This is a genomic window from Rhodococcus sp. LMD (assembly GCF_056108245.1).
This window is the reverse complement of sequence record NZ_CM148557.1, coordinates 285,036-400,378: the sequence shown is the minus strand read 5'-3', so window position 1 is coordinate 400,378 and position 115,343 is coordinate 285,036. Positions and strand designations below refer to the sequence as shown.

General features: G+C 69.9%; 91 protein-coding genes, 4 tRNA genes and 3 rRNA genes (2 of these 98 cut by a window edge). 44 read left to right on the top strand and 54 right to left on the bottom strand.

The features are described from left to right. From ACWPQI_RS01800 to ACWPQI_RS01785, 4 genes are all read left to right on the top strand, one after another. Nucleotides 1-119: the 3' portion of a flavin-containing monooxygenase gene (locus ACWPQI_RS01800; protein ID WP_048773595.1), read on the top strand. It extends 1,399 nt beyond the left edge of the window; the window shows 119 of its 1,518 coding nt (coding positions 1,400-1,518); its start codon lies beyond the left edge, outside the window; its stop codon occupies nucleotides 117-119. A gap of 16 nt (nucleotides 120-135) precedes the next feature. Further along, on the top strand, nucleotides 136-1,080 hold the full coding sequence (locus tag ACWPQI_RS01795; RefSeq protein WP_010594861.1) for an alpha/beta hydrolase: 945 nt from the start codon (nucleotides 136-138) through the stop codon (nucleotides 1,078-1,080). A gap of 37 nt (nucleotides 1,081-1,117) precedes the next feature. Further along, complete coding sequence (locus tag ACWPQI_RS01790; RefSeq protein ID WP_017681607.1) at nucleotides 1,118-2,434, top strand: WS/DGAT/MGAT family O-acyltransferase; 1,317 nt, start codon at nucleotides 1,118-1,120, stop codon at nucleotides 2,432-2,434. Nucleotides 2,435-2,527: 93 nt separating this feature from the next. Then, nucleotides 2,528-3,727 (top strand): MFS transporter, encoded by a 1,200-nt coding sequence (locus ACWPQI_RS01785; RefSeq protein ID WP_474738613.1) that lies wholly within the window; start codon nucleotides 2,528-2,530, stop codon nucleotides 3,725-3,727. A gap of 103 nt (nucleotides 3,728-3,830) precedes the next feature. On the opposite strand, the gene ACWPQI_RS01780 is transcribed toward ACWPQI_RS01785, so the two are convergent. From ACWPQI_RS01780 to ACWPQI_RS01755, 6 genes are all read right to left on the bottom strand, one after another. Beyond that, the gene (locus ACWPQI_RS01780) at nucleotides 3,831-5,762 is read right to left on the bottom strand and encodes an ABC transporter ATP-binding protein (protein ID WP_010594858.1); all 1,932 of its coding nucleotides are present in this window, start codon (nucleotides 5,760-5,762) and stop codon (nucleotides 3,831-3,833) included. Further along, nucleotides 5,759-7,486 (bottom strand): ABC transporter ATP-binding protein, encoded by a 1,728-nt coding sequence (locus ACWPQI_RS01775; protein ID WP_026137972.1) that lies wholly within the window; start codon nucleotides 7,484-7,486, stop codon nucleotides 5,759-5,761. Before ACWPQI_RS01775 ends, ACWPQI_RS01780 begins: the two co-directional genes overlap by 4 nt. 82 nt (nucleotides 7,487-7,568) lie before the next feature. Continuing rightward, on the bottom strand, nucleotides 7,569-9,911 hold the full coding sequence (locus tag ACWPQI_RS01770; RefSeq protein WP_017681609.1) for an MMPL family transporter: 2,343 nt from the start codon (nucleotides 9,909-9,911) through the stop codon (nucleotides 7,569-7,571). A 37-nt stretch (nucleotides 9,912-9,948) separates the two neighbouring features. Continuing rightward, the gene (locus ACWPQI_RS01765) at nucleotides 9,949-10,545 is read right to left on the bottom strand and encodes a TetR/AcrR family transcriptional regulator (RefSeq protein ID WP_026137973.1); all 597 of its coding nucleotides are present in this window, start codon (nucleotides 10,543-10,545) and stop codon (nucleotides 9,949-9,951) included. A 96-nt stretch (nucleotides 10,546-10,641) separates the two neighbouring features. Next, a complete protein-coding gene (locus ACWPQI_RS01760) occupies nucleotides 10,642-11,103 on the bottom strand; it encodes an RrF2 family transcriptional regulator (protein ID WP_010594854.1) in 462 nt (153 codons plus the stop codon). A 101-nt stretch (nucleotides 11,104-11,204) separates the two neighbouring features. Continuing rightward, on the bottom strand, nucleotides 11,205-12,203 hold the full coding sequence (locus tag ACWPQI_RS01755) for an ABC transporter permease (protein WP_432376086.1): 999 nt from the start codon (nucleotides 12,201-12,203) through the stop codon (nucleotides 11,205-11,207). Between the two features lie 96 nt (nucleotides 12,204-12,299). Here ACWPQI_RS01755 and ACWPQI_RS01750 point away from each other — a divergent pair, with 96 nt between their 5' ends. Next, the gene (locus tag ACWPQI_RS01750) at nucleotides 12,300-12,875 is read left to right on the top strand and encodes a TetR/AcrR family transcriptional regulator (protein ID WP_040273540.1); all 576 of its coding nucleotides are present in this window, start codon (nucleotides 12,300-12,302) and stop codon (nucleotides 12,873-12,875) included. A gap of 76 nt (nucleotides 12,876-12,951) precedes the next feature. Beyond that, a complete protein-coding gene (locus tag ACWPQI_RS01745; protein WP_010594851.1) occupies nucleotides 12,952-13,902 on the top strand; it encodes a sterol desaturase family protein in 951 nt (316 codons plus the stop codon). Nucleotides 13,903-13,971: 69 nt separating this feature from the next. Here ACWPQI_RS01745 and ACWPQI_RS01740 read toward each other — a convergent pair. From ACWPQI_RS01740 to ACWPQI_RS01730, 3 genes are all read right to left on the bottom strand, one after another. Beyond that, nucleotides 13,972-14,062, bottom strand: a tRNA-Ser gene (locus ACWPQI_RS01740). Between the two features lie 45 nt (nucleotides 14,063-14,107). Then, nucleotides 14,108-14,581, bottom strand: a complete 474-nt coding sequence (locus ACWPQI_RS01735) for a nucleoside deaminase (RefSeq protein WP_010594850.1) — start codon at nucleotides 14,579-14,581, stop codon at nucleotides 14,108-14,110. Continuing rightward, nucleotides 14,582-15,121 carry a tRNA adenosine deaminase-associated protein gene (locus tag ACWPQI_RS01730; protein ID WP_017681614.1) on the bottom strand — a complete coding sequence of 180 codons (540 nt, stop codon included), beginning with the start codon at nucleotides 15,119-15,121 and terminating at the stop codon, nucleotides 14,582-14,584. Nucleotides 15,122-15,169: 48 nt separating this feature from the next. On the opposite strand from ACWPQI_RS01730, the gene ACWPQI_RS01725 reads away from it, so the two are divergent. Both ACWPQI_RS01725 and ACWPQI_RS01720 read left to right on the top strand, forming a co-directional pair. Next, nucleotides 15,170-16,132, top strand: coding sequence for a prephenate dehydrogenase (locus ACWPQI_RS01725; RefSeq protein ID WP_040273537.1), 963 nt, complete (start codon nucleotides 15,170-15,172; stop codon nucleotides 16,130-16,132). Beyond that, the gene (locus ACWPQI_RS01720) at nucleotides 16,120-17,466 is read left to right on the top strand and encodes an amidase (protein WP_010594848.1); all 1,347 of its coding nucleotides are present in this window, start codon (nucleotides 16,120-16,122) and stop codon (nucleotides 17,464-17,466) included. The genes ACWPQI_RS01725 and ACWPQI_RS01720 overlap by 13 nt, the downstream gene beginning before the upstream one ends. Nucleotides 17,467-17,476: 10 nt before the next feature. Here the strand turns inward: ACWPQI_RS01720 and ACWPQI_RS01715 are convergent, their stop codons facing one another. Continuing rightward, nucleotides 17,477-17,992: a putative glycolipid-binding domain-containing protein gene (locus ACWPQI_RS01715; RefSeq protein ID WP_003936924.1), complete on the bottom strand. Its 516-nt coding sequence runs from the start codon at nucleotides 17,990-17,992 to the stop codon at nucleotides 17,477-17,479. A gap of 313 nt (nucleotides 17,993-18,305) precedes the next feature. On the opposite strand from ACWPQI_RS01715, the gene ACWPQI_RS01710 reads away from it, so the two are divergent. Then, on the top strand, nucleotides 18,306-19,442 hold the full coding sequence (locus tag ACWPQI_RS01710; protein ID WP_010594847.1) for a GIY-YIG nuclease family protein: 1,137 nt from the start codon (nucleotides 18,306-18,308) through the stop codon (nucleotides 19,440-19,442). Between the two features lie 56 nt (nucleotides 19,443-19,498). On the opposite strand, the gene ACWPQI_RS01705 is transcribed toward ACWPQI_RS01710, so the two are convergent. The 4 genes from ACWPQI_RS01705 to ACWPQI_RS01690 form a co-directional block, all read right to left on the bottom strand. Beyond that, entirely contained in the window at nucleotides 19,499-20,107 is a 609-nt protein-coding gene (locus ACWPQI_RS01705; protein WP_026137974.1) for a hypothetical protein, read from the bottom strand. 217 nt (nucleotides 20,108-20,324) lie between these two features. Then, nucleotides 20,325-20,441: ribosomal RNA gene (gene rrf / locus ACWPQI_RS01700) — 5S ribosomal RNA — on the bottom strand. A 105-nt stretch (nucleotides 20,442-20,546) separates the two neighbouring features. Beyond that, nucleotides 20,547-23,680: ribosomal RNA gene (locus ACWPQI_RS01695) — 23S ribosomal RNA — on the bottom strand. 301 nt (nucleotides 23,681-23,981) lie between these two features. Continuing rightward, nucleotides 23,982-25,504, bottom strand: a 16S ribosomal RNA gene (locus tag ACWPQI_RS01690). Together the 16S, 23S and 5S rRNA genes form the textbook arrangement of a ribosomal RNA operon. A gap of 615 nt (nucleotides 25,505-26,119) precedes the next feature. Between ACWPQI_RS01690 and ACWPQI_RS01685 the strand changes: the two genes are divergently transcribed. From ACWPQI_RS01685 to ACWPQI_RS01665, 5 genes are all read left to right on the top strand, one after another. After that, on the top strand, nucleotides 26,120-26,368 hold the full coding sequence (locus ACWPQI_RS01685; protein ID WP_010596142.1) for a hypothetical protein: 249 nt from the start codon (nucleotides 26,120-26,122) through the stop codon (nucleotides 26,366-26,368). Between the two features lie 122 nt (nucleotides 26,369-26,490). After that, on the top strand, nucleotides 26,491-27,636 hold the full coding sequence (locus tag ACWPQI_RS01680) for a DNA cytosine methyltransferase (protein WP_043805762.1): 1,146 nt from the start codon (nucleotides 26,491-26,493) through the stop codon (nucleotides 27,634-27,636). Between the two features lie 17 nt (nucleotides 27,637-27,653). Then, entirely contained in the window at nucleotides 27,654-28,079 is a 426-nt protein-coding gene (locus tag ACWPQI_RS01675) for a very short patch repair endonuclease (RefSeq protein WP_048774344.1), read from the top strand. A 19-nt stretch (nucleotides 28,080-28,098) separates the two neighbouring features. Beyond that, a complete protein-coding gene (locus tag ACWPQI_RS01670; protein ID WP_010596145.1) occupies nucleotides 28,099-28,872 on the top strand; it encodes a sulfite exporter TauE/SafE family protein in 774 nt (257 codons plus the stop codon). A gap of 89 nt (nucleotides 28,873-28,961) precedes the next feature. Continuing rightward, complete coding sequence (locus tag ACWPQI_RS01665; RefSeq protein WP_048774342.1) at nucleotides 28,962-30,311, top strand: MBL fold metallo-hydrolase; 1,350 nt, start codon at nucleotides 28,962-28,964, stop codon at nucleotides 30,309-30,311. Nucleotides 30,312-30,372: 61 nt separating this feature from the next. Here the strand turns inward: ACWPQI_RS01665 and ACWPQI_RS01660 are convergent. The 3 genes from ACWPQI_RS01660 to ACWPQI_RS01650 form a co-directional block, all read right to left on the bottom strand. Beyond that, a tRNA-Arg gene (locus ACWPQI_RS01660) sits at nucleotides 30,373-30,445 on the bottom strand. Between the two features lie 71 nt (nucleotides 30,446-30,516). After that, nucleotides 30,517-30,608: transfer RNA gene (locus tag ACWPQI_RS01655), tRNA-Ser, on the bottom strand. A 76-nt stretch (nucleotides 30,609-30,684) separates the two neighbouring features. After that, nucleotides 30,685-31,392, bottom strand: coding sequence for a dienelactone hydrolase family protein (locus ACWPQI_RS01650; protein WP_026138073.1), 708 nt, complete (start codon nucleotides 31,390-31,392; stop codon nucleotides 30,685-30,687). Between the two features lie 63 nt (nucleotides 31,393-31,455). Between ACWPQI_RS01650 and hisC the strand changes: the two genes are divergently transcribed. Next, nucleotides 31,456-32,541 carry a histidinol-phosphate transaminase gene (gene hisC / locus ACWPQI_RS01645; RefSeq protein ID WP_010596148.1) on the top strand — a complete coding sequence of 362 codons (1,086 nt, stop codon included), beginning with the start codon at nucleotides 31,456-31,458 and terminating at the stop codon, nucleotides 32,539-32,541. A gap of 104 nt (nucleotides 32,542-32,645) precedes the next feature. After that, nucleotides 32,646-34,328 carry a bifunctional metallophosphatase/5'-nucleotidase gene (locus tag ACWPQI_RS01640; protein ID WP_190242357.1) on the top strand — a complete coding sequence of 561 codons (1,683 nt, stop codon included), beginning with the start codon at nucleotides 32,646-32,648 and terminating at the stop codon, nucleotides 34,326-34,328. A gap of 10 nt (nucleotides 34,329-34,338) precedes the next feature. Here the strand turns inward: ACWPQI_RS01640 and ACWPQI_RS01635 are convergent, their stop codons facing one another. The 4 genes from ACWPQI_RS01635 to ACWPQI_RS01620 form a co-directional block, all read right to left on the bottom strand. Continuing rightward, nucleotides 34,339-35,310 (bottom strand): alpha/beta hydrolase, encoded by a 972-nt coding sequence (locus ACWPQI_RS01635; RefSeq protein ID WP_010596150.1) that lies wholly within the window; start codon nucleotides 35,308-35,310, stop codon nucleotides 34,339-34,341. Between the two features lie 128 nt (nucleotides 35,311-35,438). Next, complete coding sequence (locus ACWPQI_RS01630) at nucleotides 35,439-36,746, bottom strand: DUF1254 domain-containing protein (protein ID WP_474738866.1); 1,308 nt, start codon at nucleotides 36,744-36,746, stop codon at nucleotides 35,439-35,441. 198 nt (nucleotides 36,747-36,944) lie between these two features. Then, a tRNA-Ser gene (locus ACWPQI_RS01625) sits at nucleotides 36,945-37,029 on the bottom strand. Nucleotides 37,030-37,039: 10 nt separating this feature from the next. Then, nucleotides 37,040-37,528 (bottom strand): MarR family winged helix-turn-helix transcriptional regulator, encoded by a 489-nt coding sequence (locus ACWPQI_RS01620; RefSeq protein ID WP_010596152.1) that lies wholly within the window; start codon nucleotides 37,526-37,528, stop codon nucleotides 37,040-37,042. Between the two features lie 96 nt (nucleotides 37,529-37,624). Between ACWPQI_RS01620 and ACWPQI_RS01615 the strand changes: the two genes are divergently transcribed. Beyond that, nucleotides 37,625-38,611 (top strand): NAD(P)H-quinone oxidoreductase, encoded by a 987-nt coding sequence (locus tag ACWPQI_RS01615; protein WP_010596153.1) that lies wholly within the window; start codon nucleotides 37,625-37,627, stop codon nucleotides 38,609-38,611. 15 nt (nucleotides 38,612-38,626) lie between these two features. Here ACWPQI_RS01615 and ACWPQI_RS01610 read toward each other — a convergent pair whose 3' ends face one another. Continuing rightward, nucleotides 38,627-39,835 carry a cysteine desulfurase-like protein gene (locus tag ACWPQI_RS01610; protein ID WP_017682062.1) on the bottom strand — a complete coding sequence of 403 codons (1,209 nt, stop codon included), beginning with the start codon at nucleotides 39,833-39,835 and terminating at the stop codon, nucleotides 38,627-38,629. 156 nt (nucleotides 39,836-39,991) lie between these two features. Between ACWPQI_RS01610 and ACWPQI_RS01605 the strand changes: the two genes are divergently transcribed. The 5 genes from ACWPQI_RS01605 to ACWPQI_RS01585 all read left to right on the top strand — a co-directional run bounded on the left by ACWPQI_RS01605 (nucleotide 39,992) and on the right by ACWPQI_RS01585 (nucleotide 44,212). Beyond that, nucleotides 39,992-40,579, top strand: a complete 588-nt coding sequence (locus tag ACWPQI_RS01605) for a bacterial proteasome activator family protein (protein WP_010596155.1) — start codon at nucleotides 39,992-39,994, stop codon at nucleotides 40,577-40,579. A gap of 38 nt (nucleotides 40,580-40,617) precedes the next feature. Beyond that, nucleotides 40,618-41,493 (top strand): galactan export ABC transporter permease subunit Wzm/RfbD, encoded by an 876-nt coding sequence (wzm, locus tag ACWPQI_RS01600; RefSeq protein ID WP_026138070.1) that lies wholly within the window; start codon nucleotides 40,618-40,620, stop codon nucleotides 41,491-41,493. A gap of 12 nt (nucleotides 41,494-41,505) precedes the next feature. Further along, nucleotides 41,506-42,330 carry a galactan export ABC transporter ATP-binding subunit Wzt/RfbE gene (gene wzt / locus ACWPQI_RS01595; RefSeq protein WP_010596157.1) on the top strand — a complete coding sequence of 275 codons (825 nt, stop codon included), beginning with the start codon at nucleotides 41,506-41,508 and terminating at the stop codon, nucleotides 42,328-42,330. Further along, nucleotides 42,327-43,226 (top strand): galactofuranosyltransferase GlfT1, encoded by a 900-nt coding sequence (glfT1, locus tag ACWPQI_RS01590; RefSeq protein ID WP_210063193.1) that lies wholly within the window; start codon nucleotides 42,327-42,329, stop codon nucleotides 43,224-43,226. Before wzt ends, glfT1 begins: the two co-directional genes overlap by 4 nt. A gap of 131 nt (nucleotides 43,227-43,357) precedes the next feature. After that, on the top strand, nucleotides 43,358-44,212 hold the full coding sequence (locus ACWPQI_RS01585; RefSeq protein WP_010596159.1) for a TylF/MycF/NovP-related O-methyltransferase: 855 nt from the start codon (nucleotides 43,358-43,360) through the stop codon (nucleotides 44,210-44,212). A gap of 3 nt (nucleotides 44,213-44,215) precedes the next feature. Here the strand turns inward: ACWPQI_RS01585 and ACWPQI_RS01580 are convergent, their stop codons facing one another. Continuing rightward, nucleotides 44,216-45,727, bottom strand: a complete 1,512-nt coding sequence (locus ACWPQI_RS01580; RefSeq protein ID WP_010596160.1) for a glycosyltransferase family 39 protein — start codon at nucleotides 45,725-45,727, stop codon at nucleotides 44,216-44,218. 3 nt (nucleotides 45,728-45,730) lie between these two features. After that, complete coding sequence (locus ACWPQI_RS01575; protein WP_010596161.1) at nucleotides 45,731-47,632, bottom strand: glycosyltransferase; 1,902 nt, start codon at nucleotides 47,630-47,632, stop codon at nucleotides 45,731-45,733. Nucleotides 47,633-47,811: 179 nt separating this feature from the next. On the opposite strand from ACWPQI_RS01575, the gene ACWPQI_RS01570 reads away from it, so the two are divergent. Further along, on the top strand, nucleotides 47,812-50,052 hold the full coding sequence (locus ACWPQI_RS01570; protein ID WP_017682058.1) for a hypothetical protein: 2,241 nt from the start codon (nucleotides 47,812-47,814) through the stop codon (nucleotides 50,050-50,052). 47 nt (nucleotides 50,053-50,099) lie between these two features. Here the strand turns inward: ACWPQI_RS01570 and ACWPQI_RS01565 are convergent, their stop codons facing one another. Beyond that, nucleotides 50,100-50,939 (bottom strand): glycosyltransferase family 2 protein, encoded by an 840-nt coding sequence (locus ACWPQI_RS01565; protein WP_026138069.1) that lies wholly within the window; start codon nucleotides 50,937-50,939, stop codon nucleotides 50,100-50,102. 160 nt (nucleotides 50,940-51,099) lie between these two features. On the opposite strand from ACWPQI_RS01565, the gene ACWPQI_RS01560 reads away from it, so the two are divergent. After that, nucleotides 51,100-52,101 carry a glycosyltransferase gene (locus tag ACWPQI_RS01560; protein WP_010596165.1) on the top strand — a complete coding sequence of 334 codons (1,002 nt, stop codon included), beginning with the start codon at nucleotides 51,100-51,102 and terminating at the stop codon, nucleotides 52,099-52,101. A gap of 2 nt (nucleotides 52,102-52,103) precedes the next feature. After that, complete coding sequence (locus ACWPQI_RS01555) at nucleotides 52,104-53,072, top strand: NAD-dependent epimerase/dehydratase family protein (RefSeq protein WP_040270473.1); 969 nt, start codon at nucleotides 52,104-52,106, stop codon at nucleotides 53,070-53,072. Here the strand turns inward: ACWPQI_RS01555 and rfbB are convergent. Beyond that, nucleotides 53,030-54,046, bottom strand: a complete 1,017-nt coding sequence (gene rfbB, locus ACWPQI_RS01550) for a dTDP-glucose 4,6-dehydratase (RefSeq protein ID WP_102031868.1) — start codon at nucleotides 54,044-54,046, stop codon at nucleotides 53,030-53,032. The genes ACWPQI_RS01555 and rfbB overlap by 43 nt on opposite strands. Nucleotides 54,047-54,110: 64 nt before the next feature. Here rfbB and rfbA point away from each other — a divergent pair, with 64 nt between their 5' ends. The 3 genes from rfbA to ACWPQI_RS01535 are packed head-to-tail and all read left to right on the top strand — an operon-like array spanning nucleotide 54,111 to nucleotide 56,055. Continuing rightward, the gene (gene rfbA / locus ACWPQI_RS01545; protein ID WP_102031867.1) at nucleotides 54,111-54,983 is read left to right on the top strand and encodes a glucose-1-phosphate thymidylyltransferase RfbA; all 873 of its coding nucleotides are present in this window, start codon (nucleotides 54,111-54,113) and stop codon (nucleotides 54,981-54,983) included. Nucleotides 54,984-54,985: 2 nt separating this feature from the next. Next, nucleotides 54,986-55,573, top strand: coding sequence for a dTDP-4-dehydrorhamnose 3,5-epimerase (rfbC, locus tag ACWPQI_RS01540; RefSeq protein WP_102031866.1), 588 nt, complete (start codon nucleotides 54,986-54,988; stop codon nucleotides 55,571-55,573). Continuing rightward, the gene (locus ACWPQI_RS01535; protein ID WP_029540188.1) at nucleotides 55,570-56,055 is read left to right on the top strand and encodes a GtrA family protein; all 486 of its coding nucleotides are present in this window, start codon (nucleotides 55,570-55,572) and stop codon (nucleotides 56,053-56,055) included. Before rfbC ends, ACWPQI_RS01535 begins: the two co-directional genes overlap by 4 nt. Before the next feature lie 66 nt (nucleotides 56,056-56,121). Here ACWPQI_RS01535 and ACWPQI_RS01530 read toward each other — a convergent pair whose 3' ends face one another. Then, nucleotides 56,122-56,544, bottom strand: a complete 423-nt coding sequence (locus ACWPQI_RS01530; protein ID WP_051009409.1) for a GtrA family protein — start codon at nucleotides 56,542-56,544, stop codon at nucleotides 56,122-56,124. Between the two features lie 208 nt (nucleotides 56,545-56,752). On the opposite strand from ACWPQI_RS01530, the gene ACWPQI_RS01525 reads away from it, so the two are divergent. Genes ACWPQI_RS01525 through ACWPQI_RS01515 form a run of 3 tightly spaced genes read left to right on the top strand, consistent with a single transcriptional unit; the run spans nucleotide 56,753 to nucleotide 60,927 of the window. Next, complete coding sequence (locus ACWPQI_RS01525) at nucleotides 56,753-58,177, top strand: FAD-binding oxidoreductase (protein WP_010596172.1); 1,425 nt, start codon at nucleotides 56,753-56,755, stop codon at nucleotides 58,175-58,177. Beyond that, nucleotides 58,177-58,974: a decaprenylphospho-beta-D-erythro-pentofuranosid-2-ulose 2-reductase gene (locus ACWPQI_RS01520; RefSeq protein WP_010596173.1), complete on the top strand. Its 798-nt coding sequence runs from the start codon at nucleotides 58,177-58,179 to the stop codon at nucleotides 58,972-58,974. The genes ACWPQI_RS01525 and ACWPQI_RS01520 overlap by 1 nt, the downstream gene beginning before the upstream one ends. Before the next feature lie 39 nt (nucleotides 58,975-59,013). After that, nucleotides 59,014-60,927, top strand: a complete 1,914-nt coding sequence (locus ACWPQI_RS01515; RefSeq protein WP_474738612.1) for a galactan 5-O-arabinofuranosyltransferase — start codon at nucleotides 59,014-59,016, stop codon at nucleotides 60,925-60,927. A gap of 54 nt (nucleotides 60,928-60,981) precedes the next feature. Here ACWPQI_RS01515 and ACWPQI_RS01510 read toward each other — a convergent pair whose 3' ends face one another. From ACWPQI_RS01510 to map, 3 genes are all read right to left on the bottom strand, one after another. Continuing rightward, nucleotides 60,982-61,401, bottom strand: a complete 420-nt coding sequence (locus ACWPQI_RS01510; RefSeq protein ID WP_040270459.1) for a DoxX family protein — start codon at nucleotides 61,399-61,401, stop codon at nucleotides 60,982-60,984. 163 nt (nucleotides 61,402-61,564) lie between these two features. Next, a complete protein-coding gene (locus tag ACWPQI_RS01505) occupies nucleotides 61,565-64,339 on the bottom strand; it encodes an FAD-binding and (Fe-S)-binding domain-containing protein (RefSeq protein ID WP_010596176.1) in 2,775 nt (924 codons plus the stop codon). Between the two features lie 71 nt (nucleotides 64,340-64,410). Further along, nucleotides 64,411-65,178, bottom strand: a complete 768-nt coding sequence (map, locus tag ACWPQI_RS01500) for a type I methionyl aminopeptidase (protein WP_040270436.1) — start codon at nucleotides 65,176-65,178, stop codon at nucleotides 64,411-64,413. A 38-nt stretch (nucleotides 65,179-65,216) separates the two neighbouring features. Between map and ACWPQI_RS01495 the strand changes: the two genes are divergently transcribed. From ACWPQI_RS01495 to ACWPQI_RS01475, 5 genes are all read left to right on the top strand, one after another. Next, on the top strand, nucleotides 65,217-65,486 hold the full coding sequence (locus ACWPQI_RS01495; protein ID WP_026137866.1) for a helix-turn-helix domain-containing protein: 270 nt from the start codon (nucleotides 65,217-65,219) through the stop codon (nucleotides 65,484-65,486). Between the two features lie 108 nt (nucleotides 65,487-65,594). Further along, nucleotides 65,595-68,846, top strand: coding sequence for an arabinosyltransferase domain-containing protein (locus ACWPQI_RS01490; RefSeq protein ID WP_040270433.1), 3,252 nt, complete (start codon nucleotides 65,595-65,597; stop codon nucleotides 68,844-68,846). Nucleotides 68,847-68,907: 61 nt separating this feature from the next. Then, a complete protein-coding gene (locus ACWPQI_RS01485) occupies nucleotides 68,908-72,219 on the top strand; it encodes an arabinosyltransferase domain-containing protein (RefSeq protein WP_040270432.1) in 3,312 nt (1,103 codons plus the stop codon). 209 nt (nucleotides 72,220-72,428) lie between these two features. Then, nucleotides 72,429-72,863: a hypothetical protein gene (locus ACWPQI_RS01480; protein WP_010596183.1), complete on the top strand. Its 435-nt coding sequence runs from the start codon at nucleotides 72,429-72,431 to the stop codon at nucleotides 72,861-72,863. A gap of 178 nt (nucleotides 72,864-73,041) precedes the next feature. Then, entirely contained in the window at nucleotides 73,042-73,992 is a 951-nt protein-coding gene (locus ACWPQI_RS01475) for a hypothetical protein (RefSeq protein ID WP_040270441.1), read from the top strand. Between the two features lie 74 nt (nucleotides 73,993-74,066). On the opposite strand, the gene ACWPQI_RS01470 is transcribed toward ACWPQI_RS01475, so the two are convergent. The 14 genes from ACWPQI_RS01470 to ACWPQI_RS01405 all read right to left on the bottom strand — a co-directional run bounded on the left by ACWPQI_RS01470 (nucleotide 74,067) and on the right by ACWPQI_RS01405 (nucleotide 96,306). Next, entirely contained in the window at nucleotides 74,067-75,611 is a 1,545-nt protein-coding gene (locus tag ACWPQI_RS01470; protein WP_010596185.1) for an acyl-CoA carboxylase subunit beta, read from the bottom strand. Between the two features lie 7 nt (nucleotides 75,612-75,618). Next, nucleotides 75,619-80,613 carry a polyketide synthase Pks13 gene (pks13, locus tag ACWPQI_RS01465; RefSeq protein ID WP_119699317.1) on the bottom strand — a complete coding sequence of 1,665 codons (4,995 nt, stop codon included), beginning with the start codon at nucleotides 80,611-80,613 and terminating at the stop codon, nucleotides 75,619-75,621. 50 nt (nucleotides 80,614-80,663) lie between these two features. Then, entirely contained in the window at nucleotides 80,664-82,553 is a 1,890-nt protein-coding gene (gene fadD32 / locus ACWPQI_RS01460; protein WP_040270427.1) for a long-chain-fatty-acid--AMP ligase FadD32, read from the bottom strand. Between the two features lie 169 nt (nucleotides 82,554-82,722). Then, nucleotides 82,723-83,724, bottom strand: a complete 1,002-nt coding sequence (locus ACWPQI_RS01455; protein ID WP_064066433.1) for an LLM class F420-dependent oxidoreductase — start codon at nucleotides 83,722-83,724, stop codon at nucleotides 82,723-82,725. A gap of 150 nt (nucleotides 83,725-83,874) precedes the next feature. Next, entirely contained in the window at nucleotides 83,875-84,837 is a 963-nt protein-coding gene (locus ACWPQI_RS01450; protein WP_003937156.1) for a cutinase family protein, read from the bottom strand. Nucleotides 84,838-84,848: 11 nt separating this feature from the next. After that, entirely contained in the window at nucleotides 84,849-85,400 is a 552-nt protein-coding gene (locus tag ACWPQI_RS01445; RefSeq protein WP_010596188.1) for a DUF732 domain-containing protein, read from the bottom strand. 152 nt (nucleotides 85,401-85,552) lie between these two features. Beyond that, on the bottom strand, nucleotides 85,553-87,448 hold the full coding sequence (locus ACWPQI_RS01440; RefSeq protein ID WP_263623498.1) for an alpha/beta hydrolase-fold protein: 1,896 nt from the start codon (nucleotides 87,446-87,448) through the stop codon (nucleotides 85,553-85,555). Between the two features lie 222 nt (nucleotides 87,449-87,670). Continuing rightward, nucleotides 87,671-88,681 (bottom strand): alpha/beta hydrolase, encoded by a 1,011-nt coding sequence (locus ACWPQI_RS01435; protein ID WP_029540191.1) that lies wholly within the window; start codon nucleotides 88,679-88,681, stop codon nucleotides 87,671-87,673. A 307-nt stretch (nucleotides 88,682-88,988) separates the two neighbouring features. Further along, nucleotides 88,989-90,866: an arabinofuranosyltransferase AftB family protein gene (locus ACWPQI_RS01430; protein WP_474738865.1), complete on the bottom strand. Its 1,878-nt coding sequence runs from the start codon at nucleotides 90,864-90,866 to the stop codon at nucleotides 88,989-88,991. A gap of 58 nt (nucleotides 90,867-90,924) precedes the next feature. Next, on the bottom strand, nucleotides 90,925-91,830 hold the full coding sequence (locus tag ACWPQI_RS01425) for a decaprenyl-phosphate phosphoribosyltransferase (protein WP_119699316.1): 906 nt from the start codon (nucleotides 91,828-91,830) through the stop codon (nucleotides 90,925-90,927). Then, nucleotides 91,827-92,363, bottom strand: coding sequence for a phosphatase PAP2 family protein (locus tag ACWPQI_RS01420; RefSeq protein WP_017681171.1), 537 nt, complete (start codon nucleotides 92,361-92,363; stop codon nucleotides 91,827-91,829). Before ACWPQI_RS01420 ends, ACWPQI_RS01425 begins: the two co-directional genes overlap by 4 nt. Next, on the bottom strand, nucleotides 92,347-94,263 hold the full coding sequence (locus tag ACWPQI_RS01415) for a glycosyltransferase (RefSeq protein ID WP_064066435.1): 1,917 nt from the start codon (nucleotides 94,261-94,263) through the stop codon (nucleotides 92,347-92,349). The genes ACWPQI_RS01420 and ACWPQI_RS01415 overlap by 17 nt, the downstream gene beginning before the upstream one ends. Further along, a complete protein-coding gene (gene glf, locus ACWPQI_RS01410; RefSeq protein ID WP_040271476.1) occupies nucleotides 94,260-95,480 on the bottom strand; it encodes a UDP-galactopyranose mutase in 1,221 nt (406 codons plus the stop codon). The genes ACWPQI_RS01415 and glf overlap by 4 nt, the downstream gene beginning before the upstream one ends. A gap of 73 nt (nucleotides 95,481-95,553) precedes the next feature. Further along, the gene (locus tag ACWPQI_RS01405) at nucleotides 95,554-96,306 is read right to left on the bottom strand and encodes a MerR family transcriptional regulator (RefSeq protein WP_064066436.1); all 753 of its coding nucleotides are present in this window, start codon (nucleotides 96,304-96,306) and stop codon (nucleotides 95,554-95,556) included. A gap of 132 nt (nucleotides 96,307-96,438) precedes the next feature. Here ACWPQI_RS01405 and ACWPQI_RS01400 point away from each other — a divergent pair, with 132 nt between their 5' ends. Further along, complete coding sequence (locus ACWPQI_RS01400) at nucleotides 96,439-96,903, top strand: DUF2231 domain-containing protein (protein WP_040271474.1); 465 nt, start codon at nucleotides 96,439-96,441, stop codon at nucleotides 96,901-96,903. A 10-nt stretch (nucleotides 96,904-96,913) separates the two neighbouring features. On the opposite strand, the gene ACWPQI_RS01395 is transcribed toward ACWPQI_RS01400, so the two are convergent. Genes ACWPQI_RS01395 through ACWPQI_RS01385 form a run of 3 tightly spaced genes read right to left on the bottom strand, consistent with a single transcriptional unit; the run spans nucleotide 96,914 to nucleotide 100,466 of the window. Then, a complete protein-coding gene (locus tag ACWPQI_RS01395; RefSeq protein WP_237211182.1) occupies nucleotides 96,914-98,296 on the bottom strand; it encodes an MFS transporter in 1,383 nt (460 codons plus the stop codon). Nucleotides 98,297-98,338: 42 nt separating this feature from the next. Continuing rightward, complete coding sequence (locus ACWPQI_RS01390) at nucleotides 98,339-99,349, bottom strand: PDR/VanB family oxidoreductase (RefSeq protein WP_474738611.1); 1,011 nt, start codon at nucleotides 99,347-99,349, stop codon at nucleotides 98,339-98,341. Between the two features lies 1 nt (nucleotide 99,350). Beyond that, on the bottom strand, nucleotides 99,351-100,466 hold the full coding sequence (locus ACWPQI_RS01385; RefSeq protein WP_010596200.1) for an aromatic ring-hydroxylating dioxygenase subunit alpha: 1,116 nt from the start codon (nucleotides 100,464-100,466) through the stop codon (nucleotides 99,351-99,353). A 125-nt stretch (nucleotides 100,467-100,591) separates the two neighbouring features. Between ACWPQI_RS01385 and ACWPQI_RS01380 the strand changes: the two genes are divergently transcribed. After that, complete coding sequence (locus tag ACWPQI_RS01380; RefSeq protein ID WP_010596201.1) at nucleotides 100,592-101,182, top strand: PadR family transcriptional regulator; 591 nt, start codon at nucleotides 100,592-100,594, stop codon at nucleotides 101,180-101,182. Nucleotides 101,183-101,324: 142 nt separating this feature from the next. Next, nucleotides 101,325-102,434 (top strand): glycosyltransferase, encoded by a 1,110-nt coding sequence (locus ACWPQI_RS01375; protein WP_010596202.1) that lies wholly within the window; start codon nucleotides 101,325-101,327, stop codon nucleotides 102,432-102,434. Nucleotides 102,435-102,521: 87 nt separating this feature from the next. Here ACWPQI_RS01375 and ACWPQI_RS01370 read toward each other — a convergent pair whose 3' ends face one another. Continuing rightward, the gene (locus ACWPQI_RS01370) at nucleotides 102,522-104,069 is read right to left on the bottom strand and encodes a SpoIID/LytB domain-containing protein (protein WP_017681162.1); all 1,548 of its coding nucleotides are present in this window, start codon (nucleotides 104,067-104,069) and stop codon (nucleotides 102,522-102,524) included. A gap of 326 nt (nucleotides 104,070-104,395) precedes the next feature. Here ACWPQI_RS01370 and ACWPQI_RS01365 point away from each other — a divergent pair, with 326 nt between their 5' ends. Beyond that, nucleotides 104,396-106,447 carry an N-acetylmuramoyl-L-alanine amidase gene (locus tag ACWPQI_RS01365; protein WP_099528120.1) on the top strand — a complete coding sequence of 684 codons (2,052 nt, stop codon included), beginning with the start codon at nucleotides 104,396-104,398 and terminating at the stop codon, nucleotides 106,445-106,447. 12 nt (nucleotides 106,448-106,459) lie between these two features. Here ACWPQI_RS01365 and ACWPQI_RS01360 read toward each other — a convergent pair whose 3' ends face one another. Together ACWPQI_RS01360 and ACWPQI_RS01355 are read right to left on the bottom strand one after the other, a co-directional pair. After that, the gene (locus ACWPQI_RS01360; protein WP_010596206.1) at nucleotides 106,460-107,281 is read right to left on the bottom strand and encodes a Cof-type HAD-IIB family hydrolase; all 822 of its coding nucleotides are present in this window, start codon (nucleotides 107,279-107,281) and stop codon (nucleotides 106,460-106,462) included. Between the two features lie 62 nt (nucleotides 107,282-107,343). Beyond that, a complete protein-coding gene (locus ACWPQI_RS01355; protein WP_010596207.1) occupies nucleotides 107,344-108,105 on the bottom strand; it encodes a lysophospholipid acyltransferase family protein in 762 nt (253 codons plus the stop codon). 174 nt (nucleotides 108,106-108,279) lie between these two features. On the opposite strand from ACWPQI_RS01355, the gene ACWPQI_RS01350 reads away from it, so the two are divergent. After that, the gene (locus tag ACWPQI_RS01350) at nucleotides 108,280-109,830 is read left to right on the top strand and encodes an MBL fold metallo-hydrolase (protein WP_010596208.1); all 1,551 of its coding nucleotides are present in this window, start codon (nucleotides 108,280-108,282) and stop codon (nucleotides 109,828-109,830) included. A gap of 29 nt (nucleotides 109,831-109,859) precedes the next feature. On the opposite strand, the gene ACWPQI_RS01345 is transcribed toward ACWPQI_RS01350, so the two are convergent. After that, on the bottom strand, nucleotides 109,860-110,834 hold the full coding sequence (locus tag ACWPQI_RS01345; RefSeq protein ID WP_474738610.1) for a hypothetical protein: 975 nt from the start codon (nucleotides 110,832-110,834) through the stop codon (nucleotides 109,860-109,862). Nucleotides 110,835-110,845: 11 nt separating this feature from the next. Next, nucleotides 110,846-112,024 (bottom strand): MFS transporter, encoded by a 1,179-nt coding sequence (locus ACWPQI_RS01340; protein WP_048774114.1) that lies wholly within the window; start codon nucleotides 112,022-112,024, stop codon nucleotides 110,846-110,848. A gap of 162 nt (nucleotides 112,025-112,186) precedes the next feature. Between ACWPQI_RS01340 and ACWPQI_RS01335 the strand changes: the two genes are divergently transcribed. Together ACWPQI_RS01335 and ACWPQI_RS01330 are read left to right on the top strand one after the other, a co-directional pair. Next, a complete protein-coding gene (locus ACWPQI_RS01335; protein ID WP_371851047.1) occupies nucleotides 112,187-112,606 on the top strand; it encodes a PaaI family thioesterase in 420 nt (139 codons plus the stop codon). A gap of 31 nt (nucleotides 112,607-112,637) precedes the next feature. Beyond that, nucleotides 112,638-113,030 carry a hypothetical protein gene (locus tag ACWPQI_RS01330; RefSeq protein WP_010596213.1) on the top strand — a complete coding sequence of 131 codons (393 nt, stop codon included), beginning with the start codon at nucleotides 112,638-112,640 and terminating at the stop codon, nucleotides 113,028-113,030. A 103-nt stretch (nucleotides 113,031-113,133) separates the two neighbouring features. Here the strand turns inward: ACWPQI_RS01330 and serS are convergent, their stop codons facing one another. Beyond that, nucleotides 113,134-114,396, bottom strand: a complete 1,263-nt coding sequence (serS, locus tag ACWPQI_RS01325; protein ID WP_010596214.1) for a serine--tRNA ligase — start codon at nucleotides 114,394-114,396, stop codon at nucleotides 113,134-113,136. Between the two features lie 42 nt (nucleotides 114,397-114,438). Then, nucleotides 114,439-114,828, bottom strand: a complete 390-nt coding sequence (locus tag ACWPQI_RS01320) for an ankyrin repeat domain-containing protein (RefSeq protein WP_017681157.1) — start codon at nucleotides 114,826-114,828, stop codon at nucleotides 114,439-114,441. A gap of 48 nt (nucleotides 114,829-114,876) precedes the next feature. On the opposite strand from ACWPQI_RS01320, the gene ACWPQI_RS01315 reads away from it, so the two are divergent. Then, nucleotides 114,877-115,343 carry the beginning of a septum formation family protein gene (locus ACWPQI_RS01315; protein ID WP_017681156.1) on the top strand. It continues 610 nt past the right edge of the window, so only the first 467 of its 1,077 coding nucleotides appear in the window; its start codon is at nucleotides 114,877-114,879; its stop codon lies beyond the right edge, outside the window.

The following is a 115,343-nucleotide window of genomic DNA, read 5'->3' as shown; positions in this document are numbered from 1 at the left end:
GCGGCCCGTGGACGGTACAGATGGCCTACGAGAAGGACGTCGAACGGCTGCGTCGCGGGCCGGTCGAGGATCCGGCGCTCGAGTTCGCACCCAGCCGCACGGCTGCCGTCGCGTCGTAGGAACGGAGCGACCGAGATGAAGAAGAATCTGACCTTCCCCAGTCACGGCGTCGCCTGCGCGGCCTGGCATATTCCGGCCGTCTCCGACGTGCTGGCCGGCGCAGCCGGACGCCCGTGCGTGGTGATGGCACACGGCTTCGGCGGCACCCGGGACACCGGCCTGATCGGCTATGCCGAGGGGTTCGCCGACCACGGAATCGACGTATTGGTGTTCGACTACCGTGGCTTCGGCGATTCGGAAGGAACACCGCGCCAGGACGTTTCCTTCCGACGTCAGCGCCAGGACTATCACGCGGCGATCGCCGCCGCCCGTCACCTGCCCGGCGTGGACGCCGATCGAATCGCATTGTGGGGAACGTCGTACTCCGGTGGTCATGTCATCGCAGTCGCCGCCCAGGACAGGCGGGTCGCGGCGATCGTATCGATGACCCCGGCGACCGACGGGCTGGCAGCGGCGGTGCAGATCGCCCGCTACGCCGGAGCCGGCCAACTGGTGCGCACCACCGGCCACGGGCTGCGCGACCTCGCTCGCCGGATCGCCGGGCGCCGACCGCACCACATCCCGGTGGTGGCACAGCGGGGAAAGGTGGCGATCATCAGCACCCCCGGCGCCGAGGAGGCCTACACCTCCATCGCCGGCCCGACGTGGCGGAACGAGATCTGCGCGCGCACAGCTCTGGAGGTGCCCGTGAACCGTCCCATCACCGCTGCCGGCCGTCTTGGCTGCCCGATCCTTGTGCAGGTGGGCACACACGACCGTGTCGCACCGCCCGTCGCCGCGCGCAGGACCGCGAAGAAGGCCGGAGCTTCTGCACTGTTGTGCGAGTACCCCGTCGATCACTTCGACGTCTACGACGGCCCTTGGCAGCAACGGATGCTGCGTGACCAGATCGGCTTCCTCACCCGCGTCCTCGAGCCGGCGCGGACCCTGCCGACCGTCGCCGTTCCGCCGAGCCGCTGACGCTCGAACCCGAGGACATTCCGAACGAGGTTCCGCCATGACATTCATCACCCCGTCCGACGCGATGTTCCTGGCGTCGGAAACCCGTGAACACCCCATGCACGTCGGCGGCCTGCACGTGTTCCGGCTGCCCGACGGTGCCCCACCCGACTATGTGCACGATCTGTATCGACGGTTGCTCGAAAGCACCGAGCCGGCGGGGATGTACCGGCGCAAACCGGCCTGGCCGGGCCCGCTGTCGGGGGCGCTGCGCTGGGCAGACGACGACGACGTCGACCTCGATTACCACGTGCGGCATTCGGCGCTGCCGCGGCCCGGCCGGGTGCGCGAACTGCTGGCCCTGGTGTCGCGGTTGCACGGCACACTGCTCGACCGGCACCGGCCGCTGTGGGAGTTCCACCTCATCGAGGGACTCGACGACAACCGGTTCGCGGTGTACGGCAAGGTGCACCACGCGCTGACCGACGGTGTGAACGCGGTCCGCAACACCGCGGCCATGCTGTCGGACCAGCCGACCGGCACACCGCGCCCGCTGTGGGGCCCGCGGCCGCGGGCGACCCGTGATCCGGCCCGCCCGCGCGGCTTCGTCAAGGACCTCGCCGGTGTCCTGCCCGCGGCGGCGCAAGTGGTCACCAAGGGGCTGCGCACACCCGATGCGGCGTTGCCGTTCACCGCCCCGAAGACCGTCTTGAACCGCCCGCTGACCGGGGCGCGACGCTTTGCCGCCCAATCGTGGCCGATGGCCGCGATCGCCGCGGTGGCCGAGCGCCACGGCGCGACCATCAACGACGTGGTGCTGGCGATGTGTTCGGGCGCGCTGCGCGAGTATCTCTCCAGCACCGCCGACCTACCGGAGAAGTCACTGGTCGCCGCGGTGCCGGTGGCTCTGCCACGCACCGAGGGTGACGGCAACGCGGTCACGATGGTGCTGTGCCGGTTGGCCACCGACGTCGCCGACCCGGTGGAACGCCTGCACCGCATCCAGGCCTCCATGCTGGCCGCCAAGGAGGTGATGCGCGGGCGCAGCGCGCTCCAGCTTTCGACGATCGGCATGCTGACCTCGATCGGTCCCACCGGCCTGGCCGCCGTGCCCGGCTTCACATCGGTCGCGGCGCCGCCGTACAACGTGGTGATCTCCAACGTGCCCGGGCCACGCAAGCGACTCTTCTGGGGCGACGCCACGATGGAAAGTTGGTATCCGGTGTCGATGCCGGTGGAAGGCCAAGCGCTGAACATCACAGTGCTCAGCTACGCCGACAACATCGAGTTCGGTCTGATCGCCTGCCGGCGCAACGTTCCTCACCTTCAGCGGATGCTCGGCGGTCTGGACGCCGGTTTGGCGGCACTGAGCTGATCGCCGCCGCTCGACGTCCCCAGGAGCATCCACCGGTCCGGCCCGAGCGGCCGGTCGGTTAGCGTGACGGGTCCGGCCCCGGCGAGAGGACAGATGATGACCGCAGCACCGCCCGCACCGGCACGACAGCTGAGCCGGGCCCTGGCCGGCGTGCTGGCCGTCCTCGTCACCACCGGGTGGGCGGCGAACCACTTCGCCGCGATGATCCCCGTCCTGCGCGAGCACGAAGGTCTCTCGCACGCACTGCTCGACGGGGTGTTCGGCATCTACGCGCTCGGACTGCTGCCCGGCCTGGTCGGCGGCGGTGCCCTCTCGGACCGGGTGGGCCGAGCCGCGGTCGTGCTCCCCGGTGCGACGATCGCCCTCGCCGGTACCGTGCTGCTCCTCGTCCGGCACGACGCCGCCGGGCTCGTCGCGGGCCGTCTCGTCGTCGGGATCGGCGCAGGACTGGCCATCGGGGCGGGGACCGCGTGGGCCACGGACCTGCGCGGGAAGGTCGGCACGGTGCTCGCCGGCGTGGCCCTCAGCTCCGGATTCGCCCTGGGACCCTTCGTGTCCGGTCTGCTCGCCGAGTTCGGCCCGCGGCCGCTGTCCCTCCCCTTCGTGCTCTCGGCCGCGTTGTCGGCGGCGGCCGTGGCCGCCGCGGCGGTGTGGAGCCGGTCCGCGCACTACGCGGCGGCGGACCTGCAACCGGTCGTGCCGGGGCACGGACGGTCGGTGGCCGCCGCACTGTCCTGGTCGTTACCGCTGGCGCCCTGGGTGTTCGCCTGCGTCACTGTCGCGTTCGTGACCTTCCCGGCCCGCGTCTCGAGCGAGTACGCGGGACCGGCACTGACCGGCGCCGCGGCGCTGCTCGCCCTGGGCTCCGGGATCGTCGTGCAGGCGGCGGCGCGGCGCCGGGAGTGGGGACCGCGGGCCGGGACGGTCGGCGCCGTCCTCGCCGGGCTCGGGTTCCTCCTCGTCGGCGCCGGCGGAGCGCACCCGCCGCTGTGGTTGCTGCCCGTCGCGGCACCCGTGCTCGGGGTGGCCTACGGGCTGTGCCTGCGCGAGGGACTGCTCGACCTCGAGTCGCTCGCGCCCAAGACTGCGCGCGGGACGCTGACCGGTGTCTTCTACGTCGGCACCTACCTGGGCTTCGCCCTGCCGGTGCTGCTCGTGGTGCTCGAGCCCGTCACCGGCGCGAGCCTGCCGCTGTTCGCGCTCGCCGTCCCGGCGTTCGTGGTCGCCGTGGTGCGGGCCCGGCGGCTGGTCGTCGCCGAGCACCCCCGCACCGCCGACGTGCCGCACGGGTGAAGAACGGCCCGGCCCTCCCGCCGGAAATTCGCTCGCCCCTCCGGAATCCGCTCCGGCAATGCCGCGCGCGGATCCACAACCGGCGCGACGATCCTGCCGACCCTCACTCCACGAGGGCGCGGAACTGCGCGTCGTACAAGCGGAAGTAGGCGCCGCCCGCCTCGAGGAGCTCGTCGTGTGTGCCCTGTTCGACGATGCGTCCGTGTTCCATCACCACGATCCGGTCCGCGTCGCGGATGGTCGAGAGCCGATGCGCGATCACAAAACTGGTGCGATCGCGGCGCAGCACCGCCGTCGCATGCTGCACGAGCAACTCGGTGCGGGTGTCGACCGAGCTGGTGGCCTCGTCGAGGATCAGGATGGACGGTTGGGCGAGGAAGGCGCGGGCGGTGGTGATCAGCTGCCGCTCCCCCGCGCTGATGTTGCCGGCGTCCTCGTCGATCACGGTGTCGTAGCCGTCGGGCAGGGACCGCACGAACCGGTCGACGTAGCTGATGCGTGCGGCCTCGAGGATCTGGTCCTCGGTGGCGTCCGGCCGGCCGTAGGCGATGTTGTCGCGGATGGTGCCGCCGAACAGCCAGGTGTCCTGCAGCACCATCCCGATGCGCGAGCGCAGCTCGTCGCGGCTCATGGTCGTGATGTCCACGCCGTCGACGAGGATGCGTCCCGAATCCAGTTCGTAGAAGCGCAGGATCAGGTTCACCAGCGTGGTCTTGCCGGCGCCGGTCGGTCCGACGATCGCGACCATCTGCCCCGGCTCGACCCGCAGGTCGAGATGCTCGATGAGCGGCCGCTCCGGCAGGTACGAGAACGAGACGTCCTCGAACTCGACCAGGCCGTACCGCCCCCACGGGGTGACGGGGGCCGGCGGATCGGGTTCCTGCTCGGGTTCGTCGAGGATCTCGAACACCCGCTCGGCGGACGCCGCCGCGGACTGCAGCAGATTGACCATCGCGCCGATCTGACCGAGCGGCTGGCCGAGCTGGCGCGAGTACTGGATCAGGGCCTGCACCTCGCCGAGACTGACGGTGCCCGACGCGACCCGCAACCCGCCGAGCACGGCGATCGCGACGTAGCTGAGGTTGCTCATGAACATCACCAGCGGCATCACCAGCCCGGAGACGAACTGGGCCCGGAACCCGGCCCGGAACAGTTCGTCGTTGGTTTCGGTGAAGCGGCGCTCGACCTCGGCGGTGCGGCCGAACGCGGTGACGAGTTCGTGGCCGGTGAAGGCCTCCTCGATCTGACCGTTGAGGTTGCCGGTGGTCTTCCACTGGGTCACGAAGTGCCGCTTCGACCGCTTCGCCACCACCGCGGTCACCACCACCGACGCCGGCACCATGAGGATCGCGACGAGTGCGAGCAGCGGCGAGATCCACACCATCATCACGACGAGGCCGAGCAGGGTGAGCACCGACAGCACCAGCTGGCTGATCGACTGCTGCAGACCCTGCGAGATGTTGTCGATGTCGTTGGTGACGCGGCTGAGCAGGTCACCTCGGGAGTGGGAGTCGAAATAGCGCAGCGGCAGCGCATGCACCTTGCGTTCCACCCGGGTTCGCAGGTCGCGGATGACGCGCTGGACGATCTCGTTGAGCCCGTACGCCGCCAGCCAGATCAGGCCCGACGACAGCAGATACAGCGCGAGCACGAACACGAGGGTGCGGCCGAGGGCGGCGAAGTCGATGCCCGCGCCCGGCACGAGCGACATCGCCGACACCATCTCCGCGAACTGGTCACGTCCCTGCGCACGCAGCGCCTCGACGGCCTGCTCCTTCGACAACCCGGCCGGCAGCTGCCGGCCGATCACCCCGCTGAAGATCAGGTCGGTCGCGTGACCGAGAACCCGGGGCGCCACCGACGACGCCACCACCCCGAGCACGGCCAGCACGAGCACCACGGATGCGGCCCACCGATGCGGCCGCAACAGGCCGACGAGCCGTTTGGTGGCCGGCCACTTCTGCCGAGCCCGGTTCTCCGGGGCGCCCGGGTCCACACCCCCGAGCCGCGGTCCCGCCTCCTTGCGCTCGGTCATGCGTTCACCATGCGCTGCGACTCGACGATCTCGGCGTAGGTCGGGCAGCTCGCGAGCAACTCCAGATGCGTGCCCGAGCCGACGACGGCCCCGCCGTCGAGGACGACGATGCGGTCGGCGTCGAGCACCGTGGACACCCGTTGCGCGACGACCACGACGCACGCATCGCGGGTCTCCGGGAACAGCGCCTCCCGCAGCCGCGCGTCGGTGGCCTGGTCCAGAGCCGAGAACGCGTCGTCGAACAGGTAGATCGACGGCCGGCGGACCAGCGCCCGGGCGATGGCCAGGCGCTGACGCTGTCCGCCCGAGACCGTCGTGCCGCCCTGGGCGACGAGGGTGTCGAGTCCCTCCGGCATCGCCCGGACGAAGTCCGCCGCCTGCGCGACCTCGAGGGCGTGCCAGAGTTCGTCGTCGGTGGCGTCGGCGCGGCCGTACCGCAGGTTCTCGGCGACGGTGCCGGAGAACAGGTAGGCCCGCTGCGGTACGAGACCGATCGCGGAGCGCAGCACCTGCGGGTCCAGCTCGCGCACGTCGGTGCCGCCCACCAGGACCGCGCCGGCGGTGACGTCGATCAGCCGCGGGATCAGCCGGAGCAGGGTCGTCTTGCCGGAGCCGGTACCACCGATCACGGCGGTCGTGCTGCCTGGTTCGGCCCGGAACGTCACGTCGCGCAGGACGGGCGCGTCGGCACCGGGGTACGCGAACGCCGCACTCCGCAACTCGAGGGTCACGGGGGTGGCGAGGGTGCGGACGGGCCGGGCCGGCGTCGGCAGCGACGATTCGGTGTCGAGCACGTCGAGGATCCGCTCGGCGCACACGGCCGCGCGCGGCGCCATCATCGCCACGAACGACGTCATCATCACCGCCATGAGGATCTGCATGATGTAGCTCAGCAGCGCGGTGAGAGACCCGACCTGCATGTCGCCGGTGTCGATCCGGTGGCCACCGAACCACAGCACGGCCACGCTCGTGGCGTTCGCGATGAGCATCACGAGCGGGAACAGCAGGGCGTTGATGCGGCCGACGTGCAACGCGGTGTCGGTCAGTTCCCCGTTGGCGACCTCGAACCGCTCCCGTTCGGTGGGCTCGCGGACGAACGCGCGCACCACGCGGATCCCGGTGATCTGTTCGCGGAGAATCCGGTTGACGGCGTCGATGCGCACCTGCATCACGCGGAACGCCGGCACCATCCGCGCGATCAGGACGAACATGGTGATTGCGAGGACGGGCACGGCGGCGACGAGTACCAGCGACGTGCCGACGTCCTCGCGCAGCGCCATGACGATGCCCCCGATGCCCATGATCGGGGCCATCACCACGATGGTGCAGCTCATCAGCACGAGCATCTGCACCTGCTGCACGTCGTTGGTGTTGCGGGTGATGAGCGACGGCGCGCCGAACCGGCCGAACTCGCGGGCGGAGAACTCGCCGACGCGACGGAGCACGGCGAGCCGCACGTCGCGGCCGACCGCCATGGCCGTGCGCGCCGCGAAGTACACCGAACCGATCGAGCAGCCGATCTGCACCGAGCTGATCGCCAGCATCACCGCGCCGGTGGTCAGGATGTAGCCGATGTCGCCGCGGGCGACGCCGTAGTCGATCAGGTCGGCGTTGAGGGCCGGCAGGATCAGCATGGTGCCGGTGGCCACCGTCTGCAGCAGCACCACCGCGAGCAGCGCCCCGCGGTGCGGGCGCAGGAACCGCAGGAGCAACCGGACCAGCATGATCACCACGCTACCGGTGCAGGGGCCCGGTTCCCGGCACCTTTTCCGCCCCCGCGGGAACGGAAGAGGTGCCCGGGCCCGGTCATGTGTGCGCCGGCTCGCGGGTGGGCTCGGGGGCGGTCAGCTCACGGCGGAGCTTCTCGCCCTCGACGTCCACGTTCGGCAGGATGCGGTCCAGCCACTTCGGCAGCCACCAGGCCTTGTCGCCGAGGAGCGCCATCACCGCCGGGATGATCACCATGCGCACGACGAACGCGTCGAAGAACACGGCGGCGGCGAGCGCGAAGCCGATCGACTTGATGAACGAGTTCGGTTCCGCGATGAAGGCCGCGAACACCGAGATCATGATGACCGCGGCGGCGGTGACCACCCGGGCGCCGTGGGCGAACCCGATCCGCACGGCCTCCTTCGCGGAGGCGCCGTGGACGAATTCCTCCCGCATGCGGGTCACCAGGAAGACCTGGTAGTCCATCGCCAACCCGAACACCACACCGATGAGGAAGATCGGCATGAAGCTGACGATCGGCTGCGGGTTGGAGACGAGCCCGCCCCAGCCCTCCTGGAAGACCGCCACGGTGGCGCCGAACGTCGCCAGGACGCTGAGCAGGAATCCGAGGGTCGCGGTCAGCGGCACCAGGATCGACCGGAACACGAGCATCAGCAGGATGAACGCGAGCCCGACGACCACCGCGAGATACGGGACGAGCGCGCTCTGCAGGGTTTCGGACACGTCGCCCTCGAGGGCGGTCTGTCCGGTGATGCCGTAGGAGACGCCGATCTCGTCGTTCAGCTGGGCCTCCTGGTCGCGGATGCTCGAGACGAGATCCATCGTCGCCGGCTCGCTGGGGCCCGACCGGGGGGTGACCATGATCTGCGCGGTGTCACCGGCCTCGTTGACCGCCACGACCTGGGCGTTGACCACCTCGTCCTGCTCGTACAGGCGCTGCACGACCTCCCCGAACGCCTCCTGCGGCGCGACGGTGGTCTCGCGGGCGTCGGCGACGACGAGCAGCGGACCGTTGCGGCCGGGACCGAACGCCTCGTTCACGAGGTCGTAGGCCTGCCGGGCGCTGGTCTTCGGGTCGCCGGTCGCCTCGGTGGGCAGGGCGAGCTGCAGGTTCGCGCCGGGCAGCGCGAGGATGCCGAGCAGCAGCACGCCGGCGACGAGCGGGATCAGCGGCTTGCCGGTGGCCCAGCGGATGTAGCGCTGGGCGGCGCTCGGGGTGTCGGTGTCGGCCTCCGGATCGTGGTCCTTCAGGCCCGGGATGCGGCCGGCGAACGCCTTGCGCCCGAACAGGCCGAGGATCGCGGGCAGCAGGCTGATCGCGATGAGCACGGCGATGAACACCGTGAATGCGGCCGCGTACCCCATCGCGGACAGGAACGGGATCCCCACCACGCTGAGCGCCATCAGGGCGATGATCACGGTCAGGCCGGCGAACACGACGGCCGAGCCTGCGGTGCCCACGGCACGTCCGGCCGCCTCGGCCCGGTCGGCGGTGACGGTGATCTCGTGGCGGAACCGGGAGACGATGAACAGCGAGTAGTCGATCGCGACGGCGAGACCGATCATGATCGCCAGCGTCGGGGTCATCGAGCTCAGGTCCGCGAAACCGGTGGCGACGGTGATTCCGAGGCTGCCGATGGCGATGCCGATGATGGCGGTGATCAACGGCAGGCCCGCGGCGACGAGCGAGCCGAAGGTGATGGCGAGGACGACGGCGGCGATGCCGATGCCGATGAGTTCGGTGACGCCACCGGGCATCTCGGCCTCCGCGGCGGCGGTTCCGCTGACCTGGACGTTCAGCCCTGCGTCCCGGCCGATCTCCGCAGCCGCGGCGATCTGCTCACGCATCGTGTCGTCGACGTCGCCGAAGCCGCCCTCGAACGGGACGGTGACGAAGCCGACGGTACGGTCCGGGCTCAGCGGCGACAGCGCGGCCGCGTCGGCGAGCGCGGTCTCCTCCGGCTTGCCCTGCTGCTCCGCGGCGGCCTTCATCCGTTCGACGAGACCGGCGTTCGCGGCGACGGGGTCGACGAGGACGGCGGCCTGCTGCTCGGGGGTGGCGACTGCCGGGTCGATCTTGGCGGCAGCGGCCACCTTGTCGATGCCGCGGATCGCCGCGAGCACCTCGTTCATCGCCGCGAGGTTCTGCGGTTCGTCGAGGGTCCCGCCTTCGGGGGCGGCGAACACGTAGCGGGCACTGAGCGCGTTCATCGGGTCCTCGGCGTTCGGGAACCGTTCGGCGAGCAGGTCCTGCGTCTGCTGCGCGGGGGTGCCCGGGATGGAGAACGAGTCGGTCGTCGGCCCGGACAGGGTGGCCGCACCCACTCCGAAGAGGACGAGGATCGCCAGCCAGAGGGAGAGGACCGTGCCTTTTCGCCGATAGGCGAACTTGCCGATCCGATAGAGATAGGTCGCCACGGGGAACCTCGTCTTCCGGATGTGTCGTGCAGATGTCTTAGGAAAGGCCTTGTCGCAGTTGCTCGAAGGCGGCTCGGACGAGCTCCTCCGGGGACGTCGCCCCCGAGGTGCCGGCGAGCCACAGTTCGACTGCCGACTTCATGGCCGAGACCGCGGCGTAGCGGACCAGGCTCGGATACAGGTCGACCCGGGGGTCGGTGCCGGTGCGCTCGGCGATGGCCTCGACGAGCAGTTGCGAGGCGCGCACTTCCATCTCGACGCGGCGCGCCAGCAGGGCGGGGCTCTGTTCGAGCAGCTCCATGGTCGTGCACAGCTCGACGAAGTCACCGCCGGGATCCGAAACTATTTCCCGTGCAACGGCTTCCATCGATTCCCACACGGGCTCACCGGCGGGCCGCGCGTGCAGGCGCCCGACCCACGCGTGCACCAACCCCTCGAGGTGCGCGAGGACGGCCTCTTCCTTACCGGCGAAGTAGTTGTGGAAGGTGCGGGTGGACACCCCGGCCCGGGCGGCGATGGCGTCGGCCGTGACACCGTCGAGCCCCCTCTCCCGCGCGAGGTCGGCCGCGGCCGCGACGAGCGCTGCTCGCGTGGCGGCCTTCTTGCGGTCGCGCAGGCCGGGCGAAGTGGTCACGTCTTCCACGGTACGCACCTTGCAGAGTCCTGCAAATTTGCAGAGTCCTGCAAGAATATGTGTTTGCCCACACCGCTCCGCACGGTGTGGCGGCGCTCACGTGCGGCGTCGCTCCCAGGCGCCCGGATCGGCGGTCAGGTCGGACACGAACCCGGGAAGATCGTCCGCGACGACGTCGGCGAGGGTGACCTCCTCGAGGACGGCCCGCAGATTCACCCGCACCGCGATCCACACGTCGCGCAGGCGTTCGGCCGGTCCGGTGTAGACCACGTCCTCCGGCCGCTGGCCGCGCACCGACGCGAGCGGGCCCTCCACGGTGCGGATGATGTCCGCGACGGAGATCTTCTCGGGCGGCCGCGCCAGCCAGTACCCACCCTCCGGGCCGCGGCGACTGCGCACCAGCCCGCCCCGGCGCAGGTCGCCGAGCACCGCCTCGAGGAACTTGTGCGGGATGTTCTGCGCCCGCGCCAGGTTCTCGGCCTTGGCGGGCGCCTCGCCTGCCGCCGCGAGTTCGAGCAGCGTGCGCACGGCATAGTCCACCCGGGCGGTGATGTGCACGTCGCGCTCCTCGGTTCGATCCTGCGCCGCCGGCGGCGACGGACACAGAATTCCTACCAAACCGGGGGAAAAGCGCGCGAGTCCCGTCCCGCGATCGCCGGTCACGCGGTGACCGTGCGCCGACGCGCCGACGCCGCACACAGCGCGAGCCCGACGACGACCCATGCGCTCAGCACCAGCACCGCCGTCCCACCGCCGTGTCCGTCGAAGAAGGCGACCGAGCGGACCACGGTCCCCGCGGCGCCCGGTGGCAGCAACTGGCCGAACGCACCCCATCCCTGCGGCAACCACGCCGCGGTGGTCGCGAAGCCCGACAGCGGGTTGCCGACGAACATCATCAGGACCGCACCGGCACCGAAGCCGGGCAGGCCGAAGAGCGACTCGAGGCCCAGCAGGGGCAGCGAGACGGCGGCCAGGCTCAGCGCGAGCGCCCCCGCGGTCGCCCAGTAGTTCCCGGTCAGGCTGCCGAACCCGAACTGCAGGACGGCAGTGAGAGTCAGCCCCGCGAGCACCGCGAAGCCGATCGCGCCGAGCACGCGCAGGCCGACGCGCCCGGGGAACAACCTGACGAGCGCGATCGCCGGCACCAGACCGCCGAGAACCAGGGGCAGGGCCAGCGAGTTCAGGCCGGCCCCGGCCGGGTCGTCGGCGGGCAGCGGCACGACGTCGCGCACGGGGACGGGCCGCCCGAGTGTCTGCGACAGTCCGGCGGCCGTGGCGGTCAGCACCTGCGCGACGGGGGCCCCGCCCGCGCCGGCGACATACATCGCGGGCCCGTCCGGTTCGACGGCGAGACCGCCGACGACCGCACGCTGCTCGATCGCCGTGCGCAGCGCCTCCACGTCGTCGTATCGCTGTGGCGAGAACGCGCCGGGCCGGGCGTCGGCGAGACCGGCCTCGATCCGGGCGACGGCCGGATCCGGCCCGGCCACCCCGATCTTCAGCCCGTGCGGGCCGCTCTCGACCGCCGGGGCGGCGAAGGCGAACAGCATCAGGGCGATCACGGCGGTGAGCGCGAGCACGACACCGACGACACGAACTGCGTCGGGCGGAGCGTGCCGGGCGGTGGCGGGGTCCGGGGAGGAGGTCGGGGCGGCCATGACGACTCCTTGAAGTGGAGGATTGCTCTCCGTTTATGTGGAGTATATTCCTCCGGTAGGAGCGGGGATGTCAACCCGCCGACCACAGGAGAGTGCATGCGCGCCGACGCCGCCCGCCGACGCGAGGCCCTGATCCTCGCCGCCCGCGACGTGCTCGCCGAACGGGGACACGACGCGCCCCTCGACGCCATCGCCGAGCGTGCCGGCGTCGGCATCGCCACCCTCTACCGCAACTTCCCCACGCGCGACGATCTCGCGCACGCGGTGGCCCGTCGCACCCTCACCGAAGCGGGCGCGGCCGCGGATCGCGCCCTCGCCGCGATGGTGTCGGATCCCGAAAGCGCCTGGGCCGAGTTCGTCGACACCGCCGTCCGGCTGCGGCTCGGCGCCCTGATTCCGGCCCTCATCGTCGAGAGCTACCGGGAACTGCCCGGTGACGTCCTCGAGATCCGGGAGGGCACCAAGGCGCGCGTCACCGAACTCGTCCACGCCGCACAGCGAGCAGGCCTCGTCCGCGACGACGTCCAGCCGATCGAGGTGATCATGGCGGTCGCCCGGCTCACCCGCCCCCACGTGCGGTTCGTCGACGACGTCGTGCCCGGCCTCGTGCCCCGGATGATCGCGATCTACCTCGCCGGCCTGCGCCCCGACGGCCGGCCGCTGCCCCGGTGACCGCCGGACCTCCGTAGTGACCGGCAACACATTCCGGTAGATTGGACGCCTGTTCACATCACTCCCGGAGGACCGAATGTGGGAGACCCTGACGGCGTCCTGGGCGTCGCTGCTCGAGCCCCTGCACGACCCCGTCGCGCTGGCCATCCCGGCGTTCCTGCTGTTCCTCGCTCTCGAGTGGGCCGCCGCGCGCACGCTCGAGCACGTCGAACCCGGGGCCGACGGGCACACCCGCCCGCCCCGCGGTGGCTACGAGGCCCGTGACGCACGCACGAGCATCTCCATGGGACTCGTCTCCATCGGCACCAGCGCCGCGTGGAAGGTGCTGGCTCTCGTCGGCTACTCGGCGATCTGGGTGTATCTCGCACCGTGGCACCTACCGGCGGACGCCTGGTACACGTGGGCGATCCTGATCCTCGGCATCGACGTGCTCTACTACTGGTACCACCGGACGGCACACCGGGTGCGCCTGGTGTGGGCGACCCACCAGGCGCATCACTCGAGCGAGTACTTCAACTTCGCCACCGCCCTGCGCCAGAAGTGGAACAACAGCGGCGAGATCCTCATGTGGCTGCCGCTGCCCTTCCTCGGCATCCCGCCGTGGATGGTGTTCGTCGGATTCTCCGTCTCGCTCGTGTACCAGTTCTTCGTGCACACCGAGCGGGTGGGCACGCTGCCCCGGCCCGTCGAGTTCGTCTTCAACACCCCGTCGCACCATCGGGTGCACCACGGCTGCGACCCCGAATACCTCGACCGCAACTACGGCGGCATCCTGATCCTCTGGGACCGCCTGTTCGGCACCTTCCGCCGCGAGACCCACCGCCCCACGTACGGACTCACCAAGCCCGTCGGCACCTACAACATCTGGCGGCTGCAGACGCACGAATACCAGGCCATCGCCCGCGACTGGCGTACCGCGACCCGCGGGCGCGACAAGCTGGGGTACGTGTTCGGCCCTCCGGGCTGGGCGCCGTCGCGCCCGGCCACGGTCACGAGTGCGCAGTTGTCGTCACGACACGCCGGGTGACCCGACGAGAACTGCACATTCGACGAACGACAACGGCCCCGATCCGGTGAATCGGATCGGGGCCGTTCGTGGCGGTGGCGGAGGGATTTGAACCCTCGGACGGGGGTTACCCGTCACACGCTTTCGAGGCGTGCTCCTTAGGCCGCTCGGACACGCCACCGCCCACGACTTTACCGGATTCGGTCCCGGAGTTGAAATCCCCAGGTCACGACGGTTCCGGGAGCCGCTGCGCGCGGAAGAAGTCCTCGAGCACTGCGGCGCATTCCTTCTCGAGGACCCCGCCGCGCACCTGCGGACGATGGGTGAGCCGGCGATCACGCACCACGTCCCACAGCGACCCCACCGCACCCGTCTTCGGCTCCCACGCCCCGAAGACCACGCGATGCACCCTGGCCAGCACCAGCGCGCCCGCGCACATCGTGCACGGCTCCAGCGTCACGGCCAGCGTCGTGCCCTCGAGGCGCCAGCCGTCGCCGTGCACCTTCGCGGCCGCGCGTAGCGCCAGGATCTCCGCGTGCGCCGTCGGGTCGCCCGTCGCCTCCCGCGAATTCGCCGCCCGGGCCAGTTCGGTCCCGTCGGCGGCGAACAGGACGGCACCCACCGGCACGTCCCCGGCCGGCGCCGCGGCGGCCGCCTCCAGCGCGGCCCGGATCAGCGCCTCGTCGTCGCGCAGGCCCATCTAGCGGCGCAGCTTGTCCAGCGCCGTGGCGAGCACATCGTCGAACCCGAGCCGCTGGGCGATCTCGTCGATCTGCTCGTCCGGGTACAGGTCGGTCTCGGCGGCGATCACCGCCAGCACCGGCTCCGGCAATCCCAGGTCCGCCAGGATTCCCAGGTCGCCCTCCTCCCACGGCTCGATGTCGTCGAGCTCGTCGGGGTCGATGTCCGGGATCTCGATGTTCAGCGCATCGAGCACGTCGGCGGCGATGTCGTAGTCGACCGCCATCGTCGCGTCCGACAGCAGCAGACGCGTGCCCGACGGGGCCGGCCGGACGATGACGAAGAACTCGTCGTCCACGTTGAGCAACCCGAAGATCGCCCCGGTGCTGCGCAACTCGCGCAGCTCCCGGTCGGCCACCTCGAGGCTCGTCAACACCGCCGCCGACAGTGCCTTGCACTTCCAGCGACCGTCCTCCCGCGTCACGGCGACCCCGAACCCGTCGAGATCCTCGGTCGAACTCACGGAGGGACTCTTGTTCCCCGCACGCTGCGCAGCCATGGGCGCAACGGTAGTCGGCGCGGTCCCGTGAATGAAGTCCAGCGGGCGATGTGCCAACCTGGTCGGGTGCCCACCTCCGCGTCCACCCCGCCCGTGTGCGTACTCGGCCTCGGCCTGATCGGCGGATCGTTGCTGCGTGCGGCCGTCGCCGCGGGCCGCGAGGCCTGGGGGTACAACCGCTCGCCGGAGCCCGTCGAGGCCGCCCGAGCCGACGGATTCGACGCCTCCACCGACCTGCCGGCCACGCTGCGGCGCGCCGCGGAATCCGACGCCCTCGTCGTCGTCGCCGTGCCCGTACCCGCAGTCGGCGCCGTGCTCGCGGCGGTCGCCGAGCACGCCCCGCACGTGGCGCTGACCGACGTGGTCAGCGTCAAGTCGCAGGTCGCCGCCCTGGTCGCCGCCCACGGACTCTCCGCACGCTTCGTCGGGGGCCATCCCATGGCGGGCACCGCCGAGTCCGGGTGGTCGGCGGGATTCGCGGAGCTGTTCCGCGACGCGGTGTGGGTGGTCACCGTCGACGAGGGCACCGACCCCGACGTGTGGACGCAGGTCGCCGAGCTCGCCCTCGACTGCGGTTCCGTCGTCGTACCCGCGGAATCGGGCGAGCACGACGCGGCGGTCGCCCGCGTCTCGCACCTGCCCCATCTGCTCGCCGAGGCGCTGGCACTGTCCGGGGCCGCCGGCGGCGACCTGGCGCTGGGTCTGGCGGCGGGATCGTTCCGCGACGGTACCCGCGTCGCCGGGACCACCCCCACGTTGGTCGACGCGATGTGTGAGGGCAACGCCCCGGCGCTGCTCACGGCCCTCGACGAAACCCTCGAGGTGCTGCGGGTCGCTCGGGAACAGCTCGCCGACGGCAGCACCGCCGAGCTGACCGCCGCTGGTCACGCCGCCCGGCGACGGTTCGAGCAACGCGACCGCCGACCCGTCACCGGCGTCGTCCCCGGCGACGACGACTGGCTCGCCCGACTGCGCGAGGCGGGTCGTCGCGGCGAGGTGTGGACGCGGTGACGCTGCGCGACACCACCGCGGCACTCGCGAAAGGCGAGCTGACCGCCACCGAACACGTCCGGCAGGTGCTGGCCGACCTCGACGCCCTCGACGGCACGCCGTGGTCGAATCTCGTGGCCGCCCGCAACGACGGCGCGGCCCTCGAATCGGCGGCCCGCGCCGACGCCGAGCTCGCGGCCGGCAACTGGATCGGTCCGCTGCACGGTGTCGCCGTCGCCGTCAAGGACAACATCGACGTCGCGGGCATGCCGACCCGCTGCGGCAGCAAGGTCCTCGCCGACGCGGCGCCGGCCGCGCAGGATGCCAGGATCGTCGAGCGGCTCCGCGAGGCCGGCGCCGTCGTGGTCGCCAAGACCCACCTGCACGAGTTCGCGTACGGGCCCAGCGGCCTGGTCAACGCGGCCGGGCCGGCCCGGCACCCGCACGATCCCACCCGCATCACCGGCGGCTCGTCCTCGGGGTCGGCGGCGCTCGTCGCCAAGGGCATCGTGCCGCTGGCACTGGGCACCGACACCGGGTGCAGCGTGCGCACCCCGGCGGCGCTGTGCGGCGTCGTCGGCCTCAAGCCCACGTTCGGCGCGTTGCCGGTCGACGGGGTCTTCCCCCTGTCCACCACCTTCGATCATGTGGGCCTGCTCGCCCGCGACGTCCTCGACGCGGCCCTGGCCTGGGGCGCGCTGCCCGGAATCGCGCACCTGCGCACACCCGTCTCGGGACTGCGGGTCGGACGGCTGCGCGGCGGCATCTGGGACGTGCCCGCTGCGTTCGAGTCCGCGCTCGACGACGCCTGCCGCACCCTCACCGATCTCGGTGCCGAGGTGCGGGACGTGCCCCTGCCGGAAACCGACGACCTCCTCGGCGTCTATCCCGTCGTCACCGGCTCGGAGGCGTACGAAACCCATCAGCGCTGGTTCGAGAACGACCCGGACCTCTACCAGCCGGCCACCGCGGCGCTGCTCGCGGCTCAGCGGGACCGTCCGGCGACGGACTACGTCCGGGCCGTGCGGGCGGCCGTCCGATTGCGCCGCGACGTCCTGCGCCGGCTACGGCGCGACGACGGGCTGGATGCGCTGATCACCGTCACGACCCCGCTGCGCTCGGCCGCGCTCGACAGCGATCCCGCGGCGCTGCGGGGGCCACTGCTGCAGATGTGCATCCCGTTCAGCGTGCTCGGCGTACCGGCGGTGTCCGTCCCTGCTCCGGGCGGCGGTGATCTCCCCATCGGCGTACAGGTGGTCGGGCTGACCTCCGGGACCGGCGGGCACGGCAGTCATCCCGGCGAGTCCACGGCTCTGGCACTCGCGATGGCGGTGGAGGGCACCGACCTCTCCTGACCGACCCGTCCTAGATCCGTCCCGCCAGGCCGGGGTAGTTCACGACGAACCCATCGCCGTCGACCGTCACCGACGAACTGGACACCGGGGACAGGACGTGGATGCCGTCGGCTGCGCTGCTGTAGACGAGCGTGGCCTCCTCGATGCCGAGATCGAGCAGATTCACGTAGACGACCGGCACCTCGAGTTCGTCCGCGCCGGACTGCAGCCCGTAGCGGCGGATCGGCAGCGCATTGAAGAACGGGCTGAGGATGACGTCGACGTCGAGTGCACCGCCGAACGCCGACCGCTGGTGCTGGGTGCCGTTGTCGACCATCCAGATGCCCTCCTCGGACCGGCTGATCGACATGTGCCTCTCACCGGCGGCCAGGGTCGTGCGCACCGACAACCGGCGCGTGACACCGTTCTCGTCGGTCACGAGGTCGTACGACGCGCTGAACGCGGGATGCTCCGCGCACTGCGCGCCCACGATCCGGCCCGCCGCCTTGATGCGATCGCCGCTCAGTTGGACACGCACCGACTCCATCCGAGGAACGTCGTACGCCCGCCACGTCAGAATCGCGGGCCAGTTCGATGCTGGGCTCGCCGCAGACCGCGCGGCATCGGGGACTGGGATGCTCACGTGTCTACGTTAAGCGACGAGCCACTCCCGGGGAGCAGGGGTGCCGGGAATCGTGCCCTTCGTGTAGCACACGACCCCTTCGAACGTGTCTGCCGTCACACCACGGGGACATGTCCGCGACACCACGACGGGGTGTCCGCACGGTGACCGACCTCCTTGTGCGGCGCGTTTGAGCACGTAACCCGCTGCCCGGGAAAGACTGGCCTACAGTCGCCTCATGCGTACCGTGTGGACAGTTCCTCAGAACATCGCCCAGATCCTCCTGGAGTCCCCCGAGATCCAGATGTTCCTGACCAGCAACGAGCTGCCCGACACCGCCGCGGACCCTCGCCGGCGGCTTGCCGAGTTCACGCATGCGCTCGCCGCCCTGGCCCGCCACACCGGACGCACCTTCGGCTCTGTCGATGCAGCCAACCGCGAACTGTTCGGGGGCTCCGCCGGAACCGTGCCGGTGGCGCTGCGTCTGGCCGTCCTGCGCGAGATCGTCACCGACGTCGACGACCGCACCCCCACCCCGGACCCGCTGCCGGCGACGGTCGTCGAACAGCTCGGTGCCTACGTGTACGCCCTCGTCGACCCGCGCGACCATACCGTCCTGCACGTCGGGCAGGGCCGCGGGAACCGGCTGTTCGTCCTGACCTGGACCGCGCTCGGCGAAGACCACAAACTCGCCGCCGGCGGCGAAGCCGCGCCCGCACAGACCCCCGAAACCGACGCGGCCGTGCGCCGGATCCGTGCCGTCTACGACTCCGGCTACTCCGTAGGTCACTACGTCGTGGCCGACCGGGTGGCCCCGGCCGTGGACGCCGATCACGCCGCCGGCTTCACCGCGCAGGCCCTCGTCTCGGTACTGGGGTTGCTCGAACCGCACGACGGCGAGATCGTGCTGACCAATCTCGTCGGCGCCACCGAGGAATCCGACCGGGTGGCCCGTCCCGTCGAGGAGTTGATTCGTCAGTACTCCGCGGAGGCCGCACCCGAGCTGCCCACGCCGTGCGTCGTGCTCCGGATCACCGAGGCGAAATCGGCGTCCGCCGAGCAGGTCCGTGGGCTCGCCGACCGTCCGTGGCCGGCCGGAGCGTCGGCACGCCGGATCGACGGCCTGCCCATCCTGGTCGTCGCCGACAACATCGTCCGCGGCGCCTACCGGGCCACCGGGTGGGAAGCGGCCTCCCGCACCGAGGACAACGGCGGCACGATCCTCTACCGCTTCCTCGGCGACGCCGATCCCGAACTCGAGAAGCTCTTCGTCGACACCCGTCTGACGCCGGATCGGCTGGGGCTCAAGCGCTGGCCGTCCCACGGCTGGGCGCCGCGACTCACCCGGGCCCTGCCCCACAGGCCGAGACCCTGATCCTGGTCCGGGCCGTGTCGTCACGGCCCGGACTTCCTACCGACGGTTCTCCCGGATCACCTGCCGCTCGGGGTGAGAATGGGTGCGTGCAGGTCGTAGTAGTGCACATCGCCCTGTAGCCGCATCTCCTCTTCCAGCAGCGGCCGCAGATCGTCGGGTATCTCCATCCGTTCGTGGGCACGCGCCTCGTCCTCGGACGAGAAGTACATGGTCTCGACGTACCCGTCGTCGCCGTAGGTGGCGAACGTGCCGCCGATGATCTCGGGTCGCAACTGATGCACCCGTTCCTGGCTCTGCACGAGCAGGCTCTTCATCCGCCCGACATCGGGGCTGTGCCCCTCCATCACCTGAACGAACCCTGCGGTGTCGGAGCCACCTTCCATCCACACCTCGACGTCGCGGCAGTCGTGGACGACGATCTCGCCGTCGAAGCACTGCTCCGCCTCGGCCCACCACTCGCCCTGCTCCGGACGTTCACTGTTCCGGCGGGCCGCCTCTTCCGATTCGAACCGGGCCACCGACACGAAGGTGCCGTCGTCACTGAATCCCGACGTGCTGCCCAGATAGCCCACGGCGCCGGGGCGCAGCTCGTCCGTCCACCGCTGCAGGCAGTCCTTCAACCCCTGCTCGTCGCGGACCTTTCCCTGCCAGACCTGAATGAACATCTCCATCGCCTCCGCGTGCGGGACGAGCCCGCACCCAAACGATTTCCGTGGCCGACCCGTCGCCGTCCACCACCGACGTCACCCGACGGCCGGCGATCGCGACCACCGTGGAGTCAATGATTCGCCTGTGCCGGACCGCGGACAAGAGCGGACGGGCCGGAACATGCAGAAATGCCGGAAGCCCCCCGACGAGGTCGGGGGGCTTCCGGTAACGGGTGTTCGGCGGTGTCCTACTCTCCCACACCCTGTCGGGTGCAGTACCATCGGCGCAGACAGGCTTAGCTTCCGGGTTCGGAATGGGACCGGGCGTTTCCCTGTCGCTATGGCCGCCGTAACTCTGCGAAACGTCACGCATCAGAGTTCTCGAATACCCTTGTCGGGCTTCGGTATCTGATGTGTGTGCTGTTTCAGATACCGCACAGTGGACGCGTAGCTTCTTCGTGGTAAGTCCTCGGCCTATTAGTACCGGTCACCTGCATGCGTTGCCGCACTTCCAGTTCCGGCCTATCAACCCGGTGGTCTGCCGGGGGCCTTACCCCCTCGAGGGGGTGAGAAACCTCATCTTGGAACAGGCTTCCCGCTTAGATGCTTTCAGCGGTTATCCCTTCCGAACGTAGCCAACCAGCCGTGCCCCTGGCGGGACAACTGGCACACCAGAGGTTCGTCCGTCCCGGTCCTCTCGTACTAGGGACAGCCTTCCTCAAGTTTCTAACGCGCGCGGCGGATAGAGACCGAACTGTCTCACGACGTTCTAAACCCAGCTCGCGTGCCGCTTTAATGGGCGAACAGCCCAACCCTTGGGACCTACTCCAGCCCCAGGATGCGACGAGCCGACATCGAGGTGCCAAACCATCCCGTCGATATGGACTCTTGGGGAAGATCAGCCTGTTATCCCCGGGGTACCTTTTATCCGTTGAGCGACACCGCTTCCACATGCCGGTGCCGGATCACTAGTCCCGACTTTCGTCCCTGCTCGACCTGTCGGTCTCACAGTCAAGCTCCCTTGTGCACTTGCACTCGACACCTGATTGCCAACCAGGCTGAGGGAACCTTTGGGCGCCTCCGTTACATTTTGGGAGGCAACCGCCCCAGTTAAACTACCCACCAGGCACTGTCCCTGAACCCGATCAGGGTCCGAGGTTAGAGGTCCAATACGATCAGAGTGGTATTTCAACAACGACTCCACGGTAACTGGCGTCACCGCTTCACAGTCTCCCACCTATCCTACACAAACCGAACCGAACACCAATACCAAGCTGTAGTGAAGGTCCCGGGGTCTTTTCGTCCTGCCGCGCGTAACGAGCATCTTTACTCGTAATGCAATTTCGCCGAGTCTGTGGTTGAGACAGCAGAGAAGTCGTTACGCCATTCGTGCAGGTCGGAACTTACCCGACAAGGAATTTCGCTACCTTAGGATGGTTATAGTTACCACCGCCGTTTACTGGGGCTTAAATTCTCAGCTTCGCGGATCGCTCCGCTGACCGGTCCTCTTAACCTTCCAGCACCGGGCAGGCGTCAGTCCGTATACCTCGTCTTACGACTTCGCACGGACCTGTGTTTTTAGTAAACAGTCGCTTCTCTCTGGTCTCTGCGACCACCCCCAGCTCCGACCGCGAAGGTCTTCACCAGGGCTGGTCCCCCTTCTCCCGAAGTTACGGGGGCATTTTGCCGAGTTCCTTAACCACAGTTCTCTCGATCGCCTCGGTATTCTCTACCTGACCACCTGTGTCGGTTTGGGGTACGGGCCGTGTGAAAGCTCGCTAGAGGCTTTTCTCGGCAGCATAGGATCATGGAATTCGCCTCATTCGGCTACGCATCACCTCTCAGGCTCGTGCGACACGGATTTGCCTATGTCACGCCCTACAGGCTTACACCGGTACAACCACTGACCGGCCCCACTACCTTCCTGCGTCACCCCATCGCTTGGCTACTACCAGATCGGGTCCCGTGCATCCACACGACCGATTCCCGAAGGAACCGGCCGGCTTCAGGACGGTTAGCATCACTGATTCACCAGGGGCGCGTTCACACGGGTACGGGAATATCAACCCGTTGTCCATCGACTACGCCTGTCGGCCTCGCCTTAGGTCCCGACTCACCCTGGGCGGATTAACCTGGCCCAGGAACCCTTGGTCATTCGGCGGACGAGTTTCTCACTCGTCTTTCGCTACTCATGCCTGCATTCTCACTCGCGCCGCCTCCACACCTGGATCACTCCGGCGCTTCCCCGGCGGCACGACGCTCCCCTACCCACCCACACCACTGCACCCGTCTCCGCAGAAACGAGTGGGTGTTGTGTGAGTGCCGCGGCTTCGGCGGTGTACTTGAGCCCCGCTACATTGTCGGCGCAGAACCACTTGACCAGTGAGCTATTACGCACTCTTTCAAGGGTGGCTGCTTCTAAGCCAACCTCCTGGTTGTCTCAGCGATCCCACATCCTTTTCCACTTAGTACACGCTTAGGGGCCTTAGCCGGCGATCTGGGCTGTTTCCCTCTCGACTACGAAGCTTATCCCCCGCAGTCTCACTGCCGCGCTCTCACTCACCGGCATTCGGAGTTTGGCTGATTTCGGTAAGCTTGTGGGCCCCCTAGACCATCCAGTAGCTCTACCTCCGGTGAGAAACACGCGACGCTGCACCTAAATGCATTTCGGGGAGAACCAGCTATCACGGAGTTTGATTGGCCTTTCACCCCTACCCACAGCTCATCCCCTCAGTTTTCAACCTAAGTGGGTTCGGGCCTCCACGACGTCTTACCGTCGCTTCACCCTGGCCATGGGTAGATCACTCCGCTTCGGGTCTAGAACATGCCACTGATACGCCCTGTTCGGACTCGCTTTCGCTACGACTACCCCACACGGGTTAACCTCGCGACATGCCACTAACTCGCAGGCTCATTCTTCAAAAGGCACGCCGTCACCCCCAGCAGACCAAACTGCTCGAAGGCTCCGACGGATTGTAAGCGCACGGTTTCAGGTACTATTTCACTCCCCTCCCGGGGTACTTTTCACCTTTCCCTCACGGTACTAGTCCGCTATCGGTCACCAGGGAGTATTCAGGCTTATCGGGTGGTCCCGACAGATTCACAGCAGATTTCACGGGCCCGCTGCTACTCGGGTATCCGAATCGACAGTCACCGTGTTTTCGTCTACGGGATTCTCACCCTCTACGACGGGCCGTTCCAGACCACTTCGACTAACACAGGCGATTTCTCACTGTCGGCCGGTGCGGCAGCACCGACACATCGAACCCCACAACCCCGAACACACAACCCCTGCCGGGTATCGCATGTGCCCGGTTTAGCCTCTTCCGCTTTCGCTCGCCACTACTCACGGAATCACATGTTGTTTTCTCTTCCTGTGGGTACTGAGATGTTTCACTTCCCCACGTTCCCTCCACACGCCCTATATATTCAGGCGCGGGTAACACGACATCACTCGTGCTGGGTTTCCCCATTCGGAAATCCTCGGATCACAGCTCGGTTGACAGCTCCCCGAGGCATATCGCAGCCTCCCACGTCCTTCATCGGCTCCTGGTGCCAAGGCATCCACCGTACGCTCATAAACACTTACAACAAAGATGCTCGCGTCCACTGTGCAGTTCTCAAACAACACACAACACCCACTACTCACCCCACCGACCGGCAGAAGCTTTGACAGGCATCGTCGCTGATCGAACACTCGCGTGTTCTCTCAGGACCCAACAGTGCACCGATATAACTCTCTTCCCGCCGGCACTCGGACCGGCGGTGACGAAGAAAATACCTGTCAGCGTTCCACCCATGAGCTCCTGCCGTTCCACGTGTGGGAACGAAACAGTCTCTGCCCGAGAGGCATTCACCTGTGTGAACCCTCGCCGGGAGAAGTGCTCCTTAGAAAGGAGGTGATCCAGCCGCACCTTCCGGTACGGCTACCTTGTTACGACTTCGTCCCAATCGCCGATCCCACCTTCGACGGCTCCCTCCCACGAGGGGTTAGGCCACCGGCTTCGGGTGTTACCGACTTTCATGACGTGACGGGCGGTGTGTACAAGGCCCGGGAACGTATTCACCGCAGCGTTGCTGATCTGCGATTACTAGCGACTCCGACTTCACGGGGTCGAGTTGCAGACCCCGATCCGAACTGAGACCGGCTTTAAGGGATTCGCTCCACCTCGCGGTATCGCAGCCCTCTGTACCGGCCATTGTAGCATGTGTGAAGCCCTGGACATAAGGGGCATGATGACTTGACGTCGTCCCCACCTTCCTCCGAGTTGACCCCGGCAGTCTCCTGCGAGTCCCCACCATTACGTGCTGGCAACACAGGACAAGGGTTGCGCTCGTTGCGGGACTTAACCCAACATCTCACGACACGAGCTGACGACAGCCATGCACCACCTGTACACCGACCACAAGGGAAACCCCATCTCTGGGGCGGTCCGGTGTATGTCAAACCCAGGTAAGGTTCTTCGCGTTGCATCGAATTAATCCACATGCTCCGCCGCTTGTGCGGGCCCCCGTCAATTCCTTTGAGTTTTAGCCTTGCGGCCGTACTCCCCAGGCGGGGCGCTTAATGCGTTAGCTACGGCACGGATCCCGTGGAAGGAAACCCACACCTAGCGCCCACCGTTTACGGCGTGGACTACCAGGGTATCTAATCCTGTTCGCTACCCACGCTTTCGCTCCTCAGCGTCAGTTACTGCCCAGAGACCCGCCTTCGCCACCGGTGTTCCTCCTGATATCTGCGCATTTCACCGCTACACCAGGAATTCCAGTCTCCCCTGCAGTACTCAAGTCTGCCCGTATCGCCTGCAAGCCCGCAGTTGAGCTGCGGGTTTTCACAGACGACGCGACAAACCGCCTACGAGCTCTTTACGCCCAGTAATTCCGGACAACGCTCGCACCCTACGTATTACCGCGGCTGCTGGCACGTAGTTGGCCGGTGCTTCTTCTGTACCTACCGTCACTTGCGCTTCGTCGGTACTGAAAGAGGTTTACAACCCGAAGGCCGTCATCCCTCACGCGGCGTCGCTGCATCAGGCTTGCGCCCATTGTGCAATATTCCCCACTGCTGCCTCCCGTAGGAGTCTGGGCCGTGTCTCAGTCCCAGTGTGGCCGGTCGCCCTCTCAGGCCGGCTACCCGTCGTCGCCTTGGTGGGCCGTTACCCCACCAACAAGCTGATAGGCCGCGGGCCCATCCTGCACCGGAAAACCTTTCCACCCCGGAACATGCATCCCGAGGTCCTATCCGGTATTAGACCCAGTTTCCCAGGCTTATCCCGAAGTGCAGGGCAGATCACCCACGTGTTACTCACCCGTTCGCCACTAATCCACCCAGCAAGCTGGGCTTCATCGTTCGACTTGCATGTGTTAAGCACGCCGCCAGCGTTCGTCCTGAGCCAGGATCAAACTCTCCGTTGAAGACTCTCGATTCCTCCCGAAAGAGTAATCAGCCATAAGCGTAGAGCCGAATCACTAGCAAAAAACTCAAACTAGCAAAAACACTGACCACCACAGACGGAAGAATGCGGCAGCCAGCAACGATCATCACGACGCCTCATCGGCTTGACACCATGGTCGGCGTCTGATCTGATCGCACCAAATAAAAAATTTGGCACTGACATTCATCGGCACACTGTTGAGTTCTCAAAGAACACGCACACACCATCGCTCCGCACCTTCAGTGCCTTGCTCCGGGGCAACCGTTCCAGCCTAACATCGGGGGCCTTCGGAGTCAAAACTCTGCGGCCGATCCGATCTCGGGGCGATTGGAAACCTTACCAGAAGGTTCTCAATCAAGGTAATCAGGCGCCTGCGTCCAACCTCGTTGTCCCGAGCCCCTGCGGGCCGGGTCGGTGTCCGTGTCGCTCTGACCTGGAATAAGTTACGTGAACATCCGGCTGTACGCCAAATCGCCAGCTCAGAGCCATCATTTGCGCTCGAGTACGTGTGTTTCCGGGACGCGGAACCGTCCTGTGCCCGGCTGCGTCTCATCTACCGAGGGCTACGTGCCACCCACTCAGGTACAGGAGACCCATGAGCGGCTTTCCCGCAGAGATCGTCGAGCCGGCCCGGATGGATGGCCCCGACCCGCGTTCGCTCGCGGCGGCGCTGTGCGCCGCCGCCTGCGACGACATGCTCGACACGCTCGACGAGGTCCTCCTCGAGCTCGACGCAGACGCGTCGGACGGCTGTGCGTGTGACGTCGCACCGCGCGTCGCCGCAAGGATCGCGACCGTCGTCCGGATGAAGGCCGCGTTCGAGTCGTCGCGTCCCCTCGGGTAGCCGTGCCGGCTTTCGGCGACAGTGATCACGGCATCACGCGTCGCGGCACGGGCCGCCCGATTTCTCGAGTAACGTGCTCCGTGAGCAAAGCGAGAAAGGGTGCCGTGACGTCGACCGGGAACATGGTGGGATTGTTCGCCGGAATCGGCGGACTCGAGCTCGGACTGGCCGAGCACGGCTGGCGCACCGAACTGCTCTGCGAGATCGACGCCGGAGCGCAAGCCGTACTTCGCGCTCGCTTCACCGACGTGACGCTGCACACCGATGTCACGCGCCTTCGTTCCCTTCCTCAGGCAACCGAGATCGTCACCGCGGGCTTTCCGTGCCAGGACCTGTCGCAGGCCGGCCGGACCGCCGGCATCACCGGCTCCCGGTCGGGCCTCGTCGACGAGGTGTTCCGGTTGGTGCGGCGCAAGCAGGGACCGCGCTGGCTGCTCATCGAGAACGTCCCCTTCATGCTGCAACTCGGCCGCGGCGCCGCGATGCGTCACATCACCGACGCGCTCGAAGATCTCGGGTACGCGTGGGCGTACCGGGTCGTCGACGCCCGCGCGTTCGGACTTCCGCAGCGGCGACAGCGGGTGCTCATGCTCGCCTCGCGGACCGACGATCCCCGCGCGGTGCTCTTCGGCGAGGACGCCGGTGCCCCCGCGGAAGGCGATCCCGACACCCACCCGTGCGGCTTCTACTGGACGGAAGGCGTACGCGGTCTGGGCTGGGCGGTCAACGCCGTGCCCACCCTCAAGGGCGGGTCCACGGTCGGCATCGCCAGTCCGCCGGCGGTGCGGTTGCCGTCGGGAGAGATCGTCACGCCCGGTCTGATCGACGCCGAACGGCTCCAGGGCTTCGACCCGGACTGGACCGCACCCGCCACCCAGGCACCCGGCGTTCGGACCGGGCATCGGTGGCGGCTCGTCGGCAACGCCGTGAGCGTCCGCATGGCCGCCTGGGTCGGTGGACGGCTCGGCCGGCCCATCGACTACTCCCCCGACCACGAGACAGCGCTGCGGCCGGGGGACCCCTGGCCGAGTGCCGCCTGGGGGGCCCGGCGACGAGCGTTCCGGGTGCACGAGTCGCACTGGCCGGTCCAGGAGCCGTACGAGGACCTCGCGGGATACCTGGAGGACGCGCGACTGCTGTCCGCACGGGCCACGGCCGGATTCCTGCGGCGGGCTCGGTCCGGCAACCTGAGATTCGTGCCCGGCTTCCTCGACGACGTCGAGTCCCACCTCGACCGCATGGGCGGCTTCCCCGAAGCCGCGGCCTGAGGACGGATCCGGCTGCCGTGCCCTCCACCGACCCGCAGACCAGCGCCCGGATGAGACGGCAGCGACGCCGGGACACCGTCCCCGAGGTGGCCCTGCGCCGGGAGCTCCACGGGCGCGGGGTGCGCTACTTCGTCGATCGGGCGCCGCTGAAGGGCATCCGTCGACGCGCCGACCTGGTGTTTCCGCGTCGCCGAGTGGCGGTGTATGTCGACGGGTGCTTCTGGCACCGTTGCCCGCAGCACGCCACCGATCCGAAGAACAACGCCGAGTGGTGGGCCGCCAAGCTCGCCGCCAACGTGGCCCGCGACCGGAACACCGACGCGGCGCTCGCCGCGGCCGGGTGGACGGTGGTGCGGATCTGGGAGCACGAGAATCCCGTGGAGGCCGCGGACCGGGTGCAGGCCGCATTGTCCGCGGCCGAACCGGGTACTGCCGATTCCTGACTACCGAAGGGAGGATGCGGTGGAACCGGCAATCGCGCTCGTTCTGGGAGCGCTCCTCGGGGTCCTGCTCGGCCTCCTCGGTGGCGGCGGATCCATCCTCGCGGTTCCCGCCCTGGTGTACGGCCTCGGACTCGAGTTCCGCCAGGCCATCCCCATCTCGCTGATCGTCGTCGGAGCGGCAGCCCTGTCCGGGGCGATCCCCAAGATCCGGGCCGGGCAGGTCGACTGGCGGCTGGCCGCGGTGTTCGCCGCGGCCGGCATCCCCGCGACGTTTGCGGGGACGGCGGTCGGCACGTTGCTGCCGCAGCCGGTACTGCTGGTGGGCTTCGCCGCCGTGATGGTGCTGGCGGGCATCCGGATGCTGCGCGAGAACGACGACGCCGGAACCGCGTGCACGACCGGTGACTCCGGCATCGACTGGAAGCGATGCGCGCCGAGGTCGATCCCGGCCGGTGTGGGAGTGGGCTTCCTGACCGGGCTGTTCGGCGTCGGAGGCGGCTTCCTGATCATCCCCGCGCTGGTGATCCTCCTCGGGTTGGAGATGAGCGTCGCCGTGGGGACCTCGCTGATCGTCATCGTCGCCAACTCGACGGCCGGGCTCGTCGCGCACATCGGGGACGCCGACATCGACTGGCCGCTCACTGCGGCGTTCGCCGGGGCCGCGGTCGTCGCGTCACTGGTTGCCGGTCACCTCGGTACCCGCATGGAAACCGACCGGCTGCGGCGGTGGTTCGCCTGGCTCGTCTTCGTCGTGGCCGCGTACGTGCTGGTGGACACCCTGTTCCTGCGCTGAGCCGGAACTCGTCGCGTAACCGGCGCATTCTTCGTACGCCCCCGGGTATCCGGGGGCATAGTGAGAAAGCACCGTGGGAAGGCACCGACATGGACGTATCGATCATCGAAACCTCGAGTCTCGGCGACCGCAGCTATCTGATCACCGAGGCGGACGTGGCCGTCGTGGTGGATCCCCAGCGCGACATCGACCGGGTGCTCGCGCTCGCCAACGACCGCGAAGCGCGCATCACCCACGTCCTCGAGACCCACATCCACAACGACTACGTCACCGGCGGGCTGGAACTGTCCCGTGCCGTCGAGGCCGAGTACATCGTCCCGGCCGGCGACGATGTGGACTACGAGCGACGCGCCGTCCACGACGGCGACCTGATCGACGCCGGTCCCATCCGGCTGCGGGTGATGCACACACCCGGGCACACCCATCACCACGTCAGCTATGTGCTGCTCGACGAGACCGGTGCCACGCACGGAATCTTCACCGGCGGGTCGATGCTGTACGGATCCACCGGCCGCACCGACCTCGTCGGCCCGCAGTACACCGAGGAACTGACCCACGCGCAGTTCCACTCCGTGCGACGGATCGCCGACGAAGTGCCGGCCGACACCCCGGTGTATCCCACCCACGGCTTCGGCAGCTTCTGCTCGGCCACCCCCACCAGCGGCGACTCGTCCACCGTGGGACAGCAGCGCGACGTCAACCCGGCGCTGACCCGTGACGAGCAGGCCTACGTCGACGAACTCATCGCGGGACTCAACACCTATCCCGCGTACTACGCCCACATGGGTGTGATCAACAAGGCGGGTCCGTCGTCGGTCGACCTGTCGCCACCGGAACCGGTCGACCCGGCCGAGCTGCGCCGGCGTATCGACGCCGGCGAGTGGGTCGTCGACCTGCGTGAGCGCACCGCCTTCGCCGCGGGACACCTGGGCGGCACGCTCGGCTTCGAACTGTCCACCTCCTTCGTCACCTACCTGGGTTGGCTCTACAAGTGGGGTGCGCCCCTGACCCTCATCGGCGAGAGCGACGAGCAGATCGCCGACGCCAAGCGCGAGCTGGTCCGCATCGGTATCGACGAACTCGCCGGCGCGGCCGTCGGCGAGATCCACACCCTCGTCAACGGGCACGAACTGCGGTCGTACCGCGTCTCGGACTTCGCGGAACTCACCGGGGAGATCGACAACGAGCGGGTCCGGATCCTCGACGTGCGCCAGAAGGACGAGTTCGAGGACGGCCACGTGCGCGGGGCGGTCAACATCCCGCTGCACGACCTCGCCGACCGGCTCGACCAGGTCCCGCACGGGGAGGTCTGGGTGCACTGCGGGTCCGGCTACCGGGCCTCGATCGCCGCCTCGATGATCGACCGGATCGACCGCACCGTCGTCCTCGTGAACGACGACTTCGACAAGGCGTACGACCACGGTCTGACCGACTCGTGAGGGTCCCTTCCGGGACCGACGACGAAAGAACCCCCACCGGAGCGGTGGGGGTTCTTCACTGTGCGCCCGAAGGGATTCGAACCCCTAACCTTCTGATCCGTAGTCAGATGCTCTATCCGTTGAGCTACGGGCGCAGTTCGTGCACGCAGTTGTGTCCTGCATGCAGTTCTCGTATTCAGTTGTCGCCGGTGACGCTGCACCGACGTGGCGGAGGCGAGAGGATTTGAACCTCCGGTCCCCCGTAAAGGGGACAACTCATTAGCAGTGAGTCCCATTCGGCCGCTCTGGCACGCCTCCCTGGGGGGTTTCGATTCTCTCGAACCGCCGGGACGAAAGATTACACACGTTCGGACAGCAAACGCAAAACGGCTGGTCAGCGCAGGTTCGAGTCGAACCAGTCGAAGATCCGACGCCGCGCGTCGATGATCGCCGCCTCGGCCGGATCGGTCTCGGGATCGGCCGTGTCGTGCTCGACGGGCGGCTCGTCGGGTCGATGCGCCAGCCCCGGATACCCGATCACCAAGGTGGGCGCATCGGCCCGTCCGGCCGCCTCGCGCAACTGCTCGACGTCGCCGGGCGGGGTCGTGGGATCGTCCTCGCCGTACAGACCGAGCCACGGCGCCTGCAGGCTGCGCACGGCCTCGACGAGTGCGGGGACGTCGGGCCGCAGCGGTTGCAGGATGCCGTGCGCCGCGACGGTGACCGCGGCCCCCACCCGCCGGTTCGCGGCGACGAGGAGCGCCGCCGTGCCGGCGTCGTCGAATCCGATCACGCCGACCGCGTCGGGGTAGACCCCGCTGCGGACCAACCAGTCCATCGCGGCATCGACGTCGTCGAACAGGTTCTGCCCGAACACCTCGTCGTCCTCGGTGAACTCGCGATGGAACAGGTGCGGTGCCACGACCAGCCAGCACTCGGCAGCCAGCACCTCCATGAAGGCCAGCAGGGCCGGTGGAAACTCGCGGGATTCGTGCAACACCACGATGCCACCGCGAAGGGCGCCCTCCGGCCGGAACACGGTCAGCGGTACCTGCCCCGACCCGTCCGGCAACCGGGCCGCGGCAGTGTGGATTCCCGACATACCGTCCACGATGACACGACCCACCGCGACAGTGCACGTGATCGCCGGGCGCATAATCGGCTGGTGACCCCACGGACCCGCCCCGACCTCGTCTCGATCCCGTCCTATGTGCCCGGCCGCAGCTTTCCGGGCGCGATCAAGCTCGCCAGCAACGAGACCACGGTCGGTCCCCTGCCCAGCGTGCGCGACGCGATCGCCGAGGCGGCGTACTCGGTCCACCGGTACCCGGACAACATGGCTGCCGTGCTCATCGGCGCGCTGGCCGAACGGCTGGGGGTCGAGCCCGAGAACATCGCCGTGGGCAACGGTTCGGTGAGCCTGTGCCAGGAGCTGGTGCTCTCGGCCTGCAACGACGGCGACGAGGTGGTGTTCTCCTGGCGCTCGTTCGAGGCGTACCCGGTGGTGACGGCGGTGGCCGGCGCGAAACCGGTGCCGGTGCCCAACACCCCCGAGCACGGCCACGACCTCGACGCGATGCTCGCCGCGATCACCGATCGCACCCGGGTGGTGTTCGTGTGCAATCCCAACAACCCGACCGGTGCGCTGCTCGGCAGGGCGGAGCTGGAGCGGTTCATCGACGCGGTGCCACCGCAGGTGCTCGTCGCGCTCGACGAGGCGTACTTCGAGTACACCCGCCCGAAGCCCGGCGCGGAACTGGCGGACGGGGTCGTGCTCGCCGCCGGCCGGCCGAACGTCGTGGTGCTCCGCACTTTCTCGAAGGCCTACGGTCTGGCCGGTCTGCGGGTCGGCTACCTGGTCGGCGACCCCTCGGTGATCAAAGTCCTGAACAAGGTGCACACCCCGTTCAGCGTGAGCTCGCTCGCGCAGCAGGCGGCCATCGCCTCCCTGGCGGCCGCCGACGAGCTGCTGGCGCGCACCGACAGTGTGCTCGCCGAGCGCGACCGCGTGCGGACGGGGCTCGTCGACGCCGGATATCCCGTGCCGGAGAGCTACGCCAACTTCGTGTGGTTGCCGCTCGGAGACCGGTCGGCGGCGTTTGCCGAAGCGTGCGCGGAGGCGGGCGTGCTGGTCCGCCCGTACGCGGACGACGGAGTGCGGGTGACCATCGGCGATCCGCACGAGAACGACGCATTCCTGACATTCGCGACCGGCAAGGGCCTCGACATCGCGGAAATTTCGACGTCCTGACCTGCGAGAAAGCGTCTACGAGACCCAACCGTTATCAGCGGGTGGCGATCACGTGACCAACCGTTGGCACACTCGTCCGGTCGGCTAGGGAGCGGAGTGTGCGGATGGGTTCAGGCGTGACACGCCGGTGGACCTTGTCCGCGGCCCTGCTGACCGGCGTCCTGTGGACGTCGCTGGCCGTCCCCGCGACCGCACTACCTCCGGACGCCCTGCCGCTGCGACTGATCGCCTTCCGCGACCTGCACGGCAGCCTGCTCCCACCCCAGGGTCCCCGCAGCGAGGTGGTCCGTTCCGACGGCGCGTCCGTTCCCGCGGGCGGCGCGGCATATCTCGCCGCCTACGTCCGGCAGCTGCGCGCGCAGGCGGACAACTCGGTGCTCTACTCCGTCGGCGACACGTGGGGCTCGTCGCCCATCGAATCGGCGATGTTCCACGACGAACCCACCGTGGACCTGCTCAACGGCCTCGATGTGACCGCGGCCGCCCTCGGCAACCACGAATTCGACAACGGCTACGCCGAGTTGCGGCGCCTGCGCGACGGCGGGTGCCACCCCGAGGGCTGCCGGTACGACGAGGAGTACGCCGGAACCGCCTTCCCGCTGATCGCGGCGAACGTCGCGGAGGCCGACGGCAGTCCCGCGGCCCTGCCGTTCAGCGTGGACTACGTCGACGGGGTGCCGGTCGGCGTCATCGGTGTCGCCCCCCAGGACACACCGCAGGTGGTGCGTGGCGACGACATCTCCGGCCTGCAGTTCACCGACGAGATCACGGCCGTCGACCGCACCGCCGACGCGCTCGATGCCCTCGGGGTCCGCTCGATCGTGCTGCTCTACAAGGGGGCGCTGACCCCGTCGGCGGGGACCGACCCGTGCGACCCGGCCGCCGGGCCCGCGCGCGCCCTCACCTCCCGGGTGTCACCGAAGGTGGATGTCGTCGTCACCGCGGACGGCGAGGACAGTTTCAACTGCAGCTACCCGGATCCGGCGGGCAATCCCCGGACCGTGCTGCAGGGCGCCTCACACGGACGCATCGTCTCGGTCGCGGACCTGACCATCGACCGCGAGAGCCGCGACGTGCTGCGCGACCGTACCCACGCGTTCAACCAGGTCGTCACCCACGACATCGCCCCCGACCCGCGCACGCAGCAGTTCGTGGACCGGGCGGTCGACAAGTCCCGCGACGTCGCCGAACGCTTCGTCGGCCGCATCGCCGCCGACCTGACCCGCGACACCACGGCCGGCGGCGAGTCGGCCCTCGGCAATCTCGTCGCGGACGCGCAGCTGGCGGCCGCCGAACCCGCCGGGGCGCAGCTCGCCCTCACCAATCCCGGTGGAGTGCGCGCCGACCTGCTGCATTCCGAGGACGGCGTCGTCACCCACGGCGACACCTACGCGGCCCAACCGTTCGGGAACCGGCTGCAGGTGCTCGAGCTCACCGGTGCGGAACTGGTCGGGGTCCTCGAACAACAGTTCCAGCAGGACGGAAGCGGCGCGAACCGCGAGCGGATCCTCGCCCCGTCGCACACGCTGCGCTACGTCCTCGACCGGGCCGCGGCGCCGGGCGGCCGGATCCGGGACGTCACCGTCGCGGGCCGCCCGCTCGAGCAGGCCGCGACGTACCGGGTGGTCGTCAACGGGTTCCTCGCCGACGGCGGTGACGGGTTCACCGGGTTCACGCACGCGCGACGGACCACCGGGGCGGGCGCCGAACTCGACGCCCTGAACGCCTATCTGGCGGCACACTCGCCCGTCACGCCGCCGGCCACCGACCGCATCACGGTGCCCTGACCGATCCCGTTCAGTCGAGCCCGAGAGCGCGCTCGAGCGTCGGCCAGGCGGTGCGCAGATCGTCCTGCCAGTACGGCCACGAATGCGTGCCGTACGGGCGGTAGACGATCGTGGCGGGAATCCGCAGCTCCCGCAGTCGCCGGTCGAACCCGATCGTGCACACGAAGGCACCGACCTCGAGCGGGCCGCCCACGTCGAGGGCCTCCGCATCGGGTCCGACGTCGTACGGGCCGGGCAGACCGTTGCCGGTGCTGATGAAGATCTCCTTGCCGCGCAACCGCTCGGCGAGGACGTACGGATCGTGCGCCGCCCACGCCGGATCCCCCGGCGCTCCCCACATGTTGTCCGGATTGCCGCCCTTGTAGGCGACGGTGCCGCGGACCGCGTCCTGCGCGGACGCCTTCGACGTGTCCAGGCACCCGCTCAGCGCGGCCACGCCCCGGTACAGGTCCGGATTCCGGGCGATCAGGCTCGCCGCCCCCGTCGCGCCCATCGACAGGCCGCCGACGGCGTTGACGCCGTTGCCCGCGAAACGGGCGTCGATCAGCGGCGGCAGTTCCTTCGTCAGGAACGTCTCCCACGCGTTCACGCCCAGGACGGGATCCGGGGCGAGCCAGTCCGTGTAGTAGCTCGCGGTTCCGCCGACCGGCAGCACGACGTTCACGTTCTTGTCGGCGACGAAGTCGACGATGTCCGTGCGCTGCGTCCACGTACTCTCGCGGTAGTCCGACTCGGCTCCGGCGCTGACACCGTCGAGCAGGTAGAGAGACGGGCGCGGCGCGTCCCCGGCGGGATGCAGCACCTGCACCTGCACGACCCGCTGCATCGACGGCGAGTACACGAACACCGCCGAACGACGAGGCGTGACGGACTCGACCCGCTCCACCCGCGCGGACGTCGCCGGTTCGGCGGACGCGACGGACAGCGTGGACAGTGGCACGACGAACGCCGCGACGAGCGCCGCGACCGCAGATCTGAGCATCAAGTTCCTTCGTCCCCCGACTTCGGAAACACCGATTCCACAGTACGGACCGGGGCGGGTCAAGAAAGTGGGGCTCGTCACCAACGCGGAGCGCAGCCCTTGGTGACGGCAGGACACGAGGACGCGGGCTACCGCTGCGGGACCGGTTCCGGCGGAAGCCAGCCCTGGTCCGCAGGCAGGTACGACCGGAACATCAGCACGAACTCGCCCGGCGGCGCCGGCAGCCAGTTCGGGCCGGCCGCAATCGGCGGCCGCGACGAAACCCACACGTCGAGCCCACCGTCGGGACCACGGACGAGCCCGGGCGTCCGGTCGCCGACGGCGTAGCGGTCGACGGGGTTGGCGACGAGGAACACGTCCGGGCCGTACACGGTGACGGACCAGAAGCCGCGGTCGTCGACCGGCGGCAGGCCCCCGGGTGGGAAACGCAGGAGATAGCCGGTCTCACCCCGGAGCGTCGTTCCGTCGGCCGCGACGCGGGCCACGTGGTACGTCGACTCCTCCGGCACGTTCGCGCCGAGCCCGATCGTCGCGACGACCGCGCGCTGGAGGTAGTCCGTGCCGTACCGGCCCGCGGTCGGCAGCGAATGCCACACCTCGCCGGACCCTCGATCCGAGTCGACGAGGTCCCGGATGCGTCGCTCGCCGCGGACCACCCCGGTCGCGAGTGCGGCGACGGTGTCCGCGGAACCCGTACTCGGCCGGGCGCCCGGCCGGACCCCGAGGTCCGCGAGTTCGTCGAGCAGCGGCGCGTCCGCCGGCGGGGGCGGATTCGCGGCCAGGATCGCCGACAGTTCGTCGAAGAACCGCGGACCCGACGCCGCGAGCGCCTGCGGGTCGGGATTGCTGCCGCACGCGGTCGGCGGCAGCGGCGGCGGCGCCCCGGCGACGGGCGCGGCCAGCACGGTCAACGAGTACTGCCGTTGCGCGGCACGGGCGGCCTCGAGGTCGGTCGCCGACTCCACGAGCGTCCGGCCGATCATCCACGCGTCCCAGGTGGACGACTCGACGACGGCCGCGTCCGCGGGCAGCGGACCGTCCCACCCCGGCGGGACGACGACGTGGGCACCGGCCGCCGGTCCCGTCGCCCGGGTGCCGACGTTGGCGAAGACGTCGGTGTAGATGTCGAGAAACTGGAAGTCGAAGTACCGGGCTCCCATGTCCGGATGGGTCAGCAGCACCGGACCGCTGCGAAGATCCAGCCACGCGATCGAATACAGCGTGTCGACGTTGGGAGCGACGACGACACGCGAGGTGGGATCGGCCGTCGCGGACTGGTGGTGCAGCCGGTTCACCGGTAGCAGGCAGAGCATGTTCGCCCGGGTCCGCGCGAGCGTCACGGGTGCGTAGCCGTAGACGTAACCGTCGGCGGCCACGTCGACCGCGGTCCGTTCGGCCGCCGGTTGCGGCGCCGCGCAGGCGGTCAGCAGGCCCACTGCCAGCGCTGCCGCCGCTCGAACCGCTGCGCCGACCATGGCGCCAGTGTAGGAGGCGAGAACGCGTTCCAGGGATTGTCGGCGGGTCCGCGCGCTGTGGTGCTACTTGCGCGCGTCCGAACGCGCGCGACAAGCACTTTTCCGCGCGACCGTCCCACGAGGAAGCCCGCCACCTGACATGCAGGTGGCGGGCTCCGGCGGAAGCGGAGGGATTTGAACCCCCGGTCGCTCTCACGACGCTCGCTTTCAAGGCGAGTGCATTCGGCCGCTCTGCCACGCTTCCGTGGCAAATCCTAACCACACCGCTCGTCGACGGCCGCCTCCACCTTGGTGAAGATCTCGGAGAGGGCGCGGATCTGCGTCCTCGTGAGCAGGTCGACGAGGTTGCGGCGCACCCCGGCGACGTGGGTGGGCGCGGCCTCGGTGAGGCGGCGCCGGCCCTCGTCGGTGAGAGTGGCCAGGACCCCCCGTCCGTCCTCGGCGCAGGAACTGCGCACCACCATCGACGCCGCCTCCATGCGACGGATCTGGTGGGTGAGGCGGCTGCGGGAGGACAGCACGCCGTCGGCCAGGTCGCTCATGCGCAGCGACCCGTCCGGGGCTTCGGAGAGCAGCACCAGGATCCGGTACTCGGCGAGGGACAGACCGTGGGCCTGCTGCAGGTCGCGATTGAGTCGATCCATCAGCCGGTGATTGCCGTCGATGTAGGCCCGCCATGCCCGCTGCTCGTCCGTGTCGAGCCAGCGCGGGTCGGGACGTTCGGCATGCGGTTCGGCTGTCACGCGGGCAGTGTAAGGGCAGGCCACCACCGGTGTTACTCACTGGTCAGTTCGCTGCGTGTCGCCCCTGCGTCGGCGTGTCGCGATAGCGTCGAACCCATGCGCGCAATCACGATCACCGAACCCGGCGGCCCCGAGGCCATGCAGTGGGCCGAACAGCCCGACCCCACGCCCGGTCCCGGACAGGTCCTGATCGACGTGGCCGCGACGGCCGTCAACCGGGCCGATCTGCTGCAGCGGCGCGGCCTGTACCCGCCGCCGCCCGGATCCAGCGACATCCTGGGCCTCGAATGCTCCGGAGTGATCGCCGAGCTCGGCGAGGGCGTGAGCGGCTGGTCGATCGGCGACCGGGTGTGCGCGCTGCTCTCCGGCGGCGGCTACGCCGAGCAGGTCGTCGTCCCCGCCGGACAGGTCCTGCCCGTGCCCGAGGGGGTGGATCTCGCGGTGGCCGCGTCGCTGCCCGAGGTGGCCTGCACCGTGTGGTCCAACGTGGTGATGGCGGCGGGACTGCGCCGCGGCGAGGTGCTCCTCGTGCACGGCGGCGGTGGCGGCATCGGCACCCACGCCGTCCAGGTCGGCAAGGCGCTGGGCGCGAAGGTCGCGGTGACCGCCTCGGCCGGCAAGCTCGACTACTGCCGTGAACTCGGCGCCGACCTGGCGATCGACTACCGCACGCAGGACTTCGTCGCCGAGGTCCGGAATGCGTTCGGCGGCGCCGACGTGGTGCTCGACAACATGGGCGCGGCCTACCTGTCCCGCAACGTCGACGTGCTCGCCCCCGACGGCCGGCTCGTGGTGATCGGCATGCAGGGCGGCGCGAAGGGCGAACTCAATCTCGGCAAGCTGCTCGCCAAGCGGGGGCACGTCCTCGCCACGGGTCTGCGGGGGCGACCGGAGACCGGCCGCTCCGGCAAGAGCACGATCGTCGCGGAGGTCCGTGAGCACGTGTGGCCCTTGATCGCCGAGGCCCGCGTCCGGCCCGTCGTCCACGCAGAGGTGCCGATCACCGAGGCCGGGCGGGCCCACGAGATGCTGGATTCCCCCGATACCGTCGGCAAGGTCGTGCTGCGGATCGACCGGCACTGATCCCGGTCCGCCGGATCAGGGGGCGGTGAGGTTGCGCAGTTCGCGCACGAGCTGGTCGAGCTCGTAGCGGGTGGTGTACGGGGCCAGTCCGACGGTCACCGCGCCGCCCTCGTCGCTGACGCCGAGCGAGTCGAGCAAACGACTCGTGCCGCGGCTGACCGCGACGGACGCGATGCGACGGTCGGCGAGATGCGCGGCGATCTTCTCGGCCGGCACCCCCGCGACGGTGAAGCTCAACGTCGGGACCCGGCTCGACGCACGACCGATCACCATCACGTCGGGCAGGTTGTCCAGCAGGCGCATCAGCCGCTCGAAGAGCTGGTCCTGGTAGCCCTGGAGCGAGCTGATCGACGTCTCGAGGCGCTCCCGCCGCGTACCCGTCGCCTCGTCGTCGAGGGCCGCGAGGAAGTCGACGGACGTGACGAGCCCGGCGAGCATCGCGAACTGGTGGCCGCCGACTTCGAGCCGCTCCGGACCGCGGGCGTGCGGATCCAGGGAGACCGCGGGGATCCGGTCGAGCTGCGCCGGGTCACGGAACACCAGGGCGCCGACCTGCGGTCCTCCCCAGGCGGAGGCGTCGAGGGCGAGCACGTCGGCGCCGAGCTCGTGGATGTCGACGTGCGCGTAGGGCGCGGCCCCCGCCGCGTCGACCACCATGAGTCCCCCGACCTCGTGGACCCGGTCGGCGGCGACGCGCACGTCCGGCGCGGACCCCACCAGCGACGATGCCGCGGTCAGCGCGACGAGCCGCGTCGTCGGGGTGATCAGTTCCTCGAACTGCCAGCTCGGCAGCTCGCACGTCTCGATCTCGACCTCGGCCCACCGCACCTGCGCGCCGTACCGGCTCGCGACGCGCAACCACGGCGCCACGTTCGCCTCGTCGTCCAGCCGGGACAGCACGAGCCCGGTGCCGAGCCCGAGCCGGGAGCTGAGCGACTCCGCGAGCCAGGCCAGCAGGACCGCCCGATCCGGTCCGAGCACCACACCGGCCGGGTCCCCGCCGACGAGATCGGCCACGGCGACCCGCGCCGCCTGCAGCAGCGACGCGCTCCGGCGGTTCGAGGTGTGCCGGCCCGCCGGGGACGCCGCGGCGTTGCGGAATGCCGTCGACACCGCTCGGGAGACCGCGTCGGGAATCTGCATTCCGGCCTGGGGATCGAGATGGATCCAACCGTCGCCGAGCGAGGGAATCAACCCCCGGATCCGGGCAACGTCGTAAGCCATGCGTGACACTCTAAATCCCGGTGTCAATCGGATGTCGTCCACGTCGGTCCCGCATGCCCTCCGCAGGTGCACGTCGGGGGGCGGAATGTGGGGCGAAACCTCTCGTATCGGGAACCTGACTCGGCAGGGGCACCGGCGAGAGGACAAGATGGAACCATGACGCATTCGGAGAATGAGCACGTCCTCGTGATCGGGCCCGACGGCCGACCCGTCCCGGTCCCGCGTGACGGGACCGCCTCCGGTGATCCGCGAGAGTCGCCCGCAGAGCCTCAGGAGAAGCCGGACGACGGCGAGTCGCTCGCCGACATGGTCGAGCAGCCGGCGAAGGTCATGCGGATCGGCACGATGATCAAGCAGCTGCTCGAGGAGGTCCGCGCCGCGCCGCTCGACGATGCGAGCCGTGCCCGTCTGCGGGAGATCCACCAGTCCTCCATCCAGGAGCTCGGCGAGGGCCTGGCGCCGGAGCTGCGCGAGGAACTCGAACGGCTCGCGCTGCCGTTCGGTCAGGACGAGGTGCCCTCCGACGCGGAGTTGCGGATCGCGCACGCTCAGCTCGTCGGATGGCTCGAAGGCTTGTTCCACGGGATCCAGACGGCGCTGTTCGCGCAGCAGATGGCGGCGCGGGCGCAGCTCGAGCAGATGCGTCAGGGTGCACTGCCGCCCGGCATGCTCGGGGGCGGACCGCGTCCCGACGAGCGGCACGGCCCCGGTCCGGGTGCACCCGGTACCGGGCAGTACCTGTAACGCCGGCCCGGACCCGATCCCCGGTAGGCTCGAACCTCGTGTCAGCTTCTGCCCTCGATCCCGAGCCCACCGCCGCGGACTCCCCGGTGGTGTCGGATTCGCAGACCTTCCGGCGCGGCCTGAAGGATCTGCGCGACGGCTTCGCCCAGCGCGAGCTGTGGCTCAGCCTGGCCTGGCAGGACATCAAGCAGCGCTACCGGCGCTCGGTGATCGGCCCGTTCTGGATCACGATCGCCACCGGTGTCCAGGCCACCGCCATCGGCATCCTGTACGCCGCGCTGCTGGATATTCCGCTCGACGAGTTCCTGCCGTACGTCACGGTCGGGCTGATCGTGTGGAACATGATCAGCGCCTCCATCCTGGAGGGCTCGGAGGTGTTCATCGCCAACGAGGGCCTGATCAAACAGTTGCCGTCGGCGCTGAGCGTGCACATATACCGGCTCGTGTGGCGGCAGTTGCTGTTCTTCGCCCACAACCTGGTGATCTACGTGATCATGGTCGTCGCCTTCGGGGTGTGGCGGGACCTGACGTGGACGTCGCTCGCAGCGATTCCGGCGCTGGTCCTGATCGTGCTCAATGCCGTGTGGGTGTCGATCGTGTTCGGTATCTTCGCCACCCGCTACCGCGACATCGCGCCGATCCTGTCCAGCCTCACGCTGCTGCTGTTCGTCCTCACCCCGATCATGTGGACCACGCAGAGCCTCGAAGCGCAGGGCGGGGAGGCCGCCAAGCGCGTCAAGCTGGCCGAGATCAACCCGCTGTTCCACTATCTCGACATCATCCGGGCGCCGATGATCGGCCAGGATCAGCAGGCCTACCACTGGTACATCGTGCTGGCGATCACCGTGGTCGGCTGGGCACTGGCGCTGCTGGCACTGCGTAAGTACCGGGCACGCGTGCCCTACTGGGTCTGAGGGGCCGTCGATATGACCGAACATGTGAGCATCGAGACGCGCGGAGCGTGCGTCGACTTCCCGATCTTCGACGCGAAGACCCGGTCGCTGAAGAAGGCGTTCCTCGGCAAGGCGGGCGGTTCGATCGGCCGCAACAACTCCGACGTGGTGGTGGTGGAGGCGCTGCGCGACATCACCATGTCGCTGAAGGAAGGCGACCGCATCGGCCTCGTCGGCCACAACGGCGCCGGCAAGTCCACCCTGCTGCGGCTGCTCGCGGGGATCTACGAGCCCACCCGCGGCAGCGCCCGGATCCGGGGCCGCGTCGCGCCGGTGTTCGACCTCGGTGTGGGCATGGACCCGGAGATCTCCGGCTACGAGAACATCATCATCCGCGGGTTGTTCCTCGGTCAGACCCGCAAGCAGATGCTCGCCAAGATGGACGAGATCGCCGAGTTCACCGAGCTCGGCGAGTACCTGAACATGCCGCTGCGCACGTACTCCACCGGCATGCGCGTCCGCGTCGCGATGGGTGTCGTCACCAGCATCGACCCCGAGATCCTGCTGCTCGACGAAGGCATCGGCGCGGTCGACGCCGAGTTCATGAAGAAGGCCCGGGTGCGCCTGCAGAAGCTCGTCGAGCGCTCCGGCATCCTCGTCTTCGCCAGTCACTCCAACGAGTTCCTCGCGCAGCTGTGCGACCGTGCGCTGTGGATCGACCACGGCCGGATCCGCATGGAAGGCGGCATCGAGGAGGTCGTGCGCGCCTACGAGGGCGACGACGCGGCCGATCACGTGCACCACGTCATCGCCGAGCTGGAACGCGAGCAGGGTCTGCCGCAGGAGCGCTCGGCGTGAGTGAACGCATCGTCGGCGTGGTCGTCACCCACCGGCGGCGCGAACAGCTGGCGCAGTCCCTGAAGGTCCTGAGCGCCCAGACGCGGCCGCTCGACCACCTGGTGGTCGTCGACAACGCCGACGAGGCGGCGGTGCGCGAGCTCGTCGACTCCTGCCCGCTGCCGACCAGCTACCTGGGTTCCAAGCACAACCTCGGCGGCGCCGGCGGGTTCGCGCTGGGGATGCTGTACGCGCTGTCGCTCGGCGCGGACCGGGTGTGGCTGGCCGACGACGACGGCCGTCCCGAGGGCCCCGACGTCCTCGCGACACTGCTCGACTGCGCGCAGCGGCACGGCCTGGCGGAGGTGTCGCCGGTGGTGTGCGACATCGACGACCCCGACCGTCTCGCGTTCCCGTTGCGCCGGGGCGTGGCGTGGCGGCGTCACCGCAGCGAACTCGGCGACGTCGAAACCGATGATCTGCTGCCGGGCATCGCGTCGCTGTTCAACGGCGCCCTGTTCACCGCCGCCGCGATCGACGCGGTGGGCGTGCCGGACCTGCGGCTGTTCGTGCGGGGCGACGAGGTGGAGGTGCACCGTCGCCTGGTCCGCTCGGGTCTGCCGTTCGGCACCTGCCTGCGCACCGCCTATCTGCACCCCAACGGCGCCGACGAGTTCAAGCCGATCCTCGGCGGCCGGATGCACACCCAGTACCCGGACAACGACACCAAGCGGTTCTTCACCTACCGCAACCGCGGCTACCTGCTCTCCCAGCCCGGCCTGCGCCGGTTGCTGCCGCAGGAGTGGGTGCGGTTCGGCTGGTACTTCCTCGTCACCCGTCGTGACCCTGCCGGGCTGCGCGAGTGGGTGCGGCTGCGCAAGCTGGGGCGGCAGGAGCGGTTCGACCGGCCCGCGTGAGGGGCCGAATGTCACATTGCGTCGATGGAACCGACGCAATGTGACATTCGGCCGGTGGGAAGGCGCGATTGCGCCCGGTTCTCGCGCTGTCTAGGTTCGGGGCAAGATCTCGGGCGGCACGGGAGGGCGCGATGCTGGGTCGGTGGCGGGCGATGACCCGGGGCAAGCTGCAGCGGGCCGTCGCCGAGGTCGTCGACCTCTCGGCGCGACGCGCCCGCGAGCTGCAGGAGAACCACCACGACCGTGTGCTGGCCGAACTGACCGCGACCACCGCGGAGTTGCGGCAGGTGCTGGCAGAACTCGCGCGGACCCGGTCCGAGGTGGGCCTGCTGCGAGAACGCGTCGCCGACCTCGAGCACCGGCAGCGCCGCGACCTGCGCTACGCGATGGACCACGCCGCCACCGACACCGCAGCGGCGTTCGCCGTCGCGAACATGCCCACCGCCGCCGTCCTCGACACCCCGCACGACACCCTGCGGTTCGCGCTCGACCGGGTGTCCCGGCCCGGCCTGGCACTCGAGTTCGGCGTCGCGTCGGGCACCACCTTGCGGATCGTCGCCGATGTGCTGGGCGCGAAGCACCCGGTGTTCGGGTTCGACGTCTTCACCGGGCTGCCGGAGACGTGGCGCAGCGGATTCCCGGCCGGGGAGTTCGCGCAGGACGCCCCGCCGGAGGTGCCCGGCGCCGAGCTGGTGCCCGGTCTGTTCGCCGACACCCTGCCCGGCTTCCTCGCCGCGCATCCCGGCGACGTCGCGTTCGTCCATCTCGACGCCGACCTGTACTCGTCCACCACGACGGTGCTCGACCTGCTCGAAGACCGCCTGGTGCCCGGCAGCGTGCTGGTGTTCGACGAGTTCTTCAACTATCCCGGCTGGCAGCAGCACGAGTACCGGGCGTGGACCGAGTTCGTCGCGCGCACCGGCGTCGCGTTCGAGTACCTCGCCTACACGGCCGACAACGAGCAGGTCGTCGTGCAGCTGCGGTGACTCTCAGCGCACGAAACGGATCGCCTGACTGACGTTGTACTGTCGGCGCTCGTCGATCCGGAAACCGGCTTCCACGAGCCCGGCGTACTCCGGGGTCGTCTCGAACCGGTGCGGTGGGAGCGTCCACCACTGATTCGACGTGTGGTAGATCCGCTGTTCGACCGTCCGCTCGGCGTCGGCGAAGAACCACACCACGTCGCACGTGGACAGCTGCCCCGCGACCGCCTGGAACGGGAGGTTCTCGTCCCACAGCCAGCCCTCGGCGGCTGCGGTCCGTCCCAGCCCCGGATCACGGGTGCCCGCGAAGGTCTCCGGCCGGGCCGTGATCACCAGCCGCTGCGACGCCGGGTTCCACGCGGCTCCACCGAACAGCACACAGTCACCGGGCTCGAGCCGGTCGGCGACATCGTGGTTGACCGTGCTGAAATCCATGCCGCTGGGGTCGGACCATGCGGAGCGCTGTGCGACGAAGGACGGCACGGTCAGCAGCACCAGTGCACCGGTGACACCGACCGTCGCCCACGTCCGCACGGCCACCGCCGCGACGGCGGCCGCACCGACCAGCGCGACCGCGGGCGTCGTGAAGGTCAGGTACCGGTCCAGGTAGACCGGGGTCGCGACGAGCGAGTACGTCACGAGCATCGCCATCGGCAGCACGATCCACGGAACGGCCACCGCGAGAACGCCGTGTCGCCGCACCGGCGTGCGTCGCCGCACCGCCGCGACGGTTCCCGCGACGAGCAACACCGTGAACGCCGCCGCGAACCAGGGGGCGCCCACGAACCACTGGTACTCCCACACGATCCGCGGCAGATTCCGGTCGAGGGGCCGAATCCACGACGTCTGCCCCGCCTGGGCGAACGCCTCGAGCACGAGCGGGCTCGCCGCCGCCGAGCCCGCCACCACCGCCGCCGCCCACGCCGGTCCGCGGCGCCGCAGGTCACCCCGCCACGCCAGGGTGATCAGGTGCGCCGGCACCAGCGCAATCGTGTACAGGAACAGCACCACCGACAGCGCGAGCACGGCGGCGTACAGCAGCCACCATCGGAGCCGGCCCGACTCGCACGCCACGAGCAGCAGCACGGTCAGCCACACGGCGACGGCCGCGGACGGGGCGTAGCTGCGGGCCTCGACCGCAGCCCACGTCACACGGGGCAGCAGCAGGAAGACGACACCCGCGAGCACGCCGAGACGCCGGTCCGCGAGCATGCACGCCAGCACCACCACGCCGCCGGCCGCGGCACCCACGGCCAGGATGCTCGGCACCCGCGCCGAGAACTCCGAGGCCCCGAAGACGGCGAACCAGTACCGCATCGCCACGTAGTACAGGCCGTGGACGACGTCGACGTTGCCGAGCACTCGGTCCAGGTCGGCGCGGGAGCGCTGGGCCACCGAGAGGGTGGCCAGCTCGTCGTACCAGAAGGAGGGCCGCCACGACCCCCACGCTGCGACGATCGAACCCAGCAGTGCGACGAGGACGGCATCCCGCGCGCACGCCGTGGTCCGATCGGCCATCCGCTATCGCCCGTACAGGCGGGCCCAATTCTCCCGGCTGGTCAGCTGCGGCGCGGCCTCGCGGTACCGCAGGGACACCGCGGGGGTTTCCTGCTTCAGGGCCTGCAGCGCACGCATACCGCGCCGGAGCAGCGCGACGGCCCGCTTCTTGTCCCGCCTGCGCACGCGGACGCCCTCCTGGGAGGCGTCGGTGACGACGGCATGCGAGAACAGCGAGACGTGCCACCAGTGCGCGTCCGACGACGGGACCGCGACCGGATGGGCGGGGAGGCGGCCCCGCCACTGGTTGAGGGCGCGTTTGGCCAGCACCGCCCACTCAAGGCTCTTGCGCGGGTGCGGGCCGGCCGGGGTGATGAACATGTCGGCCGGACGCAGACCCGGCACGTTGTTCGCGTTGTGGCGGATGGTCTCCCCGTATTCCGCGCGCTCACGCCGGATGGCGGCCGCGGCCTCCATGCCGCCGTCGTGCAGGAATTCGGGTCCGCGCAGGAAGTCCTCGACGGCCTTGATCAGGGTGAACGCCATGCCGTACTGCATCGAGACGAGGTAGCGGAACAGGTCCGTCCGCAACTGCTTGGCGAGTGCCTTGCCGTCGAGTTCGGTGTGCAGTGCGGCGGTGATCATGGCGTTGCGGAGGTTGAAGTAGCGATGCCACTCGTCCCAGTCCTTCCACGCGAAGTCCGCGTGCCACACCGCGGCGCCGGGCAGCGTGACGGTCGCGACGCCGTTCGCCCGCGAGCGGTAGCCGTACTCGATGTCGTCCCACTGGAAGAACAGGGGCAGCGGGTAGCCGACCTTGTCGACGACCTCGGACGGGATCAGGCAGGACCACCATCCGTTGTAGCCGGCGTCGACCCGGATGTCCTGCTGCTTCTTCAGCGTGCTCTTGTCCGCGAGCGCGTTCTTCACCTCGAGGCCGGCCTGGAGACGCTGCAGGTCGGCGACCTCGGCGCCGACGTGGACCCGGTCGGGGTGCAGCAGGTAGAGCATCTGCGCGCCGACGATGGCGGGCTCGACGGTGCAGTTCGCGAACATGTTGAGCCGGACCACGGCCTCCGGTTCGCACAGGACGTCGTCGTCCATGAAGACGATGTTGGCGCCGGGATTCCGCGCCGACCCGGTGACCTCGTACAGACCGCGGGTGAATCCGCCGGCGCCGCCCAGGTTGGGCTGCGTGATGTAGACGAGCTTGTCGCCGAGCTCGGATGCGACGCGCCGGAACTCCTCCCGGGTCTCGACGCGGTCGTTGCCCTGATCGATCACGTACACCGACTGCACGTCGGCCAGCGCGATCGGGTCGTCCGCCATCGCGGCCAGCGTCGCCGCGCAGTCGTCGGCGCGGTTGAAGGTGCAGATGACCACTGCCGCAGGCCGCAGCGTCTCCGGAGCCGGCACCGTCCACCGGGCGTTCGCGACGGTCAGCTCGCCGGAGCCGGTCGAGATCCGCGCGAACAGGGCACCGCCGTCGACGAACCGGTCGATGGGCGTGGACACCGTCACCGGCGTGGGCGTGCCGTGGGACGACACGGCTGTCGTGGCGACGATCCGTCGCCGGCCGCGGGCGTCGGTGGCGACCAACTCGAGGCGGCCGTCTCCGTCGACCTCGGCGACGAACGCGACCTCGGTGACCGCGGTCCAGCGCTGCCAGTAGCTGGCGGGGAACCTGCCGAAGTAGGTGTCCGTTTCGATACGGCTCCGGCGACCGAGGCGCACCCGGGTCCGCTCCCGGTCCACAGTCCCCTTGACGGTGACGTACATGTCGTCACTGACCAGCGGAGACGGTCCCGCGAACAGCGCGCGCTGCGCGGTCTGCCGGGCTGCAGGGCGCTCCGGGACGGACGAACCGTCGGCCGCGGTGCCGACCCCTCCCGTCGGTTCGATCGCAGCGAATTCGGCCTTGTCCATCCGTCGAAACACCTTTCGGAACCTTGCTGCCCCCCAGGACACAACTCGTCCCAGGCTACCAACGGGCCGCGGACCGGCCGACCTTGCCGCGGATCCGCTGCGCGCCCGCCCGGCCGGTCCCGGGCACACCCCCGTTATCCTTGGCCTCTGCCAGCCCCCTCCCGACCTCTGGAGCACATGTGACGTCCGCCGTCGAGCCCGCGACGCGGCGGCAGCGCTGGCTCTGGGGCACGGTGGTGGCGGCGACGGTGACGCTCACCTACCTGGTGATCCTGACGGCCGACGATCGGTGGTTCTACACCGACGACACCGAATCCGGTGCGGTACCGAACTGGCTCTTCCTCGGCCGGATCCTGCGGACGGGACAGTTGCCGAGTCTCGTACCCGAACAGTGGATGGCCGGGAACTACCCGGTCGAGGGACAGGGCGGTCTCTGGAATCCGCCGCAGCTGCTCGTCAACCTGATCGCACCCTCGGTCGACAACATGGTGCTGCTCGCGACGGGCGTGAAGTGGGCGTTCACCGTCGTGCTGGCGCTGGGGGTGTACCGGATCTGCCTGGAGTACGGTGCTCGCGCCCCGTGGGCGGCGGTGGCCGGCGCCGCGGTCCCCTTCACCGGGTTCGCGCTCTTCTACGACCAGGCCACCTGGGTCACGGCCCTCACCGGATCCGCCTGGGTGGCCCAGGCGTGGGCGAGTTCGCTGCGCTACCTGCGCGGCCGCTCCGGCCCCCTGCCGGCGTTCGTGTTCCTGTACCTCGCGATCAGCGTCGGCTACGTCTTTCCCGCCCTGGTGGCCGGGATCCTCACCGGCTGCCTCATGATCGGCGAACGGATCCATCGGAACTCGTGGCGGCCGTCGCTGCGACTGGCGGTCGTCGCAGTCTGTGCCGCCGCGGGCGGGCTGATCACCTATCTGCCCGGGGTGCTGTCCAGCTCCGTCACGTGGCGCTCCGATCAGGGTTTCCAGAACGACAACTTCCTCGCGGCCCCCTGGTCGGACACCCTCAATTCCGGCATCCCCTCGGCACTGCCGGGCATCGAAGCCTGGTTCGGGGAGGTGCAGCCGTTCCCCGTCACCTACATCGCCTGGTTCGTCGTCCCGGCTCTCGCCTTCGTGGACTGGAAGACCGTGAACCGGTCCGTGCGCAGCCTGGCAGGCGCGCTGATCTTCCTCGTCGCCATGCTGATGGCGACCGCGGGACCCAGCGTGATGGGGCCGCTGCGCTGGCCGGCGCGGCTGCTGCCGATGTTCGCTCTCGCGACGCTCGTGGTGGTGTGCGTGCTGCTCAGCCGCCACGGCACACTCCGCGGGATCCGGGTCCGCGCGGGCGCGGCGGCCACACTCGTGCTGTTGATGACGCTGCGTTCCGGATCCTCGTCCCCCGAGTTCATGAATCGTCACCTGCTGTGGGCGGGTGCCGTCCTCCTCGTCGGGGCCGTCGTCCTGTGGGCCGCGCTCCGCGCCGGTGAGCGGACGGTCGCGACGCTCCTGCTGCTCTCGGCACTGCCCGTCGTGTACTTCCAGGTGGCGTCGACGACACCGCATCCGCTCGCGTGGGATCTGCCCGCCCGGCAGTCGGTCGCGAAGGCGAACTTCCCGGACCGGCCGGGCACCACGCTGCAACTCGCCGACCGCGAACTGGTGCTGCCGTGGACGGCGAACCCGGAGGGCGTCTACCGCTCCCTGGTGTTCGGCAACTTCGCCAAGTCCCTCGACGAGACCTACGTCAACGCCTACACCCCCATCGGCTTCGAGGAGTTCGCCTTCCACCTGTGCATGCGGCACGACGGTTCGAGCTGTGCGGACGCGTTCGCCGCTGCCTTCGCCACCGAGCCGAGTACCGATCGCACGTACGTGGACCTGATGCTCGTGGATCGGGTCGTGCTGCAGCGCCGGCAGTATCCGGACGCCGGCTCGGAGCCGGCGCCGCCCGGCTGGCGGTGGGTGCAGTCGCCGCCCGGGTCCGCGGACGCCGTGGACGCGGTGATCCTCGAACGGATCGGCGGACCGGTCAGCGGCGGGAACGGACGCATCTCCTTCACCGAGGGAGTCACCGCGACCACGGTGGCCGAGGACTACGCGACGAGCCGGGTCCGCGTCGATTCGGCGGACGGCGGACGCGTCGTCTTCGCCCGGCTGAACTGGCCCGGCTACGCGGTCACGCTGGACGGCCGGCCGCTGGATCCGCGGTCGGTGGACGAGATGTTCCTCGCAGTGGACATCCCCGCCGGCACCGACGCGGGGGAACTCGTCGTGAGCTGGACCCCGCCGGGACAGGGGGCCGGATTCGCCGGACTGGGCCTCGGTCTCGCCGGTGCCGCGACCATGCAACTGCTGTACCTGCGAGACCGGCGGAAGACCCGGCGGGAACATCCGGACGAGACCGCGGTGCCCGTGGCGCCCGCCACGGTGGGCTGAGACCACGGTCGACTGACACGGTCGACTGACACTACGGTCCGCTGTAACTACGGGGGGCTGAGCCGCGACCGGAAGACGGTGTAGAACACCCGCCGCTGAAGCGCGGCGAGTTCGGCGCGACGATTTCCCTGCCACACATCGGCCGCCCGGAGCCCGCCGGGCAGTTGTCCGGCCACCCACCGGTGGTAGGCCTTCGCCTGCCGGGCCTGATCGGCGACGAGCGCCACGCTCCACTGACCGGCACTGACGCGGAACCCGCCGACGACCTGCCGGAGGGCATACAGATCGCCGTGGAACAGCACCTTCGTGTAAGAGGCCATGTCGATGAGGTAGGGGAAGCGACCGTCCCATCCGCCGGCCCGTTCGAGAGCGTCGCGCCGCATCGTCACGCACATCGGCTCACCGAAGACGTTGGTGCCCAGCCGCACGGTGCGCCGGATCGCCTCCTCACCCGGCACCAGGCCCGACAGTCCCTGGAGCCCGCGGCCGCCGATCATCTTCGTGCCGCGCGCGTCGAGGATGTCGCGCCGCGACGCCACCGCCACCGCCGACGGGTGCGCATCCAGGGCCGCCACCTGGGCGGCGAGGGCACCCGGATAGAGCAGGTCGTCGCCGCACACCAGCTTGACGTACTCGCCGGTGGCCTCGGCCGTCACGCGCTGCCAGTTCCGGGGCGCACCACCGCCCGCCGGGGTCGACAACAGGGTCACGCGCCGGTCGCCGGCGTACTTGCCGAGCAGGTCGGCGGTGCCGTCGGTGGAACTGTGGTCGGCGACGATCAGCTCGAAATCCCCGAAGTCCTGCCCGAGCACGGACTCGACCGTCGCCTCGATGTACGGCGCATTGTTGTAGGCCGGAATCACGACGGAGAGTTTCGGCCTCGTCACTGCTGCTCATCCCGTTCTCGAAGGGGCCGGCGCGGGGCGGGCCGGTGGACGGCGTCACCGTACATCGGCACGGACCGCACCCGAAAACAGCCCCGCCCGGCGTATACACTCCCGACTTGTGAGCAGCGACGACGGGGCGGGGACGGGCACGCCACACCGCGTGTCGATCGTCGTACCGGTCTACCAGGGCGAACACACCCTGGGTGAGCTGCTCGAGCAGATCCTTCCGTGGACCGAGGTCACCCTGACCCCCGGCGGCCGTCCCATGGTGGTCGAGGAGGTCCTGCTCGTCCACGACAACGGCCCCGACGACTCGGCCCGCGTCATCCGGGAACTGTCCGCGAAGTACCCGTTCGTCGCCGGGGTGTGGCTCAGCCGGAACTTCGGCCAGCATCCGGCGACGCTCGCGGGCATGGCGTCGAGCGGCGGCGAGTGGATCGTCACCCTCGACGAGGACGGCCAGCACGACCCGGCCGCCATCGGCGGTCTGCTCGACACCGCGCTCGACGAGGGTGCGACGGTCGTGTACGCGAAGCCGACGAACGCGGCACCGCACGGCGCGCTGCGGAACGTGGCCTCCAGGGGATCCAAATGGTTCCTGGCCCGGGTGCTGTCCGTCTCCGACAGCCCCGACTACCAGAGCTTCCGCCTGGTGCTGGGCGAGGTGGGACGGTCCCTCGCCGCCTACGCGGGTTCGGAGGCCTATCTCGACGTCGCGCTGGGGTGGATCGCGGGGAAGGTGAGCACCAGCCCGGTCGCACTGCGCGAGGAGCAGGGACGGGCGTCCGGCTACCGGCTGCGCACCCTGCTGTCGCACTTCTGGCGGATGGTGCTGTCGAGCGGCACCAAGGGCCTGCGGATGGTGAGCCTGCTGGGCGTGGTCCTGGCCGTCGGCGGTCTCCTGTGGGCGGCGTGGGTGCTGGTGTCCTACCTGTTCCTCGGCAACCGCTTCCCGGTGCAGGGCTGGGCTTCGACGACGGTCATCCTGCTGCTGGGATTCGGTGCCGTCCTGTTCTCCCTCGGGGTCATCGCCGAGTACGTCGGGGTGGCGGTGAAGACGGCGATGGGCAAACCGCCGTACCTGATCGTCAGCGATCCCGACTCCGGCCCGCTGGGCCGCACCCAGCGGTATCCCGACCTCGAATCCTTCCGGAGCGGGTAACCGTGCCGGCGCCGACGTGGGTCGTCGGAAGCGGCGGGCTGCTCGGTTCGTGGGTGACCCGGGAGCTGCGTCGCCGCGACGTCCCGGTGACGACGAGTGTGGTGCCGTGGGACGAGCCGGAACAGGCCCGCACCGTGCTGCTGGCCGATGCGGACCGGTTCGTCCGCGGCGCCGGGGGCGGGCCGTGGCGGGTCGCGTGGTGTGCCGGTGCCGGCGTGAACGGCACGACGTCGGAGGCCTTCGCGGCCGAGAATGCCCTGCTGCGCGACGTGCTCGACGGACTCGCGCACGCGGGCGGCGGCAGCGCCGAACGGGGGACGGTGTTCCACGCGTCGTCGGCAGGCGGGGTGTACGCGGCCGCGCCGGGCGCCCCGCACTCCGAGTACAGTCCCACGGCCCCGCTCGGTCTGTACGGACACGCCAAGCTGGCCGCCGAGACCGTCGTCACGGATTTCGCGCGTGAGACGGGCGCGACCGCCGTGATCGGGCGCTTCGCGAACCTGTACGGGCCGGGCCAGAATCTCGCCAAACCGCAGGGTCTCGTCTCCCACCTGTGCCGCGGGTATCTCACGGGGACGCCGGTCTCGATCTACGTCTCGATGGACACTCTGCGGGACTACCTGTTCGTCTCCGACGCGGCCGAGATGGTGGCCGACGCCCTGGCCCGGGCGGAGACCGACCCGGGCCAGGTGAGCACCAAGATCTTCGCGTCGGGCCGGTCGGTGACGATCGGCGCGATCCTGGGCGCCTGCCGGACCGTCTTCCGCCGTCGCCCCAACGTCGTGCTGGCGTCGTCGCCGCTCGCGTCGGTGCAGGGCCGGGACCTGCGGTTACGGTCCGTGGTGTGGCCGGAGCTGGACCGTCGCAGCCATCGGCCGCTGCCGGCCGGCATCGCCGCGACGCTGGAGGCGACCCGGCGCTCGATGGGTCAGTCGGCTCGGCCGAGTGTGCGCTCGCCGGATCGGGCGTAGGCCTGTTCGGTGGCGTCCTTCTGGGGTCGCCACCAGTGCTCGTGGGTGCGGTACCACTCGATCGTCGCGGCCAGCCCCTCCCGGAAGTCCCGGTAGCGGGGCTGCCAGCCGAGTTCGGTGCGCAGCCGGGTCGCGTCGATCGCGTAGCGCAGGTCGTGGCCGGGCCGGTCGGTGACGAAGTCGAAGTCGGTGCGGTCCCTGCCGCACAGCTCGAGGACGGTCTCGACGACGGTGCGGTTGTCGGTCTCCCCGTCCGCGCCGATCAGGTAGGTCTGCCCGATCTCGCCCTTGTCGATGATCGTCCACACCGCCCGGTTGTGGTCGTCGACGTGGATCCAGTCCCGCACGTTCGCCCCGGTGCCGTACAGCCTGGGCCGCACCCCGTCGAGGACGTTGGTGATCTGCCGCGGGATGAACTTCTCCACGTGCTGGTACGGCCCGTAGTTGTTCGAGCAGTTCGAGATCGTCGCCGCCACCCCGAACGAGCGCACCCACGCCCGCACCAACAGATCCGAGCCGGCCTTGGTCGAGGAGTACGGGCTCGACGGGTTGTAGGCGGTGGCCTCGGTGAACCGCGCCGGATCGTCGAGGTCGAGATCGCCGTACACCTCGTCGGTGGAGATGTGGTGGTAGCGCACCGCATGCCGGCGCACCGCCTCGAGCAGGGTGAACGTGCCCATCAGGTTGGTCTGCACGAACGGCGACGGATCGGCCAGGGAGTTGTCGTTGTGCGATTCGGCGGCGAAGTGCACCACCAGATCCGACTCGGCCACCAGCGCGTCCACCAGGGCGGCGTCGGCGACGTCGCCGCGGACGAAGCGGACCTGCTCGGCGACCGGGTCGAGGGAGGCGAGGTTGCCGGCGTAGGTGAGCTTGTCGAGCACCGTCACCTGCGCCTCGGGGCGGTCGGCGACGGTCCGATGCACGAAGTTCGCACCGATGAAACCGGCACCGCCGGTGACGAGCAACCGCATGCGGCAACCCTACCGGCGGTGCGGTCGTTGGTCCGCGTCCACCCCGGATGGGAGACTGCCCGTCATGCGCGGAATCATTCTCGCCGGCGGCACCGGGTCCCGACTGCATCCGATCACCCTGGGAGTGAGCAAGCAGCTGGTGCCGGTCTACGACAAGCCGATGATCTACTACCCGCTGTCGACGCTCATGCTCGCCGGGATCCGCGACATCCTGATCATCACCACCGCCGAGGACGCTCCGCAGTTCCATCGGCTGCTCGGCGACGGGTCGCGATACGGGGTGAACCTGACCTACCGGGTGCAGCCGGAACCGAACGGTCTCGCCCAGGCGTTCGTCCTCGGCGCCGAGCACATCGGCAGCGGCAGCGTCGCCCTGGTCCTCGGGGACAACATCTTCTACGGTCCGCGCCTGGGCACCCAGCTCACCCGGTTCGCCGACCTCGACGGCGGGGCGGTGTTCGCCTACCGGGTGTCCGACCCCAGCGCCTACGGCGTGATCGAATTCGACTCCGACGGCCGAGCCCTGTCGCTCGAGGAGAAACCCGCCACCCCCAAGTCGAACTTCGCGGTGCCCGGACTGTACTTCTACGACAACGACGTCGTCGCCATCGCCCGCGACCTGCGCCCGTCGGACCGCGGCGAATACGAGATCACCGACATCAACCGCACCTACCTCGAGGCCGGCCGCCTCCAGGTCGAAGTCCTCCCCCGCGGCACCGCCTGGCTCGACACCGGCACCTTCGACTCGCTGCTCGACGCCTGCAACTACGTCCGTACCATCGAACAACGCCAGGGCCTGAAGATCGGCGCCCCCGAGGAGGTCGCGTGGCGGCGCGGCTTCATCACCGACGACGAGCTGCGTGCCCTGGCCGCGCCGCTGGTCAAATCCGGCTACGGCAGCTACCTGCTCGACCTGCTCGACCGGGAAGGACACTGACGGTGCACTACCGCGAACTGAAGATCCCCGGCGCCTTCGAGATCACCCCCCGCCAGTTCGGCGACGACCGCGGCGTGTTCTACGAATGGTTCAAACAACCCACCTTCGCCGACGCCGCCGGCCGTCCGCTCGACCTGGCCCAGGCCAACTGCTCGGTCTCCGCCGCCGGGGTGCTGCGCGGCATCCACTACGCCGACGTCCCGCCCGGGCAGGCCAAGTACGTCACCTGCGTCGCCGGCGCGGTCCTCGACGTCGCCGTCGACCTGCGCGTCGGCTCTCCCACCTTCGGACAGTGGGACGCGGTCCTGCTCGACGACGTCGACCGCCGCGCGATCTACCTCCCCGACGGCCTCGGCCACGCCTTCTGCTCCCTCGCCGACGGCTCCACCGTCGTCTACCTGTGCTCGACCACCTACAACCCCGACCGCGAACACGAGATCGACCCCCTCGACCCGCAGATCGGCATCGACTGGCCCACCACCGGCCGCGACGGCACACCCCTGCACTACGAACTCTCCGCCAAGGACAAGGCCGCACCGTCGCTGGCCGACGCCGTCGCCGCCGGGTCGCTGCCGCGGTACCTCGGGTGAGCGCGCAGCCGGTGCCCTCCCCCGATCCCGCCACCGAGCCCGCCGGCGCGCCCGGCGGGATGACGGGGGCGCCGGGTCCGCTCATGCGCCTGTTCAAGAACCAGGCCGTGGCGTTCCTGCTGGTGGGGGCGTTCAACACCGCGCTGGGCACCGCGTGGTTCATCGTGTGGCAGCTCGCCGTCGGCGACACCCTCGGCTACCACTTCGCGATCGTGGCGGGCTACGCCTCGAACGTGCTGTGTGCCTTCTCCACCTACCGCTATCTGGTGTTCCGGGTGCGCGGTCACTTCCTGCGCGACCTGTGGCGGTTCGTGACGGTCAACCTGAGCGCCTTCCTGCTGAACCTCGCCCTCATGACCGTGGCCGTCTCGGTGCTCGGGTTCCCGCCGATCCCGTCGCAGATCGTGATCACCGTCGTGACCGCGACGGCGAGCTTCTTCGGCTACCGGGACTTCTCCTTCCGTCGCGCCGAGCGCGGCTGACCGCCGCCCCGAGGGAACGGTCCGTGCCGCCCCGGAGACGAGCGAGACATCCGCTCGCCCCACCGCTCAGCGCAGGCGGAAGATCACGGCGCGCTGCACCACGAAGTTGATGACGGTGGCCGTGCCCTGCGCGACGACGAACGCCAGCGGCACGCGCCACCACTCGTCGGGCAGCGCGTCGTACAACACGTAGTTGATGCCGACCTGGACGGCGTAGGTGATCGCGTACAGGATCACCACCGCGACGAACCGGGCCCGGCTCGGTTCGGCCCTGAAGGTCCAGCGCCGGTTGATCAGGTACGCGGTGGTGGTGCCGGCGACGAACGACAGCGACTTCGCGACGTTGACGTGCAGCCCCACGGCGAGCAGCAGCACGTAGAGGCCGAAGTCCACGATCGCGGACAGCCCGCCGGTGAGGACGAACCGCACGATCTGCGTCTTCAGGTCGAGCGCCTCGTCCGCGGTGCTGTCGGTGACGGGGATCTCCACCGGTAGGGGGGCGTGATGCTCCGGTTGCGTCTGCCAGTGCGGGTGCTGCGGATGCTCGGACACGGGCGACAGCCTATGCGAGCGGGGCCCACGTCCCCGCTGCGCGACGGAACGCAGCCGGACGCTTCCGGCAATCCGGACGCCGGGACGCCGGGCGTCACCGGCGACACACTCTCGCCGCTGCGACCGGCGGGTAACCTGTACGGCGATGTCCACGACAGCTGCAGAGCCGGCCGCCGCGCCGCTCCCCACCCAGACCCGCACTCTGACCGGCTGGGGGCGCACCGCCCCGACCACCGCGGAAGTGCTGTCCACTCCCGACGTCGAGGTGATCGCGCAGGCGGTCGCCCGGGTCGCGGAGCAGAACGAGTCCAAGCCGTCGCACCTGCGCCGCGGTGTCATCGCCCGTGGTCTCGGCCGCTCGTACGGTGATCCGGCGCAGAACGCGGGCGGGCTCGTCGTCGACATGACGGCGCTGGACCGGATCCACACGATCGACCGCGAATCGCGGCTGGTCACCGTGGACGCGGGCGTCGACCTGGACCAGCTGATGCGCGCGGCGCTCCCGTTCGGGCTGTGGGTCCCGGTGCTGCCGGGCACCCGGCAGGTGACCGTGGGCGGTGCGATCGGCGCGGACATCCACGGCAAGAACCATCACAGCGCGGGCAGCTTCGGCAACCACGTCCGGTCGATGGACCTGCTCACCGCGGACGGCCAGGTGCGCACCCTCACCCCCCACGGGCGCAATTCCAAGCTGTTCTGGGCGACGGTCGGCGGCATGGGCCTGACCGGCATCATCCTGCGCGCCACCATCGAGATGACGCCCACCGAGACGGCGTACTTCATCGCCGACGGCGTGGTCACCAGCACCCTCGACGAGACGATCGCCGTGCACAGCGACGGCTCCGAGGCGAACTACGACTACTCGAGCGCCTGGTTCGACGCGGTCGCGCCGCTGCCGAAGCTCGGCCGGGCCGCGATCTCGCGCGGTTCGCTGGCCAAGCTCGACCAGCTGCCGAAGAAGCTGCAGAAGAACCCGCTGAAGTTCGACGCGCCGACGCTGCTGACGTTCCCGGACATCTTCCCGAACGGCCTGGCCAACAAGTACACCTTCAGCGCCGTCGGCGAGCTGTGGTACCGCAAGTCCGGCAACTACACGGGCAAGGTCCAGAACCTGACGCAGTTCTACCACCCGCTCGACATGTTCGGGGAGTGGAACCGCGCCTACGGCTCGAACGGGTTCCTGCAGTACCAGTTCGTGGTGCCGACCGAGGCGGTCGACGAGTTCAAGAAGATCATCGTCGACATCCAGCGCTCGGGGCACTACTCGTTCCTCAACGTGTTCAAGCTGTTCGGGGAGGGCAACAAGGCGCCGCTGAGCTTCCCGATGCGCGGCTGGAACATCTGCGTCGACTTCCCCATCAAGGCGGGGCTCAACGAGTTCGTCCGCGAACTCGACCGCCGCGTCCTCGAGTTCGGCGGCCGTCTCTACACCGCGAAGGACTCGCGCACCTCCGCCGAGACGTTCCACGCGATGTACCCGCGCATCGGCGAATGGATCAAGATCCGCCGCTCGGTCGACCCCACCAACGTGTTCGCCTCCGATATGTCCAGAAGGTTGGAACTCCACTGATGATCAACGCCGTCGGCAACCCCCAGACCCTGCTGCTCCTCGGTGGCACGTCCGAGATCGGACTCGCCATCGTCGAGGAGTACCTGCGCAAGGCGCCGGCCCGGGTGATCCTCGCCGCGCTGCCCAACGACCCCCTGCGCGACGACGCTGTCGCGCAGATGAAGGGTGCGGGGGCCACCAAGGTCGACCTGATCGATTTCGACGCCCTCGACACCGGCAACCACCCGGACATGATCGCCCGGGCCTGGGATCTCGCCGGAAACGGTCGCTCCGCAGGCTCCGCTCCTGCCGGGGACGTCGACGTCGCGATCGTCGCGTTCGGCATGGACGCCGACGCCGAGGAGCTGTGGCAGAACCAGACCAAGGCCATCCGGGTCGCGGAGATCAACTACACCGCGGCCGTGTCGGTCGGTGTGCTCCTCGGCGAGAAGATGAAGGCGCAGGGCTACGGGCGCATCATCGCGATGTCCTCCGTCGCCGGTGAGCGGGTCAAGCGAGCCAACTTCGTGTACGGCTCCGCGAAGGCCGGGCTCGACGGCTTCTACCTGGGCCTCGGGGAGGCCCTGGCGCCGTTCGGTCCGCGGGTGACGGTGGTGCGTCCCGGACAGGTGCGCACCAAGTTCAGCGCCCACGTCGAGGAAGCGCCGCTGACGGTCGACAAGGAGGACGTCGCCGCGCTGGCCGTCGCCGCGTCCGCGAAGGGCAAGGAGATCGTTTGGGCTCCGGGCGCCTTCCGGTACGTGATGATGGTGCTGCGGCACATCCCGCGCGCGATCTTCCGGAAGCTGCCGATCTAGGCTGCGGAGGTGTCCGACCCAGTCGTATCCTCTTCCGACGTGGCCCCCTTCCGGCGAGCCCTCCGCACCGCCGGCGAGGGGGCCGCTGCGGTTGTCGTCGCGACGATCGTCGCCGCCGTGGGGCTGTTCGCGTTCGCGCGCGTGCAGTGGCCCGCATTCAACTCCTCGAACGTCACGCAGGCCGTCACGACGGTGCTGCAGGTGGGGGCGCTCGCCGTGCTCGCCGGCTCGGTCGTGCTGCTGCGCCGGCGACGGTGGACGGCGTTCGCGCGGGTGCTGTCGTGGGCGGGTCTGTCGGGTCTGGTCACCGTCACCCTCGGGATGCCGTTGGCGGCGACGAAGCTCTATCTGCACGGCATCTCCGTCGACCAGGAGTTCCGCACCGAGTACCTGACGCGGCTCACCGACTCCCCCGCGCTGCGGGACATGACGTACGCGGACCTGCCGCCGTTCTACCCCGCCGGCTGGTTCTGGATGGGCGGCCGCTTCGCGAGCCTGCTCGGCCTGGACGGCTGGGAGGCGTTCAAGCCGTGGTCGATCGTGTCGCTGGCCGTCGCCGCCGTCGTCGGGCTCGTGCTGTGGACCGCGCTGGTGCGGATCGACCTGGCCGTGCTGGTCGCCACCGCCACCACCGCCGTCGTCCTCGCCTACGGCTCTCCGGAGCCGTACGGCGCGTTCGTCGCGCTGCTGATCGCGCCTGCCCTCGTCATGGCGTGGGGGGCGCTGTCGCGCCCGGTGCGTCCTTTGGGCGGCTGGGGCAGCCCAAAGGACACACCGGGCGGCGGAGCCGTCGTCGGGACCGGGCTCTTCCTGGGCCTGGCCGCGACGTTCTACTCCCTCTACCTCGGGATCGCGGCGTTCGCGGTGACGGTGATGGCCGTCGTCGCCGCGGTGCTCGCGCGACGCGCGGCGGGCACCTGGCGGGCCGCTCTCCCCGTGCTGGTACGGCTGGGCGTGATCGCGGGGATCGCCGTCGCCGTCGCGCTGCTCGTGTGGGCGCCGTTCGTGCTCGAGGTGCTGCGGGGCGGGTCCACCGCCGGATCCGGCACGGCGACGCACTACCTGCCCGAGACCGGGGCGCGGCTGCCCCTGCCGATGTTCCACGGTTCCCTGATCGGGCTGCTGTGCCTGCTCGGCACGGTGTGGCTGGTCGGGCGGGCCACGTCGTCGCGGCGTGCGCAGGCCCTCGGGCTCGGCGTGGTGTCCGTGTACCTGTGGTACCTGGCGTCGATGGCGCTGACCGCGATGGGCAACACTTTGCTGGCCTTCCGCCTCGAGGTGATCCTGCTCGTGCTGCTCGCGGCGGCCGGCACGTTCGCGTTCGTCGACTTCACCCGCTGGATCGTGCTGGCCACCAGCGAGAACCAGCGGGTGCGGTGGTCGCTCATCGCGGTCGGCGCGCTGGGTGCGCTCGCGTTCACCCAGAACATCCCCCAGGTCCTCGCGAACGAGATCACCGTCGCCTACACCGACACCGACGGCAACGGTGAACGCGCCGATCAGCGTCCGCCCGGCGCGGGCGCCTACTACGCCGAGCTGGACGAGACGATCACCGCGGCGCTGGGCCGGCCGCGCGACGAGATCGTCGTCCTCACCGCCGACACCACCTTCCTCGCCTACTACCCGTATCTCGGGTTCCAGGCGCTGACGTCGCACTACGCGAACCCGTTGGCGGACTTCGAGGGACGCGCCGCCGCGATCGAGGACTGGGCGTCGGTCGAGACGACCGACGAGCTGCTCGCCGCGTGGGACGAGTCCCCGTGGCGGGGACCCGATGCGGTCGTGTTCCGGCAGGGCGCCGAGGGTTACACCCTCCGGCTCGCCGAGGACGTGTACCCCAACGACCCCAACGTCCGTCGCTACACGGTGACGTATCCGAAGTCGCTGTTCGACGATCCGCGGTTCACGGTCTCGGAGATCGGACCGTTCGTCGTCGTCGCCCGCACGGGATAGCGGGCACGCGACGGTCCGCGAACACCGTTCGCGGACCGTCGTGACGTGGGCGTGCTATCCGCGGCGCAGCGGCATCACCGACCGCACCACCGGATCACGCAGATACAGCCCGGCCCAGACGAACACACCGACGTAGACCGGGAACAGGATGGTGCTGAAGAGCGGCATCTCGTTGAGCATGTTGGTGGCCACGGCGCCGCCGAGATACCCGGTCAGCAGCACCGCCCCGAGGATCGAGGTGGACGGGACCAGGTACAGCGCCAGGCACACGAGCATGACGACGCCGATGACGTAGTTGAGGTTCGGATCGAAGCCCAGATCGATCATCGCCTGCCGCGCCTGGTCGACGTTGAGGACGTGGATCGCGGCGTCGAACAGCAGGAACAGCACGACGAGGCCGGTGATCACCAGGCCGGCGATGCGGAATTTCCGGTCGGTGGGACGCTCGGCGGGGCGGGTGGTGGTCGAGATCATGGCAGGCTCCTCGGTCGGGGTGGCGGTCTCGCTACGGACTGACCGGCCGGCCCCGGAAAACTCATCGCACCGCACCGCACCGCACCGCACCGCACCGCACCGTGCCGATCCGGCGACCCGAGCCGCCCCAGCCCGGTCCCGACACCCGGAACCGAGCCCCGGCTCACAACCGGGACGCCAGCAACTCGGCGAGGTGGACGCCGCGACGCTCGGTGAGATCGGTGATCTGGGTGCGGCAGGAGTAGCCGTCGGCGAGCACGACGTCGTCGGGACCCGCCGCGGCGATCGCGGGCAGCAGCTGGTGCCCGGCGACGGCGACCGAGACGTCGTAGTGCGCCGGCACCACCCCGAAGTTGCCGGCGAGACCGCAGCATCCGCCGAGCCGGGTGACCGTTGCACCGGCCCGGCGCAGCAGCGCGGCGTCGGCGCCCCAGCCCATCACGGCGTGGTGGTGGCAGTGCGGCTGGGCCACCACCGACGTCCCGGACAGTGACGGCGGTTCCCAGTCGCCGAGCAGTTCGGCCAGCGTCACCGTCGAGTCCGCGACGGCGCGTGCCGGTTCGAACCCGAGCAGCTCCACGGCGTCGGAGCGCAGGACCGCCGTGCACGACGGCTCGAGGCCCACGATCGGCATGCCGGCCGGGAACAGTGCGGAGATGGTGCGGCCCAGGATCTTCCGGGCCGTATCCAGCTGGCCGGTGGTGATCCACGTCAGCCCGCAGCACTGTTGCTTTTCGGTCACGCACACCCGTCGGCCGGCCGCCTCGAGGACCCGCACCGCGGCGATCGCCACCTCCGGCGTGAAGTACTCGGTGAAGGTGTCGACGAACAGCAGGACGGGCTCGCCGTCCGTGCGACGTTCGGCCGCCGTGTCCGCGAACCAGCGACGGAACGTGCGGGGCGCGAACTCGGGCACGCGGCGACGCCGGTCGACGCCGGCGAGGGTCAGTCCGGCGGACGCCACCCCCGGCAGCTTGGCGAGGGTGTTCACGACGCGTGGTGCGCGACCGGCCAGCGCCGCCCAGCGTGGGAGCCGTCCCAGCGTGTAGTGCGTGGCGGGACGGAGCCGACCCCGGTAACTCTGGTGCAGCACTTCGGATTTGAACGTCGCCATGTCGACACCGGTCGGACAGTCGGAGGCACAGCCCTTGCATGCCAGGCACAGTTCGAGGGCCTCGTGCACCTCCGGTGAGCGCCAGGACCCGGTGACGAGCGTGCCGTTGAGCATCTCCTGCAGGACCCGGGCCCGGCCGCGGGTGGAGTCCTTCTCCTCCCGGGTCGCCAGGTAGGACGGGCACATCACCCCGCCGAGGCCGGCGGTGTCGGCGCGGCACTTGCCGACGCCGGTGCAGCGGTGCACGGCCTGCCTGAAGTCGCCGTCGTCGCCCGCGTACCGGAAGGCGAGCAGGTCCCGGACCCGGTGCGCGGCCGGGATCCGAAGGTCCCGGTCCACGGGAGCCGGGTCGACGAGCACACCGGGATTGAGCAGGCCCTCGGGGTCGAACACCGCCTTGACGGCGCCGAACAGTCGCAGCGCGGTCGGCGAGTACATCAGGGGCAGCAGTTCGCTTCGCACCCGGCCGTCGCCGTGCTCGCCCGACATCGACCCCCCGAACGACGCCACGAGTTCCCCTGCTGCGAAAAGGAATTCACGGAACATTCCGGGCATCTCGAGCGGCACGTCGAGGCGGATGTGGATGCAGCCGTCGGCGAAGTGACCGTACGGATAGCCGGTCACGCCGTACCGGGACAGCAGCGACTCGAACTCGCGCAGGTACTCCCCCATCCGTTCCGGCGGGACGGCGGCGTCCTCCCAGCCGGAGTGGGCGGGCCGCCCGGCGGGGCTGCGCCCGGCCAGTCCCGCCCCGTCCTCGCGGATGCGCCACAGCTGCGCGGCCTTGCCGGGGTCGGTCACGATCAGTGAATCCACCGCCACCGCAGCGTGTTCGACGGATCGCGCCCGTGCCAGGACCTCGTCGGCGTCGTCGCCGGACAGTTCGACGAACAACCACGCCGCCCCCCGCGGCAGCGGAGGCACCGCCGCCGCGCCGCGCCGCGCGCGCACGACGTCGACGATCCGCGAGTCGAGCCCCTCGCACGCGGTCGGACCGAAGCCGAGCAACGTGTGCGCGGCGTCGCCCGCCGTCGCGATGTCGGGGTAGCCGAGGGCCACCAGGACGCGGACCGCGGGGTCGGCGACGAGCCGCACCGTCGCCTCGGTGACGACACCGAGCGTGCCCTCGCTGCCGACGAAGAAGCGCAGGACGTCGAACCCGTTCTCGGGCAACAGGTGTTCGAGGGCGTAGCCGGAAGCCTGCCGGCCGAACCGGCCGAACTCGGTGCGGATGGTGGCGAGGTGGTCGAGGGTGATCCGGCGCAGTGATTCGAGAACGGGGGCGTCGTCGGGCAGCGACAGGTGCCGGCCCGCGCCGGTGAGCACCTCGAGACCGAGAACGTTGTCGGATGTGCGTCCGTAGCCGAGGGTGCGGGCACCGCAGGCGTTGTTGCCGATCATCCCGCCGACGGTGCAGCGGTTGTGGGTGGACGGGTCGGGTCCGAAGCGCAGTCCGTACGGGGCGGCGGCGCGCTGCAGTTCGGACTGGACGACGCCGGGCTGCACGGTCGCCGTGCGCGCCTCGGGGTCGATCCGCAGGACCCGGCCGAGATGGCGGGCGAAGTCGAGTACGACGCCGGGCCCGACGGCGTTGCCGGCGACGGAGGTCCCGCCGCCGCGTGAGGTGAGCGGAACGCCGTGCCGGCGGCACACCTCGAGCACGGTGCCGACCTCGTCGATCTCGCGGGGCCGCACCACCGCCTGCGGGGGCACCCGGTAGAGCGAGGCGTCGGACGAGTAGAGCGCGCGGGTGGTGGTGTCGTCGAACACCTCGGAGATGCCCGCGTCGCGCAGGGCCTCGCCGATCGTCCTCGCCCGGGCCATAGGCCGATGCTAGTGCCTGCAGGGGTCGCTTCGTCGCAGGTCGGACCGGCACGGCCGGGGTCGATGCGCCGTCAGCGGGAGGTGAGGACGACCGGTCCGTCCTCGGTGATCGCGACGGTGTGCTCACAGTGCGCGGCCCGGCTGCCGTCGGCGGTGCGCAGCGTCCATCCGTCCGGGTCGTGCCGGTAGGCGTCGCCGCCGCCGGCGTGCAGCATCGGCTCGACGGCCAGCACCAGTCCCGGCCGCAGCCGCATCCCCCGCCCCACCCGGCCCTCGTTGGGCACGTGCGGGTCCTCGTGCATGCGGCGGCCGATGCCGTGACCGCCGTGGTCGGCGAGCATGCCGTAGCCGCGGGAGCGGACGTATCCGCCGATCGCCGCGCCGATGTCGCCGAGACGGTTTCCCGGCACGGCCGCGGCGACGCCGCGCGCGAGGGCGTCCTCCGCCGCGGCGATCAGGGCGAGGTCCTCGGGGTCGGCGGTCCCGACGGTGAAGCTCACGGCGGCGTCCCCGCACCAGCCGTCGAGCACCGCCCCGCAGTCGATGCTCACCAGGTCACCGTCACGGAGCCGGTAGCTGCCGGGAATGCCGTGGACGACGGCGTCGCCGACGCTCGCGCACACGACACCGGGGAACGGCGACGGCGCCCAGTCGGGGTGGTAGCCCAGGAACGGGGAGGTCGCGCCGGCGGCTCGGAGGACCTCGGCGGCGACGTCGTCGAGGTCCTTCAGGCAGACCCCGATTCCCGCGTGGGCCCGCACGGTTGCCAGCGCCTCCGCGACCACGGCACCGGCGGCGCGCATCGCCTCGACCTCGCCGGGCGTCTTCAACTCGACCATCACACCTCCAATAGAAATACCGGTATTACTATACGGGAATGGTGCGCGAACCACTTACTCCGGCCCAACTCGAGCGAGGACGACGCCTGGGCGAACGCCTCCGCGCGGCACGCGGCGCCGCCGGGATGGCGACGGTCGCCGCCGAGGCCGGCATCTCCGTCGAGACCCTCCGGAAGATCGAGACCGGACGCATCGCCACGCCCGCCTTCTTCACCGTCACCGCGCTCGCCCGGGTCCTCGGACTCTCCCTCGACGACCTGGCCGGCGACCCGACGGACGATCCCGCCGAGCACGAGGCCGCCTCCTGACCGGAGGAGGCCACCCCCGCCTCCCCCGTCCCTCGCCTAGCATCGATCCTTGTGCCCGTCGATGTCCTTTCGCCCGAAACGCCCGCTTACGCCGATACGAAGGCGCGCGTGCGCACGGCCAGGATCGTCGCGACGGTCAGCGGACTGCTCGGCATGCTGCTCGCCCTGGCCGTGCCGTTCCTGCCGGTCCGGCAGGAGGCCGCCACCGTCAGCTGGCCGCAGGGCAGCGACCTGACCAACATCGAGGCGCCCCTCGTCTCCTACGCCCCCCTCGAACTGCGCGCGAGCGTGCCTTGCTCGGCCTTCCCGCTGCTCGGCGACGAGGGTGGCACCCTGATCTCGACCGTGCCGCCGGACGCCCCCGACGCCACCGAGAACGCCCTCGTGATCCGCACGGTCCCCGGCACCGACGGTGGGCCCGCCGCCATGGAGGTGGTGCTGCGCAACTCGGTGGTCGTGTCGGCACCGATCGACGACGAGCACCGCTGCACAGCCGTCACCGTCGCCACCAACGCCGACCGCACCGCCGCCGAGATCGTCGGCCTCGGGCAACACGACGACGGGCACCACATCGCCACGCTCGACGGCGATCATCGGCCGCAGATGGTCGGCGTCTACTCCGACCTGCAGGGATCGGCGCAGGCCCTCACCTCCGGCCCGGACGCCGAGCGGCTGTCCGTCCGTGCCGCCCTCGACTCGCGGTTCACCTCCACCCCGACGCTGGTCAAGTTCGTCGCGATGCTCGTGTGCATCCTCGCGACCCTGCTGTCACTCGTGGCGCTGCACCGCCTCGACGGCGTCGACAACCGCCGCGCCCGCCGGATCCTGCCCGCCCACTGGTGGCGGTTCACCGCGGTGGACGCGGTCGTCGTGGGCACACTGCTGCTGTGGCACGTCATCGGCGCCAATACCTCCGACGACGGCTACATCCTCACCATGGCCCGCGCCTCCGACGAGGCCGGCTACATGGCCAACTACTACCGGTGGTTCGGTGTCCCCGAGGCCCCGTTCGGCTGGTACTACGACGTGCTCGTCCTGCTCGCGAAGATCTCCACCGCCAGCGTGTGGATGCGGCTGCCCGCCCTGCTCGCCGCGATCGCCTGCTGGATGGTCATCAGCCGCGAGGTCATTCCCCGGCTCGGTGTCGCCGTCCGCCGCAACCGCATCGCGCTGTGGACCGCGGGGCTGGTGTTCCTCGCCTTCTGGCTGCCGTACGACAACGGCCTGCGACCCGAGCCCGTCATCGCGCTCGGCGCCCTGCTCACCTGGTGCTCGATCGAACGCGCCGTCGCCACCGGCCGCATGCTGCCCGCCGCGATCGCCGTGCTGCTCGCCGCCTTCTCCCTCGCCGCCGGCCCCACGGGACTCATCGCGGTCGCCGCGCTCGTCGCCGGGGCGCGACCCGTCGTCGTCCGGCTGGTCGGCCGCCGCCGGCTCGTCGGGGTGATCCCGCCCATCGCCGCCATCCTCGCCGCGGGCACCGTCGTCCTCGTTGTCGTCTTCGCCGACCAGACCCTCGCGTCGGTGCTCGAGGCGACCCGGGTGCGCTCGGCGGTCGGACCCAACGTGCCGTGGTTCGACGAACGGCTGCGCTGGGACGCGCTGCTGACCGTCTCCCCCGACGGATCCCTCAGCCGCCGGTTCGGCGTGTTCGTCATGCTGCTGTGCCTGATCGTGTGCGTGATGCTGATCCTGCGCAAGGGCCGCATCCCCGGCACTGCCCTCGGGCCGTCGCGCCGCATCCTCGGCATCGTCTTCGCGTCCCTGCTGCTGATGATGCTCACCCCGACCAAGTGGACCCACCACTTCGGCGTGTACGCCGGACTGGCCGGATCCGTCGCCGCGCTCGCCGCGGTCGGGGTCGGCGCCGTCGGCATCCGCTCCGCCCGCAACCGCGCGCTCTTCACCGCCGGGGTGCTGTTCGTGCTGGCGCTCGCATTCACCGGCTCCAACGGCTGGTGGTACGTCTCCAGCTACGGGATTCCCTGGTGGGACAAGCCGCCGTCGATCTCCGGACGCGCCTTCTCCACCGGCCTGCTGGCGCTGGCCCTGGTCGCGCTCGGCGTCGCCGCCTGGTTCCATCTGCGTGAACCGTTCGCCACCCCGAAACCCGACCGCAACGGCCGCGTGAAAGCGATCGCCTCGGCACCGCTGACCGTCGTCGCCGCGGGCGTGGTCCTGTTCGAGGTGCTCTCGCTCGTCAAGGGCGCGGTCGCGCAGTATCCGGCGTACTCGATCGCCCGGTCCAACGCCGCCGCCCTGACCGGCGGCAGCTGCGGCCTCGCCGACGACGTCCTCGTCGAGACCGACCCGAATGCCACCGCGCTGGCCCCCGTCGACGGCGACGTCGCCGGAGCCCTCGGCGCCGGCACCGCCGACGGCTTCACCCCGAACGGCGTCGCCCTCGATCTCACCGCCGACGAGGAGATCTCCACCACGGGCGGCGCCAACACGGTCGACACCGAGGAGGGCGGCACCACCACCTCCACGGGCGCCGGCACCGGCGGCGGCCGCGGTGCCGCCGGCATCAACGACAGCACCGTCGCGCTGCCGTTCGGCCTGGACCCCGCCCGCACCCCCGTGCTCGGCAGCTACCGCGCCGGCGCGCAGCAGGAAGCCGTGCTCGAGTCCGGCTGGTATGCGCTGCCCGACCGCACCGACGCCACGCCGCTGCTGGTGGTCACCGTCGCCGGCCGCGTGCACTACGTCGACCCCGACGGCGTCCTCACCCCCGGTGCGGACGTGCTGCTCGAGTTCGGCCGGACCGGCGACGGTTCGAGCGTCGAGCCGCTGGCCCGCGTCGCGCCCATCGACATCGGACCGTCTCCGTCGTGGCGCAACCTGCGGGTGCCGGGCGACCGGATCCCCGCCGACGCCGACACCGTCCGCCTGGTGGTGACCGACGGCAACCTGGCCCCCGACCAGTGGGTGGCGGTCACGCCGCCGCGGATGCCGCGCCTCGAGACCCTGAACACCGTCGTCGGCTCCACGGCACCGGTCCTGCTCGACTGGTCGGTGGGGTTGGCGTTCCCCTGCCAGCGTCCGTTCGACCATCGCTACGGTGTCGCCGAGGTCCCCGAGTTCCGGATCCTGCCCGACCGGGTCGGGGCCGACTCCACCAACGGCTGGCAGGACGACATCGGGGGCGGCCCGCTCGGCTGGATACCGCTGCTGCTCACCGCCGAGACCGTTCCCACCTATCTGAACCACGACTGGGACCGCGACTGGGGCTCGCTGGAGCGATACTCACCCATCGATCCGAGCGCGAGGACTGCCGAGATCACCACCGAGGACGTCGTCCGCTGGGGCTGGTGGACACCCGGCCCGATCCGCGACGGTGTGCCCGTAATGCGTGAATGAGGTCCTACGCGTCGGTAGGGACGGTGCGTCCGCTCATCTGCGCCCGATACCATCGACAATCGTGCCCGACGACGTGACCACAGTTCCCGCCCCCTCCGCAGCCGTGCCCCGGCCGCCGGTTGCCCGGGATCTGCGGGCGCAGTACCGCACCGCCCGGCTCGTCGCCACGGTGGCGGGCCTGCTCGGTGTGCTCCTCGCCGTCGCGACCCCGTTCCTGCCCGTCAAGGTCACCGAAGCCACCGTCACCTGGCCGCAGAACGGCTCGACCGGGCCGGTCGAGGTGCCGCTCATGTCGCAGGTGCCGCTGCAGCTGAGCGCGACCGTGCCGTGCACCGCCGTCGCGAGCATGCCGCCCGGCGGTGGCATGCTCCTCGCGACCGCACCACCGAGCGGTGAGGGCGCCGCACTCAACGCGATGTTCGTGCGGGTGGGCGCCGAGAACGTGGACGTTCTCGACCGCAACGTCGTCGTGGCCACCGCCCCGCGCAGCGACGTCGAATCCGCCGCGTGCACCGAGATCAGCATCTTCTCCGACGTCGACCGCACGACCGCGGAGTTCGTCGGCCTGAGCGACGAGAACGGCAACCCGCGCGCCGGTGAGCTGACCGGCGACCTGCGCCCCCTCGTCGTCGGCGTGTTCAGCGACCTGGACACCACGGTGCCCGGCATGTCGGTGACCGTCGACGTCGACTCCCGGTTCTCGTCGTCGCCGACGGTGGTCAAGCTCCTCGCGATGATCCTGGCGGCCCTGTCGACCGCGCTGGCGATCGGTGCGCTCGCCAAACTCGACGGCACCGACGGCCGGGGGCATCGCCGCTTCCTGCCGTCGCACTGGTGGAAGTTCACCGGCGTCGACGCGGTCGTCGTCGGCACACTCCTCGGGTGGCACTTCTTCGGGGCGAACACCTCCGACGACGGCTACCTGCTGACCATGGCCCGGGTCTCCGAGCACTCGGGCTACATGGCCAACTACTTCCGCTGGTTCGGCGTCCCCGAGGCCCCCTTCGGCTGGTACTACGACGTGCTCGCCGCGTTCGCCGAGGTCTCCACCGCCAGCGTCTGGATGCGGCTGCCCGCCCTGCTCGCCGGCATCACCTGCTGGATGGTGATCAGCCGCGAGGTGGTGCCCCGCCTCGGCCGCGCCGTCCGGCACAACACCGTCGCGCTGTGGACCGGCGGCCTGGTGTTCCTCGCCTTCTGGCTGCCCTACAACAACGGCCTGCGTCCGGAGCCGATCGTCGCGCTCGGCGCCCTGCTGACCTGGTGCTCGATCGAACGGGCGATCGCCACGGGCCGGTTGCTGCCGGCTGCGACGGCCGTGATGATCGGCGCGTTCACCCTCGCCGCCGCCCCGACCGGCCTGATGTGTATCGCCGCCCTGCTCGCCGGCATCCGGCCCATGACCCGGATCGTCGTGCGCCGCCACCGCGAGGTCGGGACGCTGCCGCTGCTCGCCCCGATCGCCGCCGCCGGCACGCTCGTGCTCGTCGTCGTGTTCTCCGACCAGACCCTCGCCGCCGTGCTCGAGGCCACCCGCGTGCGCACGATCATCGGCCCGAACGAGGAGTGGTGGAACGACTTCCTCCGCTACTACTACCTGTTCGTGCAGACCGTCGACGGCTCGCTCGCCCGCCGGTTCGCGTTCCTCGTCATGCTGCTGTGCCTGTTCACGTCGCTGCTGGTGCTGCTGCGCCGGCGCCGGATCCCCGGCGTCGCGACGGGACCGTCGTGGCGGCTGATCGGCATCGTCTTCGGCACGATCTTCTTCATGATGTTCAACCCCACGAAGTGGACCCACCACTTCGGGGCGTACGCGGGCATCGCGGGGTCCCTCGCGGCCCTCACCGCGGTCGTCGTCTCCGCGAGCGCGCTGCGGTCGCGGCGCAACCGCACGATCTTCCTCGCCGGACTGCTGTTCGTGCTGGCCGTGTCGTTCGCGGGCATCAACGGCTGGTGGTACGTGTCGAGTTACGGCATCCCGTGGTTCGACAAGACCGTCTCCTTCAAGGGCAACCAGTCCAGTTCGCTGTTCCTGATCCTCTTCGGGCTCGCCCTCGGGCTCGTCGCGTGGCAGTACCTGCGGGAGGGCTACGCGCCGCCGCAACCCAGACCCACGACCCGCAAGGGCCGCCGGATCCGCAAGTTCGCCGCGGCGCCCCTGACCGTCGTCGCCGGAGCGATGGTGCTCTTCGAGGTGCTGTCGCTGCTCAAGGGCGCGGTATCGCAGTATCCGGCGTATTCGCTCGCCCGGTCCAACGTCGGCGCGCTCGCCGGCCAGACGTGCGGGCTGGCCGACGACGTCCTCGTCGAATCGGACCCGAACTCCGGTCGGCTCGCGCCCATCGTCGACCCGGACAACCCACCCCGCGGCGGCGACGCCCTCGCCGGAGCCGAACCCGTGGGCTTCGATCCCAACGGCATCCCGTCGGACCTCACGGCCGACTACGTCGAGGTCAAGCCCGGCCAGGGCAACACCGACAACCAGAGCGTCGGGCCGACGTTCGAGACCGGCGCCGGCGGCGGCACCACCGGCGGCACCGGGGCGCGCACCGTCAACGGCTCGGACGCCAAGCTGCCGTTCGGCCTCGACCCGGCCGTGACCCCCGTGCTCGGCAGCTACCAGGAGGGCGTGCAGGAACCGGCGTTGCTCACGTCGAGCTGGTACGGGTTACCCGAGCGCACCGACGACGCGCCGCTCGTCGTCATCTCGGCGGCCGGTCGCATCTGGTCCGTCGACGACACCGGCGCCACCACCTACGGCCAGTCGCTGCTTGTCGAGTACGGCAGGCGCCTGCCCGACGGCACCGTCGAACCGCAGGGCACCTACCTGCCGCGCGACATCGGGCCCGCGCCGTCGTGGCGGAACCTGCGCATCCCGCTGTCGGAGCTGCCCGCCGACACCGACGCCGTCCGCATCGTCGCCAACGACCCCAACCTCACGGGCGACCAGTGGCTGGCGTTCACACCGCCGCGCGTGCCGAAACTCGAGACGCTCGACACCGTGGTCGGCTCGGAGCAGCCGGTGCTGCTCGACTGGGCGGTGGGCCTGCAGTTCCCGTGCCAGCGTCCGTTCGACCACCGCTACGGCATCGCCGAGATGCCGAACTACCGCATCCTGCCGGACCGACCCCTGGCCGTGTCCTCCACCGACACGTGGCAGTCCGCGGACAACGGCGGACCGCTGGGCTTCACCGAGGCCCTCGCGCGCCCCGAGCAGATCCCCACGTACCTGAAGGACGACTGGGCCCGCGACTGGGGCTCGCTCGAGCGGTACGTGCGGTTCTACCCGGACGCGGTGCCGGCCGAGCCGCAGACCGAGACGGTCACCCGCTCCGGGCTGTGGAACCCGGGCACGCTGCGCGTGTACGAGTAGGCCACCCGCTGCCGTCGCATGCGGTCCTCTCGCGCCTTCCGGACCGAATGTCACACCGGTTCGGCTCCATCGACCGAATGTGACATTCGGCCAGTCGCGCCGCCGGTAACGTCGTCCGTTTCGGGCGCGATGTCACGAATGTTCGATTCTGCTCGATCGCGAACTGTTCATCGGGCCAGCGGGGGTGGGCCGGCTACGGAAGGAACTGTATGTCGAAGAAGCGTGCATTCGGACTCGCGGCGGTTACCGCCGCGGTTCTCGGCGCCGGAGTGGCGACTGCCCCGGTAGCCGTCGCCGCTCCCGAAAATGCCACCACGCTCACGCGTGTCATCGGATCGGGCGAGTCCGGCTCGTTCGGTTACGGCGGAGCCTTGGTGAACGAGGCGGTCACGGTGCGCGTCGACCCCGACGAGCCCGGCATCAGCTGGTTCGGCGGCAGCATGTGGTGCTACTGCAAGATCTCCTGGACCAACATCACCACCGGGGCCAGCGGAACCAACGAACTCCCGTCCCGGCCGGTGCTCGGCGGAGGAATGACCGGTACGCCCCGCGCCGAGACCGGCTCCGGCCGAATCGTCGCCACCGTCACCGTCCCGAACGGCTTCACGTACCTGCCGGGAGTCGGGACCTGGGTCGTCCCCTGACCGTCCGGACCGAATGTCACATCGCTTCGATTGCATCGAACCCATGTGACATTCGGTCCGTCGGTCCGCCTCGGTCCGCCCGCGACGGGTAGTCCACAACCTCACCGTTCATCCACAGATTTCGCCCACCCTCCCGTTGCACCCTCGAGCGCGGCATTTCCCGGTGATCATGGGCGGCATGAGACGCGGAACGTGGGGGGACGACGTCGAACAGCTCGTCGGGCTGAGTGTCAACGGCATCATCCGCACCTCGACACTGTTGGGATGCGGGATGAGCAGCAGCACCATCTCCGGTCGTTGCCGGAAGGGTGGTCCGTGGCAGCGGATTCTGCCCGGTGTCGTTGCGCTGCACAGCGGCCCGCTCACGCAACTGCACAGACAGACGGCAGCGCAGATGTACGGAGGCGACGAGGCCGTCATCTCGGGCCACGCCGCGCTCGGCGTGCACGGATACGCCCCCTCGGCGACGAAGAGCGACATCCTGCTGCTCATCCCGCAGAATCGGCATCGCAGGAACTTCTCGTTCGTCACCGTCGAACGCAGCTGGCGTGTACCCGAACCCGTACGCAAGGGCACACTGCGGATCGCACCCGTCGCGCGCAGCCTGCTCGATGCCGGACGGCGGACGTCACGAACGGACGACTGCCGCGCCTTGTTCGCCGCCGCGCTCCAACGCGGCGATGTCACCGTGGACCACCTGGCACGCGAACTTGCAGAGGGCAGCAGTCGAGGAACCGCAGTGCCGCGCAAGGTGATCCAGGAACTGGTCGACGACGCGCATTCGGTCGCCGAGATCGAGGCCCAGAAGCTGTACTCCACCTCGGGTCTTCCCCCGATGGTGCACAACCGGGAGGTCGAGGACTCGAACGGAACTTGGATCGCCCGTCCGGACGGCTGGCTCGATGCCGTGGCACTGGCGTGGGAGATCGACTCGTTCGCACATCATCTCAGCGCAAGAGACCACGAGGCAACGATGCGGCGCCGGGCGGTCATGCAGCGGCACGGGATCATCGTCGTCACCCATCTGCCCAGACAGATCCGGCACGAACCGGCGATCGTGCTCGCCGATCTTGCGGCGGCCTACCGGCAGGGTCTCGAACGTCCACGACCCGACGTACGGGTTCGGTAGCCCCGCGAGGTGAACCGAATGTCACATTGCGTCGATACGATCGACGCAATGTGACATTCGGCCCACCAGAAGGGCTAGAGCGGAAGCAAGTGATGCTTGCGCGGATTCTTGAACACCTTCTTGTCGCGCAGCAACGTCAGCGCCTTGCGGATCTCCAGACGCGTCTTGTGCGGCTCGATCACCGCATCGATGTAGCCGCGCTCGGCCGCGATGTACGGCGTCGCGATGTGCTCGTTGTAGAAGTTGATCAGCTGCTGACGGACCGCCGGAGCGTTCTCGCCGGCCGCCTCGATCTGGCGACGGCCGATGACCGCTACCGCACTCTCGGCGCCCATCACCGCGATCCGCGCCGTGGGCCACGCGAAGTTCACATCCGCGCCGAGCTGCTTGGAGCCCATCACCGCGTAGCCACCGCCGTAGGACTTGCGTACCACCACGGTCACCTTCGGCACCGACGCCTCGACGAACGAGAACAGGAACCGGCCGCCGCGCTTGATGACCCCGATCTTCTCCTGCTCCACACCCGGCAGGAAGCCGGGGGTGTCGACGACGAACACCAGCGGAATGTCGTACGCGTCGCACACCCGCACGAAATGCGCGGCCTTGTCCGAACTCGCCGCGTCGAGCGCCCCGGACAGGTACAGCGGCTGGTTCGCCACCACCCCGACGGGCCGGCCGTCGACGCGGGCGAAGCCGGTGATGATGTTCGGGGCGACCTGCGAGCGGATCTCGAAGAAGTCGCCGTCGTCGAAGATCTTGAGCAGGACGTCGTGCATGTCGTAGCCGGAGTTGTCGGCGTCGGGCATGAACGTGTCGAGCTCGAGATCGTCCGGCGTGATCTCCGGTTCGAGGCCCGGATTGATCACCGGGGGCTTCTCCTGCGCGTTCGACGGCATGTAGCTCAGGTACTTGCGGGCCCACTCGAACGCGGCCTTCTCGTCCGGCGCGACGTGGTGCACGTTGCCGTACTCGGCCTGCTTACGGGCGCTGCCGAGTTCGTCGAGGCTGACGTCCTCCCCGGTGACGGACTTGATGACGTCCGGGCCCGTGACGAACATGTACGCCTCTTCGGTGGCGACGACCACGTCGGTGTTGATGGGCGCGTACACGGCACCCCCGGCGCACTTGCCCAGGATGATCGACACCTGCGGGCACAACCCCGACAGCGGCTCGTGCCGCTTGCCCAGTTCCGCGTACCACGCCAGCGACGTCACCGCGTCCTGCACCCGGGCACCGCCGGAGTCGTTGATGCCGACCACCGGGCAGCCGATCTTCAGCGCGAAGTCGAGGATCGCGGCGACCTTGCGGCCGAACATCTCGCCGACGCTGCCACCGAACACGGTCTGATCGTGCGAGAACACCGCGACGGGCCGGCCGTCGACGGTGCCGTGACCGACGACGACGCCGTCACCGTAGAGCGCGTCGTCACGGCCGGGCGTCTTCATGAGCGCCCCGATCTCGACGAAGCTGCCCGGGTCGAGCAGCATGTCGATGCGCTGTCGCGCACTGGGGATGCCCTTGGCGGCGCGTTTGGCCACCGCGGCCTCCCCGGCCGGCTCCTTGGCGATCTCGAGATTCTTGCGCAGCTCGGCCAGCTTCTCGGCCGTCGTCGTGGTCACTACTCGATCAGCTCCTCGTGGCCTCGATGTCGGCCAGCTTGCGTGTCAGGTCGGCCCCCACCTTCCCGATGTACGGCTCGTCGACCACCTGGAGGTGATCGCCGCCGACACGGATGACCTCCAGATTACGGACCGACTCACCCCAGCCACCGTCGGGCTGCCTGGTCCCGAATGCGGGCTCGAGTTCGATGGCGTCGTCGTGGTAGCGGTCCGCCATGTACAGCACCACGTCGCCGTCGTACGGCTCGAGCTTCGCCGTCTGGATGGCCCGGTTGTCCAGCCACGACGTGCGCTGGTGCTCGATGATGCCGCCGGGGATCCTCGTGCCGCTCATCTTGAGCAGGTCCATGAGGATGCGCACCTGGCCCTCGTCGTCCGTCGCGGCGAGCTTGTCGTACGGCAGCGGAGCGTCGACCCCGTAGGTCTTCTTCGCGAACTGCGCGTACCGCTGCCAGCGGGCGGTGATCTCCTCGGGGGTGTCCTCGACCTTCTGCCCGGCCATCACCGTGTCGATGAGGCCGACGAGCCGCACGTCCTTGCCCTCCGCGCGCAGCAGCCGGGCGACCGCGTAGGCGAGCACACCGCCCAGCGACCAGCCGTACAGCACATACGGACCGTCGCCCTGGATCTCCTTGATCTGCGGGAGGTACTCCTGGGCACGCTGCTCGATCGGGCCCTCGGTGCGTTCGAAGCCGTACATCGGGGTGCCCTCGGGCAACCGGCGCAGGAGCGGCTCGTACACGACGGTGGATCCGCCGGCGGGGTGGAACACGAACACCGGCACGGCGTCCGAGCCCTCGGGCCGCGGGCGCAGCGTACGGACGAGACCGTCGATGCGATCCGCCGATTCGAGGTGCCGGCGCACGCTCTCGGCGAGCTGCTCGATGGTCTCGGCGTCGAGCACGTCGTCCACGGTGATCTCGCCGTTCGCCCGCTCGGTCAGCCGGGCGGCGAGGCGCTCGGCCGTCTCGTCGTCGAGGATCGGCAGGGTGTTGAAGATGCCCTTCGCCGACTGCCCGGTGATCACGGCCCACGTCGCGAACGTGAGCCGCTCGGCGGCGTCGCGCGGCGGCACGTCGGTGCCGGATGCCTCCGCGACCGCCTGCCGGTCGGTGACGTCGGTGGCCTTGTCCGCTTCGGTGCTCGCAGCGGTCTCACCGCTCTTGCCTGCCTCTGCGGCCTCTGCGGCCTCGAGGATCGCCTCCGCCTCGTGCACCACCCCGGTGTCCTCCACCGGCGAGACCGCCGGCAGCTCGAGCGACGCGTCCTCCCGAGCGGCAGTGTCGCGGTCGGCGGCCTGCTGGGCGGCGAGCGCGGCGACCTCCTCGCGGTTCTCCACGGCGTACCGCAGGTACTTCGCGACGTCGCGCAGGCTGGCGTCCTTCACCGCGGCGAGCTGCAGCTGCGGGATGTCGAACTCGTACTCGACGCGGTTCTTGATCCGCACCGCCATGAGCGAGTCCAGCCCCAGCTCGATCAGCGGAATCTCGACGGGCAGATCCTCGGGTGCGTACCCCATCGATTCGGCGACGATCAGCGCCAGCCGATCCTCGAGGGTCTGCGACCCGTTCGGATTCCACTTGTCGCCGAAGCTCTCCACCACCTCGGGCAGCGTCTCGACCGGCCCGGTGGAGCGCTCGGCCGGCGCGGGCGTGGGAGCCGGCAGCGCGTCACCGGAGGCGACGACCGCGTCGAACAGCAACCGGAACTCGCCGTCCGCCGCGTCCCGGCCGTGCACGTGCAGCGACGCGCCACCGAGGTGCCGGGTCAGCGTGGTGGTGAGGGTGCCGGTGGCGGGGACGTCACCGTACGGCACGGACGCGGTGAGGGTGACGTCGGCGAGCACCTGCGACGCGGCGGCGACGGCGAGTTCACCGAGGTCGGTGACCGCGTCGGCGCGCACCTCCCACACGTGCCGGCCGTCGGGCAGCGCGACGTGCGCGCCGGGCACGCGGGCACTGCCGCCGGTCCCGATGCGGGTCTCGAGCCAGAACGGCTTGCGCAGGAACACCGTCCGCGGCAGATCGGCGTACGCGCCGGCCGGGAGCAGGCTGTGCAGGTCCACGGTGTGGCCGTGCACGTACAGCTGAGCGAGGGCGGTGAGCACGCCCAGCGGCTCGTCCTCCTTGCGCTTGAGGGTCTGGATCAGCTGGGTGTCGATGACCCCGGCCGCGTACGCCGTCGCGGCCACGGACATCAGCGCGACCGGATTGGGGGCCAGCTCGACGAAGGTGGTGTGCCCGTCGGTGACGGCCAGCTTGACCGCATTGGTGAAGTAGACGCTGTGCCGCAGACCCTTGGTCCAGTACTCGACCTGGTGGATGCCCTCGTGCCCGGCGCGGTAGTGGGTGTCCTGGTCGACCGACGAGTACACGTCGACCTTCAACCGGCGCGGCTCGATGCCGGCGAGTTCGGCGGCGAGCTCGCCGAGGAGCGGATCCACCTGCGAGGTGTGGCTGGCGCCCTTGGTCTGCAGCACGCGGGCGAGCTTCTCCTCCGACTCCGCCCGCGCGACGATCGCGTTGACCTCGTCCTGCGGGCCGCCGATGACGGTGTGCGTCGGCGCGGCGTAGACGCAGACCTCGAGGTGCGGGTAGTCGGTGAGGACCTGCTCGATCTCCGCGGCACTGTACTCGACGAGCGCCATGAGCCGGATGTCGTCGCCCTCGAGCAGCGCCTCGGCCTCGCCCATCAGGCGCGAGCGCGCGCAGATGACGCGGACGGCGTCCTCGAGCGACAGCCCACCCGAGATGTATGCCGCGGCGGCCTCACCCATGGAGTGGCCGACGACGGCGGACGGCTCGGCGCCGTGGTGACGCAGCAGCTTCGCGAGGGCGACCTGGATGGTGAAGATGCCGACCTGCGAGGTCTCGACGTCGTAGTCCTGGGCGTCGTCGAGGAACTTCTCCTTCATGGAGTAGCCGGCCTCGTCCTCGATCAGCTCGTCGATCTCGTCGACGGCCGCCGCGAACACCGCGTTCTCGAGGTACAGCTGCTTGGCCATCTTGCGGTGCTGCGATCCGAACCCGGACAGCACCCACACCGGCCCGTTGGCGGCGGGGGCGTCGGCGGAGAACACGCCCTGGGCGGGCTTTCCGGCGGCGACGGCGCGCAGCCCGGCGATGGCCTCGGCGCGGGTCGTCGCGATCACGACGGCGCGCGAGCGGCCGTGGTTGCGGCGGGAAAGGGTGCGGGCGACGTCGGCGAGCGGCGTGGTGCTGCCCGCCTCCGTCTCGAGCCAGTCGGCGAGGTCGGCGGCGGCCCGGCGACGGCGCGACGGCATCGCCGCGGACACCGCGAGCAGCACCGGGCGCTCGGCGTTCTCGTCCGAGCGAATGTGCCCCTCAGCTCCTTCAGCCGACGGAACGACACCTTCGCTCGGCTCTGCCACGGGCGCCTCGTCCGGCCCGGCCGGCGCCGCTTCGGGGCCGGTGTACTCGCGGACCACGACGTGGGCGTTGGTGCCGCCGAAGCCGAACCCGGAGACGCCGGCGATCGCCTTGCCGGTGTAGCGCGGCCACTCGGCGCCCTCGGGGATGACCTTCAGGCGGGCCTGCTCGAACGGGATGTACGGGTTCGGCGCCGTGTAGTTCAGCGTCGCCGGCAGGTGGTTCTCCTGCATCGCGAGGACCACCTTGATCAGGCCCGCCGCGCCGGCGGCCGCCTCGAGGTGGCCGAAGTTGGTCTTCGCCGAGCCCAGCAGCACCGGCTTGTCGGCGTCGCGTCCACGGCCGACGACACGGCCGAGGGCGTCCGCCTCGATCGGGTCGCCGAGCACGGTTCCGGTGCCGTGGGCCTCGACGTAGTCGACGCCGGACGGCAGGATGCGCGCGTCCCGGTAGGCGCGGCGCAGCACGTCGACCTGGGCCTCGGGGTTCGGCGCCGCCAGCCCGTTGGAGCGGCCGTCCTGGTTGACGGCGGAACCGGCGATGACGGCGAGCACGGTGTCGCCGTCACGCTCGGCGTCCTCGAGCCGCTTGAGCACGACGAGGCCGCCGCCCTCGGCGCGGACCATGCCGTCGGCGTCGGCCGAGAAGGCCTTGATGCGGCCGTCGGGGGCCTGCACGCCGAGCTGGTCGAAGCCGAGGGTCGCGGCGGGCGCGACGAGCATGTTCACGCCGCCGGCCAGCGCCACGTCGGCGTCGCCGTCGCGCAGGGCCCGCACCGCCTGGTGCACGGCCACGAGCGACGACGAGCACGCGGTGTCCAGGGCGACGGACGGTCCGCGGAAGTCGAAGAAGTACGAGACCCGGTTGGCGACGATGGACGTGGCCGTGCCGGTCAGCGCGTACGGATGCGCGGCGGACGGGTCGCTCACCGCGAGGAGCTGGTAGTCGTTGGCGGAGCTGCCGATGAACACGCCGACCGGGCGGCCCTTGAGGTCGCTGGCCGGAATGTGGGCGTGCTCGAGCGCCTCCCAGGTCAGTTCGAGGGCGAGGCGCTGCTGCGGATCGACCATCTCGACCTCGCGCGGCGACATCGCGAAGAACTCGGCGTCGAAGCCCTTGACGTCGTCGAGATACCCGCCGCGGGTGTTGGCCGCGGCGATGGCGGACGAGATCTGCGGGTCGTCGGCGAATTCGGACCACCGTCCCTCGGGGAGGTCGGTGATCCCGTCGCGGCCCTGTGCGAGCAGCTGCCACATCTCGGCGGGGGTGCTCACGTGCCCGGGCAGCCGCGTGGCGAGACCGACGATCGCGATGTCGTGTGCCCGGCCGGCCGGACCGGCGGCGTAGAAGGCGCTGTCGTCCCCCTCCGGGAGCTCGGGCTCGCCCTCGATGATGCGCGTGGCCAGCGACGCGATGGTCGGGTGCTGGTACGCGATCGTCGCGGTGAGGGTGACGCCGAGCAGTTCCTCGATCTCGCCGCTCAGCGCGACGGCGTCGCGGGACGAGAGACCGAACTCCTCCATCGGGCGATCGTCGGAGATCTGTGCCACCGGTTGCCCGGTGGCCTCGGCGATCCAGTTTCGCAGCCATTCGCGCAGCTGCGCGACGGTCATTTCAGTGTCAGCCATCAACCCACCACGCTACCCGGGAAAGAGAACAATGTTTAAACGCTATCGGGGAAGGCCTGCTGCGTGTAACCGCCGCGCAGGGTTCCCTCGATGTACGCGGCCTTGCACGCGCGCCGCGCGATCTTGCCACTCGACGTGCGCGGGATCGACCCGGCCGGAACGAGCAGGACGTCGCGTGCGGTCACACCGTGCCGTGCCGAGATCGCCGCCCGCACGGTGTCCGCAACCGGCTGCGGATCCGCCTTGCCCGCGCCCGGCGCCCGCTCGGCGACGATGACCAGCTGCTCCGAGGCGTCGTCGGGGTCGAACTGCAGGCCCGAGTGCGAGTTCTCGAACACCACCTGCGGCAGCTGGTTGGCCGGCACGGCGAAGGCGGCCACGAAGCCGGGGCGCAGCGCGGAGCTGGCCTCCTGCGCCGAGAACTCCAGGTCCTGCGGGTAGTGGTTACGTCCGTCCACGATGACCAGGTCCTTGACGCGGCCGGTGATGTACAGCTCGCCGTCGACGTACACGCCGTAGTCGCCGGTGCGCAGCCAGTGCGCGTCGGCCGGCGTGCCCTCGGCGTGGCTGCCGACGGTCAGGCGGTCGGCGATCGTGTTGCGGAAGGTCTCCGCGGTCTCCTGAGTGCGTCCCCAGTACCCGATGCCGATGTTCTCGCCGTGCAGCCAGATCTCCCCGACGTGCTCGTCCGGCACCTCGGTGGCGGTCTCGGCGTCGACGATCGCGGCCCACTGGCTGCGCGCGACGTATCCGCAGGAGACCTGCGCGATGGCGTTCGGCGCCTCCTTGTCGACCTTGACGATGCGGCCGGCGCCCAGCTGGTCGCGGTCGACGTAGATGACCTTGGCCTCGTCGGTGTGCCGGGTGGACGAGACGAACAGCGTCGCCTCCGCCATGCCGTACGACGGCTTGATCGCGGTCTTGGGCAGGCCGTACGGCGCGAACGCCTCGTTGAACTTGCGCATCGAGGACGTGGTCACCGGCTCGCTGCCGTTGATCAGGCCGATCACGTTGCTCAGGTCGAGGGTCTCACCCGGCTTCGGCAGTCCTCGCGCGGCCGCGTGCTCGAACGCGAAGTTCGGCGCGGCGGCGAACGTGCCGGCGCCGTCGGAGACGGCGGCGAGTTCCTTGATCCACCGGCCCGGCCGCTGCACGAAGGCGCGCGGGCTCATGATGGTGATGTACTTGCCGCCGATCGCGGGCAGGATGATCGTGAGCAGGCCCATGTCGTGGAACAGCGGCAGCCACGTCACACCGCGCGAACCCTCGTTGAGTTCGATGGAGTCGGCCATCTGGATGCAGTTGGTGAGGACACCGCGGTGGGTGATCTCGACGCCCGCGGGCACGCGGGTCGATCCGGAGGTGTACTGCAGGTAGGCGATGTCGTCGGTGCCGATCCGGGGTCGCGTCCACGAGTCGGCGACGGTGTCGGGGATCGCGTCGACCGCGATGATGCGGGGGCGCTGCGCGGCGGGCAGCGGCCGGAAGAACTGCCGGACCCCGGCCGCGGAGGTGGTGGCGGTGAGGATGGCGCTGGGTGTGCAGTCGCCGAGGACGGCATGCAGCCGGTCGGTGTGGCCGGGCTCGTCGGGATCGAACAGCGGGACGGCGATGGTGCCGGCATAGATGGCCGCAAAGAAGGAGACGACGTAGTCCAGGCCCTGCGGGGCAAGGATCGCGACGCGGTCGCCGGGCTCGGTGACCTGCTGCAGCCGGGCCGCGATCGCGCGCAGACGTACCCCGAACTGCTGCCAGGTCAGCTCGTGGACCTCGCCGTCACGTTCCCGCGAGTAATCGATGTAACGGTACGCAAGATCGTCGCCGTTCTCGGCGAAATGCTGCTCGAGGTGGTCGAGCAGAGTGTTGCCCTCGGGCAACACGATCTGTCCGTTCTCATCGATGAACTCTTCGAACCCGACGCTCATTCCTTCTCCCTGTCGAAGCGATCCCACAACCACTCGACATGGTTGCGCCCCGTCCTTGTCCTCGCGCTAGCGGATCGTCGTACCTGTACAGCTCAACAGCATCCGGCGGTGCATCTCACGAATCTGTCCATCGATCCGAAATCACGATTATGTTACAGATCCGCATCGGTCATTCCCCCGCCAACAGCGGAATCACCGGTGCGAACGCCTCCATCTGGGTGGGGAAGACCCCCACATAGGACATCCCCGTCTTCGCCCGCACGTTACGGATCTGTTCGGCGATCTCCTCGTAGGAACCGATTGCGAGATACGGCGATTCGAGGATCTCGTCCACGGTGAGCCGGACGTCCACCTCGATGTTCGGGGGGAAGCCCTGGTCGAGGGCAGCCAGCGCCATCTCGGCAGTCTGCTCCCGATCATCCGTGACGAGAATCATCGTGATGGTCCAGTTCAGCTCGATGTCATCGAACCGATCCCCCGCTGCGCGACGGATCACGTCCACCCGCTCCACAGTCTTGCCCATCGTGATCCCCGACAGCAACAAACGGCCGTCCCGATTCGTGGGGGTGGCCACCGAGATGATGTCGGCGTACTTCGCCGCCAGCGCGAGCATCTTCGGTCCCCCGCCGCCGACCGCGATGGGCGGACGCGGGCCCTGCCGCGGGCGCGGACTGCCCTTGAGGCCGTCGATGCGGTAGTGCTTGCCCTCGAAGTTGCATTCCCGGCCCCGCAGGAGCACGTCCAGAATCTGCAGGCTCTCCTCGAGCTTCTCGATCCGGACGCCGGGACGTTCGTAGGCGATGCCCGCCTTGTCGAACTCCTCCTTCATCCACCCTGCGCCGATCCCGAGCTCGAGCCGGCCACCCGAAAGGACGTCGACGGTCGCGGCGTCCTTGGCCAGGATCGCGGGATGCCGGAAGCCGTTCGCGAGGACGGCGGTGCCGAGGCGGATCTTGTCGGTGGCGACGGCGAGCGCACCGAGGGCGGCCATGGGTCCGACCTGGTTGCCCAGGTGGTCCGGGATCATGAAGCTGTCGTAGCCGAGCTCCTCCGCCTTGCGCGCCAGCTCGACGAAGCGCCGGGCACCGCCCTCCTCGGCATTGCCCTCGCCACCCGCGGCGAAACGGAACTTCCGCGGTTGCGTGACAGCCGAGCCGTCGGTGGCGCTCATCGAACCTCTTCTCGTGTGGCAGTGGTCGCGCGTCACGCCCCGGAAGGACTTCCCGGGTCGTGACCGAAGGTCGAGTCTAAGCGCCGACCGACCAGTGAGTGTATCGGGTGGTGATCCCCGACACTACCGGCCGGTAACAACGAGGAGTGATCACTCCTCGGGAGGGGTCGGCGCCTCCTCGATCTTCTCGCTCGCCCAGTTCGCCACCCACTGCGTCGCCGTCGTACCCGAATCGTCCACGACGAAGGTGTTGTACAGCGCGTGCACGGGGTTGTTCATGTACTCGAGCAACCGCGGCGCGCTGGCGAGCCAGTTGCCGGGATTGAGCGCATTCGGCGGGGCGTCGCAGATCCCGTCCGTCGGTGCACAGATGTCCACCACCTTGTCCTCGAGCTCGCCGAATCCACCCGGCCGCGCGCCGGTCATGGTGATCCCCGGCAGACGCAATCCGTTCAGCGACAGCTCGGCGCCGACACCCGCGACGGGCGGCCCGATCGTCTCGACCGTCCCCGGATCGCGACGGCCGTCGGCGATGAGCGCCACCCCGAGCACGCGGTCCGCCGGAACAGGCCCGTCACCGGCACCGATGCGCGACGCGACGTCACCCGCGATGACCGCGCCCTGCGAGAATCCGGTCAGCACGTAATTGGTCAGCGGGCACTCGGCGAACCGTCGCTCGAGGATGTCCTCGGTCGCCGCGGTGCCGGCCGTGCGGCTGTTGTTGTAGGACTGCTGACCGTCCGGCGGGAGCGCCACCGGATTCGAGAACTGGGCCACGTACGGAACGGTGTACACATCGGCACGCTGCGCGTCGAAGCGCTCCTGCAGCGGACGCGTGACGTTCAGCATCAGCGAGAGCGGATTGAACGTCGGGTTGTACGGATCGTCCCAGGCGGCCGACTCCCACGTGCCCGGCACCGCCACCACCTGGACGTCGGGGCACGAGGCCGGCTGCGCCTGGGGCTTCTCGGGCCCGAGCGGCCCCGGCGGCCCCGGCACCGGGAGCCGGCCCGCGAGGATGTACCACATCGCGAGCACGGCCGCCAGGACGACCAGGATCCCGAGTACGAGGATTCCCCGCCTCCGGCGTCGTTGCTTCGCTCGGGCCGTCATGGTTGCTGCTCCTAGCAGAAGGTGTCGCGGGCGACGGTGATGTAGACGTCGGCGGTCGTCGCGGCGTCGGCGTCGGAGATCTCCTTGCCGGCGGCCGTGGCCTCGCTGCCCACTGCGGCGGTGACGATCGTCTTGATCTCCTCGGGCGAGCTGCCCTGTGCGGTCGCGGCGCAGATGTAGTTGGCCGTGTTGATGGCGATACTGCCGTCGGCGGCGGGTTCCACGCCCCGCTCGCGCAACCCGTCCAGGAACGCCTGGCCGCGGTCGTCCACCGGCACCTCGGCCGGGCCCGGGAATCCGGGTTCGGTCTCCGGCTGCGCCGGGGGTGCGGTGGCGGCCTCGCCCGGACTGGTGGTGGCCGCGCCCTCGGGAGCGGTCGTCGTCGCCTTGGCGGCGGTGGTCTCGGCGGCGGATGTCGAGGTGGTCGCCGACACGGACGTCGACGGGGTGTTCGTCGCCGTGGAATCGTCGCTTCCGCAGGCGCCCAGGAGGGCGGTGGCGGCGAGCGCCGCGGCGCCGGCGCCCAGGACGCGGGTCAGGCTCGAACGGGTCCGTGCAGGCATGTGGTGGTGTCCTCGCATCCAATCGTCGGAAATGGGCAGTGCCCAGGCTACAGATGCGAACCGGGCGGTGACCGCGACCCGTGCGTCGCGGTCACCGCCCGATCCGGTGGTTGCGGGCCGCCGCGGCGGCACCGGAACTGCGGGTGACGATCCTAGGGGCGGACGGTGGCCACGTTGTCGACCACCGTGACGAATCCGCCCTGGAAGTTCTGCTGGACACCGCCGGGGATGGGGAACTCGTCGCCGATGGGGAAGCCGAGTCGACCGTTCTCGTAGCCGGCGCTCTTCCACGCGTCGAACACGGGCCCGTTGCGAACGGACCAGGCGCCGCTGAGCGGACTCCAGTAGATGTTGCCGCCCTCGAACTCGTTGAACCGGCCGCCGTCCTTGACGGGGATCTCGCTGGTCTTCGGGAATCCGAGCCAGCTGTTCTCGTAGCCGAGTTCGGCGTACTTGCCCATGATCATCCCCTGCACGGCGTGGGCGCCGAGCGGCTCGGTCCAGTAGAGGGCGCCGATCTCGAAGCCCTGCACCACTCCGGGCTTGTTCGGGGTGGCCACCTCGTCGGCCACCGGGTAGCCGAGCGGACCGCCCTCCCAGCCCTGGCGCGCCCACTCGTCACGGATGGCGCCGCGCACGGCGTGCGCCCCGGTCTGCGGGGTCCAGTAGATCGAGCCGTGCTGGAAGTGGTTGAACCGGCCGCGGCCGTCGGGGGTGCCACGTTCCTCGGTGGTCGGGTAGCCGAGCGGACCGGCCGGCCCCCCGGCGGCCTGGTAGGCCCCGCCGACGGCACCCGCCACCGGGCGGGCGCCGCCCTCGGTGGAGGAGAAGATCCGGCCGAAGCGGAAGTCCTGGACGCGCCCGCCCGCGACGGCGTACTCCGGTGTGAGGCAGTCGCCGATCCACGGGGCGGCGGCGTCGCCGATCGCGCCGGATGCGCTGCAGTTCGGCTTCGTGACCTCCACGCCGAGGGCGTTGGCGAGCTGCGGCCACAGCTGGTGCAGCTCGAATTCCCAGTACGGCCACGAATGGGTGCCCGACGGCCGGTAGACCACCTGCGCGGGGATGCCGACCTTGTTCAGTTTGGTGGCGAACGCCTGCGAGGTGAGCCGCGACAGGATCTCGAGGCCCATGCCGGCATAGTTCGTGCTCACGCCCGGGACACCCGACGGCTGGTCGTACGGTCCGGTGCTGCCGCTGCCGCTCGAGACGTACAGGCTCACGCCCTCGAGCTTGTCCGCGAGCAGGTAGGGATCGTGGGCGGCCCACTGCTCGCCGCCGGGGGTACCCCACATGGCCGACGAGTCGAAGCCGCCGGCGTCCTGCATCGCGTACTGGATCGCCTGCGGCATGCCGAGGGTCGTGGTGGTCAGGATGCCGGAGAGCGACCCCGCGAACTTGAAGAAGCCGGGGTTGCGCGCAGGCAGGAACATCGCGGCGGTGCCGCCCATCGACAGGCCGACGACGCCGCGCTCCTTCGTGGTGCGCCAGTTGCCCTCGAGGATCGGGGGAAGTTCCTTGGTGAGGAACGTCTCCCACTGGTAGTTGCGCCCGTTGTTCTGGTCCACCCAGTCGGCGTAGAAGCTGGACTGTCCGCCCACCGGCAGCACGACGTTGACGTTCTTGTCCGCGAAGAAGGCCTCGGCGTCCGTCTCGATCGTCCAGCCGTTCTCGTCGTCGCGGGCGCGCAGGCCGTCGAGCATGTAGACGGCGGGGAACCGCGCTTCCGGTTCGATGTTCCAGTCCCGGGCCAGCAGCAACTGCACCTGGATGGGCGTGCCCATCGCCGGCGAGTTCACCCACAGGGCCACGCGCCGGTCGGTCAGCCAGTCCACCCGCTGCACCGTCACCCCGGACGGGGCCTGCGCGGCGGTGGGCTCGCTGCGGTCCACCGGCACCGCGTACGCGGCACCGACGGCGAGGGTTCCGGCGACGAGCGGGGCGACGAGGGCTGCGGCGACCGCCCCGAGGACCCGCCGGCTCCGTCGTGCGGGCGGCACCGGCTGCCGGGCGCGCACGGTTCGACGTCCGCCAAGCACAGTTCGCATCGGCATCGCTCACTTTCTGCGTTGCTGGGGCGTCGACGGGCGACCGGGCCCCGCGTCTCGAAGACTGTTTCTACACGTGAACGGGCGCCGGGTGGGGGTGCCGCGCTGTGACGGCTGTGGTTTTTGTCAACTATCCGGGAAACGGCGCATGCCGCCCCTCGTCCCTCTCGGGTCGTGGGGCGGCATGCGGACCGTCAGTGTGTGCCGGGTGGTTCGGCGCGATCAGTAGGCGTTCAGTGCCTCGAGGATCTGGGGACGAGCCTTCCACAGCTCCTCTTCCCAGTACTTCCAGGAGTGCGTGCCGCGCGCCGGGAAGTCGAAGCGGGCCTGGATGCCGAGGGTGGCCAGCTTGATCTGGAAGGCACGGGTCTGGGCGAGGGCGAGCGCCTCGAGGCCCATGGCGTTGGCGGTGTTGTAGACACCCACCAGGCCCTGCGGGTTGTCGTGCTGACCGGGCAGGCCGCTGGCCGCCGAGATGTACATCGACAGGCCGGCGAGCTTCGGCGCGAACACGAACGGATCGTTGCGCAGCCAGGCCGGGCTCCACGGCGGGCCCCACATGGAGTCGACGTTGAAGCGGCCGGCGTCGAGCATCGCGACGCGGATGGCCTCACGCATGCCGGGAGCCGACAGGTTCAGGTATCCGGAGAGCGACGACGCGAACTTGAACTGGTCGCGGTGGTAGGCGGCCAGGGTCAGCGCGGCGCTACCGCCCATCGACAGGCCCAGGATGCCGTTGTTGCTGCGGGAGACGCCGCGGGTGGCGAGGTAGTCCGGCAGGTTCTCGGTCAGGAACGTCTCCCACTTGTAGGTGACGTCCTGGCCGTTGAGGTTGCTGGGCGCGTACCAGTCGGTGTAGAAGCTCGACTGGCCGCCGACCGGCATCACCAGGGTGACGTTGTCGTTGGCGAACTGGTCGCGCGCGTTGGTCTCGAAGCTCCACGCGTTCGCGTCGTCCCGGGCGCGCAGGCCGTCGAGCAGGTACAGCGCCGCGTCACCGCCGCGGGCGGCCCACTGGATCTGCACCTTGATCGGGCCCATGTCGGAGTCGACGAAGACTTCCTCGAACCCACCGGCCGGTGCCCGGTGCGAGATCGGGGTGGCGGCTGCGGGAGCGGCGAGCGCGGCGGTGCTTCCGGCGACGCCGGCGGCAACCGGCAGAACGAGGGCTGCGGCGCCCACGCCGAGCACGCGCCTGCGGAGGCGCTGCGACAACCTCGGGACAAAACGCATGAACAATGCTCTCTTTCTCGATCTGCGGCGTCCGCGTGCGCGTCCCCCGTCGGATACCGGCGGCGACGACCGAGCGGGCCGTCACAAGTCACACTGCGGTCAAGACTGTAAAGGACACCGTGGGCTCTGACAAACCCTTGGTAACCCAGGTCGACGAACCGTGTGTCGGCTTCGATATCGGCCCACACTGCCGATGCGTTACTCGTCCGTTATCGGCTGTGATCATACCGAGATAATTCCGGCGGTCTACTCCGGGCCGCCCGGAACGAAACGACGCCGGTGTGATTCGCAGCCCGGACGCCCGCGTTCAGCCCCCGTCACGTGGGGGCGGAAGCTCGAGGCCGCAGCGCTGGATCTCGTATTTCGGCACCCGGTCGAGTCGATAGTCCGCATATTCGAACGAATTGCGAAGATTGCGCTTGAACAGCGGCCAGGTCAATTCCGCGCGGGAGGACGCGAGCAGTTCCTGCGTCTGCGGACACGTCAGCGCCACCTGCGCCTGCGCCACCCAGTCCTCGTCCAGGTAGGCGGGCAGCCACGGGTGCACATCCACCATCCCCGTGTCGGCGACGACCCAGTCGGAGTAGAGCAGCTTGTCGTGCCCGATGCGCCCGTCCTCGAGCCGCTCGGTGTGCGCCGCCAACGGGTATGCGAGCCCCATCTGATCGAGCACCTGCACGTCGAGCCCGACGTTCATGCTGGTCATGCCGAGGTTGAGGAAGTACACGGTGTGGCCGGCACCGCCCGGCGGGACCGGTTCCGGCGGCGGGACGACGTCCCAGGCGTCGAACGACGGTGTCGGCAGCAGCAGGCCGCCGTCGGGGGTGTTCGAGATCGCCTCGACCATCGCCCGCATGCGCGGATAGTCGAGGTAGTCCTCGGCCCGGACGGGATGCAGATGGCCGGTGTTGAGGGCGTAGAACGCCCGCTCGTCGACGATCCCGGAACGGCCCACCACCGCCCCCTCGGGCATTCCGGTGGTGTTCGCCGCGATCGCCGACCACACCACCACACCGAGCCACAACGCGCCTGCCGCACCCGCGACGGCCGTCGTGCGAGTGCGGCCGATCTCGGTGGGAACACGCAACGGAATCACGGCGACGGGAACGAGCAGACAGAACAGCGGCGGTAGCAGCACCCGGCCGTGCATGAAATCACCGCCGACACGAAGGGCGTAGAGCGTGAGCAACACCCCGGCGCCGAGCATGAAGACGACCACGGCGGACGGAGTGCGCAACGCCCGCTGCGCGCGGACCGCGAACGAGGCTTCCGTGTGACGGATTTCACGTTTCGACGCACCCGGTGCGAGCGGTGTCCGGTCGCGCCACGCGAGCGCGGCACCGAGCAGCAGCAACAGCAACGGCAGCCACAACAGGTACGGGCTCACCAGGTTCCCGAGATACTCGAAGCCCTGCGACCACTTCGCGCCGCCCGCATCCTTGGCCACCGCAGTGTTCGGGTAGGGCAGCCCGTAGTAGCCCATCCGCCAGATCTGATAGGCCACCGGCACGGCACCGGCCACCGCCACCATCGCGATCCGCACCCGCCACGTGAGGCCCGCGGCGAGGAAGAGCATGAGCAGGGCCGGAAGCGCGAGAAGTGCCAGTTCGGGACGCACGAGCGGGCCGAGGCCGGCCACGAACGCCGTCGCCAGCACCGACGGCGCCGACGGGGTCCCCGGCGCCGTCGCCCACCGCACGAGCAGCAGCCACAACAGGGCGATCCAGCAGATCACCAGCCCGCTCTCGAGGCCGGAGGTGGCGAAGTCCCGCGCCGGGGGCACCGCGATGTAGACGAACATGCCGGCGGGAACCAGCAGGAAGGTGGCGCCGCCGCCGCCGCCCCGCAGCCGCCACCGGTACAGCCGGCCCGTGCCGAGCATCGCCAGCACCACCGCCGCGGTCGACAGCACGAGCGCCGTGGCCAGGACCACGTACTCGAGCCGCACCCCGGTGAGCCAGCCCATCGCGTACACGAGATACGTCCACAGGGTGGACGTGTTCGCCTCCACGCGGTCGCCGGCGTTGAACACCGGGCCGTTGCCGGCCAGCAGATTGCGCACGGTGCGCAGCACGATGAGGCCGTCGTCGGCGATCCAGCGGCGCTCCCACGCGCCCCAGAACATCAGCAGGGCCGCCAGCGCGACTCCACCGGAGAACACCGCGGTCGGCACCCACGGCCGCATGCCGTCCCGACGGGCCGGCCGGGCCCGGCGGGCCGGGGTGCCGAGATCCTCGTCGAGGTCAGAAGAGGTAGACAGCACCGCCGACCGCCCCGATCCAGGCCACCGCGAGGAGTTGCAGCACCCGGTCCTTCAGGGCGATCTCCTCCGGTTCGCCGGCCTCCCCGCCGTCCACGTCGACCGCGTACCGCAGGATCGCGATCACGAACGGAACCATCGAGATCGCGAACCAGTTGGTGTCGTTGGCCTGGTCGCGTTCGAACGCCCACAGGCCGTAGCAGATGACGACCGCCGTCGCCGACAACGTCCACACGAACCGCAGGTAGGTGCCCGTGTAGTACTCGAGCGACTTGCGGATCTTCGCGCCCGTCCGCTCCGCGAGACGCAGCTCCGCGTACCGCTTGCCCGCCGCCATGAACAGCGAACCGAACGCCATGATCAGCAGGAACCACTGCGACAGGAGGATCTCCGCGGCCACACCACCGGCGATCGCGCGGAGGAGGAACCCGGACGAGACGATGGCGATGTCCAGCACCGGCTGGTGCTTGAGCCCGAAGCAGTAGGCCAGCTGGACGATGATGTAGACGGCCATCACCACCGCGAGCTGCCAGTTCGCCAGGAACGACAGTGCGATCGAGCCGGCCAGCAGGACCACCGCCATGCCGTAGGCGAGGTTCACCGGCAGCACGCCGGCGGCGATCGGCCGGAACCGCTTGGTCGGGTGGGCGCGGTCGGCCTCGACGTCCATCGCGTCGTTGACCAGGTAGATGCCCGAGGCGGCCATGCAGAACACCACGAAGGCCAGGGCGACCGGGATCAGGACGTCCACCTCGGTCGCCGAGCCGGCCGCGAGCGGCGCCGCCAGCACCAGCACGTTCTTCACCCACTGCCGGGGGCGGACCGCCTTGACGATGCCCTCGGCCAGATTCTTCGGAGGTGCCGCGACGGCTACCGGTTCCTCGCTCATCTCTCTCCAAACTTCTTCTCGGCCCGCACGACGGCCGCGGCGGACGCGGCGCCGAGCGCAGCCCCCGCCAGCACGTCCGTCGGATAGTGGACGCCGAGCACGAGGCGGGACAGCAACATCGGCGGGACCAACACCGCCGGTAAGGGTAGCCCGGTCAGCCGGCCGAGCAGCACGGCAGCGGCCGTCGTCGAGGTGGCGTGCGAGGACGGGAAGCTGAGCCGGCTCGGCGTGGACACGTTGACCTGGACGGTGGGGTCCACGGGCCGCGGCCGCCGCACCACCCGCTTGACCACGATGGACGCGGCGTGCGCACCGACGGCGCCGACCGCGACACCGGCCCAGCGGCGCCGGCGCGGGCGGTCGACCAGTGCCCCGACACCGCCGATCACCGCCCAGCCGAAGGCGTGCTCACCGAAGTGCGACAACCCCCGGGCCGCCGCGAGCGCCCCGGGACGCGAACCGACCGTGGACTGCACGGCCTGCAGCACCTGGATCTCGGCCTCGGTGGTCGGCCATTCACGATTCGAAGACACGCTCCCACTCCTCCTTGCTCGTCAGGGCGGGAACCGCGGCCTGGTACTCGTCCTTCAACTCGGGGAACCTGCGGGCAAGCTCCCGGCGCAGCCGCACAGCCTCGGACAACAACGCCTGCGCCTGCCGCGGGTCGCGCTTACGGTAGACGACGCCGCGCCCGTCCGCGGTGGTCACGGTCACACCGTCGACCTGCGAGAGCAGGAACCAGCGGGCGTCGAGGGTGGGCACGTTCAGCTGCGGGCGCTCGTGGTGTTCCGGATGCGCCGGCCGCACGTTGTGCACCAGGCCCTTGGCGAGCCGCACCATCTTGCCGACGGCGCCGCGCGGCTCGCCGACCGCCCCGACCTCGGCACCCGACGGCAGCGGCAGCTCGGTCGACGACGGCAGCACCACGGCGTCGGAGAACCGCCTGCGCAGCGCGTGCACCTCCCCGAGCGCGGTGGGCAGCAGTTCGAACAGACGGTCCGGGCCGGCCAGGAAGTCCTCGATCGCCTTGTTCTGGATCGCCACCGTCGAGTACTCGAGGCACAGCAGGTGCTTGAGCGTGGCCTTGACGGTGTCGAGGACCAGGCCACGTCCGTCGCCCGGCATGTGCAGCGCCGCCACGACGAGACGGTTGCGCAGGTGGAAGTACGCCTGCCAGTCGATGGCGTCGTCCTTGTCGCTCCACGCCATGTGCCAGATCGCGACGCCCGGCATGGTGACGGTCGGGTAACCGGCGGCACGCGCCCGCAGCCCGTACTCGGCGTCGTCCCACTTGATGAACAGCGGCAGCGGCTGACCGATCTCCTCGGCCACCTGCCGCGGGATCATGCACATCCACCAGCCGTTGTAGTCGACGTCGATGCGCCGGTGCAGCAGCTTCGACTGCTCGCGGTCGCGCAGCGGCTTGGTGGAGAAGTCGTGGTCGTACTCGACGTTCGGCGCCGCCGTCCACATGAAGTTCGCCCGGTCGATCACCTCGCCCATCGTGTGCAGGTGGCTGCGTTCCTGGAGGTTGAGCATCTGACCGCCGACGAGCATCGGGCTCTTGGCGAACCGGGACAACGCGAGAGCGCGCAGGATCGAGTCGGGCTCGAGCTCGATGTCGTCGTCCATGAACAGGATGTACGGGCAGTCGGTCGTCTTCAGCGCCTCGTACATGATGCGGCTGTAACCGCCCGAGCCGCCGAGGTTGCCCTGGTCGTGGATGGCGAGCCGGTTGCCGAGCGCGGCCGCCGCCTCGGTGAAGCCGGGCTCGTCCCGAACCTTGCGGGTGCCCTGGTCCGGAATGATCACGGCGTCGACGACGTCGAGGACCAGCGGATCGGAGGCGAGGGCGACGAGGGCCTTCACGCAGTCCGTCGGGCGGTTGAAGGTGGGGATGCCCACGGCCACGGAGGCCTCGCCGGGCGCCTCGACCGGCGCGTACCACCCCGCCGAGCGCAATGTGACGTCGGAGTCGGTGGTGATGTCGAACCAGATCCAGCCGCCGTCCTCGAAGGGGCCGAGGTCGATCTCGAACTCGACCGTCGCGGCGTCGTGCGCGGCGGAGAACTCGCGGCCCTCGACGTGGATGCGGCTCGAGTCGGCCTTCGAGCGGTACACGTCGGCCCGGCCGTGCCCGGTGAGTTCGAGCCGCAGCACCACGGAGGTGAGGGTGCTCCAGCGTCGCCAGTAGCTCGCCGGGAAGGCGTTGAAGTAGGTGCACATCGACACCTCGGACTCGGCGCCGATGTTCAGCGACGTCCGGCCGACGGCGTGGGCGCGCCGCGCGTTGGTGGGCGATTCCTCCAGGTAGAGGGTGCGCACGTCGAGCGGTTCACCCGGACGCGGCAGGATCACCCGTTGCAGCAGCGCCTTGCCGAGCCGCTCGTCCACGGGTGCGTCGGGCTCGACGAGCAGGTGCCGGGCGCTCACGAGGCGTCCCCCGCCAGCGGGGTGCCCGATTCGAAGTACGGCGCGAGGGCGTTGTCGAACATGCTCAGGGCGCTCGCGATGGCCATGTGCATGTCGAGGTACTGGTAGGTGCCGAGCCGGCCGCCGAACAGCACCTTGTTCTCCGTGGCCTCCCGCTTGGCCCGCTCCCGGTAGGCCGTCAGCTTGGCGCGGTCCTCCGGGGTGTTGATCGGGTAGTACGGCTCGTCGTCGTTGCCGGCGAAGCGCGAGTACTCGCGCATGATCACGGTCTTGTCGGCGGGGTAGCTGTCCCGCTCGGGGTGGAAGTGCCGGAACTCGTGGATGCGGGTGTAGGGCACGTCGGCGTCGTTGTAGTTCATCACCGGGGTGCCCTGGAAGTCCGCGGTGGGCAGCACCTCGGTCTCGAAGTCGAGGGTGCGCCAGCCGAGCCGGCCCTCGGAGTAGTCGAAGTAGCGGTCGAGCGGGCCGGTGTAGACCACCGGGGCCTCGGGGCTCGCGGCGCGGATCTCGTCGCGCACCTCGAACCAGTCGGTGTCGAGCCGCACCTCGATCTTCTCGTCCTTCGCCATGTTCTCGAGCCACGCGGTGTAGCCGTCGACGGGCAGGCCCTCGTAGGTGTCGTTGAAGTACCGGTTGTCGAAGGTGTAGCGGACCGGCAACCGGGTGATGTTGCCGGCGGGCAGTTCCTTCGGGTCGGTCTGCCACTGCTTGGCGGTGTAGTCGCGCACGAACGCCTCGTAGAGCGGCCGGCCGATCAGGGAGATGGCCTTCTCCTCGAGGTTCTGCGCCTGTGCGGTGTCGATCTCGGCGGCCTGCTCCCTGATCAGGGCCCGGGCTTCCTCCGGGCTGAAGTACCGGCCGAAGAACTGGGACACCAGCCCCAGCCCCATGGGGAACTGGTAGGCCTGGCCCTTGTGCATCGCGAACACGCGGTGCTGGTAGTTCGTGAAGTCGGTGAACCGGTTCACGTAGTCCCACACCCGCTTGTTGGAGGTGTGGAAGAGGTGGGCACCGTACTTGTGGATCTCGATGCCCGTCTCGGGTTCGGGCTCGGAGTAGGCGTTGCCGCCGAGGTGGTGGCGGCGCTCGACGACGAGCACGCGTTTGCCGAGTTGCGTGGCGGCACGCTCGGCGATCGTCAGTCCGAAGAACCCGGAGCCGACGACGATCAGGTCGTACTCACCGGTGGCAGGCTGGGGCGAGGGTGCAGCGGTCACGGAAGACCAGGGTAGGCGACCCGCGCGCCCGTGCGCGTTTCCGGTAGCGGGAGCGACCGGAAACACACACGGGTCAGGCGAGGTGGGCCCGCAGGGCAGACCGGACGAACGTCGCACCGTCCGGGCCGCCGTAGTTCGCGGCGAACCGCTCGTCGGCGACGTACATGTCGGCCAGGCCCAGGACGTAGTCCCGGTTCGGCTGCGCCCCGTACCCGGGGGTGCCGGGGATGCTGCCGAGCCACGCGATGTGGCGACGGGCCAGGTCCTGTCCTTCCGGGCCGGCGGGGTCGAGGCCGGCGGCCGCGGCGGCCGTCCAGTCCGCGCCCAGGCGGGCGGCGACGGTCTTCCAGTCCGCCCGCTCGTCGTCGCTCATGCCCCGCCACCAGCGGTCGCTGCTCTCGTAGGCGTCCTCGCCCCAGCGTTCGATCACCTCGTCGCGGTACTGCGTGTGGTCGAACCCGTCGAACACTTCGTCCGCCATCAGTTCCTCACCTCTCTCTGTTCTGCGGATGGTGGTGCGCACCGACTCGATCTGCCGGGCCAGCCGCCGCTGCTCGTGCTCGAGCAGTTCCAGGTGCACGCGCAGCGCCGCGGTGGCGTCGCGGTGTCCCTCGAGCACCTCCGCGATGGCGGGCAGGCTCAGGCCCAGGTCACGCAGCAGCAGGATGCGCTGCAGCCGGACCAGGGCGTCGGCGTCGTAGAACCGCATGCCGCCCGGGCCGGTGCGGCTGGGCTCGAGCACGCCGACGTCGCCGTAGTGACGCAGCGTGCGGCTGGTGACTCCGGCCGCGCGGGCCAGTTCCTGGATGGACCATTCGCCCTTCATTCGCGGGCCTCTCTCGTCGGGTATCCCCAGGATGCGTCTTGACGCTGCGTCAACGTCAAGCGCGTTCGGGTCCCGTTCGTCCGGATCCCCGCCTACGGTTTCCCTGATGCTCCGGCCGGAAGGAAAGACGGTATGACGCTGATCAGCGGACTGCCCGCCCACCCCCTGCTCGTGCACGGGGTCGTCGTTCTGGTGCCCCTGGTGTCGCTGGGACTGGTCCTGTGCGCGCTGTGGCCGGCCGCGCGGCGACGCCTGCTGTGGCCGGTCGTGGTGCTCGCGGCCGCGGCGCTGGTCCTGACCCCGATCACCGCCGAGACCGGCGAGCAGCTCGCCGGTGTCCTGGGCCCGTCCCCGCTGATCGAGACGCACGAGGAACTCGGCGAGACGATGACCCTCGTCGTCGCGCTGTTGTTCGCCGCGACGATGCTGCTCGCGGGTGCGCACGTGCTGCGCGGCCGCGACGACGGCGGCGGGCGACGAGCCCTGATCGTCGTCGCGGCCGTGCTGGCCGTCGTCGCCGCGGCGGGTGCGACGGTGCAGACCGTCCGGGTCGGCGAGTCCGGCGCCGAGGCCGTGTGGACCGGACGGCTGCCGTAGCGACAGTGCGTCAGACCGCTGCCGGTGCCCCTGTGTCCGGCGCCGCTGCGTCCGGCGCCGCTGCGTCCGGCGCCGCTGCGTCCGGGGCCGCGACCGGGGTGCGTGCCGGTCGCAGCAGCAACAGCGCCACCGCGGCCAGGACGACCACGCCGGCGACGGCGAAGTACAGCTGCGCCGGTGACCAGCCCGCGTCGAGCAGCATGCCCGCGGCGGTGGGGGCGAGGATCGCGCCGGCGCGGCCGACGCCGATGGCCCAGCCGACGCCGGTGCTGCGCACCCGTGGGCCGTAGAGGGACGGAGCGAGGGTGTACAGACCGGCGATGCAGCCGTTGATCAGACCGCCGATCACGATTCCCAGCGCGAACGCGACGGCGAGCACCGAGATCGAGGCGATGAACACGGCCATGGCCGCAGCCGACAGGCCGGTGAAGGTGATCAGGACGGACCGAGTCGACCACCGGCTGGCCAGGACGCCGAACAGCACGGAGCCGGCCGTGCCGCCGAGGGTGAGCATCATGCCGGCGGTCGCGCTCTGATCCTTGGTCAGACCGGCCGTCTCGAGCAGCGACGGGGTCCAGGAATTGACGAAGTAGAAGCCGAACATGGTGGTGAAGAACGCCGCCCACAGCAGGAGGGTCGGACGGGCGCGGCTTCCGGTGAAGAGGTCCGCGATGCGGCCGGCCCCCGCCCCGGCGTCGCGGCTGGAGCCGTCGAGCGAGTGGATCGGGTCCTGGCCGATACGACGGGCGATCCGGTTGATCGACGCGAGGTCGCCGTCTCGGCCGCGGGCCCCGAGGAACTCGATCGATTCCGGCAGCAGCGCGGCCAGCAGCACCAGCACCGTTCCGGTCAGCACCGCACCGACGACGAACACTGCCCGCCAACCGTATTCGGTCTGCAGGCCCACCGCGGCCAATCCGCCGAGAGTGGCACCGACGCCGTACCCGGCGGTGTAGATGCTGATGGCCAGGCCGCGCCACCGCGCCGAGGAGTATTCGCTGGCGATGACGGTGGTGCAGGCGAGCACTCCGCCGATGCCGAGACCGGTGAGCACACGCCAGGTACCGAGCTGCCATGCCGATCCTGCGGTGGCGGACAGCGCCATTCCGGCGGTGGCGAGTGCGACCGACAGGAGGATGAGCGGCCGGCGGCCGATCCGGTCGGCGACCGGGGCGAGGGTGATCGCGCCTACGGCCATGCCGATCAACCCGGCGCTGAGGAGCACACCGATCGCCGAGCCGCCGAGCGCGAAGTCGGCGCCGATGCTCTTGGCCGTGAAGGCCAGGGCCATGACGTCGTAGCCGTCGAGGATGTTGAGCACCACACACAGGGCGACGATCAGCCACTGGTAGGGGCGCATCGGCGACGTGTCGATGCGAGCACGAAGGTCCATGCCGAATTCCTTTGAGGGAGGGTGTATCCGATGACCAGGCCGTCAGCGGACGGCGAGGGTGACGGTGCCGGGCACGGCGGGGGCGCCGGGACGGCGCACCACTCGCGACACGCAGGCACACAACTTCGTCGCGGCCGCCTTCTGCTCTTCGCTGTAGAAGACGTCACGGTGGTCGACGGCGCCGTCGACCGCGGCGATGCCGACCTGGCACAGACCGCATTCGCCCTTGCGGCAGTCGAACATCATGTCGACGCCGGCGCGTTCGAGTGCGTCGAGCAGGGACTCGTCGGTTCCGACGGTGGTTTCGACGCCGAGGTCGGGAACCTTGACGGCGAACTCCTCGGCGTCGAACCAGCCGCTGTTGCCGAAGGTTTCGTACCTGAGGTTCGGCAGGGGCAGCTCGCGGTCCACCCAGGCGCGACGGACCGCGTCCATCAGCCGGATCGGCCCGCACATGTACAACTCGGTGTGCGCATCGACGCCGTCGACCAGGGTGCCGACGTCGAGGCCGGTGCCTTCGTCGTCGAGGTGCAGTTCGAGCCGGTCTCCGTGGAGCGCGGCCAGTTCGGAGAGGAAGGCCGCCGCCGAGCGGGTGCGGGCGACGTAGACGAGACGGTAGTCGGCGCCGACCCGCTTCAGCGCCGTGCCCATCGCGGAGATCGCCGTGATGCCGATACCACCGGCGAGCAGGACGTAGCGCCGCGCGCCGATCCGCAAGGGGAAGTTCTGCAGCGGTGCGGTGACGTCGAGTTCGTCGCCGGGGCGCAGCGCGTGCATGAATCGCGATCCGCCCCGCGAGGTCGGGGACAGGTGCACACCGAGGGTGACGGTCCGGCCGTCGGCGCCGGCGGAGACGACGGTGCCGGCGGTGCCGGTGGAGACGACGGAGTAGGACCGCACCTCGCCGGTGTCGAGGCGCACGTCGACGTGGGATCCCGGTTCCGCTCGGACCGGTGTGTCGAGGGCGAGGACGATCCGGGCGATCGCGTCGGCCGCAGGGTCGGTCGAGACGACACGGCCGCGCTGCCAGGAGGGCTGGTTGAAGGCACTCATCTCAGCGCACCGCCTCGGGGATCGAGGTGCCGGCGGCGACGATCCGTTCGGCCTCGATCATGCGCTGGATGATCCTGCGCACCCACATGCCGCCGGCGTCGATGTTGAGGTTGTAGAACTCGTGGCCGGGGTTCGCCTCGATCGCCTTCTGCTGGGCGGTGAGCATCGCCTCGTCCTCCCCGAAGACTCCGTGGACGCCGTCGCGGGTCTGGGTGGTGATCAGCTGGCTGTCGAGGCAGTAGTTGCGCATGAACGCCCAGAAGTAGAGCGCGGTCTTCTCGTCGACCGGGGAGATGGTGTTCATCACGAATCCGTTGACGCCCTGGCTGCGGTCCCCCTCGGGGGCGCCGGTGCCGGCCTTGGCGACACCGACGTCGATGCGGATGGTCGACGGCGCCTGGAACTCGATGATCTGCCAGCGGTCGACCTTGCCGCTGAAGCCGGGGAACTTGTCGCGCATGTTCTTCTGCCAGAACGGGGGCGCGTCGATGTCGAGCATCCACCGGGTGACGGTGACGGTGCGGTCGTCGTGGGTGACGGTGAAATCGGACTCGCTGAGTTCGTCCTGCCCGATCGACGACGAGTGCACGAACTCCTCGTGGGTGAGGTCCATGAGGTTGTCGAGCACGAGCTGGTAGTTGGCCTGCACGTCGATGGTGCGTCCGTCGCCGGCCCAGTCGGGTGAATCCATCTGGAACATGTCGGGGATGGTGTCGGGGTCGGCGAGCATCGGATCCCCGGGCCACACCCACACGAAGCGGTGCCGCTCGACGACCGGGTACGAGGCCACCATCGCGGACGGGTTGATCGTCTGCTGGGCGGGCATGTGGGTGCACCGGCCGGCGGAGTTGAACTGCAGGCCGTGGTAGGGGCACCGGATTCCGTCGGCGCCGACGAGGGTGCCCATCGAGAGCGGGGCGAGGCGGTGCCAGCACGCGTCGGCGAGGGCCACCGGCCGGCCGTCCTCGGTGCGGTAGAGCGCGAGCGGCTTGCCCGCGATGGTGCGGGCCAGGATCTCGCGTCTGCCGACCTCGTGGTCCCAGGCCGCGACGTACCAGGCGTCGAGCGGGTAGGCCATGTTCTTCGCGGTCGCCCCGGCGGGCCCCAGATCGGTCATGTCGTTCCTTCGGGAAGATCGGCGAGACTACCTATCGACATAGATAGTCGGTGACGTGAACCACACACTAACTATCGATATAGTGGTTGGCAAGACCGGTCCCCGAAACGAGAGGTGAGGACGAGATGAGCCTCCGCTATGCCCTGCTGGCGCTGCTCACGGCCGAACCCCTCACCGGGTACGACGCCGCCAAACGCTTCGGCGGCTCCGTCGGTTTCGTCTGGCACGCCCCCGACTCGCAGATCTATCCCGAACTCCGCCGGATGGAGAAGGAAGGCCTGATCGAAGGCGAGCAGGTCCGCTGGGGGCCGAACAGCACCAAGACCCGCTACTCGATCACCGACGACGGCATCCGCGCCTTCCGGGACTGGATGAACGCCCCGGTGGACTACGGGCCGATCCGCGACGCCCCGCACATGCGAGCGGCCTACTTCGAGTGGGCCGACCCCGACCGCGTCCGCGAGAACCTACAGCGGCACATCGACTACTACACCGAACAGCGGGCCCGATGGGCCGCGATGCGCGCCTCGATCCTCGACGCCTCCCACCCCACCATCGCCACCCGCATCGAGAAATACCCCGCGCAGGAACACGAACGGATCATCGCCTACAAGGCATTCGCCTACCAGGGACTCGTCGACCGTGCGACCGCCGAGATCGAATGGGCGCGCGACGGCCTGGATCTCGTGGACAAGCTGTCCCCTCCGTCGCCCTGATCCCGGCCACGGCGGAACGTCGCGGGGTGCAGGCACCGCCGCGGATGCGACGCCTGCGGCGATCGGGAGGTTCCGCGGGCGTTCACCGCGGCGCCCGGCGTCGTTGGCGCGCCCGTCGCCGCGGTCCGGCTCACTGAGACCGGTGCGCATCGTTCAGCTCGCCAACTTCTACGGGCCCCGGTCCGGCGGCCTGCGCACCGCCCTGCACCAGTGGGGCGGCGGGTACGTCGCGCGCGGGCACGACGTCGCACTGGTGGTGCCCGGCGCCCGGCGCGGCGAGGAACTGCTCGGGAACGGGGTCCTGCGGATCACCGTTCCGGCGCCGGTCGTGCCGTGGACCGGCGGATACCGGGTGGCCGACCCGCGACGCGTCGCGGACGTGCTGCGCGGCCTGCGGCCCGACGCGGTGGAGGTGTCGGACCGGCTGACCCTGCGCGGGTTCGGGCGATGGGCGCGACGGCGCGACGTCCGCAGCGTCGTCGTCTCCCACGAGCGGCTCGATCGCCTGCTCGGCCAGGCGCTGCCGGCACCGGCCGCACGCCGGGCCGCCGACCTGGCCAACCGCCGGATGGCTGCGGACTACGACACGGTGGTGTGCACGACGGAGTTCGCGGGTGCGGAGTTCACCCGCATCGGGACGCCGAACCTCGTGCGGGTGCCGCTCGGCGTCGACCTCGACCGCTTCCATCCCGCCCGTCGCGATCGGGGCCTGCGCGAGCGGTTCGTACCGGGCTCGGTGCGGCTGCTGCTGCACTGCGGCCGGCTGTCCGTCGAGAAGAAGGTCGAGCGCAGCATCGACGCGACCCGGTTGCTGCGTCGTCGCGGGCACGACGTGCACCTCGTCGTCGCCGGCGACGGGCCGAGACGACATGCCTTGGAACACAGAGCCAGAGGGCTCCCGGTGACGTTCACCGGGTACATCGGGGACGCCCGCCGGCTCGCCGCGCTGTTCGCCACCGCCGACGTGTCGCTGGCCCCGGGCCCGCACGAGACGTTCTGCCTGTCGGCGCTCGAATCGCTCGCGGCCGGCACGCCGGTGGTGGCGTCGCGCTCGTCGGCGTTGACGGAGATCCTCACACCCGAGTGCGGCGCCCTGTCGGCCGACCGCGGAACGGCGTTCGCCGAGGCGGTCGACGAGATACTCCGCGGCCCCGACGACGTCCTGCGCCGCTCCGCCCGTCGTCGCGCCGAGCAGTTCGGCTGGGCGGCATCGGTCGACGGGATGCTCGCGGTACTCGGCGCCTCCGGATAGCGGTTCACCGACGCGGGGCTCCCGGCCGAATGTCACATCGCGTCGATCGGATCGACCCGATGTGACATTCGGCCACGAAACCAGGTGCTACTCGGCGCTTCCCGTCCCGGGCAGCCACTCGCGCATGATGCTCGAGTCGATCACCTGCGCGCCGAGGTCGGGGGTCCAGACGATGATGCCGCCGGTGAAGACGCGGAACTTGCCGCGTTCGTCGGGCAGCATCAGCTCCGGTCCGACCGGGGTGCCCAGGGCCCCGTCGTGCCCGCCGAGCTCGAGGTACTTCTCCTCGATGGGCGAGCCATGACCGGTCTCGAAGGGTTCGTCGCCGACCTCGGGACCGGGCTCGGGCGCGGGAGTGGACGGCGGAACCGCGGCCTCCGCACCCTCCTGGACGGTGAACCAGTCGGAGCGCAGCCCCAGTTTGGCGCGCGCCTCGGCACCCGTGGTCTCGACCGTGCGGTCGGCACCGACGATGCGGACGTGGGTGACGCGGCCGCCGTCGGCCCCGAGGTTGTTGCGGCCGACGATCTCGAACGCCTGCAGTTCGCCGACCCCGAAGGCCGTGCCGATCTCCCCCGCGGTCATCGTCTCGGCCCACTGCCGGTTGGGAGCGACGGCGTCCCCGAGGTCCTCCACGGAGGGGAAGGTGCCACCGGCCGAGTAGCCGCCCGTCGAGGCCGAGAACTCGCTGGCGACGACCTTGCCGTCCTTCATCAGGACGGTGCCGCGGGTCGAGTTCACCGCCTCGTTCGTGCGGGGGTCCTCCTTACTCGACCCCGCATACACCTGGCAGTTCTGGCTGTCGCACGTCTGCCACAGCGGCGAGCGGTTCTCCGCCGCCGCGTAGGAGCGGGCGGCGATGGCCTGCGCGCGCAGCGCCTCGGCCCCGCCGGTGTCGGCCCAGCTGGGCAGCGACTCGGCCGGGACGACGCTGAGCAGGTAGTCCTCCATCGACAGCCGATTGACGGTGCGCGGCGCCGCGCCGTCGAGGACGACACCGAGCGAGCCCCGGTAGGGGGCGCTGTTGCCGCAGAGCTTGAGGTGTTCGGCGACGGGCCGGCCCTCACCCATGTCGACGGGGTCGACCCACGGAAGGTCGGCGCGCCCCTGCCACAGCACCTCGCCGGAACAGCCGGCGGTGACGACGACGTCCGCTCCCCCGTCCGCGGTGGGCGTCAGGTGGGCGGCCTCCCCGGGCCCGGTCTGCCGGCCGGCGACGGTCATCCCGGTGTCTGAGTAGACGTCGAGGGGCGCGTCGTCCTGCCCGACGAGCCGGACCGCGATCATGGTGTTCTCGGGCAGAGCCCCCAGGGTGGTGCCGCCGTAGTAGTGGCCGAGGATGCGATCGGCGGACCAGCCGTGCTGGGAGGCGTAGCCGTAGGCGCCCCACTGGCCCATGCCGCGACCGTGACCGTGACCGAAGCCCACGAAGGTGAACGGGGTGTCGGCGGCGACGGCCTGCGCCACGTCGGGTTCGGCGGTGCGCACGTGCATCACCCCGCCGATCGCCGCGCCGATGAGCAGCGCAGGGGCGAGGCCGATCGCCGCGGCGCGGGCCGTGGCGGGCCGCCAGCCGTTGCGGAGGGGGTGTCCGACGACGAGACGCCGCCGGCGATGGGTCCGGCGGATGGACATTCGTGGCATGCGCTGCACTCCCTCGTTCTCGCACCGTGTGCCGCCCGGACGCAGGTCCGCGCGTATCGGACATTCGAGACGGATCCTCAAGCTCAGGTTGAGGCTTAAGGTTGTCTGCGACTAGTGTGGCAAGAGTGACTGAATGAAGCAACAACAGCCACAGCAGTAACACCAGAATCACAAGTTGCACACGATTCTCGGCCGTTCCGCACTTCGGGTCGTCCGGATGACGGAGGATTCGGTTCGATTCGAGCCGGCTCCTCGGCCTCGGCCGAGCGCCGCCCGGCCGCCGAGGACCGCCGCGAACACCGACAGGGAGAAGCACCGTGCCGCATCGCCGACCGAAGCCGTCGATCGTCCTGGGTGCCGTCGCCGCCCTGGCCGTCGCCAGCCCATTCGCCGTCTACGGCGTCACGAGCACCACATCGGACGTCCGCACCACCAACGAGTCCGTCCCCACCGTCGTACCGCCCGAGATCGCGGAGGTCGTGCTCGCATCCGTGCCCGACATCGTGATCCCGATCCACGAACTCACCGGTCTGAACCTGCCCGACCTGAGCCTGAGGGAACTCGCCGCGGGGCTGCCGGAGATCGCCGCGCCCGCCCCGTCGACCACCCCGGCGCCGGCCCCCGCGGCCGCGGACGTCGTCGACCGCATCGGAGCGACCGTCAAGCAGCTCACCAGGGACGCCCCGTTCAGCATGATCGCGCTGGCGGCCAAGGACGTCGCCGACACCGACGCGCGCATCCGGGCCCAGCGGGAGGACGGCAGCTGGGGGCCGTGGACGGCCACCGAACCGATCGACACGAGCCGCGACGACCAGACGCCCGACGAGCGGGCTGGCACCGAACCGATCTACGTCGGCGCCACGAAGGTCGTGCAGGTCCTGCTCACCCCGCGCCCGAAACCTGAACCGACACTCGCCGGCGCCGAGATCCCCGCGCCGGCCCCGGCACCCGCACCGGCCCCCGCTCCCGCCCAGCCGGAGCTGGGCTATGCGCCCGCGTCGTCGTCACGGCCCCTGCACGCCCAGGAACCCGCCGCCACCGAGGACGTCAGCGCCGTGCTCATCGACCCGGGGTCGAGCAGCGCCGACGCCGCGCTCGACGACATCGCCGGTCCGGTCGGAGGGTCCGGGCCGAAGGTGATCACCCGAGCGCAGTGGGGTGCCGACGAGTCCATCCGCTGTCAGGACGCCACCTACGACGACTCGCTCGGCGGAGCCACCGTGCACCACACCGCCGGCAGCAACGACTACTCCAAGGCCGAATCGGCGGAGATCGTGCGCGCCATCTACGCCTACCACGCGCAGACCCTGGGTTGGTGCGACGTCGGCTACAACGTGCTCGTCGACCGATACGGGCAGATCTTCGAGGGCCGCGCCGGCGGCCTGGACAAGCCCGTGCAGGGCGCGCACGCCGGCGGCTTCAACGAGAACACCGTCGGCATCGCGATGATGGGCGACTTCTCCAACGTCGAGCCTCCGAAGGCCGCGGTCGACGCGGTGGGCCGCTTCCTCGGCTGGCGGCTCGCGAAGGCGGGGCTCGACCCCGAGGGCGAGACCACCATGTACTCGGAGGGCACGTCCTTCACCCCGTACCCGCAGGGCGCGGCCGTCGACCTGCCGATCATCTTCGCGCACCGCGACGTCGGCAACACCAGCTGCCCCGGCGACTCCGGCTACGCGAAGATGGACGAGATCCGCGACATCGCCGCGGCCACCGCCGCCGGACAGAGCACCACGCCGTCCGAGCCCAGCGACGACTCGTCCGACCTCGTCACCGACAACCCGCGCGCACAGGTGCCCGACGTCGACGCGGGGGCTCCGGCCACCGGCTCGGCGGACCGCCTGCCAGACACCGGCTCGGCGGACCGCCTGCCAGACACCGGCTCGGCCGAGAAGGTCGCGGACCTCGTCGGCGAGCTGATCCGGCTCACCGACAACTCGCCGCTGGCCCAGAAGTGGATCGCCGAGGGCGGCGAGACCGGCCGTCTGGGGGCCGCTGTGTCCGGCATCCTGCCCGCCAAGGCAGGGTACGAACGCGCCGAGTTCGTCAACGGCGCCATCTACACCTCGCCGAACGGTGGTGTGTGGACGGTGCTCGGCGAGATCTACAAGACGTGGCAGCGCAGCGGCCTCGACGCGGGTGAACTCGGCCTGCCGACCAGCGACGAGTACCGCGTCCCGGACGGCTGGCGCTCGGACTTCGAGTTCGGCTCGCTGATCTTCAACGAGCTCACCGGCGCGGTGACGAAGGTGCTGCGCGCCTACAACGACGCGTACGAACAGGCACAGGCCCCGGCCGCCGCGCCGGCCCCCGAGGCCCCGGCACCGGCACCGGCACCGGAAGCGCCGGCCCCCGCTCCGGCGCCCTGACCGATCGATCCGTCACCGCCACCAGCGCTCGAGGATGCGGGCCACCCCGTCCTCGGTGTTGGTGGCGGTGACCTCGTCCGCGGCCGCCTTCGCGTCCGGATGCGCGTTCTCCACCGCGACCCCGTGCCGCGCCATCGACAACATCGGAATGTCGTTGGGCATGTCCCCGAACGCGACGATCCCGTCGGCGGCCACCCCGAGGTGTTCGGCCATCAGATGCAGGCCCGACGCCTTGGTCACCCCGGAGGCGGAGATCTCGATCAGGCCGTTGTCCGTGGAATAGGTGACGTCCACCATGCCGCACAGCCGCGGAGCCAGCGCCTCGGCCATCTCGTGGCTCGTCGCCGACGCCAACCGGATCAGCAGCTTCACCGCCGGCTCGGCGATCACCTCGTGGTCGGCGAGCTCGGTGTTGTCCGGATTCAGCCACGCATGCTCGTAGCCGGGGGCGCTGACGAACTGCGGTGTCGCGGCGTCGTGGGCGCTCGCCCCGATCCGCTCGGCGGCCAGACCGCAGCCGGGCAGCACACTGTTGGCGACGTCGGCGACCCAGGCCAGTTCGTCCGCGGACAGCACGGCGGCGCTGAGAACGCGGTCGGCGGCACTGTCGTAGAGCACCGCACCGTTGGCACACACCGCCAGGGGCGCGAAGCCGAGTTGCTCGACCACCGGCGGGATCCATCGCGGGGGACGACCGGTGGCCAGGACGAACGGCGTCCCGGAGGACACCACGGCCTGTACTGCCGCGCGGGTCCGGTCCGAGACGCGCTCCTCGTCGTCGATGAGGGTGCCGTCGACGTCGGTGGCAACCAGGCTCGGCAGATCTCGTCTCACTTCGCCATTGTGCCGGTCCGCCGCGGCGCGGCGCATCCGGGAGTCACCGCGCCGTAGGGCCGTCACCCGTCGGTGCCGGCATCCTTCTGCGCGCGGCGGGCCTTGCGTGCGGCGGTGTCGGCGTCGTCGAGCGCGGTGGCCTCCGCGAGCGTCGGAGCGGTGCCGCCGAGCCGCACGGGCACCCAGTAGGCACCGGGCTCGTGCACGTAGCTGCTCTGCAACTCCCGCAGCATGCTTTCCATCCTGCTGTGCAACTCCGCAGTCAGCTCCGACGCCGACTCGTACGGCCGGATGGGCTCGCCCACCGCGATGGAGATGGGCGTCTTCGTGCGGCCGAGCCGCTTCGGGTGGCCCTTGGTCCACACCCGCTGCGACCCCCACAGGACGACCGGGATGATCGGGACGTTCGCCTCGATCGCCATCCGCGCGGCACCGGTCTTGAAGCCCTTGATCTCGAAGCTGCGGCTGATCGTGGCCTCGGGGAACACGCCGACCAGCTCACCGGCCCGCAACGCGTCGACGGCGGCGCGGTAGGAGTCGGCGCCGTCGGCCCGGTCGACGGGGATGTGCTTCATCGCCCGCATCAGGGGACCGGAGATCTTGTGGTCGAAGACCTCCTTCTTCGCCATGAACCGGATGTAGCGCTTGGAGGTGCGGGCGGGCAGGCCCGCGTAGGTGAAGTCCATGTAGCCGACGTGGTTCATGGCGATCACCGCGCCACCGACGGCGGGGATGTTCTCGGCGCCGGTGACGGTGAACTTCAGTCCCTGCGCGGCGAAGACGGTCCGGGCGAGGCCGATGACGGTCCGGTAGAAGGGTTCCACAGTCGGTCAGAGTAGCCGGATCGGCGCCCGCGGGCTTCGCCCGATGTCCGCGGGCCCGCCCGATTCGGGATCAACGGCCCGTATCCGGCCCGGGTTCACCGCCTGGGCGAGGCGCCCCACCGGCGTCCCCCTACCCTTGGGGGTACGTCGGTCAGCACGTCAGGAGGCAACGAAGTGCAGATCACCAGCGTCGGACACGCCGGGTTCCACATTCAGACCGAAGCGGGATCGATCCTGTGCGACCCGTGGGTCAACCCCGCGTACTTCGCGTCGTGGTTCCCCTTCCCGGACAACACGCAGCTGGACTGGGGTGCGCTCGGCGACGTCGACTACCTGTACGTCTCGCACCTGCACAAGGATCACTTCGACCCGGAGAACCTGAGCAAGCACGTCCGCAAGGACGCGACGGTGCTGCTGCCCGACTTCCCGGTCCCGGACCTGCGTCGCGAGCTCGAGAAGCTCGGGTTCACGAAGTTCCTCGAGACGACCGATTCCGTCAAGCACACCGTCAGCGGGCCCGAGGGCGACCTGGACGTGATGATCATCGCCCTGCGCGCACCCGCGGACGGACCGATCGGCGACTCCGGTCTCGTCGTCTCGGACGGCGAGACCACGGTGTTCAACATGAACGACGCCCGCCCGGTCGAGATGGACACGATGCTCGAGTCCTTCGGGAAGATCGACGTCCACCTGCTGCAGTACTCGGGCGCGATCTGGTACCCGATGGTCTACGACATCCCCAAGCGCACCAAGGCGAACTTCGGCAAGCAGAAGCGCCAGCGCGGCATGGACCGCTGCCGCAGCTACATCGACCAGGTCGGGGCGACGTGGGTGGTCCCGTCGGCCGGTCCGCCGGTGTTCCTCGACCCGGCGCTGCGCCACCTCAACGACGACCACGGCGACGAGGGCAACATCTTCCCCGACCAGATGGTCTTCCTCGAGCAGATGCGCCTGCACGGCAACGACGGTGGCGTGCTGATGATCCCCGGCTCGGTCCTCGACGTGCACGGCAGCGAGTCGATGACGCTGACCCATCCGATCCCCGACGCCGACGTCGAGAAGATCTTCACCGACAAGGCCGCGTACATCGAGGAGATGGCCCAGCGCCTGGCCCCGGTGCTCGAGGCCGAGAAGGCGACGTGGGCCCCGGCCGAGGGTGAGCCGCTGCTCGGTCCGCTCAAGGCGAAGTTCGAGCCGATCATGGCGCAGTCCGATCTGATCTGCGACGGCATCGGCTACCCCGTCGGCCTGGTGATGGGCGACGAGACGGTCGTGCTGGACTTCCCCAAGCGGGTCGTCCGCGAACCCATCGAGGGAGAAGGCAAGTACCGCTACGGTTTCCGCATTCCTCCGGAGCTGGTGCGCACGGTCCTGCGCGACGACGAGCCGGACTGGGTGAACACCATCTTCCTGTCCACCCGATTCGAGGCGTGGCGGGTGGGCGGCTACAACGAATTCCTGTACACGTTCTTCAAGTGCCTCACCGACGAGCGGATCGCCTACGCGGACGGCTGGTTCGCCGAAGCCCACGACGATTCCGCGTCGATCGAGCTGGGCGGCTTCGAGATCCAGCGCCGCTGCCCGCACCTGAAGGCGGATCTGTCGAAGTTCGGCGTCGTCGAGGGCACCAGCCTCACCTGCAACCTGCACGGCTGGCAGTGGGACCTCGTCACCGGTCGCTGCAAGACCTCCCGCGGTCACGAGCTGCGCTCCCGCAAGCTCTGACCCCTCGCGCCGCGTGTGGTGACCGAATGTCACATCGGGTCGATGCGATCGAAGCGATGTGACATTCGGCCACGACCCAGGGCGGGGACGGCGAGCACCAGCGCCCCCGACGCGACGAGCGCGAACGGCCACCACTGCCGCTCCCCGGTCGTCGCCCCCGTCGTCACGACGTCGGGCGACGAGGCGGCCGGCGACTTCGGCAGCGCGGCCGTCGCCTCCCGCACGTTGTCGGAGACTCCCTCGATCACCCCGGTGACCGGACCCACGCCGGCCACGAGCTGCCCGGTGCCGTCGACGAGTTGCCGGCCGCCGTCGTCGAGGAGCATCAGTCCGTCGCGCAGCTGCCGCGAGCCGTCGGCAGCCTGCATCATGCCGGCGACGAACTGCGCGTTCGGGTCACTCAATTCGTAGGCGAGCTGCCGCGCACCGCCGCGCAACTGCTCGAGCTGCGCGAGCGTCTCCGGCCCGAGCCCCTCGCTGTCCAGCCGGCCGACGAGCCCGTCGAGCCGGGCGGCGGCCTCCTGGGACACCGCGTCGGGCGAGCGCCGCAGGGTGCCGGCGACGGCCGTCAGCTGCTCGGTGACGCCCGCCTGCATCTCCCCGAAACCGGCGAGCCGGTCGACGACCTCGTCGACGCCGCCGCTGACCTGGGTCGCACCGTCGCCGAGCAGGTCCACCCCGCCCTGCAGCTGCCCGAGCCCGTCGGCGAGTTGCTGCCCGCCGGCACTGGCCTGCGCGAGTCCGTCGGCGAGCTGGTGAGCACCGTCGTCGAGCTGCCGGCTGCCGTCGGTGAGCTGCCCGATTCCGCCGCCGAGCAGAGCGAGCGGCAGTCCGGCCTGCTGCAGGTTGTCGCGGGTGTCGGTGAGCGGGTCGCCGGTCGACGGGGGCGGCGCCTCGGTCGTCGTCGCGACGGTGGGCACATGGGCGTAGGCGAGGGCACTGCCGGTGCCGATCAGGCCGAGACCGGCGGCGACGAACAGGACGGGAAGGAGACTGGCACGCACGGCGGAGGACCCTAGTCCGGCGATCTGAGAGAGCTCTGAGACGGCGGCAGCCACCGCACCGCGGCGGCGGCCAGGCCGAGCAGCGGCACCGCCCATGCCGCGAGCACCGCCGACAGCGGCAGCCATACCGTTCCCAGCGCGAATCCGGCGTAGACCGCCACGGACACGACCTCGCCGACGACGCCCGACACCGACGTCACGGTCGCGCGGGCGGTTCCGCTCATGGTGTCCTGCATCCGCGCCTCGGCGACGATCATCGCGTTGTTCAGGGCGCCGTAGCCGATCCCGATCGCCACGAAGCCCGCCACTCCGCCGAGCGCGGCCCCCGTTGCCAGCAGCAGGCCACCGACGGCGATCACCGCACCCATCGCGCGGCCGGTCGTCGCCGCGGTGCGACCGGCGGTCGCGGCGCCGAGCACCTGTCCCGCCACGGTGATCGCCACCAGCGCCGGCGCCGCGGACGTGCTCGCCCCGCCCTCGCGCGCGAGCAGCGCGAAGTACTCCTCGAAGGCGAGGCACGCCGACAGCAGCGCCGCGAGCAGCACCGCGCGGCGGACGCCGGCGCTGCGCCGCGCCTCGGCCGTCCCGGCATGCAGCACCGCGCGGTAGCGAGTTGCGAAACTGCCCGGAACGAAACCGGTCTCGTCCGCCGAGGTGTCGCGGGGTGCGGACGGCAGGGCGAGCACGAGCAACCCGTTGGCGACGGTGATCCCCACCGACAGCCATCCGACGAGCGGATAGCCGCCGAGCGCGAACAGCGGTGCGGCCGACAGCGTCGCGACGAGAACGCACATCGTCTCACCGGCGTTCGCATAGCCCAGCACCGCCGGGAACCGGTGTGCCGCACCGCGGGCGGACAGTTCGTCGTACACCAGGGCCTCGAAGGTCCCGGACTTCAGCGATTCGCTGATCCCCCACGCCACGAAGCCGGCCGCGAACCCCCAGTAGCCGGGGAACAGCAGCCAGAGGGCGAAGCCCGCGGTGAACAGGGCCGAGCTGAGCAGCAGCAGACCGCGGCGGGACACCGTGTCGGCCCACGCGCCCGACGGCACCTCCGCGACGAACGCGACGACGGACCACAGCACGAACAGCGACGAGATCTCACCCGTGCCGAGGCCGTGGTCCTCGAAGAGCAGGGCGTACACGCCGTAGAGCGGCACGAGTTCACGGGTGGCCGCATACGCCACCACCCGGAAGGTCGGAGCGGAGCCGGATCAACATCGATGTCGCATGGCTCCAGCGTGGCACGCGCGGACGGGTTTGTCACCGCGCGATACGGTCGGCAGGTGACCGAACGCCAGCGCACCTACACGTGGGACGACCCCGCCCCGACGTCCGCCGCGAACCGCGACATGCACGGCCTCGACTTCCTGCGCGGACTGATCGACGGCTCCATCCCGCACCATCCGACGTCGCGCACCCTCGGCTTCCGGGTGACCGAGGCCCGGGAGGGCTGGGTGGAGGTGAGCATGGAGCCGCAGGAGTTCCACGCCAACGCGGTGGGCAGCATGCACGGCGGGGTGATCGCGACGATGTTCGACACCGCCATGGGCTTCAGCGTGTCGAGCACGCTCGAGGCCGGTGTCGGATACACGACGCTGGACCTGCAGGTGCGGTATCTGCGCGGCATCCAGGCGGGCAGCGGCGTCGTGCGCGTGCACGGCATCTGCGAGTACAGCGGCCGTCGCACCGCGACCGCCCGCGGGGAGGCCCGCGACGAGAACGACCGGTTGCTCGCGACCGCGTCGACCACGTGCCTGATTCTGCGCTGACAACCGTCGCCGGACCTGCACACTGAAGAACATGAGCGTGGAACGCACCGCACTGGACCGCTTCTTCACCCTCTACGGGGAGGCACTCGCCGGGTTCGACGCCGAGGCCTCGGCCGCGCTGTGGGGGGAGCCGGGCACGATCCTCACCGATTCGTTCGCCGGATCGCTGCCGACCCGGAAGGAGATCACCGAGGCCCTCGCGCAGAGCAACCAGACCTACCGGGAGCACGGTCTCGCCGATGTGGGGCACGAGTTGCTCGACCTCTCCCCGGTCACCGAGAAGATCGTGCGGGCCCGGGTGCGCTGGTCCTTCCGGGATGCGAACGACAGTGTGATGGGCACGAGCGACTACGAGTACCTGCTGCGCGACGATCCGGAGGGCCTGCACGCGTACGTGGCCGTCGGCTGCGACCCGGGCAGCTGAGCCCACCCGCCCCGCCCTCCGTGGCCGAATGTCACATCGGTTCGGTCAGATCGACGCGATGTGACATTCGGCCACCACCACCACCCACACGCAGGGGGACGGCTCACGCAGGCGGTTCGAGCACCTCACGCCCGACGAACGGCACGAGCGCCGACGGGACGCGCACGGACCCGTCGGCCTGCTGGTGGTTCTCGAGGATCGCGACGAGCCAGCGGGTGGTGGCGAGGGTGCCGTTGAGGGTGGCGGCGATCTGCGGCTTGCCGTTCTCGTCGCGGTACCGGACGCCGAGACGACGAGCCTGGAAGGTGGTGCAGTTCGAGGTGGAGGTCAGCTCCCGGTAGCGCTCCTGGGTGGGCACCCATGCCTCGCAGTCGAACTTGCGGGCCGCCGACGAGCCGAGGTCGCCGCCGGCGACGTCGATGACCCGGTACGGCACCTCGATCGCGGCGAGCATGTCGCGCTCCCACGCGAGCAGCCGCTGGTGCTCGGCGACGGCGTCCTCGGGCTTGCAGTAGACGAACATCTCGACCTTGTCGAACTGGTGGACCCGGATGATGCCGCGGGTGTCCTTGCCGTAGCTGCCGGCCTCGCGGCGGAAGCACGACGACCAGCCCGCGTACCGCTTCGGGCCGCCCGACAGGTCGAGGATCTCGCCGGAGTGGTAACCGGCGAGCGGCACCTCCGATGTGCCGACGAGGTACAGGTCGTCGTCGGCGAGGTGGTAGATCTCGTCGGCGTGGGCACCGAGAAAGCCGGTGCCCTGCATGATCTCCGGGCGCACGAGCACCGGGGGGATCATCATCTGGAAGCCGTTGGCGACGGCCCGCTGGGCCGCGAGCTGCAGCATGCCGAGCTGCAGCAGCGCGCCGTAACCGGTGAGGAAGTAGAACCGGGCGCCGGAGACCTTCGCACCCCGTTCCATGTCGATCAGCCCGAGGGATTCCCCGAGGGCCAGATGGTCCTTCGGTTCGAAGTCGAAGGTGGGCAGCTCGCCGACGGTCTCGAGAGTGACGAAGTCGTCCTCCCCGCCCGCGGGAGCGCCCTCCTGCACGATGTTGGAGATCGCCATGTGCGCGCGCCCCAGCGCCTCCTCGGCGGCGTGCTGCTCGGCCTCGAGCTTCTTGACGTTCGCGGCGAGTTCCTTCGCGCCCTCGAGCAGCGCGGGCCGTTCCTCCGGGGAGGCCTGCCCGACCTTCTTGCCCAGTGCCTTCTGCTCGGCACGGATGTTGTCGCCGGCCAGCACCGCGGCGCGGCGGGCGGCGTCGGCCTCGAGCAGCGCGTCGACGAGACCGGGGTCCTCGCCTCGGGTGCGCTGCGAGGCACGGACGACGTCGGGATTCTCGCGGAGGAACTTGAGGTCGATCACGAGGTCACAGCCTACTCGGCGACGCCCCGGGCCGAGGCCGGCCTACTGCGCCCACAGCTGCAGGCAGTCCTCGCGTTCGAACATCTTCGCCGAGTCCACGGCGCTCGGATGCCCGGCGTGCGGGTCGGCTCCGGCCTCGGTGAGCACCCGCACGACGTCGATCGCCCCCTTGAACACCGCGCCCGCGATGGGCGACTGCCCGCGGTCGTTGAGCCGGTCGACGTCGGCGCCCCGTTCGATCAGGGCCCGCACCGCGTCGGCGTGGCCGTGGTAGGACGCCAGCATGAGCAGGGTGTCGCCCTTCTCGTTGCACAGGTTCACCGGCACTCCGGCGTCGATGTAGGCGGCGAGGGTCTCGACGTGCCCGGCGCGGGCGGCATCGAACAGTCGCTGCGCGATCTCCTGGACTTCGGGATCGATGGGCTCCGTCATGCCCACCGAAGTTACCCGGGGCGGCGCGCACAGGCATGATGGACGGTGATGGCCGAGGAGAGTGAGCAGCAGTCCGACCGGACGACACCGTCCGCCTCGCGGGTCCGGCGTGCCCCGTCCGCGAAGCTGACCCGTCGCGCCCTGATGCTGGTCGCCGCGGGCGCGGTGCTCGCGGCCGTCGTCACGGCGGTGGTGGCGGGATTCGGCGGGTCCGACGACGAACCCGGCGATTCGACCAGTGCCGTGGTCACCACCGGCGCGGTGGCCGGCGAGGCCTTCGGCACTGCGGTCGCCGGGGACTGCCTGACCTGGACCGAACTCGATGCGAGCGACCTCGCGAAGGTGGACTGCGCCGAGTCGCACCTGTTCGAGGTGGTCGAGGACATCGATCTGAGCGTGTATCCGGGCGCCGAGTGGGGTCCCGGGTCGCGTTTCCCGTCGGTGCTGCGTTTCACCGAGCTGCGCGACGAGCTGTGCGCACCGGCCGCGATGGATTATCTCGACGGCCGGTTCGA

Bases quoted from the DNA above. Each gene is read 5' to 3' on its own strand.
- ACWPQI_RS01795 (WP_010594861.1), top strand. From the start codon at position 136: ATGAAGAAGAATCTGACCTTCCCCAGTCACGGCGTCGCCTGCGCGGCC.
- ACWPQI_RS01790 (WP_017681607.1), top strand. From the start codon at position 1,118: ATGACATTCATCACCCCGTCCGACGCGATGTTCCTGGCGTCGGAAACC.
- ACWPQI_RS01785 (WP_474738613.1), top strand. From the start codon at position 2,528: ATGATGACCGCAGCACCGCCCGCACCGGCACGACAGCTGAGCCGGGCC.
- ACWPQI_RS01780 (WP_010594858.1), bottom strand. From the start codon at position 5,762: ATGACCGAGCGCAAGGAGGCGGGACCGCGGCTCGGGGGTGTGGACCCG.
- ACWPQI_RS01775 (WP_026137972.1), bottom strand. From the start codon at position 7,486: ATGCTGGTCCGGTTGCTCCTGCGGTTCCTGCGCCCGCACCGCGGGGCG.
- ACWPQI_RS01755 (WP_432376086.1), bottom strand. From the start codon at position 12,203: ATGGCCGCCCCGACCTCCTCCCCGGACCCCGCCACCGCCCGGCACGCT.
- ACWPQI_RS01750 (WP_040273540.1), top strand. From the start codon at position 12,300: ATGCGCGCCGACGCCGCCCGCCGACGCGAGGCCCTGATCCTCGCCGCC.
- ACWPQI_RS01745 (WP_010594851.1), top strand. From the start codon at position 12,952: ATGTGGGAGACCCTGACGGCGTCCTGGGCGTCGCTGCTCGAGCCCCTG.
- ACWPQI_RS01735 (WP_010594850.1), bottom strand. From the start codon at position 14,581: ATGGGCCTGCGCGACGACGAGGCGCTGATCCGGGCCGCGCTGGAGGCG.
- ACWPQI_RS01730 (WP_017681614.1), bottom strand. From the start codon at position 15,121: ATGGCTGCGCAGCGTGCGGGGAACAAGAGTCCCTCCGTGAGTTCGACC.
- ACWPQI_RS01725 (WP_040273537.1), top strand. From the start codon at position 15,170: ATGTGCCAACCTGGTCGGGTGCCCACCTCCGCGTCCACCCCGCCCGTG.
- ACWPQI_RS01715 (WP_003936924.1), bottom strand. From the start codon at position 17,992: ATGGAGTCGGTGCGTGTCCAACTGAGCGGCGATCGCATCAAGGCGGCG.
- ACWPQI_RS01710 (WP_010594847.1), top strand. From the start codon at position 18,306: ATGCGTACCGTGTGGACAGTTCCTCAGAACATCGCCCAGATCCTCCTG.
- ACWPQI_RS01705 (WP_026137974.1), bottom strand. From the start codon at position 20,107: ATGTTCATTCAGGTCTGGCAGGGAAAGGTCCGCGACGAGCAGGGGTTG.
- ACWPQI_RS01685 (WP_010596142.1), top strand. From the start codon at position 26,120: ATGAGCGGCTTTCCCGCAGAGATCGTCGAGCCGGCCCGGATGGATGGC.
- ACWPQI_RS01680 (WP_043805762.1), top strand. From the start codon at position 26,491: ATGGTGGGATTGTTCGCCGGAATCGGCGGACTCGAGCTCGGACTGGCC.
- ACWPQI_RS01665 (WP_048774342.1), top strand. From the start codon at position 28,962: ATGGACGTATCGATCATCGAAACCTCGAGTCTCGGCGACCGCAGCTAT.
- ACWPQI_RS01650 (WP_026138073.1), bottom strand. From the start codon at position 31,392: ATGTCGGGAATCCACACTGCCGCGGCCCGGTTGCCGGACGGGTCGGGG.
- ACWPQI_RS01640 (WP_190242357.1), top strand. From the start codon at position 32,646: ATGGGTTCAGGCGTGACACGCCGGTGGACCTTGTCCGCGGCCCTGCTG.
- ACWPQI_RS01635 (WP_010596150.1), bottom strand. From the start codon at position 35,310: ATGCTCAGATCTGCGGTCGCGGCGCTCGTCGCGGCGTTCGTCGTGCCA.
- ACWPQI_RS01615 (WP_010596153.1), top strand. From the start codon at position 37,625: ATGCGCGCAATCACGATCACCGAACCCGGCGGCCCCGAGGCCATGCAG.
- ACWPQI_RS01610 (WP_017682062.1), bottom strand. From the start codon at position 39,835: ATGGCTTACGACGTTGCCCGGATCCGGGGGTTGATTCCCTCGCTCGGC.
- ACWPQI_RS01605 (WP_010596155.1), top strand. From the start codon at position 39,992: ATGACGCATTCGGAGAATGAGCACGTCCTCGTGATCGGGCCCGACGGC.
- wzt (WP_010596157.1), top strand. From the start codon at position 41,506: ATGACCGAACATGTGAGCATCGAGACGCGCGGAGCGTGCGTCGACTTC.
- ACWPQI_RS01585 (WP_010596159.1), top strand. From the start codon at position 43,358: ATGCTGGGTCGGTGGCGGGCGATGACCCGGGGCAAGCTGCAGCGGGCC.
- ACWPQI_RS01580 (WP_010596160.1), bottom strand. From the start codon at position 45,727: ATGGCCGATCGGACCACGGCGTGCGCGCGGGATGCCGTCCTCGTCGCA.
- ACWPQI_RS01575 (WP_010596161.1), bottom strand. From the start codon at position 47,632: ATGGACAAGGCCGAATTCGCTGCGATCGAACCGACGGGAGGGGTCGGC.
- rfbB (WP_102031868.1), bottom strand. From the start codon at position 54,046: ATGCGGTTGCTCGTCACCGGCGGTGCCGGTTTCATCGGTGCGAACTTC.
- rfbA (WP_102031867.1), top strand. From the start codon at position 54,111: ATGCGCGGAATCATTCTCGCCGGCGGCACCGGGTCCCGACTGCATCCG.
- ACWPQI_RS01525 (WP_010596172.1), top strand. From the start codon at position 56,753: ATGTCCACGACAGCTGCAGAGCCGGCCGCCGCGCCGCTCCCCACCCAG.
- ACWPQI_RS01520 (WP_010596173.1), top strand. From the start codon at position 58,177: ATGATCAACGCCGTCGGCAACCCCCAGACCCTGCTGCTCCTCGGTGGC.
- ACWPQI_RS01510 (WP_040270459.1), bottom strand. From the start codon at position 61,401: ATGATCTCGACCACCACCCGCCCCGCCGAGCGTCCCACCGACCGGAAA.
- ACWPQI_RS01505 (WP_010596176.1), bottom strand. From the start codon at position 64,339: ATGGCCCGGGCGAGGACGATCGGCGAGGCCCTGCGCGACGCGGGCATC.
- map (WP_040270436.1), bottom strand. From the start codon at position 65,178: ATGGTCGAGTTGAAGACGCCCGGCGAGGTCGAGGCGATGCGCGCCGCC.
- ACWPQI_RS01495 (WP_026137866.1), top strand. From the start codon at position 65,217: ATGGTGCGCGAACCACTTACTCCGGCCCAACTCGAGCGAGGACGACGC.
- ACWPQI_RS01480 (WP_010596183.1), top strand. From the start codon at position 72,429: ATGTCGAAGAAGCGTGCATTCGGACTCGCGGCGGTTACCGCCGCGGTT.
- ACWPQI_RS01475 (WP_040270441.1), top strand. From the start codon at position 73,042: ATGAGACGCGGAACGTGGGGGGACGACGTCGAACAGCTCGTCGGGCTG.
- pks13 (WP_119699317.1), bottom strand. From the start codon at position 80,613: ATGACCGTCGCGCAGCTGCGCGAATGGCTGCGAAACTGGATCGCCGAG.
- fadD32 (WP_040270427.1), bottom strand. From the start codon at position 82,553: ATGAGCGTCGGGTTCGAAGAGTTCATCGATGAGAACGGACAGATCGTG.
- ACWPQI_RS01455 (WP_064066433.1), bottom strand. From the start codon at position 83,724: ATGAGCGCCACCGACGGCTCGGCTGTCACGCAACCGCGGAAGTTCCGT.
- ACWPQI_RS01450 (WP_003937156.1), bottom strand. From the start codon at position 84,837: ATGACGGCCCGAGCGAAGCAACGACGCCGGAGGCGGGGAATCCTCGTA.
- ACWPQI_RS01445 (WP_010596188.1), bottom strand. From the start codon at position 85,400: ATGCCTGCACGGACCCGTTCGAGCCTGACCCGCGTCCTGGGCGCCGGC.
- ACWPQI_RS01440 (WP_263623498.1), bottom strand. From the start codon at position 87,448: ATGCGAACTGTGCTTGGCGGACGTCGAACCGTGCGCGCCCGGCAGCCG.
- ACWPQI_RS01435 (WP_029540191.1), bottom strand. From the start codon at position 88,681: ATGCGTTTTGTCCCGAGGTTGTCGCAGCGCCTCCGCAGGCGCGTGCTC.
- ACWPQI_RS01430 (WP_474738865.1), bottom strand. From the start codon at position 90,866: ATGCGGCCGTGGGTGCCGACCGCGGTGTTCTCCGGTGGAGTCGCGCTG.
- ACWPQI_RS01425 (WP_119699316.1), bottom strand. From the start codon at position 91,830: ATGAGCGAGGAACCGGTAGCCGTCGCGGCACCTCCGAAGAATCTGGCC.
- ACWPQI_RS01405 (WP_064066436.1), bottom strand. From the start codon at position 96,306: ATGAAGGGCGAATGGTCCATCCAGGAACTGGCCCGCGCGGCCGGAGTC.
- ACWPQI_RS01400 (WP_040271474.1), top strand. From the start codon at position 96,439: ATGACGCTGATCAGCGGACTGCCCGCCCACCCCCTGCTCGTGCACGGG.
- ACWPQI_RS01395 (WP_237211182.1), bottom strand. From the start codon at position 98,296: ATGGACCTTCGTGCTCGCATCGACACGTCGCCGATGCGCCCCTACCAG.
- ACWPQI_RS01390 (WP_474738611.1), bottom strand. From the start codon at position 99,349: ATGAGTGCCTTCAACCAGCCCTCCTGGCAGCGCGGCCGTGTCGTCTCG.
- ACWPQI_RS01385 (WP_010596200.1), bottom strand. From the start codon at position 100,466: ATGACCGATCTGGGGCCCGCCGGGGCGACCGCGAAGAACATGGCCTAC.
- ACWPQI_RS01380 (WP_010596201.1), top strand. From the start codon at position 100,592: ATGAGCCTCCGCTATGCCCTGCTGGCGCTGCTCACGGCCGAACCCCTC.
- ACWPQI_RS01370 (WP_017681162.1), bottom strand. From the start codon at position 104,069: ATGTCCATCCGCCGGACCCATCGCCGGCGGCGTCTCGTCGTCGGACAC.
- ACWPQI_RS01335 (WP_371851047.1), top strand. From the start codon at position 112,187: ATGCACGGCCTCGACTTCCTGCGCGGACTGATCGACGGCTCCATCCCG.
- ACWPQI_RS01330 (WP_010596213.1), top strand. From the start codon at position 112,638: ATGAGCGTGGAACGCACCGCACTGGACCGCTTCTTCACCCTCTACGGG.
- ACWPQI_RS01320 (WP_017681157.1), bottom strand. From the start codon at position 114,828: ATGACGGAGCCCATCGATCCCGAAGTCCAGGAGATCGCGCAGCGACTG.